The organism is Maricaulis virginensis (genome assembly GCF_027922185.1).
GTDB lineage: Bacteria > Pseudomonadota > Alphaproteobacteria > Caulobacterales > Maricaulaceae > Maricaulis > Maricaulis virginensis.
In genome coordinates this window covers 56,533-168,925 of sequence record NZ_BSFE01000001.1, presented here as the reverse complement: position 1 = coordinate 168,925, position 112,393 = coordinate 56,533, and the positions used below count along the sequence as shown (strand labels likewise).

Here is a 112,393-nt window from a genome sequence, read left to right as displayed (position 1 = left end):
GGCACATCGATCACGATACGGCCGTTCTCGTCGACATCGCCCAGCAGGGTCGCGGTCTCACGCAGATCCTCGACCGCAAAGCGGCATTCGTCGAGGCGGACCCGCTCGCGGATCCGGACACGGTCAGCCGCAGCGGCCCGCTGGTTGGTGATGAAGGTGATCCAGCCATTCGCCGTCGTACGCGAATAGGGGTAGCGCGCGCCTTCGCGGAAAGCGGCAAGCGCCGCATCCGTCCGGCCCAGCTCCTGACGCACATTGCCCAGAAGCGTCCACGCCGTACCCGGACGATCGAGACCGCCGCGGTTGAGCGCTTCCTGGAAGGCATCCTCGGCTTCAGCCATCTCGCGCTGCTGGTACAGCGCTTCGGCCAGCTTCAGATAATCGTCCCCATCGCCGGTCATCTGGGCCAGCTGGCGCAGGACCGGGATGGCGCGTTCCCATTCCCGCGCCTGACGCCACATGTTTGACAGCAGCTGCAGGTTTTCGCGGGTGCGCTCGACAGCACCGGCATTGAGCTCGCGCTCCAGGATCACCGCACCACGATAGGGATATTCGTAATAGCTGTAATACTGCGCCACCGCCACGATCTCGCGGCTCTCGGTGAGCATGCCGTTGATATACATGATCTTGTTGGCTTCGAACGCGTCCTCCTCGCGACCCGTCTGGGCCAGGAGGGAGGCGTAGGAGCGCCAGTTGTTCTTCTCGGTGGGCCAGCGCGCGACCATGCCCTCGATGATGCGGAACTGGTTCGGCACATCGTCAAGCTGCTGGTAGTAGAACAGCATCAGCGAATAATCGCCGCGGGTCCGCTCGGCGGCCGGACGCAATTCCCAGAAGCGTTCCGCCCAGCGCAGACCTTCGCGGTAGCGCTCGGCCTGGCCGTAAGCCTGGGCCAGCATGCGGGCCACACCGACATTGACGGCCTCTTCACCGCCCATCTCGACAGCCTGCTCGAGCGAGCGGATGCCCTCGTTATACTGTTCGTTGGCAATCAGCAGCTGACCGATATTGATGCGCATATTGACGATTTCCTCGGGCAACATCGCGCCCGTGGCAATCGCGGCCTGCCAGTCCTGAACGGCCTGGGTGCTGCGTTCGGTCTCGTAATAGGCCCGGCCACGCAGCTGCAGGCAGATCGACCGCTCGTAGGGATTGATGTCGCTGATCGCGAGCGCACGGTTCAGGGTCTCGATCGAGGCCGTGAACTGATCATTACCCTGCTGTTCCTGGGCTTCCAGCACGATCTCGCCGACCCGGGCGGTGAATGTCCGGTCTGCACCGTCATTCTCCTCTTCCTGATCGCGATTGCGGCGCTGGGCATCGGCGTCGGCGAGCACGACCGTGGTCATGGCCGCAGCCAGGGCAAGCGTCGCGACGGAGCGCAACAGGCCCGATGTATCGAAACCGTTAAAACGGATCATCGATGGCTCCTTCATACCGGCCCAACTCCCCGAACCGGCTTTGACAATTCCTCCGGAACCACTCCGGCCCGCAAGGGCCTTCAGGTTCCGTCCCGCGGGATGGCCGGGCGGATGTCGGCGACATCCGCCCGCCTTCCCATTATTCGGACAGCTGGAAGTCGAAGCGTGTTTCCACGCCGCGACGTGCCACCGGCACCCCGTCCTCGACCTTCGGATTGTAGCGCCAACGCTCCACCGCCCGGATCGACGCACGCTCGAAAAGCGAGCTGTCGCACTGGTAGATGTCGATATTGGTCGGCGTACCGTCCGGGGTCACGTCGAAGCGGACCCAGCAGCTGCCTTCGACGCCGCGCTCCGCAGCCCGCATCGGGTATTGCGGCTCGATCCGGACCAGCGGCTGCGCATCGCGGTCGGAGACCGAGAAGTTCACGCTGTCGCTGTTCAGCTGCGGCGCTTCGAAGTCCGGAATGGCACCCATGACGGTGGCCAGACCTTCGGCCGGCTGTTCTGCGCGCTGCCGCTCGATCTGCGGCGGCGGGGGTGGCGGATCCACCTGTTGCACGTCCTCGATCGTGGTGTCGCGGCGGCGGGCTTCGATCTCCGCAACCTCGTCATTGATCGAGAACTGGCGGTCCTCGACGTCTTCCGCAGGCGGCGCCCCTTCCACGAGGATGAGGCGGGTCATGACGAAGAACAGCACGATCGTGACGAAGGCGGCGATCGGAACGCCGACGATGAGACGGACAAGATTACCCATGTTGTCTCCTCCCTACGTCTGGAGTGTCGAAATATGCACTTCGACATCCATCTCGATGAGCAGTTCCTGGACGTCGAGGATGAGACCGATATTGGCCCCCTCATCGCCCTGGATCATAGCCCGGCCCTTGGGGTTCTCTTGCAGCAGCTGCTCGATAACCCCGCGAAGTTCGTTCATCTCGTAGACCCGGCGGTTGACCCAGACCTCGTTCTCCGATGTCACCGCGATCAGCATCGACGGATTTCGGTCTTCCTCGGTCATGGCATCCGGGCGGGTTGTGTCCACGCCGGGTTCCTTGATGAAGACCGAGGTGACGATGAAGAAGATCAGGAGAATGAAGACGACGTCCAGCATGGGCGTCATGTTCAGTTCGATCTCTTCCTCACCGGTATTCACTCGACTGACGCGTCGCGCCATGGCTACCTCCCGGTCTAGCTGTCTTCATTCGTGCGCTGGATCGAAACCGGCACGCCATTGGCGCCCATCTCGTCCCAGATCTGCACGATGATACCATGATCGGCCTCGTCCTGGACTTCCAGGAGCACGGCGCTGTTCGGCTCTTCCGCCCGGAAGCGGTTGACGGCCGAGAGCACACGATCGACATCGGTCCGCGTCCGGTTGACGAAGATATTATTATCGTCGTCAACCTGAACCACGATCGGGGGCGGCGCCGTGTCATCCGGCGGCGTGTCCGAGTCGGGCGGCGGGCGCATGTCGAGGCCTTCTTCCGAGAGGAAGGTGGCGGTGACGATGAAGAAGATCAGCAGGATGAACACGATGTCGAGCATCGGCGTCATGTTCACTTCGGCCTGATCGTCGTGGTGCTTGCTTCTACGTCTCATGACTCGACACTCCCCTCACCGATCTCGAGCGAGTCGGCCAGTTTCGCAGTGCGCGACTGGGCGAGCCGTTCGATCTGGTTGGCGAAGATGAGTCCCGAAAGGGACGCCACCATGCCGGCCATGGTCGGGATCGTGGCGCGCGAGACGCCGGCCGACATGGCCTGGGCATCCGAAGAGCCCGAAATTGCCATGACGTCGAACACCGAGACCATGCCCGTCACTGTGCCGAGCAGTCCGAAGAGCGGGGCGACAGCGACGAGGGTTTTCACCAGCTCGACATTCTGATCGCAACGCTGTTTGACCTCCGAGATGAGTTGGTCGCGGATGGCATGGGCATACCAGGACTTCCGGTCTGCCCGTGCATTCCACTCCCGCTGCGCCTGCTTCGCTAGCCCGTCCTGGGCGAAATAGAAGAAGACGAAGCGCTCGAGGATGAAGGCCCACATCACAAATGTTGTTGCCATGATGACAACGAGGACGGGGCCTCCCCGCTCGAGGAACTCCTGAAGGCCGGTTGATACGGCCTGGAAATCCATAGCGGTTCCTCCGATTAGCCGTGACGCTCTTCAGCGTGACGGGCGACCATGCCTGCGGCCTGTTCTTCGAGCACTTGCTGGACGCCGCGCGCGAAGGACTGGGCGAAGGAGTGAATGAACAGCAGCGGGATGGCGGCAATAAGGCCAAGCACCGTGGTCATCAGGGCCTCGGAGATACCGCCGGCCATGATGCGCGGGTCACCGGTACCGAACAGGGTGATCTGGGTGAAGGTCTTGATCATACCCGTAACCGTACCCAGCAGACCCAGCAGCGGAGCAATACCGGCAGCCAGCTTCAGGAAGTTCAGACCGAATTCCAGCTTCGGCGATTCCTGCAGGATGGCTTCATCCAGCTTCAGTTCCATCGTCTCGACGTCTTTGTCCTTGGCGCCTTCATAAGCCAGCATCACGCGGCCCAGCGGGTTGGACTTGGAACCGGACGACTTGCGCTTCTGACCGGCCACGGCGGCTTGCGTCAGCAGCAGCGAGACCAGGCGGAACAGACCGAAGACAGCGGAGATGACCAGCAGGCCGATGATGACCTTACCGACATTGCCCGACTGCTCGATACGCTCTTCCAGGCCCGGAACGTCCTTGTAGATGTCGAGGAGCGGACCGCGGGACGGGTCAACCACGCCCATCACGATTTCGCCCGGATCGGCATTGTACAGGTTCGAGGCACCGCCCACGAAATTGGCCGGCGGCTGGGCCGGCAGGTCGCGGAGCGCCCAGTTGCCGGTCGTGTCGTTTTCCTGCCACAGGGCGAAGCGCTGATTGTTGTTGTGGTTGGTGAACACAACGAACGGACCGACGCGGGTGGTCGGCACGGCTTCGCCGTCGCCCAGGCCGGTGACGCGGGCGTTGAAGGTGACGACCTGCTGTTGCTGGATCATCTCCTCGATCACGCGGCGCCAGATGTAATCCAGCTCCGCACGGGTCGGCAGGGTACGCGAATTGGACAGTTCTTCCAGCGCATCGGCGCGGCCCGGGAACTGGGCCGAGATGATGGAGCTGTCGATGATGGCGGCAAACTCGCCGGCGGCCTGACGGGCAGCACCGAACAGTTCACCGAAGGCACCCTGGCGCTGACGCAGCTCGGCATCGAGTTCGTCGATGCGGGTCTGGTTGGCTTCGAACTGGGCCGACAGCTGGTCGGCCTGGTTGCGCAGGGCGCTCAGTTCAGCCCGCGCCTGGCTCAGCAGCGCCTGCTGCTGGTTGGTGCTGGACTGGAACTCGCGAAGGCGTTCCTGGTTTTCAGCGCTGGCTTCACGGGCGTCGGAACGCACGCGCTGCAGCAGCTCGTTGAGGGATCCGGCCGGCTGGGTCTGTGCCACGGCACCGGCGGTGAGAGCCACGCCCATGGAAACGGCGGCGGCGAGCATCTTCATCGTGGTTTTCATAACTTTCACTCTCCGTTCCAAGCCGTTACTGGGCAACTGCCGGGCCAGGCAGCGGCGCCAGGAAGACGGACGGTGTCGTCACTTCCTGGGCGATGCGGATGGCGCGGGTCACATTGGCTTCATAGCTGCCGGGAAGCGCTTCCCAGTCGCTGGAACCGTTATGACGGATCGTCATGGAACCATCGTCGTACTGGCGAATCATGGCGACACGGCCGATCTGCAGCACGGTGACGTTCACCGGAACGCCGTCTTCAAGGACCGTATCCTCATAGGCGTTCAGCGAACGGCCATAGGAGGCTTCGATCTCGTAGGCGTTGAGAATGACGCGATAGCGCTCGGCCGGCGAGACGTTCGGGTCGTCAACCAGCTCGTAGAGGTTCTCGATGCGCGCCAGACGGCCATTCTCGCCTTCGAGGCGGAAGGGCAGGTCGAGGTTCACGAACTCTTCGAGGTTCTGAACCATCTCGCGCATCATCGGCGCCAGGTCGGTCTCGATGCTGTCGACGCGGTTGATCTGCGCCTGCAGCGATTCGACTTCATTTTCCTGCGAGCGGATGAAGACTTGCTGCTGCTCGACGAACAGACGCTGCGATTCGATCTGCTCGAGCAGAGCGCGATACTCCAGCTCGATATCGGTCCGCTGGTCGTCCAGCTGGTCGATACGGCGCTGCGTCTGCGCGCCTTCCTGCGTGTTGTTGCGCGCAACACTGAGCGTTTGGTCCAGCTGCGCAACGGCGGCACCGCCGAAGGCGCCCGCCGCAACTGTCGCCATAAGCGACGCGCGAACCAAATTCTTCAAGTTCACCATTTCTCGCCTCACAATGGTCAATGCGGGTTCCCACGCCGGTCCCCCGCCCCAAAAAAACTTCGATGCTGACCGGCAAATACCTGCCGGTTAGGCCCCCTACCCTCGTTCTCAAGCGGCCCGGTCCGAGCGCCTGCAGACAGCGACCGCACAGGGCGGTATGCGTTTCAGTCCACGAAGGCATCGCTCCAGCAACCCTTCGAAACCCCGTGATGGTTGGCCCATCAACTTATAGGCGCATGCGCGCCGCTTGCGAATTGGCATGAACGCTAACACCAGCGTTACACCACGATCAATACATCTTTGTGGCTGGAATGCGGCCTCAACTGCGCTCAAATCGCCAAGATTCGCGTATTGCGACCACCCCCGGCCTGCCTTTCGCGCACAGATGGTATTCCGTTTCCGGTACGGTTGCACAGCGAAACGGGACGAAACGCGGCATTTCGGGGACAAGCGAAAAATCGGGCGGTCTGACCGCAAGCGAGCCGCGAACGGGTGCGGCGTGCCGTTATCACAATCTCGCGATGCCGGTCTCACGATGCGGGCGCGGCCGAACCGGTCATCCGGTACGGTCTTTTCCGGTATGATCTGGAAAGGAATGGCTGGGGCGCCAGGATTCGAACCTGGGAATGTCGGTACCAAAAACCGATGCCTTACCACTTGGCGACGCCCCAACCGGGCCCGTCAGCGAGGACGGAGCGCGGTAAATACATAACCCCCGGGGGGGATGCAACGGGGCAATGCGGTTTGCTGCAGCGCAAACTGCACATGGCGCGTGTTCACAGGTGAATCCGCACGGCTCCCGCCCCGCGCCGGAGCAGACTGCAGCTTGCCTGTCATTGGCGCGTTGCGCCGTACAAAAGAGTTGGCTATAAGCCGCGCCTCGGTTCGGAGTATAGCTCAGCCTGGTAGAGCACCGTCTTCGGGAGGCGGGGGTCGCAAGTTCGAATCTTGCTACTCCGACCATTCACTTTCCCGCCCCTGATCTCACTGCACAGCATCCGCTTCCGGCCGCCGGACTGCGCCGTATTGCCGCCTGCGGGACTTAGACGGACACGATCCCTCGACCCAAATCCCCGCGGGCCCTACATTATGGCGCAAAAGGGGACCGCATCTTGCACTGCGGCGTCTCCGTGTGTCTGCGTGGGTCGAAAGGGCTTCCATGAAACAGTTCTGGGTAACGTTCTTCGGATCGATTGTCGGCGTCGTCGTCGGCTCGGTCCTCACTGTCATCGTCGTCTTCCTCATGATCGGCGCCATGATCAATTCCGCCATGGAAGGCGCCCAGCGCGAAACCGCCCTGCCCCATGACGGCATTGTCCTGGAACTGGATCTGCGCACGCCACGGCTCGACAGCCCGTCGCGCTCGCCCTTCGCCTTTGCCGAACCGCTCTCGGTCGTCGACATCGTCCGCACGCTGGAGCGCGCGGAAGACGATGCCCGCGTCCAGGGCGTTTTCATCCGCGCCAATGAGTTCGGCCTGTCACCGGGCATGGCCGAGGAAATGCGCAATGCGATCGCCGACTTCCGCGAGGCCGGCAAGTTCGTGATCACCCACGCCCAGGGCTTTGAAGGCACCAGCGTGACCGGCTATTTCGCGGTTTCCGGGTCTGACGAGATCTGGCTGCAGGACACGGCATCCTTCACGCCGGCCGGCCTGGCCTCCGAGGTGATGTTCCTCGGCGGGCTGTTCGAACACTTCAATGCGGAACCGCAATTCGAGCAGTTCCACGAATACAAGAACGCCGCCAACACCTACACCCAGACCGGTTTCACCGACGCACACCGCGAAGCGGCCGAATCCTATCTGGGCTCGATCTATGACACCGCCGTTGCCGCAATCGCCGGCGACCGGGGCTTCTCGACCAGCGAGATCCGGAGCGTCTTCGAAACCGCGCCGCATACCGCGGAAGCGGCGCTCGATGCCGGCCTTGTCGACCGTCTCGGTCATGTCGTCGAGGCCCGCGAGGCCGCCCTGGACCGCGCCGGCGCCGGCAGCGAGGTGGTGGAACTCGCCGTCTATCACGAACAGGCCTCGCCGGCCTGGAGCAATGCGCCCGTCATCGCCCTGATCGAAGGCCAGGGCGCCATCGTGACCGGTGACGCCGACGCCAATCCGCTTGGCGGCGACGAGATGATCGGCGGCGACTTCACGTCCGAAGCCATCCTGGCCGCCGCGGACGATCCGAATGTCCGTGCCATCATCATCCGGGTCGATTCGCCCGGCGGATCGGCCATTGCGTCCGACCAGATCTGGCACGCGATCAACCGGGCCCGCGAAGCCGGCAAGCCGGTCGTGGTCTCCATGGCCTCGCTCGCCGCGTCCGGCGGGTATTACATGGCCGCGCCGGCCGACTATGTGCTGGCCCACGCCACCACGCTCACCGGTTCGATCGGCGTTCTGGGCGGCAAGATCGTGCTGGACGAGACGTTCGGCATGGTCGGGCTGAATGTCGAGACGCTGTCGGTGGGCGGCGAATACGCCACGGCCATGTCCAGCCAGGAAGCCTGGACGGACAGCCAGCGCGCCGCCTTCCGCGCCCAGATGGCAGACGTCTATGACGACTTCACCCGGCGCGTGGCCGACGGCCGCGACCTGCCGCTGGAGCGGGTGCTGGAGATTGCGCGCGGCCGCGTGTGGACGGGTGCCCAGGCGCTCGATCTGGGCCTGGTCGACGAGATCGGCGGCTTCCGCGACGCCGTCGACGCCGCTCGCGAGCTCGCCGGTCTGGCACCGGAGGACGAGGTGCGTCTGCGCCGCTTCCCGCGCCAGCGCACGCCGCTGGAAGCCTTCCAGGAGTTGTTCGGCGTCTCGGCAGAGTCCGCCGAGACCGCGGCTCGCCTGAATGCGCTGATGGAGATGCCGGAAGTGCGTGCCGCCATCCAGGCCCGCCAGGAAGCGGGCCAGCCCGGCGTTCAGATGCGCAGCCGGGTGGCCGTGCCGCAATAGCGCGACGGCCATTGCCCAAAACAGGAAAGGGCCCGCTCCGGCGGGCCCTTTTTTGTGCCGGCTTTGCAGGCGAAGCGCGTCAGGACGCCGTGAACAGCCCCACGAATACGAGCACCATCAGTCCGAAGGACAGGATGATCAGATAGACCATGTCGAGGAAAATGACGCGCAGGAAGGACGAGAACCGGCCGTGTGAATAGACCGTACGGTGCAGCCGGTAGAGGTAGTAGTTCGACCACAGGAAGAACACCAGGACGGCCCAGCCCGGCCCCAGAACGAGGCTGATCACGCCGACCAGCAGGAACATGAAGAAGAGGAAGGCGTGGAAGTGCAGCGTCACGACGAGGTGGTCGTAGAAATAGAGGCCGCGCTTGTAGAAATGGGTCACGGCCAGCAACAGGGCATAGATCGGCAACAGGCCGAACATCAGCCGCGGCGCCCAGGTTTTCATGGCGGCCCACAGGGCCTGCCCCTGTGAATCGATCACCGCATCGATTCCATCCGCCAGACGCAGCCGGAAGCTGAGCGGCAATTCCTCGATCCCGTCGAAATTCATCACCATGCCCTCGGAGATCTCCACGGTCTCGTCGGGGTCCAGCGCGGCTGCCTCGCGCGGGTAGTATTCCGGCAGCAGGCCATAGCGGATGCGCTGCTTCAGCTCGTTGCGCTCGGCCTGCTGACGCAGTTCGCGCGCCTCGGGCGTTTCTGCGCTTTCGGCGTTCTCGGCCTCGTCCAGCCCGCGCTCGACCTGGCGGATCACCTCGTTCCGCGCCTCCTCCGGCATCATGGCGAGCCCGGCCTCAAGATCGCCGGTCTCCAGCGCTTCACGCGCTTCGGCGATGTCGGAACCGGCAACCGGTTCCGGCCCGGTATTCAGACCCTCGTTCACCGCGAAGAAGGCGAGAAAGAACAGCACGCTGGCTGTCAGATAGAGCCGGAAAGGCATGACATAGCGTGCCCGCACGCCCGTCAGATAATTCGTCGTCAGCTTTCCCGGCTGGAACATGAGCGGCGGCAAGGTCCGCCAAAGGCGTCCCTCCAGACCCAGCAATCCGTCCAGCACGTCGAGCAGAAGGTCCCAGACCGGGCGGTGGAAGGTATCCGAGGCCTGTCCGCAACTGTGGCAGACCGGACCGGAAAGTTCTGTAGCACAGTTGGAGCAGGTGCCTGCAGGCGTGGGGGAGGCAAAGACCGAGTACCGGTCCGACTTCCGGCGGCGCGATGACTGTATCGCATCGCCCAGTTCGCCGGCGGCCGAACCGCCGACGACTGCATCCGTTACAACATCGCTTCCTGACATGACATATCCCCCGGCCCAGGCCCCGATGCTTCAGGCTAGGTCGGGGGTATATCGTCTGGCAAGCCGGCCTAGCCGTCCTCGCCTTCGCTGCCAGCTTCGCTTGCGCTGGCCAGGCAGAGATAACGCGTGCGGTGCAGGTCGACGATATTGTCTTCCCACCCGGTCACGTCCGGGTTCACCAGATTCTTCGAGACATAGTAGACGATCGGGATGATCGGCATGTCATCGACATACATCTGTTCCGCCCGCGCCAGCATTTCACCCCGGCGTTCCAGATCGAGCTCGCGGTTCGCCTCGGTGACCAGCGCGTCATACTCCGGATTATTGTAGCGGGAGTAGTTCATCGGCACCGAGCTGTATTCGCCCAGGAAGAGGAAGTTGTACGGGTCGTTATAGTCCGCGATCCAGCCGCCATCGGCGATCTGGAAGTCCTGGGCGCGCAGATTGTCGTAGTGGATCTGGGTGTCGTTGACGATCAGCTCGGGCTCGACCCATTCGGCAATCGCCGACCAGTCATTCTGCACCACCGGCGCGACGCGCGGATTATCGCGCGTGGCGCGATAGGTGTATTCGAAACGCAGCGGATTGTCCGGACCGTAGCCGGCGGCCTCGAGCAGTTCGCGGGCCCGCTCGCGGCGCGCCTCGATCGGCATGTCGGCCCACTGGGCGCGCACGCCGCCCGGATAGTTGGCAACACCGGGCGGAACCAGCGAATAGGCCGGCTCGTACCCGGCGCGCAGGATCTCGTCGGCAATGAAGTGCCGGTCGATCGCCATGCCAAGCGCATTGCGGACATCGGGATTGGAGAAGCCTTCCAGATCCGTGTTGATGGAGAAATAGATCGTGCCCATGTAGGGCGCGATGCGCACATAGTCCGGGATTTCACGGCGCAGGAAGTCCAGCTGCTGGCCCGGAAAATCATTGTTGATGTGCAGCTCGCCATTGCGCACCCGGCGGCCGGCCGCCGAGTTGTCGACGGTCGGGTAATAGTACACGTCGTCGATGCAGACATTCTCGTTGTCGAAGAACATCTCGTTGCGCTGCAGGTGCACGAAGTTGTTGGTGCGCCAGTCCTCGAGACGGTAGGCGCCATTGACCTGGATGTTCGCCGGGCGGACCCATTCGTCGCCATACTGCTCGACCACGTGCTGCGGCAGCGGGAAGGTCGTGTAATGGGTCAGAAGACCGGGAAGATAGGGCGCCGGATTGACCAGATTGATCTCCAGCGTGCGGTCGTCGATCGCGCGCACGCCGATATCCTGCGGATCGAGCTCGCCCCGGGTCGCCTCTTCCATGCCGGCAATCGGATACAGCAGGGACACGTATTGCGCGCCTGTCGCCGGCGACGCGATGCGGCGCCAGGCATAGACGAAGTCACCGGCCGTCACCGGTTCGCCATCGGACCAGACAGCTTCACGCAGGGTAAAGGTCCAGGTCAGACCGTCTTCGGAGACATCCCAGCTTTCGGCCATGCCCGGAACCGGCGTGCCGGACACGTCCTCGGTGAACAGACCGATGAACATGTCACCGATAATGTTGTTTTCCCACGTACCCGAGGCCTTGTGCGGGTCCAGTGACAGCGGCTCGGAGGAATTGCCGCGGTGCAGGACGACCGCATCGCTGTCGGTCGGTGTGCCACCGCCGCAGCTCGCCAGCACAAGGGCGGATGCGGACAGGAAAAGGGTGCTGATAATGGCTTTGCGGATCACGGTTCGGTCTCCCCTCCGACGCGTCACTGGAAGATGTGACTCTCGTTCTAGCCGAACATGACGGGCCGGTCGACAGCCGCCTGCCGGTCGCGCATAGTTCGAAGCGTGCGCAACTTGACGGAAAGAAGATGAACGCCCGATTACTCCTTGTGATATCGCCACTTGTCCTGACACCCGTCGCTTATGCGCAATCCGGTGACTCGCCCCTGCAACCGCTGTTCGAGTGCCGGAGTATTGGCGACGATGCCGCGCGCCTGGCCTGTCTCGATGCGGCGGTGGAAACCCTCTACGGGAATGCCGAGTCCGGCGAAGTCGTCGCGGTCGATCGCGGCCAGATCGAAGCAGCGGAAGAATCGGTATTCGGTCTGACCCTGCCCAATTTCTCCATTCCGGGCCTGGGCCGCCGCAATGGCGGGGGCGAGGACGACCTGGTCGAAGCCGATGCAACGGCCCACTCGCCGGACCGGATTGTCCACCGCACCGAAGACGGCGATATCGAGCGGATCGAGAACCTGTCGGTTACCGATATCGAGATCAATCGCGCCGGCGATGTCGTGGTCACCCTTGCCAATGGCCAGGTGTGGCGCCAGACGGACAGCACGCGCATCCAGGGTATTCGCAGCGGTGTCCGCCCCGGTCTGACGGCCAATATCCGCAGCGGCGCCCTCGGCTCCTACTTCATGCGCCTGAATAATGGCGGGCGCTGGTTCCGGGCCGAACGTGTCCAGTAGTCACACCAATAGGATTTCAGCCATGTCTGCTCTTTCCCGACTGACCCTGTCCGCCGCCACGATGGCACTTCTCGCCCCGGCCGCTCTCGCGTTCCAGGGCGATCCGGTGGATGATGTGCTCGCCTGCCGCTTGATCGCAGACATTGAAACCCGTCTGGCCTGTTTTGACGAGACCTCGACCCGGCTCGCCAACGCTCGTGATACCGGCGATATTGTGGTTGTCGAGCGCGAGGCGGTCGAAGCGGTCGAGCGTGACAGCTTCGGTTTCAACCTACCCAGCCTGCCGCGTTTCGCTCTTCCCAATCTGTCTTCAGGGCGCGAGCAGCACGAAGCAGTAGCCGGCGCAGAGGGCACCGAGCCAGCGACGCCACGAGCACAGACACCCGGTCGGGAAGCTACCCCGCAATCGGCGACCGAACTGGCAGAGGAAGAGTTCCGCGTCGTTGCCCGGGACGACGAAGGAAATGTCGACACAGTCACGATGCGCCTGGAACGCATCCGCGTCGTTGGCTACGACACGATGCTGTTCGAAATGGAGAATGGGCAGGTGTGGCGGCAGACCGACGATGGTCGACGAATCCGGCTCCGTGGCCAAGGGCCCCATTTCGCGGAAATCCGGCGCGGTGCGATGAGCAGCTACTTGCTCCGCATCGACGGGGAGGGACGCGCCGTCCGCGTCCGCCGCGAAGAGTAGCATTACATACAAACCTGCCCCAGCTCACGGAAGAGCCGCCCCCTTTAGGAGCGGCTCTTCGGCGCGGCAGGCGCAACCGCGCGTCCGGCGGGCTCTCTACCTGTCCTTCGGGTCGATCGCGTCGCGCAGGCCGTCGCCGATGAAGTTCAGGCAGAACAGCGTGACCATCATCGTCACCGCCGGCCCGATCAGCGTCCACGGCGCCGGCTCCATGTCCTGCGCGCCGGCCGAGATCAGGCGGCCCAGCGAGGTCAGCGGCTCCTGCACCCCCAGTCCCAGGAAGGACAGGAAGCTTTCGGCCAGGATCACGACCGGAATCATCAGCGTGACATAGACCACGACCGGTCCGAGCACGTTGGGAATGATGTGGCGCTGGATGATCTTGAAGCGCGACACGCCGGCCGCCTCGGCCGCCTCGACGAATTCCATGTTCTTCAGCGCCAGGGTCTGGCCGCGCACGATACGGGCCATGGTCAGCCACTCCACCGCGCCGATAGCCACGAAGATCAGGACGATATTCCGCCCGAACACCACCATCAGCATGATCACGAAGAAGATGAAAGGCAGCGAGTAGAGGATATCGACGAAGCGCATCATCGCCTGGTCGACCCGGCCGCCGATGAAGCCGGCCGTCGCACCCCAGGTCACACCGATCAGCAGCGAGACGATCGTCGCCACCACACCTACCATGAGCGATACGCCGAGGCCGACCAGGATACGCGCGACCATGTCGCGGCCCTGCGCATCGGTGCCCAGGATGTGCCAGTCTTCCCAGGTCGGTGCGATCCAGACCTTGTCGCGATAGATCGTGTCGTAATCGTGCACCCAAAGCGCCTGCCCGACCGTGGCCAGCAGGATCAGGATGCCCAGGATCACCATGGAGGTGACGGCGGCACGATTGCGCATGAGGCGCGCCAGGGCGTCGTCCCAGAGGGAGCGGCCCTTCACGGAGGCGGCTTCGAGGATTTCCGCCTTTTCCCCGGGCGTCGACAGCAACGTCATTATTCGTACTTCACTTTGGGATTGAGGACGCCGTACAGCAGGTCGGCGAGCAGGTTCAGCACGATGATCAGCGTGGCGTAGATGATCACCACGCCCATCACGACCGTGTAGTCGCGCTGCAGGGCGGCATCGACGAAATGCTTGCCGATACCGGGCAGCTGGAAGACGCGCTCGATAACCAGCGAACCGGAGATCACCGCAGCCGAGGCCGGGCCGAGATAGCTGACCAGCGGCAGCACGGCCGACCGCAGCGCATGCCGGAAAATGACGGCATGGGCCGACAGGCCCTTGGCGCGGGCGGTGCGGATATAATTCGAGCGGATCACCTCGATCATCGACGCACGCATCAGGCGCGCGATGATCGCGATCTGCGGCAGTGCCAGCGTGATGATCGGCAGGATCAGCCGGTCCGGCGTCATGCCATAGCGCGGATCGAGACCGCCGGTCGGCACAAGACCGAGATAGAGGCCGAAGACCAGCGCCAGGATCGGACCCATGACAAAGGGAGGGATACTGATTCCCACCATCGCGAAGGTCATGACCGAGAAGTCGCCCGCCGTGTTCTGCCGCAACGCCGCCACGGAGCCGAGGAAGGAACCGAGCGTGATCGCCAGCAACATCGAGAACAGGCCGATCGTCGCGCTGACCGGAAAGCCTTCGGCAATGATCTCGTTGACCTGCTTGTCGCGCAGCTTGAGCGACGGGCCGAGATCGCCTCGGGCAAGATCGCCCATATAGTCGAGATATTGCCGCCACAGCGGCTGATCCATGCCGTAATTGGCCAGCAGGATCTGACGCGTCTCCTCGGGCATGGGCCGTTCCAGATCGAAGGGCCCGCCGGGAGCGGCACGCATCATGAAAAAGGCGATCGTGATGATCACCAGGATAGTCGGGATGGCGACGCCTACGCGCCGGAGTACAAAACCAAACATGCAGTAATCGGCTCGTTCCGGAGTTCGCCGCAGTTTCAATGGGGCGAAGGCATTGTCAATGAAGCCTCTGCCGTTACTCCTGCATCAGGGCGGTATCGGCCGGGGGCAAGGGTGCCGTCCGGGACAGTGCTGCCTGATCTGTCGCACCACTGACAAAAGAGTCGGCCACGATCAGCACGAGGACGAGCCAGCCCAGGCGCAGGACGCGCTTGCTTATGAATTCCCCGACGTTCACATTCGCCCCGCGTGATTGGCTTCGCGCCACTTCACGCAAGATCCGCGCCGTCCGTGATCCAGCGTGAATTGCATGCGTCCGGCACATGCCTAGGATGCGGCGTGACGACAGGAGAAAGGCCCTTCCATGCACAGTGCGCTGTGGTGGCGAGACTTCGAGTTCCAGGACGGTGTCGTCACCGTCAAGAAGACCGGGGCACGCCTGCGTCTCGAACCGGGACTTATCGGCGAAGTGCTGGCCTGGTTCCCCTTCTATTTCGTGGTCGAATCCTGGCGGCTGAAGTCCGCTTCGCAGTCCGGCCCCCGCATCTGGTTCACCCCGGACCGGCCGCGGCCCTGGTATCTCGTCTGGTCGGTGCTTCACGCGGCAGGCGCCCGCATCGCCGACAGCCCCGAGACGGCCGACGCCGTCTTCGTGTTCGACGATTGCACGGTGTGTCACCCGGTCCAGGCCCAGCCCGGCACACGCCTCATCAATGCCGGCTGCCAGAGCATCGCCAAGAGCCACGTCGCCCGCGTGTTCGAACAGTGTTTCGGCTATCCGCTCTCAGTCGATCCGGAAAGCTGGGCCGGGCCGATGGTCGAGAAATCCGAAATCAATGGCGCCCATGACGGGCGGATCATCCAGGGCCCGGCCCCGGCCCGCCACGGGCATGTCTATCAGCGCGTGATCGACAACCGCAACGGCCGCGGCCTGGTCGAGGATCTGCGCTGCCCGATGATCGGCGGACGCATCCCGCTGGTGCTGCGCAAGCGCCGCCGCGAGGCCGTGCGCTTCTGCAATTCCAATGACGAGGTCGACTTCGCCGAGACCGATACCGTCTTCACCCCGGCCGAGCAGGACAGCCTGGTCCGCTTTGCCCGGGCGATGCGGCTGGACTGGGGCGGGCTGGACGTGCTGCGCGACCGCACCGACGGCCGCCTCTACGTCGTCGATGTGAACAAGACAGATATGGGTCCGCCCATTGCCATGAAGCTGCGCGACAAGATTACCGTGACCCGGCGGCTCGCCACGGCCTTCCGCGACCTGGTCCGCCCCTCATCCTCCCTGCAGCCCGACAGGCGTTCATGACTGCCATCCCCTTTATTCGAGACTTTGAATTCGAGTATGGCCGCTGCGACCGGCTGTCCGACCGGATTCGCCGGGTCATTGCGCCCAATCCCGGCCCGTTCACCTATACCGGGACAGGTGTCTATATCATCGGTCACGGCGAGGTTTCCGTGATCGATCCGGGGCCGGTCCATCCCGACCATATCGAGGCCCTCGACCGCGCGCTGGCCGGCGAGCGTGTGACGCATGTCTTCGTCACCCATCATCACCTCGACCACTCGCCGATGGCCCATCCGCTTGCCGAAAAGCACGGCGCGACCGTCTATGGTTATGGCCCGCAGATCACCCCGCCCGCCGGCGGAGAGGTCCGCCTCGAGGCTGGCGACGACACCGGCTTCAAACCGGATGTCCAGGTGCGCGACGGCGAGGTTTTCCGGGGCAAGGACTGGTCCATCGAGGCGCTTCACACGCCCGGCCATACCTCCAATCACGTCTGCTACGCCCTGCTGGAAGAAAACACGCTGTTTGCCGGCGACCATGTCATGGCCTGGTCGACCAGTGTGATCAGCCCGCCGGACGGTCATATGGGCGATTATCTGCGTGAGCTGGCCCGTATCCGCGACCGCGATTTCGACATTCTCTGGCCGACCCACGGTCCCGCAATCACCGAACCGCGCGCCTTCATCCAGGCCTATATCGACCACCGCATGCAGCGCGAGGCGCAGATACTCGAACAGGTCCGCGCCGGCCGGCACCGCGTGCGTGACATGGTTCAGGCGATGTATGCCGATGTCGACAAGCGGCTCCACCCGGCCGCCGCCCACTCGGTGCTCGCCCACCTCATCCACATGATCGAAACCGGCCGCATTGCCTGCACAGGCGAGCCCGGGCTGGAAGCCGAATACACGCTGGGCGTGGCGGCCTAGCGAGCGTCTTCCGCGATCGCCGTGCTGAAAGCCTGGACGCGCCGGGCGTTGCGGCCGAGATCGTGGATCGGCTGTCGGGCGAGGGAGCGGATGTCGACGAGGCTGCCGCCCTCCCCGTCATCGCGCACGCGGACGACAATGTCGTCACGCAGACCGTACCAGAAGCTCTCCGTGCCAGCTTCGAACATGCCGGCGCTTGCCGAGGCTGTTCCGACACGCCAGCGATGCGTATGCGCATAGCGCAGGGCGTCTGCAAACACCGTCTCCGGTGCCCGGCTGACGTGAACCGTCGCGAGTGCCGGATAGGCTTGCGCCTGCACGGCCGCGAGCGAACGCCCGTCCTCGCCCAGCTTGCCTGCATATTCGAGCGCCTGGTGATGCGCGGAGCGGCGCGCGGCGAAGGATGGCGTGAAGTGCGGCGGGTCCTGAAGGTCGGTCGTCACGTCCAGCAGCAGCGGCTGTGCGCTGCGTTGCCGGTCGATCTGCCAGGTCCACCCGAGCCCTGCGACACCGACGATGACGGCGAGCAGCGGTGACAAGAGCGCACCGGAAAAGCGCCGGCGGGCGACCAGATGTACCAGCGACAGAAACAGGCTCGACCCGCCAGCCGCGAGGCTCGCGAACAGAAGCGGCCGGCCGATCGTGTGTGTCATCCACCCCAGACCCGTCGCCAGGTCGATGAATTCCCACTTCGTCCCGAAGGCCGCCATTGCGAACCAGAGCGGCACACCCAGGGCCAGAAGGGCACACACCCATCCGAGCGGGACGAGGACCGCCCGCAGGAATTTGCCGAAACTGCGCATATCAAGCCCCCGCTTGGCTTCGTATCAAGGATACAGCCGATCGACCTGCCAAGGCGAGTGTGAATCCGGTCGCGAAAACGTCATGCGGTCGTGCAGGCGGAAGGGCCGGTCACGCCAGAACTCGATCGACACCGGCACGATCCGGAAACCGGACCAGTGCGGCGGGCGCGGCACTTCGCCGAGACCGAAGCGCGCCGCCTCGCGGGCAACGGCCTTTTCCAGGGCGAACCGGCTCTCCAGCGGTCGCGACTGTTTCGACGCCCAGGCACCGATCCGGCTGTCCCGGGCGCGGGAGGCAAAATACGCGTCGGCCTCATCGGCTGCGACCGGCTGGACAAGCCCCCTCACCCGCACCTGGCGGCGCAGGGACTTCCAGTGGAAGCACAGCGCCGCCTTGGCATTCACCGCCAGCTGCCGGCCCTTGGCGCTTTCCAGATTGGTGTAGAAGACGAAGCCGTCGGGATCGACATCCTTCAGGAGCACCATGCGCACATCCGGCAGGCCGTCGGCATCCGCCGTCGCCAGCGCCATCGCATTGGCGTCGTTCGGCTCCTTGCGCTTGGCATCCTCCAGCCAGTCGGCGAACAGGGCGAACGGATCCTCGCGGTCGAAAATCTCCGCGGCATTGGCATCGGCGGTCTTTGCATACGCATCCGCGTCCGGCGAGGGCGGAATGAGACCCGGCTTCGACTTCGACATGATTCACCTCCGGCGTGCTTGCCGCCTAGGTACGCTCAAAGTCAGCGGCGTCAACCTTTCGGGAATCTTCTCGTCCTAGATTCACGGTATGAAAGCGCGTGTTACGAGTATCGGACAGGCCTATGCCGCCCTCGGACTCGCGCCCGGTGACGGGCGCGAGGCGGCCAGGTCCGCCTTTCGCGCACTCGTGAAGACCCTGCATCCCGACGTCACTCCCCCGACGCCGCAGACGCTTGCGAGACTGGCGGAAATCGTTGCGGCCATGGACCTGATCAAGGCCAATGCGCCGGTCTGCCTGGATATCGAGATCAGCCGGACCGAGGCGGCCACCGGCGTCACGCGCACCCTGCGCCATGGCGAGCGCCCCGTCCTGGTGCGCATCCCGGCCGGCACACGCGACGGCGAACGCGTGACCGCGGTCGGCGAGCCCGGTACGATCATCACAATCCGCATTGCCGCAGCACAGGAAACCGGTCCGTCCGACACCCCTTCCCTGCTCGACCGGGCGGATCTGGAAGCCTTCATCCACGAATATTCCCGCCCTTCGGCCCATGCCCGCCTGGCCCGCTGGATCCGCAAAGCGCAGTCGGCTGCGTGACGGACGCCTGATCCGCGACTAGTCTGCGCCAAAACGCGGATCGATCATGTCTCACAACTCATTCGGACACCTGTTCAGGATCACCACCTGGGGCGAAAGCCACGGCCCGGCCATCGGTGCCGTCGTCGATGGCTGCCCGGCCGGAATTCCCCTGAGCGAGGAGGATCTCCAGCCCTGGCTGGACATGCGCCGCCCGGGCTCCAGCCGCCATGTCACGCCGCGCCAGGAACCGGATCGCGTGCGTATCCTGTCCGGCACGTTCGAGGACGACCGCACGGGCGGCTCTGTCACCACCGGCACGCCGATCGGGCTGATGATCGAGAATGTCGATGCGCGGTCAAAGGATTATGGCGATATCCGCGACAAGTGGCGTCCCGGCCACGCCGACTACACCTATGACATGAAGTACGGCGTGCGGGACTATCGCGGCGGCGGGCGTTCATCGGCCCGCGAGACGGCCATGCGCGTGGCCGCCGGCGGCATTGCCCGCAAGGTGCTGGGAGACGGGATCGCGATCCGGGCCGCACTGGTCCAGGTGGGTGCCCGTGCCATCGACCGCTCGCGCTGGGACTGGGACCAGGTGAACGAGAACCCCTTCTTCTGCCCGGACGCGGAAACCGCCGCCCTGTGGGAAGCGGACATGGACGCGCTGCGCCGTGACGGTTCCTCAACCGGTGCCATCGTCGAAGTCGTGGTCTCCGGTGTGCCGGCCGGATGGGGCGCACCCGTCTATGGCAAGCTGGACAGCGACCTGGCCATGGCGATGATGACGATCAATGCCGTCAAGGGTGTCGAGATCGGTGCCGGCTTCGGCTCGGCCGCCCTGCGCGGCGAAGAGGCGGCGGACGAGATGCGCATGAGCGAGGACGGTCCGCATTTCCTGTCGAACCATAATGGCGGCGTGCTCGGCGGCATTTCCACCGGCCAGGATCTGGTCGTGCGCTTTGCCGTCAAGCCGACTTCCTCGATCCGCGTTCCCCGGCGCACGCTGGACCGCGACTTCAACGAGACCGAGATCGAAACCCGCGGCCGCCACGATCCCTGCGTCGGCATCCGTGCGGTCCCGGTCGGCGAGGCCATGGCCGCGCTCGTGCTGGCGGATCACAAGCTGCGGCACGCAGGACAGAGCGCGTTCTGAACCATTTTCCGGGTTCGGACGAAAGATGAAGGCCCTGTTCATGCTGGGCTCATCCATACGGGATTAACCTTCGGTCAACCTGGCCGGGTCCGTCCCGGCGTAGACCCGGAGGCGTGTCCCATGACACCACGCAAGCATCATCTGCTTGGCACCGCCCTTGTCGCCCTCGTTCTTTTGCCTGCCACACTGGCGGCGGCCGCGCCTGCGGACGCCCAGCGGCAGGAAAGCGGCAACAGCTATGGCGATCCCGACCGCCGCCAGGCACGCCCCGACCGGGAAAGACGGGAAGCGCGAGACCGGCGCGGCCGCGATCACGGCGAAGCCCGTCGTGAGCGCCGTGACCCGCCGCCCGGAGCCGGACGCGGCGATCGCCGGCGCGACGGTCAGCCGGGCGGACATGACCGCCGGGACCGGGGCGGTGACCGGAACCGCGATGGCCGCAATCCGGGCTGGAATGATGACCACCGCGACCAGCGCAACTGGGACAATCGCCGGGACCGTCGCGATGCCGGCCGTGATCGCGATGGACGTCATCCCGGCTGGGATAATGACCGCCGCGACCGGCGGGGCTGGGACAATAATCGCCGCGACCAGCGCGACTGGGACCGGCGCCGGGATCATCGCGATGCCGGCCGTGACCGGCATGGCCGAAACCCCGCTTGGGATCGCCGCGATCAGCGCCGGGACTATCACGACAATCGCCGGGACCGCCGCTGGGACAATGACCGCGGACGCCGCCCCGGCGCCCATCACGACCGCCGCCGCTGGGAGTATGCCCAGCGCCGCCGCGACTTCTATCGCGACCGGGCCCGCCGCCAGGCGCGCCTGCACTGGGTCCATCACATGAATCGCGGCTGGTCCAACGCCCGCTATTACGGCCATTGGGGACCTTCTGACCGCTGGCGCTATCACCGCCAGTATTACAGCCATGGCTATGAGGGCCGCCGCTTTGCCTATTATGACGGGCTGTGCCGCTATGACCGCAATGGCAGCGATGGCGCCATCGTCGGCGCGCTGCTCGGCGCCCTCGTCGGCGGTGCGGCTGCGGGCGATGACAGTGTCGGCGCCGGCATCCTGCTGGGCGCCGGGTTCGGTGCGGCGCTGGGCAGCAGTCTCGACCGCATGGATAACTGCGACCGGGCGCAATACCACTACGCCATGAACTATGCCTTCGAGTATGGAGAACCCTATTACTGGGCGAACCCGTATTCCGGGGTGCGCGGCACGATTGTCGTTCGCGAGACCTACTACACGGCCGGACGCGAATGCCGGTGGGGCGATGCCGAGATCTACATGCCTGACGGCACCTACAACTACGACCGTGTGCGCATGTGCCGCGACGGCTATGGCGACTGGCAGGTTGCCCACCGCCAGTAGATCTCCCGCTTCGGGCGCATACCGGACGGGGCCGGTTCGCACCGGCCCCGTTTGTGCATGTGACGGGCCTTGTCCGGGGGATTGCGAAACTGTCATCTGCCCGTTCATCCTGGGCTCATCGCCAGCCGCCTAGGATCAGCTGTACATCGGGACAAGGCACTCCCGACGCATGGAGGCACACGATGAAACTGCTGACACCCGCCCTGTTCGCCGCGACGGCCCTTTCGGCAACCCTGCCGGCCGTCGCCGAAGCCCAGTCCTATGGCGCCCGTTCGGGCCAGACCTATCAGGACTGTGAAGCCGGCCGCCAGAACCGGCAGGTTGCCGGTGCGCTGATCGGCGGCATTCTCGGTGCCGTGATCGGCAATGAGCTGGCTGACGACAGCAACAACAACCGCCATGGCCGTCCCGACCGCTGGGACCGCCACGCCCGCTGGGACGATGCCCGCCGCCATGGCCGCGGCTATTACGGCCGGCGCGACCGCCGCTATGAGCACCGCGATCGCGGCAATGCCGAGGAAGTCGGTACGATCGCCGGGGCCGGTGTCGGCGCCCTGATCGGGGCCGGCATCGCCGGCGGCGGGGACTGCGGCAATACCCGTTATCCGGCCAATAATCGCTATCCGGACAACCGCTATCCGGGAAAGCCGGACGGCTATTATGGCGATACCGGCTATTACGGCGACGATCCGTATTATGAGGATGATCGCTACTATGACAGCAATGCCGGCTATGGCGATGACCGCTATTACGACGGCGGCTACGGGTCCTCGGGCGAGCTTCTGGGTGGCCAGCGCAACGAGCCGGCGCGCACCTATTCGGCCTCGTCAACCTACACGACCGTGTCGGCAACCGGCCGGTGCGAGTGGCGCCGGACCCAGAGCGTCGACAGCTATGGCCGGACCGTGAGCGACCAGATCCAGATGTGTCAGGGTGCCGACGGCATCTGGCGTCCGGCCGACACCTATTGAGCCATTAAATCGCGGTCATTTCGAGCTTTCATGCTGGTCTCAGCGGGTGGCGGCCATAAGGTATTCCCTGTTGCCGTCACCCCCTTCGACCGGACTGTCGATGACCGCGCCGACCCTGAAATCCGAACCGGCCTCGAGCCCGGCGCAAACCGTGTCAACGGCGCGCTGGCGATCGGCCTCGTTCTTCACGAGACCGCCCTTGCCGATGGCCGCCCTGCCGACCTCGAACTGGGGTTTGATCAGGGCGATCAGCTCGGCGCTGGGTGCAGCCAGTTCCAACGGCCGCATTATCACCTTGAGCAGCGAGATAAAGCTGGCGTCACAGACCACAAGCGATGGCGGTTCGCTGAACAAATCCGCCTCCAGCGCCCGCGCATCCATGCCTTCCAGGGACGTCACGCGCGGATCGGCCTGAAGCCGTGCGTGCAGCTGATCCCGCCCGACATCGACTGAATAGACATGCCGCGCGCCGCGTGACAGCAGGACTTCGGTGAAACCGCCTGTCGAGGCCCCGACATCGAGGCAGACCCGCCCCGCCGGATCGATATCGAAAGCGTCGAGCGCCGCCACGAGCTTCAGCGCCGCACGCGACACCCAGGGAAACGCCTCCTCCGCCTCGATCCGGGCGCCCGGCGCGATTTTCTGCGACGGCTTGCCGACCGGTTCGCCATCGGCCCGGACCTTGCCCGCCGCAATCGCGGCCTGCGCCCGGGCGCGGGTTTCGAAATAGCCGTGTTCGACGAGGTAGCGGTCAGCGCGCATCGAGGTCCTGCGGATAATAAGTGACTGCGGTCACCAAACTGCGCATCCTGCGCCGATGACCGGCAAGAGAGAAAGCAAAAAGCGGGCGGTTCGCAAAGCCCTCTATGACGCGGCCCTCACGCTGATCGAACGGGATGGCTATGACGCCGTCAGCGTCGACCAGATCGTTGCGGCCGCCGGCGTGGCCAAGGGGACCTTCTTCAACCACTTTCCCGGCAAGGCCGACCTGATCGCCGAATGGTATTCAGATGTCATCGCGCGGACCCGCATCGAACCGCCGGAACTGACCGGCGCGCCCCTGCCCCGGCGCCTGACCGCACTGGCCCTGCGCAGTTCGGATCTTGCAGCAGCATCCCCCCGGATGTGGCAGGCCAAACACATGCATGCGGTTGCCACACCGTCAGTCCAGGCGGCCGAGAGCCTGGCCGATCAACTGGTCGCCGGGGACATTGCGGGGATGATTGCCGCAGCCCGCGATGCCGGCGCGCTTCCCGCATCGACCGACGCCGCCGCCATGGCGGATCTGGTTGTCACGCTGGTGACGGGCTCCATTCGCGAATGGCTGACTTCGGGTCAGAACGGACGGCTGGAAGACCGCGTGGAAAGCCGGCTGTCGCGCCTGTGTGCGCTGGCAGGCTATCAGCCCCTTGCCGGGGAGCCAGAGGATCGCTAAAAGATGACCGCAGTCATTTTTTGAGCTTCCCCATGTCCCGACCTTCTTGCCTTGCTGTCTGTGCAGCGCTGATTCTGACCGCCTGCGGGGAGTCCTCCGCGTTCGCGCAGCCTCGTGAAATTTTCGGCAGCAACGGCACGATCGAGCCGGCGCGCGGCATCTGGCACTCCGCCGAATATGGCTGGATCCTGGAGATCGACGCGGACGGGATCACGCGCTGGCAGGATACGCCCGCCGGGTGCTACGCGACCGCGCAAGACGGTCCGACCCTGATGAGCCAGGTGGAGTATCGCTACATCACGCCGCTGGGCTCAGACCGCGCGAAGTTCGAATACCTGCCCAGCGACGGCAATACGGTTTTCGAACGGCTGGGTGCCCTGCCGGAGACGTGTGGCGCACAGGACCTCTCGGGCCGGCGCGCGACCTTCGATGTCTTCACCTCGATCTTCGAACGCCACTACGCCTTCTTCGAACGCCGCGGGGTCGACTGGCAGGCCCGGGTCGCCGAGGCACGGGCCCGGCTGAGCGACGATATGAGCGATGCGGACGTCTTCGCTCTTCTCGCCAGCCTGATCGAACCGCTGGGCGACAGTCACACCAAGCTGATTGCCGAATTCGACGGCGAGCGTCATCGCGCCCAGTACGGGCTGGGGACCACCCTGCCCATGATCGCCGGCGGTATCGGTGAAACGCCCTGGCTCGTCGGCCTGATCGACCAGACCGTCGGGGAGGTTCTCGATCCGGGCGCACGCCATATCGGCAATGACCGCGTCATAACCGGCATGATCGACGGCCGTGTCGGCTATATCCAGATATTCACCATGGGCGGCTTCACGGACACGCAAACGCCCGGCACGCCGGAATGGGCCGCCGCCGAGCTCGCAGCCCTCGACACAATGCTCGACGAAGCCCTGACCGGCTTTGCCGATGCGGATGCCGTCATACTCGACCTGTCCAACAATCGCGGCGGCTATGATGCCGTCACGCGTGCAATCGCCAGCCGTTTCACCGACACGCCCTTCACCGGCTATACGGTCCGCACCGACTGGAGCGGTGAGCCGGATGCGGTCTACCGCATCGAGCCGCATGACGGGCCGCGCTATACCGGGCCGGTCTATGTGCTGACGAGCGATGTCACGGTGTCCGCCGGCGAGATCACGACGATGATGCTGCGGCAATTGCCGAACGTGACACAGGCCGGCACGGCCACGCGCGGCGCCTTTTCGACCCCGCTGGCCAAACCGCTGCCCAATGGCTGGTATGTCGAGCTGGCGAACGAGATCTTCGCCGACGCCGAAGGCGTGGTGCACGAGGGGCGCGGCCTTGAGCCTGAAGTCGCGCTCGACGTGTTTGCCGGGGACGATCCTGTCGGGTCACACGGCCGGGCTGTCCAGGCGCTCGCCGAGCACGCGCTCACCCACCTCGACTGAGCGGTCAGCTTGCCGCAAGAGCCGCGGCAATGCGTTCAGCGGCGGCTTCATCATGGCCCATCGCCTCGAGCGCACGGGCCGCGATGTGACGGGCGTTGAGGCCGGCCTCTTCATACATGTTGAAGGGCGTGTCCTGGTCCTGGAAGACGTCCGGCAGGGTCATGGTGCGGATCTTGAGCCCGCGGTCCAGCGCGCCCTTCTCGGCCAGCATGTGCAGCACGAACGCCCCGAACCCGCCCCGGGCGCCCTCTTCCACCGTGATCAGCACCTCGTGCTCGCGCGCCAGGCGCAGGATGAGGTCCTCGTCGAGCGGCTTGGCAAAGCGCGCATCGGCAACCGTGGTGGAAAAGCCCTGCGCCGCCAGCGCATCGGCAGCCTTCAGGCTCTCGCCCAGACGCGTTCCCAGCGACAGGATGGCGATCCGTGAGCCCTCGCGCACGATCCGGCCCCTGCCGATCTCGAGCGGCTCGATGACGTCCGGCATCCCGATACCCGTGCCATTGCCGCGCGGATAGCGGAAGGCGGACGGGCGGTCGTCGATCTGCGTCGCCGTTGCCACCATGCGCGACAGCTCCACCTCGTCGGCCGCGGCCATCAGCACCATGCCGGGCAATTGCCCGAGATAGCCGACATCGAACGAGCCGGCATGCGTGCAGCCATCGGCCCCGACGAGGCCCGCACGGTCGATCGCAAAGCGGACCGGAAGGTTCTGGATGGCCACATCGTGGACGACCTGGTCGTAGCCGCGCTGCAGGAAGGTGGAATAGATCGCCGCGAAGGGCTTCATCCCATCGGCCGCAAGACCGGCCGCAAAGGTCACCGCATGCTGCTCGGCGATGCCGACATCGAACATGCGATCGGGGAAGCGTTCGCCGAACAGGTCGAGCCCGGTGCCGCCCGGCATGGCCGCGGTGATCGCCACGACGCTGTCGTCCTTCTCGGCCTCGCGGATGAGCTGCTGCGCGAAGACCTTGGTGTAGGACGGCGGACCGCCCTTCGACTTCTGCTGCTCGCCGGTCACCACATTGAACTTGGCGACACCGTGATACTTGTCGTCGGCCGCTTCGGCGGGCGCATATCCCTTGCCCTTCTGCGTGACGACGTGAACCAGCACGGGGCCATTGTCGCCGTCACGGACATTGCGCAGCACCGGCACCAGCTGGTCGAGATCATGGCCGTCGATCGGGCCAACATAGCGAAAACCCATCTCTTCGAAGAGCGTGCCGCCCATGGCCATGCCGCGCATGTATTCCTCGGCCCGTCGGGCGGCCTCCTCGACATGCAGTGCCTTGGCCACGCCCTTGCCCAGCTTGCGCAGGCTCCGGTAGCTCTTCGAGGAGACCAGCCGCGCAAAATAATGGCTCATCGCACCGACCGGCGGTGCGATCGACATGTCGTTGTCGTTGAGGATGACGATCAGGCGGCCGCCGATATGGCCGGCATTATTCATCGCCTCATAGGCCATGCCGGCCGACATCGACCCGTCGCCGATCACGGCGATGACATTGCGGTCCTCATGCTTGAGGTCGCGGCCCACGGCAAAGCCCAGCGCCGCGGAGATCGAGGTCGAGGCGTGCGCGGCGCCGAACGGATCGTATTCGCTTTCGGCCCGCTTGGTGAAACCGCTCAGCCCGCCGCCCTGGCGCAGGGTGCGGATGCGATCACGCCGGCCGGTGAGGATCTTGTGCGGATAACACTGATGCCCGACATCCCAGATCAGTGTGTCGCGCGGCGTATCGAAGACGTGATGCAATGCCGTGGTCAGCTCGACCACACCCAGACCGGCGCCCAGATGCCCGCCCGTGACCGAGACCGCGTCGATCGTCTCCGCACGCAGCTCGTCGGCCAGCTTGCGCAGCTGGTCGATCGAGAAATTGCGCATGTCGGAGGGCTCTCGGACCTGGTCGAGGGTCGGGGTGGTGAGTGCCATACGGGTCCAGCCTTTCACGAGCGCCGGTCGAGGATGAAGTCGACGGCCTCTCTCAAAACTTCTGCTCGCGCGCCGAAGGGTTCAAGGTGGTCCTTGGCCTGTGCGGCCAAGTGCCGCGAACGGTCTCGCGCGCCTTCCACCCCCAGAATGGTGACGAAGGTGGCTTTTCCTTGACCGGCGTCCTTGCCGGCCGCCTTGCCCATCTCCGCCTGGTCCCCCGTCGCATCCAGAAGGTCGTCCGTGATCTGATAGGCCAGTCCGAGGTCGTGAGCAAATCCTTCCAGCGCCCGGCGGATATGATCTTCCACCTCGCGCAGGATCGTGCCGATCTCGACGGCATAGTTGATCAGCGCGCCGGTTTTCATCCGGTGCATTCGGGTGACGACAGAGATATCGAACTGTTCCGTCTCGGCGCGGATGTCGATCATCTGGCCGCCCACCATGCCATAGGGGCCGGAGGCGCGGGCGAGACGCTCGACCAGGCGCGAGCGCACACTGCCGCGCTGATGGGTGTCCGGGTGTGCGAGGATCTCGAAGGCCGCCGCCTGCAATGCATCGCCCGCCAGGACAGCCGTGGCCTCGTCATAGGCCTTGTGGACCGTCGGCCGCCCCCGGCGCATGTCGTCATCGTCCATGCACGGCAGATCGTCATGGATGAGCGAGTAGGCGTGGATGCATTCCAGCGCGCAGGCTGCGCGCAGGACGCCGCGCTCATCGGCATTCACCAGCCGGCCGGCTTCGACAGCCAGGAAGGGGCGCAACCGCTTGCCCGGCCCCAGCGCAGCATAGCGCATGGCCGAGTTGAGATGCGCTTCGGGACCTTCCGCGCGCGGCAGCAGGGCATCCAGCGCCACGGTCACCCGGTCGGCAGCTTCGTTCAGGCGTTGTTCGAAAGAATCCATTCCGCAGCCCTAATGCATCCGCGCGCCGTTCGGCACGGGCTTGTCCGGCGCCAGAAGGATGATCGCTCCGTCCGGATCGGAGGCCCCGAGAACGAGGATCTCCGACTGGATCGGGCCGATCTGGCGCGGCGGAAAATTGACGACAGCAAGCACCTGACGGCCCACCAGGTCTTCCGGCTTGTAGTGCACGGTGATCTGGGCCGAGCTCTTCTTCTCGCCCAGCTCGGGCCCGAAATCGACCCACAGCTTGATGGCCGGTTTGCGCGCTTCCGGGAACGCCTCCGCGCGCACGACCGTGCCGACGCGGATATCGAGCTTCAGGAAGTCCCCGATCGTGGCGAGCGGTGCCGCCGGCTCCTCCTGCGCCATGTCAGTCGAGCCCGGCCGGTTCGGTGGCCGGCTGGCCGTCCTCGCCCCGCACGATCTTCTCGACCTTCAGTTCGGCGGTCTTCAGCTTGCCCTCGCAATGCGCCCGCAGGGCCGCACCGCGCTCATAGATCTGGATCGATTTCTCAAGCTCGACCTCGCCCGATTCGAGCTGCTGCACGATGCGCTCGAGCTCGGCGAGCGCCTGTTCGAAACTCAGGGTCTCGATGTCGGGTAGCGGCGTATCGGACATGGCTTCCTCTCGTCTCCGGGCAGCATAGAAAGCGGACTCAGGTGCGGCAATGCCGCGATTGCGGGCTCAGCGCGGCCGGTATTCATAACGGCGCCAGGACCAGTAGGTATCACCGCCATCACGGACACACACCCACCCCGCCCCGCGCAATTGCGGACGCAGCATGCGGTTGAACCAGCCATGGGCGCACAAGACAACCGGTCCGGCTGCAGCAGCCTCGATCAGCTGGTCGGCGGCCTGCCGCGCCCGGGCCTCGGCATCGGCACGGCTTTCCCGGCCGCGCGACCAGCCCATCCACCAGGAACAGCGTGCAAACACGCCCCAGGTCTTGGCCATGAAGCGACCCGGCATGGGCGGCGGCGGCAGTTCGGCCTCGATGAAGACCGGATCGATAACGGGCGCCCGGTCAGGTGATACGGCCTGCGCCGTCTCGATGGCCCGGCGCAGGGAACTGGCAAAGACGGTGTGTGATTCTGCAGCAGCCCGGATCAGCGCGTCGGGCGCGGACTGGCCATCGACGAGCCCCGCAGGCTGATACTCATTGTCCCACCAGTCCTCGTATCCGCGCCAGTCGAGCCAGCGCTCGCGATTGGCGTCCGGGCGGCCGTGACGGGCGATGGTGATACTGCCCGGCGACAGGCTCTGGAGGTCATTGGAGGAACGGGTCATCGGGGCCGCACGGGGGAGAGTCAGCCAGCCGGTACGCCCCGTCGTTACCCGCCGGCACTTCAATCCTGTGATGACGGGGAATGCCCGTCCGCTCAGGCGCGGGCAAGCGCGCGGACAAAGGCCGCGGCCGACCGGCCCAGTGCCGGGCAGTCGTATCCGCCCTCCAGCACGGAGACAAGCCGCGAATGCGCAAATTCCGATGCCAGGGCAGCCAGGCGTTCCGCCGCCCAGGCATAGTCCTCGTCGACCAGGCCCAGCCCGCCAAGCGGATCATCCGCATGCGCATCGAAACCGGCAGAGACCAGGATCAGCGCCGGCTGTGTCTTGCGCAGGGCCGGAACCACTTCGGCCTCGAACGCAGCGCGCCAGGCCGCGCCGTCCGTACCGTCCGGCAACGGGACATTCACGACATTGCCGCCAAGACCGGTTTCGCCACGGTGTCCGGTGCCCGGATAGAGCGGCGACTGGTGCAGCGACGCAAACAGGACGCGCTCGTCGCGCTCGGCCAGGCATTGCGAGCCATTGCCGTGGTGCACATCGATATCGACAATGGCGACCGATGGCAGGCCATGGATCTCCAGCGCGTGCATGGCGGCGATGGCGACGGTGTTGAACAGGCAGAACCCCATCGGACGGTCCGGTTCGGCATGGTGTCCCGGCGGCCGCGCCAGCAGAAAGACTGCCCCCTGCCCGTCCCGGATCACCGTATCGACACCGGCGATGGCCCCGCCGGCCGCTGACAGCGCAGCCCGCGCCGACTGGCCGCACACGACGGTGTCCGGGTCGAGCCCGATGAAACCCTCGACACCCGCCTCGGCACAGGCCGTCAGCACGCGATCGACGTGTTCGACGGTGTGAAAGCGCGCCAGCGCCTCGACCGGCGCCTGCCCGGCTTCCGCCCAGACCGTGCCGGCAATCCCGGCCAGGGCCTCACGCACCGCGGTATAGCGGCCGTCATGCTCGGGATGCCCGTCAGGCAGACGATGGGCGAGACTGGCGGGGCTGTCGATGAGGGTCGTCTTCATGGCCATCTGTCCGCTGGCTGCTGCAATCGGCACCCTAGCGGAGACCGGCGTCCTGTGCAGCCGCGGAACGGGACGGCGCTGCAGCCGTTGCGACGCTGAGGGGCGTGATCGCCCCGCACCCAGGCTCAGTCACGACATAATGGAGGCTTCCATGACGTCACGCATTCTCATCCTCACCACATCCCACGGCACGCTCGGCGAGACCGGCAAGCCGACCGGCTTTCACTGGCAGGAGCTGACCGATCCTTACTGGGCTTTCCGCGATGCCGGCGACACGGTCGAGATCGCCAGCGTTCATGGCGGCCAACCGCCGGCCGATCCCGGCTCGGATGACGGCGAAGGCGAGCGCCCCCAGTCCGTGCAGCGCTTCATGGATGACGCAGCCGCCATGCAGGCCCTGAAACAGGCCCGGCCGGCGGCCCATCTGACGCCCGGCGAATACGACGCCATCTACCTGCCCGGCGGCCACGGCACGATGTGGGACCTGCCCGACAGCAAGGCGGTTGCCGAACTGATCGGGAAGGCCTGGGACGCCGGCGCCATCATCGCGGCGGTCTGTCTTGGCCCGGCCGGCCTGGTGGGCGCTACCCTCGCCGACGGCACACCGCTGGTGAAAGGCAGGCGCGTCAACAGCTTCACCGATGCGGAGGAGCGCAAGGCCGGGCTGGACGAGGTCGTGCCCTTCCTGCTGGAAAGCCGCCTGCGCGAGCTGGGCGCCGTGTTCGAAGGCAATGACGAGGCTTTCGGACCTCATGTCGCGCGCGACGGCCGTCTGATCACGGGGCAGAACCCGGCCTCGAGCAAGCCGCTCGCAGACCAGGTGCTGGCCGCACTCAAGAACAGGCAGTCGGAACCGGCCTAGCGCGCCGGAGCCGCGGCAGGTCTAACCGCTGACAGCAGCGATCCGCGGGGCCTGCCGGCGCCGGGCAGGCGTCGGCAGCAGCACGACATTCTCCATGAACTGGCTGTAATCGCACAGAATTTCCTCGCCCTGGGCGATATCCCGTACAGCCACGCCACTTCCGTCAGCCGCCGAAAAGTCGAGGTTCGGCGTGCTGGAATGGTTCAGGAAGCGGGCATGATCGCCATCGAGCAGATAGCCGTTCAGGCCACGGTCGAAATAGGCGTAGCGCTGGATATAGCCGCGATAAACCGGCGGCCGCTCGGCCAGTTGCGCCTCGGTAAGCACGAGATCGGTCGCCGGGTCGAGGGTCCACATCAAGGTGCCCTTGCGGATCCGCCTGGCGGCAAACACGCCCAGCCCTTCCAGCGGGCTGGGTTGAAGATAGGTTTCGACCAGAAGCATGGGTCTGACACTCCGGCCGGTCGCGTCGACGGCCGGCGAGAATGAAGCGGCCGGATCAGCCGACCGCAGAGTGCGACGCTCCAAAATCCATATTGGCGAATTTTCACGCGATGCAAGCGGTATTTTAAACCGGCAGGATCATCGCCCCGGCATCAATGCCCCAGCGTGACGTTCATGATCTTCACGCCCGGCGGTGCCGGCACATCCTCGGGCACGAAGAAGTCGGGCAGGAGCTCGATTTCGGGATCGTAGGAATACTTGTCGAGGTCGCGCTCGCCCTCTGCCCAGAGGAAGGTGTCGTCGATGATGAAATTGCCCGTGAATTCGGCCGCCGGCTTGTTCAGCACGGCATAGGCCGTATCGGCGAGGATCTCCGGCTTGCGGCAATTCTTCATCGCTTCCTCGCCGGCCAGCACGTTGGAGATTGCGGCCGTTGCAACGGCGGTACGGGGCCAGATCGCATTCGCGCCGATCTTGCCCTTGAATTCCTCGCCCCAGCCCAGGATGCACAGGCTCATCTGGTATTTCGCCGAGGTGTAGGCGACATGGGGTCCGAACCACAGACCGCGCATGTCCAGCGGCGGCGCCAGGGCGATGATGTGCGGATTTTCCGCCTTCATCAGATAGGGCAGGCATTTCTGGGTTGTCAGGAAGGTGCCGCGGCCATTGACCTGGTGCATCAGGTCGTAGCGCTTCATCGGCGTATCGGCGGTGCCGCGCGGAAAGATCGCCGAGGCATTGTTGATCACGGCATCGATCCCGCCGAACCGGTCGACGGCAGCTGCAACAGCGGCCTCGACCTCCTCCTCGTGACGGATATCGCATTTGACCGCGAGGGCCTGCCCGCCGGCTTTCTCGATGGTCTCGGCAGCCGTGTGGATCGTCCCTTCAAGGCGCGGATCCGGCGTATCGGACTTCGCAGCGATAACGATATTGGCACCGTCACGCGCACAACGCTCGCCGATCGCCAGGCCGATACCGCGGCTGGCACCCGTGATGAAGATCGTCTTGCCCTTGAGGCTCATGGCCCTGTCTCCCCGGCTGGATGTATCCGGAGAGGTTAGAGCGCGGCTACAATCCGCGCCAGACCCGACCGCGCGGGCAATACAGCCCGTCTTCGTGCCGGCACCGTTCGAACGTGTAGAGCACCGTCTCGGCCCGGCCGACAATATTCTCGAAACGCACGAAGCCCGGCCCTTCCGGCGCACGGCTGTCGGCGGAATTGTCGCGATTGTCGCCCATGACGAAGACGTGGCCCGCCGGCACGACTTCCGGCCCGTACTCGTCCAGCCAGTTATCGTCACCACGCTCGTAGATCGGATGCGTCCGGCCGCCGGGCAGGCGCTCCTCGTACAGGCGCACGCGCACCGCATCGCGCGGATCCGCATTCTCGCGATAGGTCCGGGCCTCGATCAGGGTGCGGTCGACCTGCGCGCCATTGATGAAAAGACGGCCCTCGCGCATCGCCACGATGTCGCCCGGCACACCGATCACCCGCTTGATCAGGGTCAGATCCTGGCGGTCATCCCACAGCACCACGACATCACCACGCCGCGGGCTGCCCCAGCCGATACGGCCGTCCCAGTTCTCCGGCAGGAGGCTGCCCAGTCCCAGCGGCAGGGTGTGGCGCGAATAGCCATAGGCCCATTTCGACACCACGATCCGGTCGCCCACCTCCAGCGAGGGCTGCATGCTTTCGGACGGAATGTAGTAGGTCGCAAAGGCCAGCGAAGTGAAGCCGAACCACACCGCCGCCACGCCGGCGAACATGTTCACCGCCTCGCCGACCTCGGCCCCGACCCGGGCGGCCCGGATACGCAGACGCCGGAGCGAGAATTGTTTCATGACCTAGAGACCGCGCCAGACCCGCCCGCGCGGGCAGTACAGCCCGTCTTCGCGGCGGCAGCGTTCGAAGGTGAACAGCACCGTCTCCGCCCGGCCGACAACATTCTCCAGCGGCACGAGGCCCGGCCCGTTCGAGGCCCGGCTGTCATTGGAGGCATCCCGGTTATCGCCCATCACGAACACCGTACCCGGCAGGATTGTCACCGGCCCGTAGCTGTCGAGCTGGTAGTTGTCGCCGCGCTCGTAGATCGGATGATCCCGGCCGCCCGGCAGGGTTTCCTCGAACAGGGTCGCCGTGACGATATTGTCGCGCGGGTGATCCCGATAGGAGCGCACTTCGACCAGTTCGCGCGGCACCGGCTCGCCATTGAGGTAGAGCTGGCCCTGGCGCATCTCGATCACATCGCCCTCGATGCCGATGACGCGCTTGATCAGATTGCGCGGCGGCGACTGGCGCTCATCGCGGAAGACGACGACATCGCCGCGCTGCGGATTGTGCCAGGCCACACGGCCATTCCAGCTGTCCGGCAGCATGTAGCCGATGCCCAGCGGCAGGGAGTGGACCGAATAGCCATAGGCCCATTTGGACACCAGCACCCGGTCGCCGACTTCCAGCGAGGGCTGCATGCTTTCCGACGGGATGTGGAAGGCAGCAAAGCCGAAAGTCACCAGCCCCAGCCAGACAGCTGCCACGCCGGCGACAAAGCGCACGGTTTCCACAATCTCGCTCGCAGCCCGGCCTGCCAGGCGCTTCATCAAGGCACTCATTTCAGTTTTACCGCCGTTCCGTAGGCCAGAATTTCCGCTGCCCCTTCCATCACCGACGAGGTCGACAGGCGGACCGTGACGATCGCGTCGGCGCCGAGTTCCTCGGCGTGTTTCGCCATCCGGTCGAGCGCGGTCTCGCGCGCTTCGGACAGAAGGTCGGTGTATTCGGGAACTTCACCGCCGACGATATTGCGCAGGCCCGCAATGAAATCGCGGCCGAAAAAGCGGGCCCGCACGACATTGCCGCGCGCGATACCGACCACACGGTCGATCTCGCGGCCCGGCACGGCATCCGCCATGGTGACAATCAGGCTCATTCCTCGTCTCCGTCTTCGAACACGATCCGGTTCTCCCGTGCGCGCAGGAACATGATCGCCACGCCGGCAGCCGGCATGCCTGTGACCAGCAGCCAGAAACCGCTCACCGGGTAGGGCAGATACCAGCGGCCGATCAGTCCGGCTGCCAGCAGAATGCCATACCCCGCGATCCCGCCGAGAAGCAGGACGATACCGGCATGGTCCAGGAAACGCGCCAAGGGCACCCGAACACCTCCCGTGCTCACGCATCAGCATTCCGAATACGTCGAAACGCCGTCACAACCAAGGCTTGGGCGCGGAGATGACAGCATTTTCAGCCTGCCGTGGCATCGCCGCCGCAGCCAGGCGCCGCGAAGACAGGGGACGGCAAGGTGTCGCATCCCCCTCTCCATGCCGCGCTTTGGCCATCTTCATGGAAAAAGATCAGTGCCATGAACCAGACGATCTATGAACCGACCTCGACGCCGGCTGCCGACCGGGATGACCGCCTTCTGGCGGGGCTGAACTATGCCCTGCTGATCGTCGGCAATATTATCGGCGTATCCAGCCTCGTCGCCGTGATCATCGCCTATGCCCGCCGCGACGGCTCCCCGCACTGGCTGCAATCGCACTTCACCTACCAGATCAAGAGCTTCTGGGCGGCCATCGTCGGCATTGTGGCCTGTACCGTGATGGTGCTCACGGTGATCCTGGCGCCGTTCGGCCTGATCGGCTTTGCCCTGATCTGGGTCTGGATGCTGGCGCGGTCGATCGTGGGCCTGGTCCGCCTCGTGGACGGACGCGGCCACCCCGACCCGCACGGCATGTGGATGTAGGGCGGGCCGGCCTCCGTCAGCCGGAACCGGCGTGACGTTCCAGAACCAACGCAAAGGCCGCGACCTTCTCCGCCATGACGGGTTCGTCGAGATCGGCCTTGCGGGCCACAAGTGTTGCCGCTGCAGACTTGCCGATAATGTCCTCCATCTCCGCCAAGGCCCCTTCGGCCGGCGAGCCCTGATGGGTCAGGAAGACCGCCGTACGCGGCAATCGCGAAACGGTCTGACGCAGGAAACGGCGCACGGGCGGCGCAGGGTGCGAGGCCCATATCGGCCCGCCCACAACGACCAGATCGTAAGCAGTCACATTGCGGGCCAATGGCTCGATGGGCGGCAGGTTGTTGCGCAGGCTGTCATACACGGCCCGGATCATGCCCCACGCACTCCGCCCATAACGGGTACAACCAATCTCGGCGAGATCGGCGTTCATCTGGTCGGCTATCATCTCGGCCACGGCCCGCGTGGTTCCGGTCAGGGAATAGTAGACAACAAGGGTTTTCATGGCGGCATCTCCGCAAACCTGCCCGCAAGCATTGCGGGCCGTTGCCGCCGTCGCATTGACTTGGCGCAAGACATCAAAAGGGGACAGATGTCCCCTTTTGATCAGACGCCGAAGCCCACCTCGTCGATCATCTCCGAACCCATGGTGACGTCGTCGACGCGCGACGGCGCCAGCGTCATCACCGCTTCGGCATAGAAGTTCGCCAGCGCGATCCGCTGTGCCGCGAAGGCGGGGTCACCGATATTCTCCTTCTGGCGCCGGCGGGCTGCGACGGCCCCGACGCACAGCAGCCAGCCCCCGATCGTCTCGCCCGCCAGGGTGAGGAAGGGCGTGGCACCGGCCAGCCGGTCCTTCATGTCGACCTCCTTGAGCCAGTCGACCGCTTCACGCATCGCATCCAGACTGTCCTGCAGGCGATCGCCGAGCGGCGGCAGGTCCGGGTGTGACGAGGTCGTGCAGGCCTCGATGGTCTGCCCGATATCCGAGAACAGCTCGTCAAAGGCCGCGCCGCCATCCATGTTCAGCTTGCGGCCGACCAGGTCAATCGCCTGGATGGCATTGGTGCCCTCATAGATCGGCGTGATGCGGGCGTCGCGCAGATGCTGGGCCGCACCGGTTTCCTCGATATAGCCCATACCGCCATGGACCTGGACGCCCAGCGAGGCGACCTCGACACCGATATCGGTCGACCAGGCCTTGGCGACCGGCGTCAGCAATTCCTCGCGGCGCTTGGCCGCGGCGCGCTCGTCGGCGTCCTCTGCGTGCTCGGCCATGTCCGTCGCCACGGCGCAGGACACGCAGATGGCCCGCGAGGCCGCGATCTTGGCTTTCATCAGCGACAGGGTGCGCTTGATATCCGGGTGATGGATGATGGCGTGCGGCGCCGGGCCCTCGGTATCGATGGCACGGCCCTGCTTGCGGTCCTGGGCATAGGCCAGCGCCTGCTGGAAAGCGCGCTCGGCGATGCCCACCCCCTGCACGCCGACATTCAGGCGCGCCGAATTCATCATCGTGAACATGCAGCGCATGCCGGCATTTTCGCCGCCGATCAGCCAGCCGGTCGCGCCGGTATATTCCATGGTGCAGGTCGGCGAGCCGTGAATGCCCAGCTTGTGCTCGACCCCGATGGCACGCAGATCGTTGCGCGACCCGTCCGGCAGGATTTTCGGCACGATGAAGAGCGAGATACCCTTCGTACCCTCGGGCGAGCCCGGCGTCCGCGCGAGCACCAGATGGATGATGTTCTCCGCGCAGTCGTGTTCGCCCCAGGTGATGAAGATCTTCTGGCCGGAGATCGCCCAGCTGCCGTCCGCATTCGGTTCGGCCCTGGTGCGCAGCGCGCCCACATCCGATCCGGCCTGCGGCTCGGTGAGGTTCATCGTGGCCGACCACTCGCCGGTGAGCAGCTTGCCCAGATACAATTCCTTCTGCTCGTCAGTGCCGTGAGCGATCAGCGCCTCGATCCCGCCATAGGTGAGCATCGGGCCGAGACCGAAGGACAGGTTGGCGCCCTGGATCATTTCCAGCACGGCCACGCCCAGCGCGCGCGGCAGACCCATACCACCCAGCTCCGCCGGGAATTGCAGCCCCTGCCAGCCGCCTTCGACGAACTGCGCATAGGCCGCCGGAAAGCCGGTCGGCGTGGTGACGGCACCATTCTCGAGCTTGCAGTGCTCGGCATCGCCCACGCGGTTGAGCGGCGAGAGCACATTTTCCGCCAGCTTGGCGGCCTCTTCCAGAATGGCCGCCGTCAGATCGGAGGTGAAATCCGGGAAGGCCCCCGTCGCCTTCAGCCCCTCAACAGCTGCAACTTCTTCCAGCGTGAAGCGCAATTCATCCAGCGGTGCGCGATATGTCATGGCCGACCTCCGTCATCATTTTTTTGTGGCCGGAACATAACCTGCCTTCCCGCCGATGCGAATCCGGAAACAGTGTTTTGTCCAGCCCGCGACGTTGTGTGGCTTTTCGGACGCGCAGGCAGCGGGCATATACTGTGACAAGTGCCGCCCGGCCGGGCGGAAAGCCCCTGGGGGAGCCCGAACCATGACCGACACGCCACGCTACACCGCCGTCGCCATCACCCTTCACTGGATCCTCGCAGCCCTGCTGCTCGGCATGGTGTTTTTCGGCTGGTACATGGAAGACCTGCGCGAAGGCCTGTTTGCCGGCACAGTGCCGCTGGAAGAGGTGCAGCAGGCCTATAATCTGCACAAGACGACCGGCATGGCGATCCTGGTCCTCTCGCTTGTCCGCCTGGCCTGGCGCCTGACCCACAAGACCCCGGGCATGCCCGAAGGCATGAAGCCCTGGGAGAAACTCGCCGCCCATGCCGTGCACTGGGCCTTCTACGTGCTGATGATCGGCATGCCGATCATGGGCTGGATTTCCGCCTCCGCCTCGGAACTGCCCTCTTTCCTGTTCAACAATCCCGACATGCCGCTGCCGCGCCTGCCGGTTCCCCAAAACGAGAGCCTGCACGAGGTGTCCGGCTCGATCCACGGGGCCGGCGGCTGGCCGATCCTGATCCTGTTCGGCCTGCACGCTGCAGCGGCCCTGAAACACCAGTTTTTCGACCGCGACGGGCTGCTCGCCCGCATGATCCCGGTCCTGAAAGGATAAGCCCCGATGCTGCGTTACGCGTTTCTTCTCCCGCTGGCCCTCGCCGCCGCTCCGGCGAGCGCCCAGTCCTGGCAGGTCGACAGGGCCGACAGTTCCGTCGGCTTCGAGACGACAGTGTCCGGCGGTGCGGTGACAGGAGAGTTTTCGGACTGGACGGCCGAGATCGTGCTCGACCCGGCCGATCTGGAAAACGCCTCGATCTCGGCCCGGGTGCTCACCTCCAGCGGCACGACCGGCAATGGCCAGATGGACAGCTCCATGCTGTCCGATTCCGGCCTGAACCCGTCGGAATACGAGGCCGCCACCTTTGTCTCCGAGGATGTCCGGGCAACGGATGAGGGCTATGAAGCGCACGGCACGCTTGCCATGGCCGGAACCGAGCGCGACATCGTGCTGCCCTTCACCCTGGCCATCGACGGCGGCCGGGCCGTCGCGGACAGCCGCTACACACTCGCCCGCGCCGATTACGGCGTCGGCTCGTCCAGCTGGGGTTCGGCCGCGGCCGAAGTGACCCTCGTGCTGCATATCGAGGCGGATGCGGCCGAGTAGGCTTGCGTCGCGGGGGCGTGAAGCGCTAGCTCACGCCCCATGACTGCTCCGATCAAGCCCGCCGGCTCTGCCGATGCCATTGCCGAAGCCGTTGCCATCCTGAAAGCGGGCGGCCTCGTGGCCATGCCGACGGAAACCGTCTACGGCCTGGCCGCCGACGCCGCCAATCCGGACGCCGTCGCGCGGCTCTACGCCGCCAAGGGCCGGCCGCGCTTCAATCCGCTGATCGCCCACGTCACCGGCCCGAAAATGGCCCAACGCATCGCCGAGTGGCCGGAGCTGGGTGCAAAACTCGCAGCGACCTACTGGCCGGGACCGCTCACCCTCGTCCTGCCGAAAAAGCCGGACGCGGCCATCGCCGACATTGCCAATGCCGGGCTGGACAGCATCGCCCTGCGCGCGCCGGCCCACCCGGCGGCCCGCACCTTGATCAGCGCTTTCGGTGCGCCCCTGGTAGCCCCCAGCGCCAATCCGTCCGGTTCGGTCAGCCCCACCACAGCCCAGCATGTTGCCGAGGGTCTGGGTGACAAGGTCGATCTCATCCTTGATGGCGGCGCCTGCCCGGTCGGCGTTGAGTCGACAGTCGTCGCCATCGACGGCAAACGCGCCATCCTGCTGCGGCCCGGCGGGCTGGCCCGCGTGCAGATCGAGCCGATCACCGGCCCGCTGGAAGCCCCCGAAGCCGATGCGCCCCTGGCCAGCCCCGGCATGCTGAAAAGCCATTACGCACCGGATGCAGCGATGCGGCTCAATGCCACCGAGGCCCGGCCCGGCGAGCTGCTGCTGGGCTTCGGTGCCATTGGCGGCCACATCAACCTGTCGGAAGCCGGCGATCTCGCCGAAGCCGCCACACGCCTGTTTGCCGCCCTGCGTGATCTCGACGCACGCAGGCCGGAACGCATTGCAGTTGCACCCATCCCGGATCAAGGTCTGGGGGAAGCCATCAATGACCGCCTGCAACGCGCTGCTGCGCCCAAGGACGACCCGACGCCATGACTGCTGCTGTAACCCTGCCCGCCGACCTGATCGACAATCTCAAGGCCGCACTCGGCCCGAAAGGCTGGAGCCAGGATCCGCAGGAGATCGCACCGCACGTGCAGGACTGGCGCGGCCGCTACAAGGGCGAAACGCCGATCCTGCTCAAACCGGCTTCCACCGGAGAAGTCTCGGCCGTTGTCAGGCTGTGCGCCGAGGCCGGCGTGGCAATCACGCCGCAAGGCGGCAATACCTCGCTGTGCGGGGCGGCGACGCCCCAGGGCGAAGTGCTGATCTCGCTGAAGCGCATGACGGCCGTGCGCGAAATCGACACCGACAATGATTCCATGACCGTCGAGGCCGGCTGCGTGCTGGAAAGCCTGCAGCAGACGGCCGAAGGCACCAACCGCCTCTTCCCGCTCTCGCTGGGCTCGCAGGGTTCGGCCATGATCGGCGGGCTGATTTCCACCAATGCCGGCGGCGTGCACGTCCTGCGCTACGGCATGACGCGCGAGCTGGTCCTGGGCCTGGAAGCCGTGCTGCCGGACGGCACGATCTGGTCCGGGCTGACAGGCCTGCGCAAGGACAATACCGGCTATGATCTCAAGCAATTGCTGATCGGCGCCGAAGGCACGCTGGGCATCATCACGGCGGCCACGCTGAAGCTCTATCCGCGTCCCGGCCGCATGGAGCTGGCCTTCATCGGCATGAATTCCGTGGACGATGCGGTGAAGTTTCTCGGCATGGCGAAACAGGTCTCCGGCGGGGCCGTGACAGCCTTTGAAGTCATGCCGAACCTGGCGCTGGAATTCGTACTGATGCGGATACCCAACACGCGCGATCCGCTGGAAGCGAAACATCCCTGGTATGTGGTCTGCGAGATGAGTTTCGGCCGCCCGGACGGCGCGCGCGAGACCATGGAGGCCGCGCTGGAGCAGGGCTTCGAGGCCGGACTGGTCCAGGACGCCGTGATCGCGGAAAACGAGGCCCAGATGCAGGATCTCTGGCGCCTGCGCGAAAGCATCGCCGAGGCCGAACGCGGCCAGGGCCTCGCGGTCAAGCACGACGTCTCGATCCCGGTGTCGAAAATGTCCGCCTTCATCGACGTCGCCACGCAGCGCGTGAACCGGGACTTTCCGGACGGCATCGTGGTCGCCTTCGGCCATGTCGGCGACGGCAATGTTCACTACAACATCGCCTGTATCGACCCGGACGCCCATGCCGGCTTCATGGCCCGGGCGGGCGAAATGTCGAAGATTGTCTACGACACGGTGGACGAGTTCGGCGGATCGATCTCGGCCGAGCACGGGATCGGCATTCTCAAGCGCGAGGAACTGGCCAATCGCAAGCCGGTGGACGTGAAGGTGATGCGGGCGATCAAGCAGGCGCTGGACCCGAAGGGCATCATGAATCCGCGCGTGCTGTTCTAGACCGTTCTGGACGCCAGGTATTCGCGCCCGAAGTCGACCTTGATCGCCGCCCATAGCGGCAGATGGTCGGACATCTGGTGCGTGCGCCAATAGGTCCGGTAATAGAGCGACTTGTTGCCCCGCGGCTCGCCCCGCGACGTGGTGTGATAGGCCTCGCCCATATCGGGCACGTACAGCGCCTCGTCGTCCTCGCAATAGACGCATTCGTAGAAATTGAAGGCACCGGCGGCGATGATCTGGTCGCGCGTCAGGTTCGGCGTCATGAAGGCCATCTGGTCGAAAAAGCGTTCTTCCCGTCCGACATTGGTGACCTGCTGCAAGCCTTCGGGAATGACGAAGCCGGCATCGGTCAGCGCCGAGAAGGTGACGTCGTCAGGCGCGAAAATATTGAAGTCGCCCAGAAGGATGAGATTGCGCGCCCAGGCGTGATCCTCCTTTGCCCGCGCAGCCATGAAGCGGGCCAGTTCGCGGATTTCACGCTCGCGATCAGGATCGTCGGCCCGGCTTTCGCCATAGAGGATATGCACGGTCGACAGCATGAACTTGAACCAGCCGGCCTCGAAGCCCACGACATAGGGTGTGCGGGCAAGCTGGCTGGCGGGCGAGTAGACCAGCCGGCCGGCCTCGTCGCGGGTCTCGACCGGCGGAATGACGATTTCCCCCGCCAGGCCGCCAAAACGCACCTTGCGGCTGTCATAGAGGAAAGCCATCCGCTCCTTGTTGCCCCGGGTGCCGTCGGTGACATCGGTCACCAGGTATTTCCACCAGGGACCGAGAAGCGAGCGGAGTGTCTCCAGCGGTGCCGTATCGAGCCGCACTTCCTGCAGCGCGACCAGATCGAAGCGCGAGATGATCTCGGCGATGTAGTGATACGGCTCCATCCCGCGCAGACCGTAGGCCGGGCTGTCGAACTCGCGGATATTCCATGTCGCCAGCAGGAGGGTGGAATCCAGGGTCTTGGCGGGGATCTCAGCATCCAGCCGGCCTCCCAGAGCCAGGAGGCGCTGTGCGATGCGCCGCTGTACCGGATCGGTCTTGTCCAGGCTGTAGAAGAACGACATCGCCAGTCTCCGCAAGTTTGCGCCAGCATACAACCAAAACGGGAGGTGCGCCACGTCTTGCACCTGGCCGGCATCGGAAAATCCGTGAGCGGACATTGAGAAAACTCATGGCAAGAGCGGCGCCCGGTGCCTTTTCCTGCCCGACAGCCTCCCCTACCTTTGGCGATGAAGGAGGCCTGCCATGCTGATTCTGCTGTCGCCCGCCAAGAACATGAATTTCGATCCGGTCGAACGCGATCTGCCCGCGACCCGGCCGCCGCTGATCGACGAGACCCGTATCCTGTCGAAGACAACGCGCCAGCTGACGGCGCCGAAGATCAAGGCGATGATGAAGATCTCCGACGATCTGGCGCGCCTCAACCGCGAACGTTTCCAGGCTTTCGACGCCGAAGCGCCGGGCGAGAAACAGGCGGCTTTCGCGTTCAATGGCGAGGTCTATCGCGGGCTAGAGGCCGACAGCCTGTCGGACGCCGATCTCGACTATGCCCAGGATCACCTGCGCATTCTGTCGGGCATGTATGGCGCGCTGCGTCCGCTCGATGCCATCCACCCCTACCGGCTGGAAATGGGCCGCAAGTTGCATACGCGGCGCGGCGAGAATCTCTATGATTTCTGGGGCGACCGGATCGCGAAAGAGCTCAACAGCCTGCAGGAAGGCAAGGACGATCCCGTCGTTCTGAACCTGGCCTCAAACGAGTATTTCAAGTCGGTCGACCGGAAAAAGCTCAAGGCCCGCGTCATCACCGCGAACTTCAAGGAAGAGAAGGACGGGCAGTTGCGCGCCCTGATGGTCTTCGCGAAGAAGGCGCGCGGAATGATGGCCCGCTGGGTTATCCAGAACCGCGTCGAGGATCCGGCCGAACTGCGCAAGTTCGATCTGGGCGGCTATCGGTTCGAGGCCGACGGCTCCAGCGAGGACGAGCTGCTGTTCACGCGTCCCCAGCCTGTGGCGGCGAAGGCGGCGTAGAACTTCGTATTCCCCACATCCGGACGGTGTGTTAACCTCCAAGGGCCGCAGGAGATGGCTGCCACCATCTCCCTTGGCCGCCCTTCAAGCGATGGAGAGCCGGATCAACAGGGTCCACCCGCCGATCCGTCTTCTCCTCACCAAAAGGACGAGGCAGCATTTCGGAAACCGAAACATTGCTGCCTCCTTGGATTGCGCCGGCCTCCTGGGCCGGCGTTTTCATTCTTGCACAAAAAGCCCGCAATGGTTGTATTTTTAAACTCGCACACCATATGCGTTTCTTGACCCGGCCTGCGGCCTGCCGTTTCTTGCGCGGAGCACAAACTTGAAAGGTGGTTCATGTCTTCCATCCGCACCGATCTGACCGGCCAGGTGGCCATTGTCACCGGCTCCACGAGCGGCATCGGCGCCGCCATGGCCGACGCCCTGGCATCCAACGGCGCGAACGTGATCATCAACGGGCTGGGCGATGCGGATGCGATCGAGAAAGAGCGCGCCGGGATCGCCGAACGGCATGGCGTCGAGGTGCGCTATCACCCGGCCAACATGCTGAAATCCGCCGAAATTGCAGACATGGTGGCCTTTGCCGAACGGGAGTTCGGGCGCCTGGACATTCTCATGAATAATGCCGGCATCCAGCATGTCGCACCGGTCGATGAATTCCCGGAAGACAAGTGGGATGCCATCATCGCCATCAACCTCACCTCGGTCTTCCATGCCGCCAAGGCGGCCCTGCCGATCATGAAGCGCCAGGGCAGGGGGCGGATCGTCAACCTCGCCTCGGCCCACGGCCTCGTTGCCTCGCCGTTCAAGTCGGCCTATGTGGCCGCCAAGCACGGGGTGATGGGCTTCACCAAGACGCTGGCGCTGGAAGTCGCCGAACAGGGTATCACCTGCAATGCGATCTGCCCGGGCTATGTGAAGACGCCGCTGGTGGAGAACCAGATCGGCGACACCGCAAAGGCGCGCGGGATTACCGAGGAAGAGGTCGTGCGCGACGTCCTGCTCGCTGCCCAGCCGACCAAACAGTTTGTCACCTATGACCAGCTCGCCGGTGCGCTGCTCTATCTTGTCTCCGACGCGGGAGCCAATATGAATGGGTCCTGGATCAGCGTTGACGGTGGATGGACCGCGAAGTGACATTGAGTGCACACAAGGGTGACATAAGGGCGACATACGGGTGATGTCCGGGCCCCATCCGGATACATATGCGCCCCGTCCCGTCGCCGGCGCCGGCATCGTCGTTTTCCGCGGCGAGGAGGTGCTGCTGATCCGGCGCGGCAAACCGCCCTATGAAGGCGAGTGGTCGCTGCCCGGCGGCAAGATCGAATATGGCGAGACCGCCGCGGAAGCCGCCCTGCGCGAACTGGCCGAGGAAACCGGCACCACCGCCCGGATCGCCGGCCTGATCGATGTCATCGACTCCATCGGCGCGCGCGAACCCGGCCGTCCGGGCGACTGGCATTATGTGCTGGTCGATTTCGCCGGCGTGTGGACCGGCGGTGAGCCGGTTGCTGCAGACGATGTCAGCGAGGCCGGCTTTTTTGCCTATGACGAGGCCGTGGCGATGACCCGCTGGGACAGGACGCGCGATGTGATCGGACGGGCCCGCGCGATCGTCGAGGCGCAGGCAGATCCAGCCTTGAGCGCGCCACAATCGGCGTCATGATGCCGGCCATGACCCCGACGCGTCTCCTGCTTGCGGCCGCCCTGGCCACGGCTTTGCCGGTCCTCGCCGAGGCGCAGAAGCCGTCGCGCGAGCCGGCGCAGGGCGAGGCCCGCTACGAGCAGGATCTCGACCTCGACCGCACCCTGCCCTTCCTCGCCTATACGCTCGGCGAGCTGCACTATCTGGCCTATGCCTGCGAGGGCGACAATGCCCAGCAATGGCGCGACCGCATGGTGGAACTCCTCGCCATGGAAGCCTCGGACAATGGCCGCCGCCGTGACCGGTTGATCGAGAGTTTCAACGAGGGCTATCGTTCGCAGCAGCGCTACCGGGCGCGGTGCGGCGCCGAGGCCGATGCGGAACGCCGCGCCCTCGCCCATCGCGGCCGCGACCTCTCCGACATGATGCGCTCGGCCTATTTCGACTGACCGGACCTGGCCCCTCAAGGCGTTGCGGTGTTGAAATTTCTCAGGACACGATAGGTGATCGAGGTGTTCGTGGCCTCGACGATTTCCAGCTGCGCGCCCTGATAGCCGATCAGCGTCGAGGCCGAGAGATCGTATTCCACGGCATTCGAGAAGGCGGGCCGGGCCATGTTCCCAGAGAATTCGCGATAGCCGATATTGATGCGATCCCCGACACGCCCGTTATAGATCAGGGTCTGCTGGAAGGAGTTGTCGCGTTCGAGCACGCGCTCGGTGCGCTCGAAGGCGCGCTCCCGGCAGGCGCGGATATTGAACGCCGTGACAATGCACAGCTGGCCCGCCTCGCTGCCGGCCTGGATCGAGACCGGCGGATCCATGAAGGCACCGGCGATCAGCCCGCCGGGCGCTGACGATCCGAAGGCGAAACCGTGATAGGTATGGGTCTCGTCCTGCCCGGTCTGCGGATAGAAACCGCCCTGCAGCGTATAGCCGCCGATCTGTGTTCCCGCGGGGACGTCGATCCCCTGCGTCCGCGTTACCTCGCCCTGTGCCAGCAATACATCGCCGACGCGCGCCGTGACCGTCTCACCGATCGGCGGGCGGCTGAAGGCGCTGCGCTCCGGCACGTAATTGTGCTGCGGTGTCGCGCAGGCGGCCAGCGCGATCGCGATTATTCCCAGACCCGCCAAGCTTGCAGCACGCATCCTGCCCTCCCCGACAGACCGCCCCAGACAAGCACAGCAACACACGAAAGACAACCTTCAATTGCTCTATACAAAAGAACACTTTTGCGGCAAGCGGGACGCAGGCCCGGAATGTCCCGTTTCAAATCCCGCCATGACCGGCTATTCATGCCCGGACGGGGAATGAGGGGACAGGATGTCGGATCGCCGTTCACAGCTGGAATCCTTGAGTATCGACCGCGATGAGCCGGAGGGGCGCAGCGGCGTTCCTGTCGGCGTAACGGCGGTTATCGCTCTGGTGGTCGCCGGGCTTTCCGCCGGCGGGACCTGGTATTTCACCCGCAGCGAGGCGCCGGATCCGGCGCCCGCAGCACAACAACCCGCCACGCCCCCGCCGGCCAGCGAGCCGGCCACTCCGGCTGCCACGAGCACCGAACGCACGCCGCGCTCGTCCGGACTGGTCGCCACCGGCTATGTCGTGGCGCGGCGCCAGGCGACGGTATCCGCCGAGATCACCGGCCGGATCAGCGAGGTGCTGGTCGAGGAAGGCACGGTGGTCGAGGCCGGCGAAGTGATCGCCCGGCTCGACGATGACCGTGCCCGCATCCAGCTGCAATTGCTCGAGGCCCAGCGCGATGCTGCCCAGGCACGCGCCCGCTCCCTCATGGCCCAGCTGGCCGAGGCCGAGCGCGTGTTCGAACGCGCCCGCAGCCTGGCCGACCGGGATATCGGGTCGCAGGCCGCCGTCACCGCAGCCCGCGCCCAGGCCGACAGCCTGACCGCCCAGATCAATGCCGCCCGCGCCGACTACCAGGCCGCTTCAGCCCAGGTCGCCAGCCAGGAAGACCTGATCGACCGGCATATCGTTCGCGCCCCCTTCGCCGGCGTCGTTGTCGCCAAGAATGCCCAGGTCGGCGAGATCCTGTCCCCGGCTTCGGCCGGCGGCGGTTTCACCCGGACCGGTGTCGCCACCCTGGTCGACATGGCCTCGCTGGAGATCGAGGTCGATGTGAATGAAGGCCAGATCGGACGCGTCTCGCCGGGCCAGCGCGTGGAAGCGCGGCTGGATGCCTATCCGGACTGGCGGATCGCGGCCCATGTCGAGGCGATCATCCCGACCGCCGACCGCGCCCGCGCCACCATCCAGGTGCGCGTCGCCTTCGACGAGCGCGACGACCGGATCCTGCCGGAAATGGCCGCCCGCGTAATCTTTGTTGAGTAAAAGAACTTTATTTTGTAAAGTTCAATCCGAACACCATGACGGCACCCGCTCCGGGGAGGAGACGGGCGGACCGGGAGGACTGACAGAATGACATCGCTCTACGAACTCAAGGACCTGTCCAAGCGCTATACGCGCGGCAAGGAGACCATCACTATCTTCGAAGAGCTCACCATGTCGATCCCGCAGGGCGATTTCATCGCCATCATGGGACCGTCAGGCTCCGGCAAGACGACGCTGCTCAACCTGCTGGGCGGCATCGACCGCCCCTCCTCCGGCTCGGTGGAGTGCGAGGGCGTGCGGGTGGACAAGCTGTCGGAAGGCAAGCTGGCCAAGTGGCGCTCACAGCATGTCGGCTTCATCTTCCAGTTCTACAACCTCATGCCCACGCTCACCGCGGCCCAGAATGTCGAGCTCCCCCTGCTCCTGACCAAGCTGTCGGGCAAGCAGCGCAAGGAACGCGTCGCCACGGCGCTGGACATTGTCGGCCTGGCGGATCGCAAGGGGCACCGGCCGCGCCAGCTCTCCGGCGGTCAGCAACAGCGCGTCGCGATTGCCCGCGCCATCGTCGCCGACCCGAAAGTCCTGCTGTGCGACGAGCCGACCGGTGATCTCGACCGCGCCTCCGCCGACGAGATCCTGGAGACGCTGCAATTGCTGAACCGGGAACTGGGCAAGACCATCGTCATGGTCACCCACGACCCCTCGGCCGCCAAATACGCCGCGCGCGAACTGCATCTGGACAAGGGCCGCTTCATCGAGGCCAAGGCGGAGCCGGCGCAATGAACGATCTCACGCTGATCCGGAAGAATCTCTTCCGCAAGAAGCTGAGGGCGATCCTGCTGACCCTGTCGATCCTGATCGCCTTCCTGATTTTCGGCGTGCTGGGCGCCTTCTACAAGGTGTGGAATTCCGGCGCCGAGCTGGCGGCCGACAACCGGCTGGTCACGGTCAACCGGATCAATTTCACCGTCACCATGCCCTATGCCTACTGGGGCCGTATCCAGGCCGTCGAGGGCGTCGAGGCCGCCAGTTTTGCCAACTGGTTCGGCGGCTATTACCAGGAGCCGACCCGGCAGGTTCAGACCTTCGCCGTCGACCCTGAAAGCTATCTGAACGTCTATCCCGAGCTCGTCTTCGAGCCGGAACAGCGCGCGGCCTTCATCGCCAACCGCACCTGCCTGGCCGTCGGACGCGACATCGCCGACTTCTATGGCTGGTCGCTGGGCGACCGCATCCCGCTGCTCTCGAATATCTGGCAGAAGTCGGATGGCAGCGCGTCCTGGGAGTTCGACATCTGCGCCGTGTTCGACGGGCGGGAGGACTACCCGGCCAATTACGCGATGTTCCACTACGAGTATTACAACGAGGACCTGGCCTTCAATCAGGACCAGATCGGCTGGATCGTGATCCAGACGCAGAGCGCCGACCTGAACGCAAGCGTGGCGGATACGATCGACACCATGTTCGCCAACTCGCCGGCGGAAACGGAAACCTCCACCGAGGCGGCCTTCTCCGAAGGCTTTGCCAACCAGTTCGGCAATATCGCCCTGATCCTGCTCTTCGTGGTCGGGTCGGCCTTCTCGACCATCCTGATCATTGTCGGTTTCACCATGGTGACCGCCATCAATGAACGCACCGGCGAGATCGCGGTGATGAAGACACTCGGCTTTCCGGCACCGCGCATCTTCCGCATGGTCCTGTCGGAATCGGTGATGCTGTCGCTGGTCGGCGGCCTGCTCGGCCTCGGCCTGGCCTGGGGCATGGTGACCCTCATCGCAGCGGCACCGGGCGTATCGGCCTTCCTGCCCGGCCTCTCCATGCCGCAGAACGTGTTCATTGGCGGCATCGGGCTGGCGATCCTGCTCGGCCTGCTGACCGGCATCATTCCCGCCATCAATGCCCAGCGCGTGAAAATCGTCACCGCGCTCGGCAAGCAATAGGAGACGCGCCATGTTCAAACAGATCGGCGCCGTCACGATGATCAATCTGCGCTCCATTCCGCAGCGCGCCGGCCTGTCGCTGGCCACGATCATCTCCATTGCCCTGGTCACCGGCGTTCTGCTCGGCTTCCTGGCCATGTCCAACGGTTTCCGGGCGACCCTGCAGGGCACCGGGTCCGAGAATGTCGCCGTCGCCCTGCGCGCGGGCTCCCAGGCCGAACTCAATTCCGGCCTGTCCAGCGAGGATGTCCGCCTGATCGAGGAAGCGCCCGGTGTTGCGCGGGACGCCGAAGGCCGCCCCCTCGTTTCCGGCGAGCTCTATGTCATCGTCGACGGAACCAAGCGCGCTTCGGGCACGGATGCCAACCTGCCGCTTCGCGGCGTGGGACCGCAGGCCCTGTCGCTGCGTGAAGGCTTCGAAATGGTCGAGGGCCGCATGTTCGAGCCGGGCACCAACGAGCTGGTCGTCGGCGCCTCGGTGCTGCGCGAGTTTTCCGGCTTCGACCTGGGCGAGACGATCCGGCTGGGCTCCAATGAGTGGGTTGTCGTCGGCATTTTCTCCACCGGCGGGTCCGTGTTCGAAAGCGAGATCTGGGCGGATATCGCCGTCATCCAGAACCTCTATAACCGCGGTACCGCGGTGCAGTCTGTCCGCGCGCGCCTGACCTCCGTCGAGGCCATCGAGGACCTGCGCGCCTGGGACGAGGACGAGCCCCGGGTCAATCTCGACATCGAGAGCGAGACCGACTTCTTCGCCAGCCAGGCCGGCGGAACCGCCGTGCTGATCGAGTTCGTCGGCTGGCCGCTGGCCATCATCATGGCGATCGGTGCGCTCGCCGGGGCCTGGAACACGATGTATTCCTCGGTCGATACCCGCATGCGCGAGATCGCAACCCTGCGGGCGATCGGCTTTTCCGGCTTCGCCGCCGCCGTCGGCACCATGGTGGAATCGCTGGTGCTGGCCGCCCTTGGCGGCCTTGCCGGCGCACTCGCCATCTATCTCCTGTTCAATGGCGTCTCGGCCTCCACACTCGGCTCGGGCTTCACCCAGGTGGTGTTCTCCTTCGCCGTGACCGGCGGATCGGTGATTGCCGGCATGGTGATGGCCGTGGTGATCGGCTTCTTCGGCGGCCTCGTCCCCGCCATCCGCTCGGCCTATGTGCCGCTGCTGACCGTGCACCGGAGCGAGTAGGTTTGCTGGGCGCTACGCGCCGCCCCTCATCCGGGCTTCGCCCACCTTCTCCCCGGTCGGGGAGAAGGGGGCCCGGAGGGCCGGATGAGGGGCGGCCGCGACCGCGGCCACGCAAGGCCTACCCGTAATACGCATCCTCGGCGGCGCGGAGTTTTTCCTCGTCCTTGTGCGGGGGGAGGATTTCCATTTTTACGTGGCGGCGGCGATTGGTGGAGATGACGAAGAAGCGCTTGTCGGGATGATCCAGCTTGCTTTCGAGCATGGCCGAGGTGATCAGGTCGACATTCTTCAGATCGTCGTCCGACATGCCGAAACTATGCGGCAGCTGGCGACCATACTGTTCCAGCCCCATCTCGACGCATTGCCGGATGGCGCGGCGCTTCAGGCCGGCCGTGGTGAGGTGCGGACCCAGCTCGTCGCGGATTTCCGGATTCGAGCAGGGATAGATCGCCAGATAGTTCGGCTCTTCGGGCAGGTGGCCGTGTTCGACCAGCAGTTTCAGCCCCTCGCGGATGATCTCGCGGGAGTGCTGGCGCGCCGTGATGATCGCCACCGGACGGCGCTTGAGCACGGCGTATTTGAAGATCTCCCAGGACGGGCCCTTCCAGCTGGCGGTGTCGAGCGCCCGGCGCACATCGCGCAGCAGGTATTCCTCGCCATTGCGATCCTTGCCGTCGGCAAACTCGCGATAGGCGCGCGCCGGCGGATCGGCCCAGTCCTCCCACAGGCCCGGCACGCCGAGATAGGCCTTGATGTCCTCATACTCGTGCTGGCGCATCGCCTGCTCTTCGCCGGTCATCGTGTTGAGCAGATGGATCCGGGTCGGCAGGTGGAGAATGTTCTCGTCGATATCGAAGAAGTAGAAGCTCTGGCGATCCACGCGGACTGTCCTTGCTCGGTAGCGCTTTCGGTTTCAGCGCCGCATACCGGCGCACAGCGCCCGGTTCAATACTCGGCGTAGGATTTTTCTTCCACGATGGTCGAGCCTAAAAGGAGGTTGATCTCCTTCTTCAGCGCCGCGCGCTTGTCATTGGTGACATAGACCGCGCGGGCCAGACGGATGAATTCCTCGCCGAAATCGCCCTTGCGCTCGCAGTCGCGGATATCGTCCTCGATCTCCCACAGCGCCTCGTTGACGGTCTTCAGCGCCTCTTCCAGCCGCACCATCTCGTCGCTCTGCGGCACTTCTTCTGCCTGGGTCTTCTGCAGGATGTCCAGCTCGGTGCGGACATTCTTCAGCTTCGCCTCGTCGCCGATGCGCTCGGACTTGATGCGCAGAATGGTGATCTTGTCGATCAGCTCGCCCGGCGCAATGGCCGTCATGATGGTCGTGGTCACGGGGGTTGTCTCTCGTTCTTGCAGGCGATCAGGCCGCTATATCCCATCCTTCCCCTTGATGGGGAAGGGGGACCGCGCCGAAGGCGGGGTGGATGGGGTGGGAGCGAGATGGGTGCGGCTTCGCACCTGGAAGGCCAACACCGGGATTCACCCCTTCCGACCCGAAGCTTCGCTTCGGCCCACCTTCCCCATCAAGGGGAAGGATGACGGCATGAGGATTGGCAAAAAGCACGGTCGGCTCCCTACCCCCGTTTCGGCAGCGCTTCCTGGAAGATGACGGGTTCGCCGGCGCCTTCGGTCACCAGGGCGCCGTCGCGCATGACGCTCTTGCCGCGCACGATGGTGCCGACGGGCCAGCCGGTGACGGTCATGCCGGCGAAGGGCGTCCAGCCGGACTTGGAGGCCGACCATTCATCGGTGATCTCCACCGAGCGCTTCATGTCGATCAGGGTGAAGTCGGCATCCCAGCCGGCGGCCATGCGGCCCTTGCCGGCGATGCCGAAAATGCGCTGGGCGCCGTGCGAGGTGAGGTCGACGAAACGCTCGATGGTCAGCCGGCCTGCATTGACGTGGTCCAGCATGATCGGGACCAGGGTCTGCACGCCGGGCATGCCGGACGGGCTGGCCGGATAGGGCCGCGCCTTTTCCTCCAGCGTGTGCGGGGCGTGGTCGGAGCCGATCACATCGACAATGCCGCGCTGCAGGCCGCGCCACAGGCCGGCGCGATGATAGGCGTCGCGCACGGGCGGGTTCATCTGGGCGCGCGCCTTGATGCGCTCGTAGATTTCCGGGCCTTCCAGGGTGAGATGCTGGGGCGTGGCCTCTACCGAGGCGACATCGCGGTGGGCGGCGAGGAAGTCCATCTCCTCGGCCGTCGAGACATGCAGCACATGGATACGCTTGCCGGTCTTGCGGGCCAGGCGCACCAGGCGCTTGGTCGACAGGATGGCGGCCTCGGCATCGCGCACCACCGGGTGGCTGGTCCAGTCGCCCTCGACCGCCAGGCTGCGGCGTTCTTCCAGCCGGTATTCGTCCTCGGAGTGGAAGGCGGCGCGGCGCGAGATCGCGTTCAGCACGCGCTCGACGCCTTCATCATCCTTCACCAGCAGCGAACCGGTGGAGGCGCCCATGAAGACCTTCACACCGCAACAGCCGACCATGCGTTCCATCTCCGGCAGGAGACCGGAATTCTCCGACGTCGCCCCGGCATAGAAGGCGTGATCGCAATGCATGCGGTTTTTCGCACGGGCCAGCTTGTCCAGATGCATGTCCGGCGAAGTGGTGGTCGGCTCGGTATTGGGCATTTCGAACACCGCCGTCACACCGCCCATCACGGCCGCGAGCGAGCCCGATTGCAGGTCTTCCTTCCACTCCATGCCCGGTTCGCGGAAATGCACCTGGGTGTCGATCACGCCGGGCACGACGAGAAGGCCCGTGCAGTCGATCGTCTCGGCCGCCGAGGCTTGCGAGAGATCGCCGATCTCCACGGTCTTTCCGCCGGTCACGCCGATATCGGCGACGCCGCGTCCATCGTGATTGACGACTTCGCCGCCCTTCAGGATCAGGTCGAATGTCCGGCTCATGGCTTGGTCCTTTCGAACAGGCTTCGGGCGGCATCATATACCGTATCGACGGCGAGGTCCGCGAGCAGGCTTTCCGGGTGCTTGCGCCGGTCGCCATGGGCGCGGTCGATCTCGTCGAATGTGGCCGGGCCGCGCACCGCCTCGCAATGATCGCCCCAGGGCGCATAGCAGCGGTCGTCGGACGGGCCGAACAGGCCCAGCGTCGGCGTGCCCATCGCGGCCGACATGTGCATCAGCCCGCTGTCATTGCCGACATAGAGGCGCGCCCGTGCCAGGCAGGCGGCGGTTTCCGGCAGGCCCAGGCCCAGAAGGTCGATGAAGTCGAATTCCGGCAGGGCGTCATAGATCGGCCGGGCATAGGCGGCATCGTGCGGCCCGCCCAGCATCACCACCCGCGCGCCGGGCATGACCCCGTCCGGCCCGGTGAAGCGCAGGATGAACTCCGCGAACTTCTCCGGCGGCCAGACCTTGAAGATCCACGAGGCCGACGGGCAGATCGCCAGATAGTCGGGTCCCTCGGGCATGTGTTCCAGTGCCGCGGCGCGGTCGGTCTCCGGCAGCCACAGGCCAGGATCGGGCGGCGTGTCCTGAAGCCCCAGAACGCTGGCCGCCTCGATCACCTTGTGCACCGGTTCGCCGGCCTGGCGCAGGATGCGGCGTTCGCGCGCGCGCAGCAGCCAGGCCGTCGCCGAACAGCGCAGGTCCACGACCAGATCCCACTCAGTCCCCACCGTCTCGCGCCACAGGTCGAACCAGTGGCCGCCGGCCGGCTTCTTGGCCATGACGATGACGCGCTCCAGCCGCGGCACGGCGGCAAAGAGCGAGGCCGCCAGGGGGCCGCAGGCAATGGTGAAACGGGCATCCGGACGCGTTTCGACGAGATGGTTCAGCACCCCGGAATTGATGATGGCGTCACCGATCCGGGTCGAGGTGATGAAAAGGACGCGTTCCATGCTCGCCGCAATAGCGCGCATGGCGGGTCTTGGCCAGACGCGAACACAATGCCATATGCCATTGCATGACCCTGCCCGATACACCGCCCCGCCGCCTGCCCGGCCGCACCGTGATCTCCGTCGCCGGAGACGAGGCCCGCAGCTTCCTGCAGCGCGTGATCACCGCCGATATCACCGGCCTCGAGCCCGGCGAATGCCGGCCCGGAGCGCTCTTGACGCCGCAGGGCAAGATCCTCGCCGATTTCATGATTTTCGCCGAGGACAACACAGTCTGGCTGGACGTGCCGGAAGCCTCGGCCGAAGGGCTGGTGAAACGCCTCACCCTGTTCAAGCTGCGGGCCAAGGCCGAGATCGTCATGAATACCGACCTCGCCGCCGTCTGGGCGACCGCGCCCTTCCCCGGCTCGGCCCCCGATCCGCGCCTGGGCGGCCGCATCCATCGCGGTATCGCCCGCGCCCTGGAAGCCGGCGAGGACAAGCCTCTGGACACGTATGAGTTCGAGGCCGGCGTGCCCGCCTTCGGCCGCGACTATGGCGAGGCGGAAGTCTTCCCCACCGACGTCAATCTGGACGTCTATGGCGGGGTGGGCTGGAAGAAGGGCTGTTTCATCGGCCAGGAAGTCGTCTCGCGCATGAAACGCCGCGGCACGATCCGCAAGCGCTCCATCCCGGCGGTCTTTGCCGGCGAGGCGCCGCCGCGCGGCACCGCCGTGATGGCGGGTACGGCCAAGATCGGCGCGATCAGCTCGTCGGCCGGACACACGGCGATCGTGCTGGCGCGGATCGACAAGCTGGCCGAGGTCGACCGCCATGCCGAGGCCGACGGCCAGCAGGTCCACCTGACCATCGACGAGGCGCTGCTGCCGCCGCCACCGGCACAACAACCGGCCGGCCGCGCTTGATTTTGCACCCCTGAGCGTCCATCACCCGCGCCAGTTTCAGGAGATGCCCCATGTCCACGCTCTGGCGCCTTGTAGCGCATGCCGATTTCGCGATCCTCGCCGACGCCGTCGAGCGCCTCGACGCCGCATCGTCGGCGCCCGCCCTCTCCTGGTCGCTGTTCGACGAGGGGAATGCCGCGCGGCTGGACGTGCTGTTCGAGGCGATGCCCGACATCGACGCCTTCCGCGAAACCTGCGGCATCAGCGAGGCCATCCCGGTGGAATTCGGCCCGATGCCGGAGGAAGACTGGGTGCGCCTGTCGCTGGAAGGACTGAAACCGGTCGAGGCCGGCCGTTTCACCCTGTTCGGCGCCCATGACCGCGATGCGGTCGCGGCGGGCCAGACCGGTATCGAGATCGAGGCCGGCCCCGCTTTCGGCACCGGCCATCACGGCACGACGCGCGGCTGCCTGATGGCCTTCTCGGACATGCTGGAGGCGGGCGAGCGTCCGGCGACCGTGTTCGATCTGGGCTGCGGCACGGCCGTGCTGGCCATCGCGGCGGCGAAAGTGCTGCCGGACGCCGAGGTGCTGGCTTCGGACATCGATCCGGAAGCGGTCGAGGAAAGCGCGGAAAACTGCCGCAAGAATGCAACGCCAAGGATCGACTGCTTTGTCGCCGAAGGCCTGGACCACGAGAAGATCGCCGGCCGCCAGTTCGAGCTGATCTTCGCCAATATCCTCGCCGGCCCGCTGGTCGATCTGGCACCGGGTATCGCTAAGGCCCTGGCGCCGGGCGGCAAGGTGATCCTGTCCGGCCTCCTGACCGAACAGGAAGCCCGCGTGCGCGAGGCCTACACGGATGCCGGCCTCACGGTGACGCGGCGCGAGCCGATCGAGGGCTGGGAAACCCTGATCGCGGTCAAATAAATAGAAACAGGGCTCGCCCCGCCTGCGGGGGAGCTGTCCGCGACAGCGGACTGAAGGGGCGGCGCGAAGCGGCGCAGAGCGTGCCAGCGCGCACCTGTGACTCACCCCCTTCGACCTCCCCGCTCGCGCAGGGGAAGCCTCTTACTTCCGCTTCGCGTTGAGGCCGGCACCGGCCAGGAAGGCGTCGATGTCCGTGGTGCGCGGCTGGGTGCGCACGCCGGCCCGCTCGCGCGACCGGTCGAGGGCGCGGTTGATCATGGCGTTGGCATTCATGTGACGCCAGTCGTCGATCCCGTAGAACATGGAGAACTCCCTTGGTTTACGGGGGCTTTCCCATGAGTTTGTGCAATGCACAATCAGCGTCGCGGCAATTCGCCCCTGCACAATCGCATGGCTGCGCTGAAAGCCTGCTGCGACAAGGCCTGCTGCGACAAGGATTGAACCCGTTCGCGCGCAGGCATACCTTCCGCGCCATGACCCAGATGATTTCCCAGACTTTCGACGTCAAAGGCGGCCCGCACTATGGTCGCGAGAACGTCCCGAAGATCCGCGCCGCCCTCGACGAGCTCGGCCTGGACGGTTTCCTGATCCCGCACGAGGACGAGTACGACAATGAGTACCTGCCCGACTGCAATGAGCGCCTGTTGTGGGCGACCGGGTTTTCCGGCTCCGCCGGCGCCGCCCTGGTGATGAAGGACCGCGCCGCGGTCTTCGTCGACGGGCGCTATACCCTGCAGGTGAAGAACCAGGTCGATGGCGGGATTTTCGAGTATGCCGACCTCGTGGAACAGGGCATGGCCGGCTGGATCGAGGAAAACGGCAAGGCGGGCGAGAAGATCGGCTATGATGCCCGCCTGCACTCGCCGGCCGCGCTGCACCAGCTGCAGGTCGCTGCGGGCCGGGCCGGAGTGACGCTGGTTCCGGTCAGCGAGAACCCGGTCGACAGGGCCTGGACCGACCGTCCGGAACCGCCGATGACGCCGGTCATCCCGCACCCGATCGAATATGCCGGCGAGGATCACGGCTCCAAGCGCGCCCGGATCGGCAAGATTGTCGGCAAGGAAGGCGCCGATGCGGCGGTGATCACCGCTCCGCCCTCGATCGCCTGGCTGTTCAATGTGCGCGGCAGCGACGTGTCGCGCTCGCCCCTGCCCCTGTCGGCTGCGATCATCGACAAGGACGGCACGGCCACCTTCTTCGTCGCGCCGGAGAAGATCACCGACGAGACCCGCGCGCATCTGGGCAATGAGATCGCCCTGCGCCCGGAGAGCGAGTTCGGGGCTGGCCTGGCCGAATACAACGGCAAGACCGTGCGCGTCGATCCGACCACGGCCTCGGCCTGGGTGCTGGAAAGCCTGCGCGGCGGCGGTGCCGAGGTGCAGCAGGCCGAAGATCCGGTGATGCGTCCCAAGGCGCGCAAGAATGCCGCCGAGATCGAGGGCGCCCGCCAGGCGCATATCCGCGATGGCGGCGCCATCGTGCAATTCCTGCACTGGCTGGACACCTTCGCCCAGTCCGGTGAGGTCGACGAGATCGAGGCCGCGCAGAAGCTGGAAAGCTTCCGCAAGCAATTGCCTGAACTGCGCGATCTCTCCTTCGACACGATCTCGGGCGCCCAGGGTAATGGCGCCTTTGCGCACTATCGCGTCTCCGAAGCGACCAATCTGAAACTGGCGCAAGGCACGCTCTACCTGGTCGACAGTGGCGGCCAGTATCCCGACGGCACGACGGACATCACCCGCACCGTGCCGATCGGCGCGCCGACGGCGGAGATGCGCACCCAGTTCACGCGCGTGCTGAAGGGCCATATCGCCCTGTCCATGGTGCGCTTCCCCAAGGGCACGACCGGCACCCAGCTGGACGTGCTGGCGCGCCTGCCGCTGTGGCAGGCCGGGTTCGACTATGACCACGGCACCGGCCATGGCGTGGGCAGCTTCCTGGGCGTTCACGAGGGTCCGCAACGGATATCCAAGGCCGCCAATACCGTGCCGCTGGAGCCGGGCATGATCGTCTCGAACGAGCCGGGCTATTACAAGGCGGACGGCTATGGCATCCGCATCGAGAACCTGCAATTCGTCACCGAGGCGGCCGATATCCCCGGCGGCGAACGGCCGATGCTGGGATTCGAGACGCTGACCGTCGCACCGATCCACAAGGGTCTGATCGACACGCATCTGCTGACCGCCGACGAGCTGGCCTGGCTGGACAGCTATCACGCCATGGTGCGCCAGCGCGTGCTGCCGCTGGTCTCCGGCGATGTGGCCGACTGGCTGCTCAAGGCGACCGAACCGCTGGCCGGCGCCACCCCGTGATCCGCACCGGCCTTGTCATCATCACGGCAGCCGCCCTTCTGGGCGGCTGCTTTTATTCCGACCGGGCCCTGATCGGACGGTTCTCGGCCGACTTCCCGCTGGAAGAAGGCCTTTATGCCCACACGCCCAACCATCCCGACGGCCGCCCCTTCGACCGGCCGATGTGGACGGGCTATGTCGAGCACCGCGGCGGGCGCTATCATTCCGGCGTCGCCAACTTCCCCCATGAAGGCGTGCGCCTGCGCGAGATCGCACCGGGCCTCTATGCCGGGATGAGACAGAATGACGATGTGTGGCTGTACGGGCTGGTCTATGTCTATGAGGGCGGTGTCGCCGCCTATCACCAGCCGCAATGCGACGACCTCGCCGAGGCCGACCGCAATCGCTACGAGATCTTCGAGAACGAGGTCGAACCCGGCACCTGCCGCCTGGAAGACTGGGACGTGCTGGAAGCCGTACTGCTGAGCTATGTCGCCGGGTTTGACGGTGAGCTGCCAGTGGACGGGGTGTACCGGCGGGTGGAGGAATAGGGGAAAAGGGCTCGCCCCGCTTGCGGGGGAGCTGTCCGCGTCAGCGGACTGAGGGGGCGGCGCGCACTTACCCCCTTCGACCTCACCCGGCCCCGGGGGCCGGGCTCGGCCACTTCCCCCGCTGACGCAGGGGAAGCCTTTTCACCCTTCCCCGATCAGCACGAACCACTCGTCCTCGGTGAGCGTTTCCACGCCCAGCTCGGCGGCTTTCTTCGCCTTTGAGCCGGCGCCAGGACCGGCGACCAGATAGTCGGTCTTGCCCGAGACCGAACCGGAGACCTTGGCGCCCAGCGATTGCGCCTTCGCCTTCGCCTCGTCGCGCGTCATGCGTTCCAGCGTACCGGTGAAGACAACCGTCTTGCCGGCGACCGGACTGTCATTGGCGACGGCTTCGGCGTCCTCGATGACGAGTTCGGCCACCAGCCGGTCCAGCAGGTCGCGATTGTGCTGTTCGGTGAAATACTGGTCCAGCGCCTCGACGGCAGCATTACCGATCCCGTCAATGCCCAGCATCTCGGCCCGCACGGTCTCGTCGGCGAGGTTTTCCGCCGCCTGCCGGAAGGCCGTCCAGCTTCCATAGGTGCGCGCGAAGAGCTGAGCGGTGTTCTCGCCGACGTGGCGGATGCCCAGCGCATTGATGAAACGGCCCAGCGCGATGGTGCGGCGGCTGTCGATGGCGGCGAAGAGATTGCCGATACTCGTCTCGCCGAAGCCTTCGCGCTCCTGCAGGGGCGGCGTGATTTCGCCGGCCTCATTGCGCCGTTTCAGGGTGAAGATATCGGCCGGTTCGCGAACCAGGCCTTCCTCGTGGAACAGGTCGATCTGCCGCGTGCCCAGCCCCTCGATATCGAAGGCCTTGCGCGAGACGAAATGCTTCAGCCGCTCCTTCAGCTGGGCGGCGCAGATCAGCCCGCCGGTACAGCGGCGCACCGCGTCCAGCTTGCCGGTTTTCGGATCGTGCTCGCGCAGCGCCTGGCTGCCGCAGACCGGGCATTCGGTGGGGAATTCGAAGGGCTCTGCCCGGCCCGCCCGGTCCGGATCGACCACCCGCACGACCTGCGGGATGACATCGCCGGCCCGCTGGATCACCACCGTGTCGCCGATGCGGATATCCTTGCGCTCCAGCTCGTCCTGATTGTGCAGGGTGGCATTGGTGACCACGACGCCGCCGACCGTGACCGGCGTCAGCCGCGCCACGGGCGTCAGCGCGCCGGTGCGGCCGACCTGGATATCGATGGCTTCCAGCACGGTGGTGGCCTGTTCGGCGGGGAATTTGTGGGCGATGGCCCAGCGCGGCGCGCGGGCGACAAAGCCCAGTCTTTCCTGCCAGTCCAGCCGGTCGGTCTTGTAGACCACGCCGTCGATGTCATAGCCCAGCGTGGCGCGTTTCGCCTCGATATCGCGATAGACGGCGATGAGGTCGTCCACGCTCTCGCAGCGCGTCATCAGCGGGTTTGTCGGGAAACCCCAGTCGCCCAGGCGCCTGACTGCCTCGAGCTGGGTTTCGGCCAGCGGCGCACTCACCTCGCCCCAGGCATAGGCGAAGAAGCGCAGCGGGCGCTGGGCGGTCATGGCCGGATCGATCTGCCGCAGCGAGCCGGCGGCGGCGTTGCGGGGATTCTTGTAGGCGGGCTTGCCGGCCTCTTCCTGCCGCCTGTTGAGCGCGGCGAAATCCTCATGCGACATATAGACTTCGCCGCGCACTTCCAGCACGTCCGGCCAGCCGGAACCCGGCAGGGTTTCCGGGATATCGTCCAGCGTCAGCAGGTTGGCCGTCACATCCTCGCCGGTCTGGCCGTCGCCGCGGGTGGCACCGTGGACGATGCGGCCCTTCTCGTAGCGGATGGAGGCAGACAGGCCGTCGATCTTCGGCTCGGCCGTGATCGCCACGGGCGCGTCCTCTGCCAGTCCCAGGAAGCGCCGGATACGGCCCACGAAATCCGCCACGTCCTCATCGTTGAAGGCATTGCCCAGCGACAGCATCGGCACGGCATGGACGATCTCGCCGAACTTGCCCGAGGGCGCCGCACCGACCCGCCGGGTCGGGCTGTCGGCATCGGCCAGTTCGGGAAAACGCGCCTCGACCGCTTCCAGCCGCTGGCGCAGCGTATCGTAGGCGGCGTCGGAAATCTTCGGCGCGTCGTGCTGGTAATAGGCCTTGTCGTGAGCGGCGATTTCCTTCGCCAGCCGCTTGTGCTCGGCCCGCGCCTCGTCGGCGGTCAGATTTTCAACATCCTTGAGTGCGCTTGCGCTCATCGCCGGCTCCGTTGCGATTCGAAGTGCGAGATTAGGGCTGTACGGCATATTCGCCACATACACACGCATCGTCATCCCCCGGTTCCTGCGCAGCAGGAATCCGGGGGACCTCAGCTAACCGGTCAACAGATTGGGCACGGTGGTCGATACAGCACACTCGGGCAGCGGGTAGCCGAGGTTCCCCGGACCACCCGCCAGCGCTGCGCGCAGGCTGGCCGGGGGATGACGGAGTTTTGGACGTACTCACTCCCAGCGAACCGCTAGGCCTTCACCGCCATCAGCGCATCCGCCTGGGCGCGCGCTGCATCGGTCACCTCTGCGCCGGAGAGCATGCGGGCGATTTCCTCGCGGCGTTCGTCGCCCTCAAGACGGACGAGCGTGGTGCGCACCCCGCCCTTGCCGTCATCATCCTTGACGATCTTCCAGTGATGATCGGCCACGGCGGCGACCTGCGGCGAGTGGGTGACGACGAGTGTCTGGCCTTTCTCGGCCAGGCGTTTCAGCCGGCGGCCGACAGCGTCGGCGACAGCCCCGCCCACACCCTGGTCGACCTCGTCGAACACCAGGACCAGGCCTTCGTCCTCGCCCGCGAGCGAGACTTTCAGCGCCAGGCCGAAGCGCGAGAGCTCACCGCCCGATGCGATCTTGTCCAGCGCACCGAAGGGGGCGCCGGGATTGGTGGCGACCTCGAAGACCACGCTGTCGCGGCCGTCCGGGCCGGCGCGCTCGTCGTCAGAGGTGACGGAGACGCGGAAGCGCGCCTTGTCCATCTTCAGCGGCGGCAGTTCGGCGGCCACGGCCTTCGCCAGCGCCTCGCCCGCCTTCTCGCGGCTGCGTGACAGGGCGTGGGCGGCATCGTCATAGCGGGCGCGGGCCGCGGTCACGGCCTTCTCGGCCTCGGCAATCCGGTCGGCGGCATTCTCGATCGCGTCGAGCTGTTCGGCGAGCCGGCCATGCAGGGCCGGCAGTTCGTCGGCATCGACATTGTGCTTGCGCGACAGGCCGCGCAGGGCAAACAGCCTTTCCTCCACCGCATCCAGCCGGCCGGGCTCGACATCGAAAGCCTGGGCGGCATCGCCCAACGCATCTTCCGCCTCGGTGAACTCGATCAATGCGCGGTCGATGGCAGAGGCAGCCCGGTCCAGCGCCTCGCCGGCGGCGGCGCCGCCCTCGCCGATATGACCGCGCACACGCTCCAGCCCGCGCAGGGCTGCATTCAGCCGGCCTTCCAGACCGCCGCCATCGCCGGCCAGGGCTTCCTGGGCTTCCTGCAGATCGCCCAGCGCCCGTTCGGCGCCCTGCAGGAACTGACGTTCCTCGGCCAGCTCGGCCTCTTCGCCGGTCTTCGGCGACAGGGCTTCGAGCTCTTCCAGGGCGTGGGTGAGAAAGGCCTTTTCCTCGTCCGAGGCGCGATTGGCGCTGACCAGCTCGTCCAGCCGGCGCCGGGCCCCGGAATACTCCTTCCACGCCGCGCGGCAGGCGGCGCGCAGATCGTCGTGGCCGGCATAGGTGTCCAGATAGCCGCGATGGGTCTTCGGATCCATCAGGCCGCGGCCGTCGTGCTGGCCGTGGACTTCCACCAGCACATCGCCCAGCGAGCGCAGGAGGCCGATACTGGCCGCCTGGTCGTTGACATGGGCGCGCGAGCGGCCGTCCTCGCCGAGACGGCGGCGCAGGATCAGGGGCTCGCCGGGCTCGACCTTGATCCCCGCCTCGTCCAGCAGGGCGCGGGCAGGATGGCTGTCGGGCAGGTCGAATTCGGCGACGGCCTGGGCCTCGTCGGCACCGGCGCGCACCTGGGCGCGATCGGCCCGTTCACCGGCCGCCAGGCCCAGAGCCCCGAGAAGAATGGATTTACCCGCGCCGGTTTCGCCGGTCAGGGCACAGAGCCCGCTCTCGAAGACCGCATCCAGCGTATCGATCAGGACGACATTGCGAATGGAGAGGGAGAGCAGCATTCAGGGCGTTCGCACCCCCGACCCGTCAGCCGAACAGACGACGCCAGGCCCGTTCGAAATAGGACGGGTCCTCGCGCTCGGGATCGACCTCGAGCGTAATACCCTCACGCGTCAGGAGGTCGTAGCTGTTCTGGTACCACTCGCTGCCCGGGAAGTTGTAGCCCAGCACGGACGCGACCTGGCGGGCTTCCTCGTCGACGCCGAGTGCCACATAGGATTCCACCAGGCGGTGCAGCGCCTCGGGCACGTGCGAGGTGGTGCCGTAATCGCGCAGCACATTGCGGAAGCGGTTGATGGCGGCCAGGTGATAATTGCGGCGCAGATACCAGCGGCCGACGCTCATTTCCTTGCCGGCCAGGTGGTCGCGCGTCATGTCGATCTTCAGACGCGCATCCGTGGCGTAGCGGCTTTCCGGATAGCGGCGCACCACCTGCTCCAGCGCATCCAGCGCCTGACGGGTGGCAGCCTGGTCGCGGCCGACATCCATGATCTGCTCGAAATAGCAGATCGCGATCAGATAGTAGGCATAGGCCGCGCTGCGATTGCCCGGGTGCAGCGAGATGAAGCGTTCGGAGTCCGAAATCGCTTCCTCGTAATTGTTCGACTGGTAGTTGGCGAAGGCTGCCATCAGCATCGAGCGGCGCGCCCATTCCGAATAGGGATGCTGGCGCTCGACCTCGTCGAACATCGCCGCGGCGATGTCGTACTGGTTCCGGTCCATCCGTTCGATGGCTTCCGCATAGATGGTTTCCGCCGGACGCTCGACATAGGCGACGGCCGTATCCGGACGGTTGGAAGAACAACCCGCAAGGACAACAGCAATGGCAAGCGGAAACAGAGTACGCGGCGAAAGGGTCATGGGGACACGGGGCTCGACAATTTTGGCGGCCGGACGACCACCCGTTCAATCAGCGTTGTAGCGGATGATTGGCCGGGGCAAAAGTACCCCTTCAGTAACCTTGACGGTCAACCGCGTGTCAGGAGTGCGCCAGCGCCATGTCGCGGGTGACGCCATCGCGCATGTTCACCCACTTCCAGGCGCTTGTATCCTCAAGCAGGGCACGCACGGCCATGTTGTTGATGGCATGGCCCGGACGCTCGGCGGAATAGCAGCCGATGATCGGCGCGCCGGCGAGATAAAGATCACCGAGGGCGTCGAGCGCCTTGTGACGCACGAACTCGTCCTTGAAGCGCAGGCCTTCCGGATTGGCGATTCCCGTATCGTCGAGCACGACGGCATTGTCCATCGAACCGCCGCGGGCGAGGCCGGCAGCCAGCAACGCGTCATAATCCTTGCGGAAACCGAAGGTGCGCGCACGGGCGATGTCGGTGGAGAAGATTTCCGGCGTGATGTCGAACACACAAGCCTGGCGGCCCACCGCCTGGTGCTCGAAGGCGATCTCGATCTCGATCATCGGCTTGAGCGCAGGCATGAAGCAGGCGCGGCGATCGTCCAGATCCAGCGAGACCGGCTTGAGCACCTGGATGGCGCGGCGCGGTACCGACTGGGATTTCAGGCCGACCTGGCGGATCAGTTTGACGAAAGGCTCGGACGAACCGTCCATCACCGGGATTTCCGGACCGTCGACCTCGATCACGGCATCGTCGACACCCAGGCCGGCCAGCGCCGCCATCAGGTGTTCGACCGTGGCGATCGTCACACCGGCATCATTCTGCAGGGTCGTACCGAGGCGGACTTCGCTGACGGCATCGGCGCGCGCGGCGATACGATTGTCGCGATCGCCGATGTCGGAGCGGACGAAGCGGATGCCGGAGCCGGCGGAGGCCGGTTGCAGGACCATGCGGACCCGTTCGCCGGAGTGGAGACCGATACCCGCACAGACTGCGGGGGCTGCCAATGTCTGCCGGTAAGTCACTGTCTGACGCCGCCTGCTACTATCTTACTCAACGGTCTGGTCCATCCGGCGGTCTGGCCAACCCGGCCAGGCCCCGACGGAAGCCGTCGTCCCTGGCTGGCACACAACACCACGGGGCTCCAGCAGGCAATTAAAGCATTGTTGCGTTTTGTTACGCATTCGCAGCAAGACGCCTCAAACGAAACGGCCCGCCGGCGACTGCCAGCGGGCCGTCCTGAAATTCAATAGGTTAGCCTAGTTCGCCTGGCGACGCAGGAAGGCGGGAATTTCCAGATCGCCCTCTTCCAGGCTGTCACCGAACAGATCGCCCGATGCGCGCGGCTGGGAGGTCTGGACCGGTGCGGTCTTGGTCACGGGCGCGGCCTTGGTCGGCGCCGGTTCGGCCGGCTTGCGACGGCGGCCGAAGAGCGAGAAACCGCGCCTGGGTTCGTCGTCATCCGCGGCGATATCCGGCTGGCTCACCGTCGTGGCGCGGCGCTGCTCGTAACGGGCGTTGAGGCTGGCAGCCTCCTCGGCCAGACGGGCCTGGTCGCGCAGCACCTGCGGCTGCTGCACCTCGACCCGCGTCTCGGAGATCGCTGCGGGACGGGTCTCCATCACATAGGGATCGCTGTCGCGCGTGATCTCGGCATCGGCGATCGCATCGGACAGATCTTCCGCGCCGACCGCCCGCTTGAGCGGTTCGGCCTGCGGCTCGATTTCGGTTTCCGGCGTTTTCCGCGGTTCGGGACGGCCGGCGGCCGGCTCCGGATGCGCGGCGACACTGCGCTCGGTCGTGGCCGGCGGATTGATGCGGCCCGGACGGTCGGACCCGGTGCGTTTCCACGGCAGGATCGCATCGTTCGGGTTGGAGCGTTCGGCGGTCTGCGGAGCGGTGCGCTGACGGCTGCGCGTATCGGTCACGACAGCGGCCTCGGCATCGATACCCGTCGCGACGACAGAGACACGCATGGAGCCTTCCATGGTCTCGTCGAAAGTGGAACCGACGATGATATTGGCTTCCGGATCGACTTCCGAACGGATCTCGTTGGCGGCTTCGTCGACCTCGTAGAGGGTCATGTCATAGCCACCGGTGATGTTGATGAGCACGCCCGTGGCGCCCTTCATCGAGACATCGTCCAGCAGCGGGTTGGAAATGGCGGCCTGGGCAGCGTCGACGGCGCGTTTCTCGCCGGACGCCTCGCCCGTACCCATCATCGCCTTGCCCATCTCGTTCATCACCGCGCGGACGTCGGCGAAGTCGAGATTGATCAGGCCCGGCATGACCATCAGGTCGGTGATACCGCGAACACCGGAATGCAGCACCTGGTCGGCCATGGAGAAGGCCTCGGCAAAGGTCGTCTTCTCGGTGGCGATGCGGAACAGGTTCTGGTTCGGAATGACGATCAGCGTATCGACATGCTGCTGCAGCTGTTCGATCCCGGACTCGGCCAGCTTCATGCGGCGAGAGCCTTCGAAATGGAACGGCTTGGTCACCACGCCGACGGTCAGGATGCCCATTTCGCGTGCAGCCCGGGCAACGACCGGTCCCGCGCCCGTGCCCGTGCCACCGCCCATGCCGGCGGTGATGAAAACCATGTGGGCACCGGCCAGGTGCTCACGAATGTCATCGATGGAGTCCTCGGCCGACTGTTCGCCAACTTCCGGCCGGGCGCCCGCACCCAGACCTTCCGTGATCGCCGCGCCCATCTGGATGCGCTTCTCCGACTTCGAGCGCATCAGCGCCTGAGCATCGGTGTTTGCGACCACGAAATCGACGCCCTCGAGATTGGCCTCGATCATGTTGTTGACAGCGTTCCCCCCGGCGCCACCGACACCGAACACGACAATCCGCGGCCGCAATTCGGTTGTTTCAGGAATGGAGAGGTTCAGCGTCATGTGGGACCCCATGCACGAAGCGGTAAGGTTAACGGGCTCTTGAGTCGGCAGTGTCTAACAAAGACGCTTAATCAGGCGTTAAGTTCCTGCTGTGCGCCGCAAAATCGCAGGAGCGACGCAGATCATATTTCAGTACAGCGCCATCGTGCCTGCAGGTGCCCCTGCGTTCCGGTCACGAACCATCAGAAGCTCTCGGCAAACCAGCGCCACATGGAGCCGGCCGAACCGGCTTCGGCCCGGCTGCGGCGGGCCGCCACGGTGAAGCCGCCCATGCGCGGCGGACCGGAAATCGCTTCGGCTGCACCGCGCGTCTCCCGGCGCACAATGCCGGCGACGGCGGAGAAGGCCGGTCCCGAGACGGCATCGCCAAGGCCCGTCACACCGGTCGGACCGGCAATGCGCACCTGTTTGCCGAACACCCGGGCAGCGAGCTCGCCGGCGCCGGGCATCTGGGCCCCGCCCCCGGTCAGCACCAGGCGGCGGCCGGAGGATTTGCCCACACCCGCCGCATCCAGGCGGTCGCGGATCAGTTCGAACGTCTCTTCCAGGCGCGGCCGGATGATGGAGTTGAGCAGGGAGCGCGGCGCGCTGTCATACATCGCCCCGTTCTCGCCGGAGACCGAGGGCACCTCGATCATCTGCTGGTCGTCTTCCGGACTGTCGAGCGCCGAGCCGTAGAGCGTCTTGAGACGCTCGGCCGCGGCCAGCGGCGTCGACAGGCCGCGCGCCACGTCGGAGGTGACGTGGGAACCGCCCACCGGAACCGCGTCGATATGCAGGAGTGCGCCTTCGGCAAACACGGCCGCCGTCGTTGCACCGGCGCCCATGTCTATCAGGGTCGCACCCAGCTGGACTTCATCGTCGGCCAGGGCAGAAAGGCCGGAGGCATAGGGCGTGGCCACGACGCCGCGCAGATCGAAATGGCAGCGCTCGACACAGGTCAGAAGATTGCGCAGCGGGCCGATGGCCGCCGTGATCACATGCACTTCCACACCCAGCGTACGGCCGAACATGCCGCGCGGATCGCGGATGCCGCGATGATCGTCGACCGACCAGGACAGCGGGATGGCGTGCAGCACGACCCGGTCCTCGGCATCGAACTCGCTCAGCGCACCGTCGAGCAGGCGGCGCAGTTCGCGCTCGGTGACCTCGCGCTGCGGCAGGTCGATTTCCGCGGCGATACGTGTCGAGCTGGGCTGTCCGGACGACAGCGTGACGGTGACGGAGCTGACGGCCTGGGAGGCCATGCGTTCGGCCTGCTCGACGGCTGCGCGAATGGCTTCGGCGGCGGCGTCCATGTCGACAACCGCGCCGGCGCGCACACCGCGCGAGGACTGATGGCCGACGCCGACCACGCGCGGGCGGGGGCCGGAGACGGTCTGATCGGTCCGGGCGATAAAGCAGGCAATCTTGGACGAACCGACATCCAGCGCGGCGCAGACACCGCCTGCGGCCTTGCCGCCGGTTACCGAGTCCGCCTGCCGCGACCGAAAGAAATCCAGCACACTCACGCTTCACGCTCCCGCAATCCCGCCGCCTGTGCGCGGTCCGGCCGGGCCCGGACGATCAGATCGCCCTCACCCCGCAGATCGAAACTCTCGGCCGCCAGGCGCAAAACGCCCCGCTCGGCCTGCAGCCGCGCCAGGATGGCGATCGAGGCCGTAACATCGCCTTCGGGCAGTTTCACGTCGGCCCCGCTGTCCAGGCGCAGATTCCAGCGGCGCTCGCCCACCCGCACCGCACCGACGACGCGGTCGCGGACGATGGGATAATTGTCGAGCGCCTCGACGATCTCGACGACCGCTTCATTGGCACCCTCTGCGACAACGAGCGGCAGCGGCAAAGGGTTCATCGGGTCGGCATGCGCCAGCACGACACCGTGGCGGTCAATCACGCGCAGGTCGCCGTCGACCTGCCAGAGCGCATAGGGCTCACGGGTCTCGACCACGATCGCGATCCGGTCCGGCAGCAGGCGTGCGACGGTGGCGCGGCGAACGGCCGGCAGGGCTTCAACGCGGCGGCGGATAATGTCGGGATTGACGGCGAAGATCGGCTGGCCGTCATAGACTTCACTGGCGACGACGATGGCGTGGGCATCGGCTCCGCTGGCGCCGGTCACGTCGACCGCCCGCACGGCAAAACCGACACCGGACAGGCGATAGCCGGCAAAGTCGCGGATTTCCATGGCGGCGTCGTCAAGCTGACCGAAGAGCGCAAGTCCGCCCACGGCGACCGCCACCAGGCCTGTCACCGCCAGCCCGCCGAGACGGGCCGTCTTCGCCATACGGTATTTCGCACCCCGGATCCGGGCCTCGGCCCAGTTACGCAAACGCCGCGGTGCGGACACCGCGGCGGATCGGGGTTGGGACGTGCGCCGGGTCGTCTTACGCGACCCGCCGCGCCTCACCTTCGACACGACGCATTCTCCGCCATCCATTGCACGAGATCGCTGAAGGCGATCCCGCAATACTGCGCCTGTTCGGGCGCAAGTGATGTCGGAGTCATGCCCGGCTGGGTGTTAATTTCGAGTAACCATAGCGGTTCTTCGGAAGTGGAATCGTAACGGAAATCCGACCGTGTCAGACCGCGGCACCCCAAGGCCTTGTGGGCTTTCAGGGCCAGATCGCACGCCCGTTCGGCAATCGCCTCGGGCACATCCGCGGGTAAAATATGATCGGATCCGCCTGCCGCATACTTGGCGTCGTAGTCATAGAAAGTCGTCTTCGGCACGATTTCGGTGACGCACAGCGCCCGGTCTTCCATCACGGCGACGGTCAGCTCGCGGCCGGGGATATAGCGCTCGATCAGCACTTCTTCGCCCAGAGCCCAGGCGGTCGAGCCCAGCTCGGCCGGCGGCCGGTTGGCGCCCTCCAGCACGATATGCACCCCCACCGACGAGCCCTGCGCATTCGGCTTGGCGACATAGGGCGGCTTCATGGCGTGCGACTTGGCCGCCTCGAAGCGGTTGGCGATGAAGCCTTCCGGACAGGGAATGCCGGCCGCGCGCAGCACGTCCTTGGCTTTCTGCTTGTCCATGGCCAGCGCCGAGGCCAGCACACCGGAATGCGTGTAGGGCTTGCCGAAATGCTCCAGCACGCCCTGCACCAGCCCGTCCTCGCCCCACTCGCCGTGCAGCGCGTTGAAGACGATGTCCGGCGCCGCCTCTTCCAGCTGACGGTACAGGTCGCGGCCCGCATCGATCTCGACGACGTCATAGCCCTTCTCGCGCAGCCCCTTCGCACAGGCCGCGCCGGAGACCAGGGACACATCGCGTTCCGGAGACAGGCCGCCCAGCAGGACGGCGATACGTTTCGTCATGGTCTAGCCTATCACATGGCCGGCATCGGGCCGGGCTGCCATCTGGCTGGCATCGCGGATGGACATCACCTGCGCGCCACTGTCACGGGCGATCGGGATCAGTTCGACCAGGGCTTCGGCCGGCGCAGAACCGAAATCGATCCGCAACATGCCCGGCTCGACCCAGGCGCAGATGTGCAGCACGCCGCTCGGCTTGTCGCGCACGGTGACCCAGGGCGTCTTGCCGTTGAAGCCGAACCAGCGATTGAACCACTCGATCACCTTGTCGCGATCCCAGATCGCGCCGGGAATTTCGACCACGGCGCTGTCCCAGCGGAAGGGATTGAGCTGGACCTCGACCCCGTCGATCCGGTCGGACATCGGCGTGAAGCCGAGCATGGATTTGAGGCTGTATTCATGCGGCGGCGCGTTGTCCCCCGGGGCCGAGACAAAATCGACGCGGCAGAGCTTGCGCGCGAAATTGGTCTGCGCCTGGATCTCGAACAGGTATTCGCCGGCACCCTGGGGATAGGCCCTGGCCTTGTCGGCCAGCCAGGTGGCGTAACCGTTCACATACTGGTTGCGGATCGGCTCGATGGCCGTGATGAAATCCTGGGTCATTCGGATTGATCCTCCTGGCTCTTGCCGACGCGCCGCACTTCCCAGCGCAGGTCGATACCGTGGGTCTCGCGGATGCGGGCACGGATCGTCTCGCCTACCTCTTCCAGATCGGCCGCCGTGGCGGAACCGTCATTGATCAGGAAATTGCAGTGCTGTTCGGAAAACCTTGCGCCCCCGACCGAGAAGCCGCGGCCGCCGACACTGTCGATCAGCTGCCAGGACTTGCGCTGGTCCGGCGTGCCGGGCGGGTCGGGATTGGCGAAGGTCGAGCCCGATGTCTTTTCCCGGATCGGCTGGGTCTGTTCGCGGCGGGCGGTGATCTCGCCCATGCGCGCCTCGATCGCGGCGGGCTCGTCCGGCGTGCCCTGGAAGACGGCCTCGGTGAAGATCCAGTCCTCCGGCGCCTCGCAATGACGATAGCTGTAAGCCAGCTCGTCCGGTGAGGCGACGATGCGCCGCCCGGACCGGTCCAGCGCCACGGCCTCGACGATCACATCGGCGGTTTCCTGGTCATAGCAGCCGGCATTCATGCGCAGCGCGCCGCCGATCGTGCCGGGCACACCGATCAGGTATTCCATGCCCGCCAGGCCTGCCTTGGCCGCGGCCTTCGCGACCATCCGGTCCAGCGCGCCGGCGCCGGCGCGCAGACGATTGCCGTCCAGCGCCTCCGTCTTCGCGAAGGGCGGACCGAGCCGGATCACCACGCCCGGCACACCGCCATCGCGCACCAGCGTGTTCGATCCGGCGCCCAGGACATGAACCGGGATCCCGTCCGGCGTCTCGGCCAGGAAGCGCGCCAGATCGGCCTCGTCGGCCGGCAGGTAGAGCACATCCGCCGGACCGCCAACGCGCAGCCAGGTGATATCCTTGAGCGGCGCCTGCCCGATATATTTGCCGCGAACGGGCGGGAGCTGGGCGAGAAGGCTCACCCCAACGCCTCCAGCTCACCCGGAAGCGCGTAGGCCCATTGCGTGATGTCGCCGGCGCCGAGACAGACGACGACGTCGCCCTCGCCGGCCCGTTTTGCGACTTCGGCAGCAACGCTGTCGCGGGTGATGGCCAGGGCGTCGCGATGGCCGTGTGCCGTCAGACTGGCGACGAGATGGTCGCGGTCGGCGCCCTCGATCGGATCCTCGCCGGCGGTATAGACCGGGGCGACCAGCACGCTGTCGGCATCGTTGAAGCAGGTCGAGAAATCCTCGAACAGGTCGTGCAGGCGGGAATAGCGGTGCGGCTGCATCACGGCGATCACCTTGCCGGTCGCGGCCTGGCGCGCTGCGCGCAGCACAGCGGCGATCTCGACCGGGTGGTGGCCGTAATCGTCGATAATGGTTGCACCCTTCCAGCTGCCGGTCTGCGTGAAGCGCCGCTTCACCCCGCCAAAGCCCTTCAGCGCGCCCTTGGCGGCCTCTTCGGTAAGACCGAGCTCGCGGGCCGTTGCCAGGGCCGCGACGGCATTGAGCACATTGTGCTCGCCCATCATCGGCAGAACGATATCGCGCCAGGTCTCCGGCGCCTGGCCGCGCAGGCGGAAGGTAACGTCGAAGGTCGAACCGGACGGCTCCATGCGCAGGTTTTCCAGACGCGCATCGGCCTGCGGGTTCTTGCCATAGGTGATGACGCGGCGGTCCTCGATGCGGCTGGCCAGCGACTGCACTTCCGGATGGTCGGTGCACAGCACGGCAAAGCCGTAGAAGGGCAGGTTCTCGACGAACTGGAAGAAGGCCTGCCGCAGCACATCGAAGCTGCCGTAATGCTCCATGTGCTCCGGGTCGATATTGGTGACGATGGCCACGGTCGAGCGCAGCTTCAGGAAGGAGCCGTCGCTCTCGTCGGCCTCGACCGCCATCCAGTCGCCCAGCCCCATCTTGGCGTTCGAGCCATAGGCGGAAATGATGCCGCCATTGATCACGGTCGGATCGACGCCCGCCGCATCCATCAGCACCGAAACCAGCGAGGTCGTGGTCGTCTTGCCGTGCGTGCCGCCGACGGCGACGGCGAATTTCAGCCGCATCAGCTCGGCCAGCATTTCCGCGCGGCGCACGACGGGGATTTTCTTCGCCCGCGCCGCGACGAGTTCGGGATTGTCCGGCTTGATCGCGGAGGAGACGACGATGGCGCCTGCCCCTTCGACATTCTCGCCCGCATGACCGATCGCGACCCGGGCGCCCAGACCTTCCAGACGCTCGACATTCGGATTGGCGCGGATGTCCGATCCCTGCACCTGGTAGCCGAGATTCAGCATGACCTCGGCAATGCCGCTCATGCCGATGCCGCCGATACCGACGAAATGGACAGGGCCGACAGGGAAAGGCAGGGCGGCAAATTTCATACGAGCGCTCCTCGCACCAGGCCGTCGATCGATTTCGCCAGCGTTTCCGCAGCGTCGGGCCGGCCCAGCGTGCGGGCTGCGGCGGCCCGTTCGGCCAGGTCTTCGGGGTTGGTAAGGCGGGTTTCAAGCAGTCTGGCGACGCGATCGGCCGTGAAGTCGGCTTCGCGCAGCATGTCGGCGGCGACGGCCTGGACCAGCCCGTCCGCATTGGCGGCCTGGTGGTCGTCGGTTGCGATGGCCAGCGGGCAGAAGATCGCGGGGCGTCCCACACCGGCCACTTCGGACACGGTGGACGCGCCGGAGCGGCCGATCACGAGATGGCTGGCGGCATAAAGCGCACCGACATCCTCGAAGAAGGGTTCGCAAATGGCGTTGACGCCGGCTTGGGCATAGGTCTCGCGGGCCATGGGGAGGGATTCCTCACGGGTCTGTTGGACGACATCAAGGCGAGATCGCAGCTTTTCCGGGAGTTTTGCCACCGCCGCCGGCACGGTTTCCGACAGGATGCGCGCGCCCAGCGATCCGCCGAGGACGAGCAGATTGATCCGCCCCTCCTCCGTCAGCGCCGGATAGCCGGCCGCCCGCGCCTCGACGATGGGTGTGCGCAGCGGGTTGCCGGTGAGGATGTGACGCTTGCGCGCCTTCTCCGGCAGCCGGTCCAGACGCTCGAAGCCGGAGGCGACAAAGCCCGCGCGGGCCGCAAACATGCGATTGACCCGGCCCAGCACCGCATTCTGCTCATGAATGGCAAAGGGGATGCGCATCGACTGCGCCACGCCAAGCGCGGGAAAGGCGGGATAGCCGCCAAAGCCGGCGACCACGTCCGGTTTCCAGCGCTGCACGATGCCGCGCGTCTGGGCCAGGCCCTGGGTCAGCTCCAGCGCCGCCCTGGCCAGTTTGACCGGGTTTTTCGTCGACGGGCTGGCGGCATGGATCTCGTCGATCGCAACGGCCGGAAAATCCGCCGCATGGCGCAGGCCGCGCGTATCCGTGACCAGGCGCACCTGCCAGCCGCGCGCGATCAGCGCATCGGCCGCGGCGCGTGCCGGAAAGATGTGACCGCCGGTCCCGCCGGCGGCAATCAGGCAACGGCGCGGCGTCATGACGAATGCCGCAGCGAATAGGCACCGGGACGGCGGCGGGTGAAAGCCAGAAGGAGGCCGGCCCCGAAGGCGAGCGCAAGCATGGAGGACCCTCCGTAGGATACGAAGGGCAAAGTCATGCCCTTGGGCGGGATGAGGTTCAAGTTCACGCCGATGTTGACGAGCGCCTGCAGCGCAAATTGCAGCGCCAGTCCGGCGACCGCCAGCTGGGCGAAATTGTCCTGCAGCCGCATCGCCTGGGTCCAGGCGCGCGCCACCAGGATCGCGAACAGGCCGATAATGGCAAGCGAGGCCATCAGGCCGAATTCCTCGGCAGCGACGGCGAAGATGAAGTCGGCATGGGCGTCGGGCAGGAAGTTCTTCACCTCCCCCTCGCCCGGCCCCGCACCGGCGATCCCGCCGCGCGAGATCGCCTCGATGGCTTGGTCGATCTGGTAGGTGTCGCCGCTCTCCGGATTGATGAAGCGGTCGACCCGGCTGGCGACGTGCGGGAAGGTGAAATAGGCCAGCGTCGAGCCGGTCGCCGCCAGCCCTCCCAGCACCGACACCCACAGCCAGGACAGGCCGGAGGCAAAGAAGACGCCGCCGAAACACAGGGTCAAAAGCACGGTCTGACCGAAATCCGGCTGCGCCATCAAAAGGCCGATGGACACGATATAGATGCCGAAGGCGATCGCCCGGCCCGGGATCGGCGCACCGCGTTTTTCTTCGGCAAACAGCCAGGCGGCCGTGACGATCAGCGCCGGCTTGAGGAATTCGGAGGCCTGCAGGGAAAGCGGGCCGACGCGTATCCAGCGGGTCGCGCCCTTCACCTCATTGCCGATGAAGAGTGTCGCCACCATCAACAGAAGCGAGCAGCCCAGCGCAATCACGGCCAGCCGCCGCGCGCCCTTGGGATTGAGCGCCGACACGCCCAGCATCCCGACAAGGCCGATCACCGCGAACACGCTCTGGCGATAGAAGAAGTGGAAGGGATCGTCGATGCCGATCCGCCCGGCGATGGCAGGGCTGGCAGCCATGGACAGGATCAGGCCGATCACGATGAGCGCGATGACCACCACCAGCAGTGTCCGGTCGACCCCGCGCCACCAGGTCCCCAATCCCCGGGAAACGTTCTGGATCACGAGACATGCTCCGCAGCGTCGTCCGGAACGGTGAGGCCGGAGACGATTGTGCGGAAAGCGTCGCCGCGCGCCTCGTAGGAGGTGAACTGGTCGAAGGAGGCCGCGGCCGGAGACAGTAGCACCACCTCGCCGGGACGTCCGTCCGCCCAGGCATCGCGGGCCGCAGCCGTCACCGCTGCTTCCAGCGTGCCGCAACGCGTGAACGGGATCTGGCCGTCCAGCTCGCCGGCGAAGCGCTCCTCGGCCTCGCCGATCAGATAGGCGCGCGCGATCCGGCCGGCGGCGCCCATGGCCGCTTTCAGCCCGCCTTCCTTGGCCCGCCCGCCGACGATCCAGCGGATGCTGTCATAGCAGGTGAGCGCCTGGATGGCGGCCTCGGCATTGGTGGCCTTGCTGTCATTGACGAAACGGATGCCACCAAGGGTCGCGACGCTTTCCTGGCGGTGCGGCAGTCCGGGAAAGGTGTAGATCGCCTCGGCCGCGGCACGAGCCGATACGCCCAGAAGCCGGACGGCGGCGAGCGCGGCCGCGACGTTCTGGGCATTATGGCGCCCCGGCAGGGCCGGTGCCCGTTTCAGATCGACCGCCGGATGCGAGGCCGTATCCAGTGCGTCATAGACCCGGTCGCCCAGCGCATAGACGCCGCGCGCGAAGACACGGCCGGACGAGATCGGCACAACCTGTTCCTCGCGCCGGGTCTGGCGCAGGCGGGAGAAGAAGGCCGCCGTCTCGTTGTCGTCGATGCCGATCACCGCCTGGCCCGACGGCGCCTGCATCTCGAAAAGGCGCTGCTTGGCGCGGAAATAGCCGTCGAAATCGCCATGCCGGTCGATGTGATCCGGCGTGATGTTGAGCAGCACCGCCACGTCGCAGGCGAGCGAATGCGTCAGATCGATCTGGTAGGAGGACAGTTCCAGCACATAGTGCAGGCCCGGGCTGGGCGGATCCTGCGCCAGGATGGCGTCACCGATATTGCCGCCGACAACCGTCTTGCGGCCGGTCTCGCGCAGGATATGGCCGATCAGTGCGGTCGTGGTCGACTTGCCGTTGGTGCCGGTAATACCGATCACTTTCGGCCGGCGCTTTTCCGGCACATCGCGAAGCGCCAGGGCGAACAGCTCGATATCGCCGATCACCGGCGCGCCGACACTGTTGGCCAGCTCGACCATGCGGTGCGGTTTGGGGTGGGTCAGCGGAATGCCCGGCGACAGGACCAGCGCGGCAATATCGCCCCAGTCGCGCCGGTTGAGATCGTCCGGCTGCAGACCGGCGGCCACGGCGCGATCGCGCGCAGCCTCGCTGTCATCCCAGCAGGATACGTCTGCGCCGCCTGCGGCGAGGGCCTTGGCCGTGGCTATGCCTGTGCGCCCCAATCCGAACACAGCGACACGGCGGCCTTCATATGCATGGATCGGGATCATGAAGGGCTGTTATCTCAGCTTCAGGGTTGCAAGTCCAATCAATGCGAGCACGACGGCAATGATCCAGAAGCGGATGACGATGGTGGGCTCGGCCCAGCCATGCCGCTCGAAATGATGGTGGATCGGCGCCATCTTGAAGACGCGCTTGCCGGTCAGCTTGAAGCTGGCGACCTGCACCATCACCGAGACGATCTCGAGCACGAACAGCCCGCCGACAATCGCCAGCACGATCTCGTGCTTCACGGCAACGGCGATGGCGCCCAGCGCGCCGCCCAGCGACAGCGAGCCGGTATCGCCCATGAAGACCATGGCCGGCGGCGCATTCCACCACAAGAAACCCAGCCCGGCGCCGATCAGCGCGCCGCAGAAGACCAGCAGCTCGCCCGTGCCGGCGGTGTAGTGGACCTGCAGGTATTCGGCGAAGTCGACCCGGCCGACGACATAGGCAATGGCGCCGAAAGTTGCCGCCGCAATCATCACCGGCACGATGGCCAGCCCGTCGAGGCCGTCGGTCATGTTCACCGCATTGCCGGCGCCGACGATGACGATACAGCCGAAGGCGTAGAAGAGCGGACCGATATTGATCACCAGGTCCTTGAAGAAGGGAAAGGCGATCGAGGTCGACATCCCGGTATCCATGCCCAGGCCCCGCGCCGTGACCGTCGCCCAGACCACGGCGACCAGGGCGATGATGAATTCCGTCGCCAGTTTCAGCCGTCCGGAAAAGCCCGCCGTCGATTGCTTGGTGACCTTGAGATAGTCGTCGATGAAACCGATCACACCGAAACCGGCGGTCACGAAAACGACAATCCAGACATAGGCGTTCGACAGGTCCGCCCACAGGAGCGTGCCGACCATGACGCCAAGCAGGATCAGGAAACCGCCCATGGTCGGCGTCCCCGTCTTCTCGACGACGTGGCGTTCAATACCCTCGGCGCGGATCGGCTGGCCCTTACCCTGCTTCCTGCGCAGCCAGGCGATCATCGGCTTGCCGAGCAGGAAGGCGATCAGCATCGCTGTCATCAGCGCGCCGCCGGTGCGGAAGGTGATGTAGCGGAACAGGTTGGCCAGCTGGAGGTCTTCAGCCAGCGGCGACAGCAACAAATACAGCATGGGCGGATCAGGCCTCCGTCAATCCGAGCGCGGAACCGTCGGCCAGATATGCGGCAATCCTGTGGAGACCGGAGGCATTCGACCCTTTGACGAGCACAACATCCCCCGGCCGGATTGCTGCCCTGATCAGGTCGAGCCCCTCGTCCGCATTTGCCGCATAGCCTGCGCGGCGGGTCGCGGGCAAGGCGTCATGGAGGCTGCGCATCCGGCTGCCACACGTATAGACCTCGTCGACACCGGCCGCCTCGAGCGGTTCGGCGAGCGCGGCGTGCATGGCACCCTCGTCCGGTCCCAGCTCCAGCATGTCGCCCAGGACGGCGATGCGGCGCCCGCCCTCACCGGGACGCGCGGCACCGAGCGCCGAGATCGCGGCAGCCATGGAGACCGGATTGGCGTTATAGGCATCGTCGAGCAGGGTGAAGCTGCCGCCGGCGGGGTGCGCCAGGGTCAGCACGCGGCCACGGCCGGCACCGGCTTCCAGCCCCGCCAGCGCTTCGGCGACATCGCCGGCATCCAGGCCGGCGCCAGCCGAGGCGGCAAAGATGGCGGCGATATTCCAGGCCCAGTGCACGCCCGATGCCTTGACCGAGAAGGGCACGCGCATGCCCAGCACATTGGCGATGCCGCGCGATCCGTCGAGCCCCGTTTCGAACGACTCGATACGGATGGCTGCGTCCTTTGCGGTGCCGAAGTCCAGCATGAAGGCGGCACCGGAATGGCGGGCATGACGTGCCAGACGCCCGGCCTGGGCATCGTCGGCGGGATAGATCGCGACACCGTCCGTTTCCAGCCCCTCATAGATCTCCGCCTTGGCATCGGCGATGGCCTCGATCGAGCCAAGATGTTCCAGGTGCGCCGGTGCAATGCGGGTGATCATCGCAACATGCGGCCGCACCATCGACGACAGGTCGCGGATCTCGCCGGCATGGTTCATGCCCATCTCGAAGACAGCGCGCTGCGTGTCGCGCGGCATGCGCGCCAGCGTCAGCGGGACGCCCCAGTGATTATTGTAGGACTTCACGCTCCAGTGCGCCGGGCCTGCAGCGCGGAATACGGCAGCCAGCGCGTCCTTGACGGTGGTCTTGCCGACACTGCCCGTCACCGCGACGCGGATCGCGTCACAGCGCTCGCGGGCGGCCTCGCCGAGACTGCGCAGCGCGGCCAGCGTGTCCTTCACCTGGAGCGCCGGCTCGAGGGCCAGATCGCCGCGCGAGATCAGGCAGGCCGCAGCGCCGGCTTTCAGGGCCGCGGCGGCATAGTCGTGCCCGTCGCGCTCGTCCTTCAGGGCGACAAAGAGATCGCCGGGCCGGATCGTGCGGCTGTCGATCGAGACGCCGGAACAGGTCCAGCCGGTATCGCCGACCAGCATGCCGCCGGTCGCGGCCATGGCCTGTCGGGCTGTCCAGAGCGGTTCAGACATGCGCGGCCTCCCTTTCCCCCAGAGCTTTGCGGGCCTCCTCGCGGTCGTCGAAAGGCAGCGTGGTCCCATTCACGATCTGCCCCGTCTCATGTCCCTTGCCGGCGATCAGCAGGCAGTCGCCCTCGCCCAGCATGGAAACGCCGCGGCGGATCGCGGCGCTGCGGTCGGCGATCTCCTCGGCCTCCGGGCAGCCCTTGAGGACTGCCGCACGGATCGCCGCGGGATCTTCCGACCGCGGATTGTCGTCGGTGACGATGATGTGATCGGCCTGGCTGGCCGCGATCGCCCCCATTTTCTGGCGCTTGGACGGATCGCGGTCGCCGCCGCATCCGAAGACGACGATGACACGCCCCTGTGTGTGCGGCCGAGCCGCACGCAGGAGCTTGTCCAGACCGTCCGGCGTGTGGGCATAGTCCACCAGGACCGGCGCGGCCTCCCGCGTCTCGCCAACCTTCTCCAGCCGGCCGGGCACGCCTTCCAGCTGTCGCAGTGTGGCCAGGACGGTTTCGGTCTCGACCCCGTCACCCAGGGCAATCGCCGCGGCGCACAGGGCATTGAGGATCTGGAACTCGCCGACCAGCGGGATTTCCAGGCTGTGCTCGGCACCCTTCCAGGCAAAGCTGACATCCTGGCTCGCCGGGCGCGGCGTGATCTCGCGGATCGACAGATCCTCGCCGCGCCAGCCGATCGTGACCGTGTCCAGACCGCGCTGCCGCGCCGTCTCGGCCATGCGGCGGCCCCACTCGCTGTCGACATTGACAACAGCCCGGCCACCTTCGGCGACGCGTTCGGAAAAGAGCAATTCTTTGGATACGAAATAATCGGCGAAATCGGGATGATAATCCAGGTGATCCTGGGTCAGATTGGTGAAGGCGCCGACGCTCACCGCGACCCCGTCCATGCGGTGCTGCTTCAGCCCGTGGCTGGAGGCCTCCATCGCCAGATGCGTGACCCCGTCGCTTGCGAGCGCATCGAGGGCACGATGCAGGGCCACTGCATCCGGCGTGGTATAGCCGGTCACTTCACGCGCTGTGCCCCGGGTCACGCCCAGCGTGCCCAGACAGGCGGCATCGCGTCCAGCGGCCGACCAGACCTGGCGAAGGAATTCCACGGTCGAGCTCTTGCCGTTTGTCCCGGTCACGGCCACCACATGCTCCGGCTGGCGCGGATAGAAGCGCGCCGCCAGCTCGGCCAGGACGGCGGCCGGCTCGTCGGTGACAAGGACCGGAATGTCCAGCCCCTCCACCGCGATATCGGTCAGGATCACCGCCGCGCCCTGAGCGACGGCCTGGGGGATGAAATCCCGCCCATGCGTCTTCACCCCCGGCAGGGCGGCAAACAGGAAACCCGGCTCCACCCTCCGGCTGTCCAGGGTCAGGCCACGCACCTCGACGGCGCCGTCTTCCGGCGCAAACGCGTCTTCGGGCATCAGCTCTGACAGTTTCACGGGATGATCTCCGGCATGAGGGCGGCGCGGATCAGGGCCGCGCGTTCACCGTGATCGGTATCCGCGCGCTCCACACCGAGAATGGGGGCAATCCGGGAGACGATGTCGCCGACCGCGGGTGCGGCCGTCCATCCACCCGTGGCATAGCCATAGGTCGATTCATTGCCGTGCGGTTCGTCCAGCAGCACCAGAACTGCATATTGCGGATCGTCCGACGGGAAGACCGCCGAGAAGGAGGAGATCAGCCGGTTGCGATCATAGCCGCCGCGCGAGGGCTTTTCCGCCGTGCCGGTCTTGCCGGCCACGCGATAGCCGATCGCCTCGGCATAGCCGCCGGTACCCTCCGTCACATTCTCGCGCATCAGCTCGATCACTGCGCGCGCAGCCTCGGACGACATCACCCGCTCGCCGACAATGGTCTCGTCGGCCGCGACCGGCAGAAGCGTCGGCGGCACATAGACACCGTCATTGGCGATGGCGGCAAAGGCGGCAATCGTCGCGATCGGGCTGACGGCCAGGCCGTGCCCGTAGGAGATGGTCGCCGTCTCGGTCGGCCCCCACTGGCGCGGCAGCAGCGGATCGGCGCTTTCGGCCAGCTCGATCGGCGCACGCTCCAGAAGGCGCAAATCGCCCAGGAAGCCGCGCTGGGCTTCGGCGCCCGCTTCCAGTGCAATCAGGCTGGACCCGATATTGGAGGAGTGGGTGAAGATCTCGGCCAGGGTCAGCTGGCGGTTCTCGGCGTGATAATCGTGGATGGTGTGGCCGCCGATGCGCAGCGGATTGGACGCGTCATAGCCGCTTTCCAGCGTCGCCGTTCCGTTTTCCAGCGCCATCGCCACCGTGAATGCCTTGAAGGTCGAGCCCATCTCGTAGACCGACTGTGCGGCGCGATTGAGGCGGCCGCTCGCATCCGCATCGGTCGGACGGTTGGGGTCGTAGTCCGGCAGCGAGACCATGGAGAGGATCTCGCCGGTGCGCACATTCATCACCACGCCGACGGCGGCATCTGCCTCGAAATCGGCCATGGTCGAGCGCAGGACTTCATCGACATGGAATTGCACGGACATGTCGATCGACAGCGCCACCGGACGCCCGTCGCCCGACAGGAGCGCGCTGTCGAAAGCGCGCTCGGCGCCGGCAAGACCGGCCATGTCGCGGTCGGTATAGCCCACAATGTGCGAAGCGAGGCGGCCGCGCGGATAGACCCGGCGCGGCTCCATGCGGAAGCCCAGGCCGGGCAGTCCCAGCGAGAACACGGCCTGGCGCTGGCGCGGGGTGAGGTTGCGCTGCACCCAGACAAAACGGCCGCGGCCGCCGAGCTCCTCGGTCAGCGCGTCGACATCGATATCGGGCAGAACCGTCGCCAGCGCCTCGGCAGTCTCGCGCGCATCCCAGACCAGGCTGGGGTCGGCGTAGAGGGAGTGGGTCTGCAGCGTGGTCGCCAGCACCTGACCGGTCCGGTCGAACAGATCGCCACGTGTCTCCGCATGTACGGCCTGACGGGCAATCGGCGCTGCGTCGGCCGGCCCCATGACGGCGATGTCCACCGCGCGGCCGGCGAGCAGAAGAAAGCCGACACCCAGACTCATCCCCATGATGCGCAGGCGTGAACGGGCGGCCTCCAGCGCTTTTGTCTCGTCGCTCTCGATGCGCAGCAGCCGCGACATGTCCGCCGGCGCAGCTTCGGCCAGCGGCGGCAGTGCAACACTGCGCGACCTGGCGGAAACCTGCCTGCGGAACGGCCAGAGGCGCATCAGTCGGGGCCTCCCACTTCACGCGGCTCGGCCATGGCCAGCCCCTCGATGCGCTCCTCGCGCACGACATGACTGTCGGAGCGCAGCGTGTCGCGGCGCCCGTCGGCACCCGCCAGCAGCGGCAGATCGCTCAGATTGACCTCACGCGAGGGATCCAGCGGCTCGAAGCCGAGATAGCGGCGCGCCAGCGCGCGCAGGCGCTCGGGATCTTCCAGGTGGGCGATCTCGACATTGAGCACATTGATCTGCCGGCGCTCCTCGGCCAGTTGCGCCTGGATGCCCTCCAGCCGCTCCTGCGAGCTCTTCGCCTCGGCTTTCGCGATATAGAGTGCCACTGCCAGCGCCGCGGCGACGACGAACGCGATCGCATTGAACGTGCGGATCATAGCGCGGCCTCCAGACGGGCAAGCGGAACGACACTCCGATACAGTTCCGGACCGTCAGTGACGGCCGGTGCATCGGTACGAATGGCGGCGCGAAGCTTGGCCGAACGGGCCCGCGGATTGGCATCAGCCTCCGCCGCGCCGGCCTCGACAGCCTTGCGATACAGGAGACGGAAACTCGGCTCGGGGCCTGCTTCGGCGACTGGCGCATGACGCGAACCGCCCCCTCCCGCCAGCCCGGCACGGGCCCGCAGGAAGGACTTAACCATGCGGTCCTCCAGTGAATGGAAGGTAACCACGACAAGCCGCCCGAGCGGCGCCAGCAGACGCTCCGACGCCTCCAGCGCGCGGGCCAGCTCACCCAGCTCGTCATTGACGAAAATGCGCAACGCCTGGAAGACGCGCGTCGCGGGATGGATTTTTGAATGTTTTCCGCCGGTTGCGCGCGAGACGATTTCGGCCAGCCGGTCCGTCGTCTCGATCGGCGCCTCTTCGCGGGCGGTCAGAATGAACTTGGCGACGCGGCGCGAGCGGCGTTCTTCGCCGTATACATAAAATATGTCCGCCAGCTCCTGCTCGCTCAGCAGGTTCACCGCGTCGGCCGCCGTGGGGCCGGAACCGGCCATGCGCATGTCCAGCGGACCGGCCTTCTGGAAGGAGAAGCCGCGCTCGGCCTGGTCGATCTGCATCGACGACACGCCGATATCCAGCACGATGCCGTCGACATGCGAGCCGCCGCTGGTGCGCACCACCTCTTCCATCGCCGAGAACGGCGCCTCGACAAAGGCAAAACGGCCACCGGCCGCCTGCTTGAGATGCTCGGCGGCGGGGCGGACGGACGGGTCACGGTCGATGCCGATCAGGCGGCAATCGGCCGCAGACAGGATTGCGCGGGAGTAACCGCCGGCGCCGAATGTGCCGTCGATATAGAGCGCGCCGTCACGCGGCTCGAGCGCGTGAAGGACTTCGTCCAGCATGACGGGGATGTGCGGCGAGCCGGTCATGCCCCCCCTCCCGTACGGGGCGGCAGGCGCAGCGACTTCTTGTTCTCGCGCGCGAAGTCGCGGGCATTCGCCTTGCGCTCGGCCAGACGGTCCGGGTTCCAGATCTCGAAGCGCGAGCCGAGACCGACGAAGGCCGCCTTGCTGTCCAGGCCGGCATGCTCGATCAGATCCTTCGGCAGGGTGACGCGGCCGGTACCGTCGAAAGCCAGCCCGCGCGTATCGCCGAAGATCGTCTGCTCGAAGGCGGCCCGGGCGTCGTCATACGGGTCCATTTCCTCGAGCAGGTTCAGATAGCGGTCGAGCAGGGCCTGCCCGCCGCCTTCCAGATACCCGCCTTCGAACGAGGGCCACACGTAGATCTTCTCCTCGGGGTCGTTCTTGACGACGGCACGGAAACCCGCCGGCACGGAAACCCGTCCCTTTGCGTCCACACCATTGATCGTCGTCGACAGAAACACGCGCCTTGACCCCCTGCGCCCATGCAGACGAACCCTGCATGGTTAATGATGGGATAACATGGGACAGCATGGGAAACAATGACGAAAGGTTCGCTTTTCATGGATTAACGCGCCATCTGAAGTATTCAGATCACAGGAAAACAAGAACAGACATGGAACATTAAGTTAATATCCACAGCCCCCGGGCGAGTGCGACATGGGATTGCCACCCACAGGGGCCATTTCGGAGATTGTTTCCGATCCGGAACAGATGGTTCCGTGAAGCCACTTTCCTCCACCGCCCCAGGCGGGGGAGGTGCCCCGAAGGGGCGGAGGGGGCCGCCGCGCCAAGCACGGCGGAATGGTGGAACCTGGCGCGGACACCCCTCCTCCGCCTTCGGCCGCAGAAGAGCGCCCTTCGGCCCGCAGCTTTGCTACAGCCCGCTTCCCCGCTCACGCGGGGGCAGAAAATCCGGAAAATACGATCAGGCGGCCTGTAAGCCGGGTTCTGTCCCCCGGACCGGAGTCCGGGGTGGCGACCATTCATCTGCGGACGGCCTTGCGGCCGGCCTGGTGCGACCTACCCGGATGACATGCGGAGACACATGTGCGGCAAGCCGCGCTCATCCCTATTCGGTCTTGCTCCAGGTGGGGCTTGCCTAGCCCCCTTCCTTGCGGTCGGGGCGGTGCGCTCTTACCGCACCGTTTCACCCTTGCCGGGCCCGAGGGCCTGGCGGTCTGTTCTCTGCTGCGCTTTCCCTGGGGTCACCCCCGCCGGACGTTATCCGGCACCTTGTCTCCATGGAGCCCGGACTTTCCTCGACGGCACCGTTTCCAGCATAGCCGCCGCGGCCGCCCGGCCACCTGATCGTCGCCTAGATCGGTCAAACGCGAGAGCCCGTCAAGCGGCCGACGCCACACGGCCAATGAGGTCTCGTGTCTCGTCATCCAGCTGCCCGTCGACCCGGCCCGGGCGCCAGCGTCGCTGGAAAGCCTCGATCACCGCCGGCAGGCCCGGCTCCAGCCCGTAGCCGATCCGCTCGAGCAGCGCTTCCGGTTCGCCCGCCACGCGCGTCTGCGGCAACGCCAGTGCGCAACCCGCCTCCGCCAGCTGTGTCCAGGGAAATTTCTCGCCCGGATCGATCTTGCGCCCGGGCGCGATATCGGAATGGCCGATCACCTCGCGCGGCGCGATCCCGTGCCGTCCCATGATGTCCCGCACCAGCGCGGTCACCGCATCGATCTGGACAGCCGGAAATCCGGGCAGACCGAAATCATGCCCGCCATTGACGATCTCGATACCGATCGAGGCCGAGTTCAGGTCGCGCTCACCGCGCCAATAGCTCACCCCGGCATGCCAGGCGCGGCGGCTCTCATCCACAAGACGGCACACCGCGCCATCTTCCTCGACCATGTAGTGGGCGGACACCTGGGCCTGCGGATCGCACATCCGCTCCAGCGCCGCAGCCCCCGTCTCCATGCCGGTATAGTGCAGCACGATACAGGCGAGCGGACACGTGCGGTCGTTGAAGTTGGGCGACGGCGTGTCCCGGAAGACCAGGCTCACAGTGTCTTCTCCCGCGCCAGCGCGGCGGTCGGCAGTTTGCGGTTCCGGCGCAGGGCGATGATGCCGACCCCCAGCAGGGTCAGCGCTCCGCCGGCGATCAGGCGCCAGCCCAGCGGGTCGCCCGTTACGGTAAGGCCGGCGATCACACCGATCAGCGGCGCCATCAGGGTCAGCGGCGCGATCAGGGTCGCATCATAGCGCTGCAGCAGATTGTAGAAGACGCCATGCCCGAACACATTCACCAGCAGGACGGTGAAGGCGACGGCCGCGCCGATCGCCCAGCCGCCGCTGACGACCGACTGCATCTGCCCCGTCTCGAAGGTCAGCGACAGCGCCAGCAGCGGCGGCGCCGAGATCAGCCCGATCCAGGCCTGCATCCGGATTGAATCCAGCGGCATCTGCTTGACCAGGATCATGCCGACCGCCGAGGCGAAGGCCGCGCCGATACCGATCATCAGGCCCAGCGACAGGTCGAGCTCGGCAGGATTGGCAATCACCAGCGCCACACCGGCGAAGGACAGGAGGATGCCGGCGATCCGCGGCAGGCCGACCTTTTCCTTCAGGAAGAGCACCGAGAGAATGGTGGCAAAGGGCACGCCGGTCTGAACGGCGATCGCCATCGACGAGGGCGTGGCCCATTTCAGCCCCAGGAACATCAGCGCGTACTGGCCCGCCCCCATGGTCAGGCCAATGGCGATCATCGTGCCCAGCCTGGCCGGGATCGGCCGCAGCCACGGCGCCAGCACCGCATAGAGAAGAACAAAGCGCAGGAAGGCGAAAAAGAAGGGCGGCACGCCCTCGAACCCGTCGACCCAGCCCGGCGCACCGGTCACCGAGAACTTGGCCACCACGAAATTGATGCCCCAGACGACACAAACGGCAAACAGGGCCAGAAAATCGCGCAACCGCATGGCGATTGTCTTGGACTGCGCCGCCCGGCCGGGCAAGCCCAAATCCCCGGCTCCCCCGAACGGGGGATGGCTGACCGCCTGCGTCATCGGCACCCTCCCCGCGCGTCAACTTGCCCAGGGGAGAGGACTATGACGAAGACCCGTATTACCGCATTCGGCCTAACGGCCGCGATGGCGCTCATGGCGGCCGGCTGCGCCACCACAAGCTCCGAACCGGCCACGGCCCTGCTGCAGGTCAACAGCCCCGGCGATGCCGACATGAGCTGCGAACAGCTCAGCGCCGAGATCGGCCGCATGGACCAGATGATGGGGGCCGACATGCAGGCAGCCGCGAACGCGGAAGCCCGCGGCAGCGCCGCGGCCGCCGGCACCAGCGCCGCGATCAACGCCGCCGCCTATTCCGGCGCTCTGGGCCGTGTTCCGGGCCTCGGTTTCGCCGCGAATGCCGCCGGCGGCCACGCCCAGGCTCAGGCCCAGGCGGAAGCGGAACGCCGTGAAGAGAATGTGCGCCGCGCCGAACTGCGCCGCACCAGCCTGATGGGCATCTATCAGGGCCGCGACTGTTAAGACCGTCGTTTTGATGAACCGGGCGCGTGGCCGGTCCGCGCGCCCTCTTCGCCTACTCGCCAGCGCCGAAATGCGCGTCGAGAAAGGCCAGAAAATGCCGCCAGTCGACCGCGTTCACACCATGCAGGCCACGCCGCATGAAGACAGCGATATCGGCCTCGGGATCGAACGCGCCCAGCCCGTCCTGCTCCAGCCCGTCCGAACCATAGAGCGCATAGACCGGATTGGCGCCGCGTGCCGCGCGCCAGCTGCCGTTCGGATCCGACCATTGATCCCGCCAGGCCCCGCCGATCAGGAGCGGCCGCGGGGCCATGAGGCTGATGAGCTGATGCTGGTCAACCGGAATTTCCTCCTCGCGGCCGGCATAAGTCTCGAAGCGGTCATTGAACCAGTAGGGATAGGCCTGGGTGATCTGGGCGACACTTTCGCCGGCATCCGAGCGGGTCAGCGTCGTACCGCCGGTGCCTGCCTGGTGCGCGATCACCAGGTCGATGCGCGGGTCGAAGGCGGCCGCCAGCAGAGCTGATTTGCCGTTGCGCGAATGCCCCCACACCGCCATGCGCTGCGGGTCGTAGCGCTCGTCCGCCTCCAGCACGTCGATGACACGGGAATAGGCCCAGGCCCAGGCCGCGATGGCGCCGGTCTGAACATCCGCCGACAGTTCGTCCAGGGCTTCGTCGGCCGCTGCAGCGCTGTCCGGCACGATATCGCCGGCATAGATGAAGGCCAGTGCATAGCCGTGCGCAAGGATCTCGGCGACCGGCGGCTCCATGATATGGCGGCCGAAAATCTGCCGTGTCGACCAGCTGGCAAAGCCGGACGGCGCACAATCGGGCGCGCGCTCGGTCACCGGGCCGCTGACCCCGTCATGCCAGCCCAGCGCCGCGTGATTGCCGCAGAACATCTGCATCACCACCACCGGCACCGGCCCGTCGGCCGCCACCGGGAGCACGGTGGCCAGATGGGTCTGCGCGCCGGCCAGGTCGAGCGTGTATTCCTCGATGCGGCCGGCACCGTCATAGGCGGCGGCATCGACAACCGTATGATCGAGAACCCGCGCCGGCCCGGCCTCCGGCCAGGCGCCATAGACCTCGGCCTCGAAGGCCGCGCGCAATTCCGCCTGTCCCGCCTCCCAGCGCTCGCGGTTGAGCCCCGCGGTCTCCAGCGGCGGGCGTGCAGCCTCGCCACCATGGCGTGCGGACACTTTGGGCAGGGCCATGGACACACAGCCGACCAGCATCAGCGGCAGGGCAACAATCAGGAAAAGCGGAATGAAACGACGCACGGCGGTACGACCTCACGAGACGGGCGATAACGTCCAGACTAGCAAGGGCCCGGGCGGCGGACAGTCACGATTGCGGGAGCGGCCCGTCCTCAGCGGCCCAGATCGACGGTCCAGCCATCGGGACCGCGTGTCGCGACGAGCACATCGTCTTCCGACCCGCGCGGCGATCCACGCAGTTTGCGCCACAGCCAGTAGGCGCCGCCTGCAAGCAGGGCAATGCCGGCCAGAACCAGGAAGGCGGCCGTCAGCATGGCGGCCAGGAAGATCACCAGGCCCAGGAAGGCGAGCGCGATCAGGGCAGCCAGCACATCGCGCACGATGCGCCCCGCCCTGGAGGCGAAGAAGTCGGTATTGGCTTGACGGGCGTCAGTCATGTCGTCCTATCCAGTCCAGTTCGCCCCCTACGGTAAGCACCATGTTGGCATTCTTGGGGCAACAGTCAATTGGCGGCGGATGCGACGAGACCGCGCTCCTGTAGAATCTGCCCGTAAGCGCTGTTGATTGCGGCCATTTTCTCGTCGGCCATGCGCTGGATCTCCGGCGGCGCACCGCGGGCGATCAGGCGATCGGGGTGATTCTGCGAGGCGATCCGGCGATAGGCGCGGCGCAGGTCGAGATCGGAAATATCCGCCTCGATTCCCAGGATCACATACGGGTCATGATCCCCGGCATCGATATGGGCGGAGCGGATGCGGCGGAATTCGGTCTCGGAAAAGCCGAAAATATCGGCCACGCGTTCCAGATAATGCATCTCGTCCGGCGTCACGGCGCCATCGGCCTTGGCGATGTGGAACAGGCCGTCGAGCACATCTTCCAGAAGCGCCGGGTAACAGTTGAAGCGCTTGGCCAGCCGGCGGGCATAGCCGTCGAAGCCCAGCGTCGTCTGGGTCGCCAGCTGGAAGGCCCGGTCCAGCGCCGCGCGGCCCTCCGGCGGCGGCCGGAAGACCTCGTAGAAGGCCCGGACCTCGCTGCGCGTCACCGCCCCGTCGGCCTTGGCCATCTTGGCGCCGAGCCCGATCAGGGCCATGGCAAAATCGGCATCCTCGACCTGGTGCAGCCGCGCACGCTCGTCGCAGCCATCGCACTCGAGGAAGCATTCCCGGCCCCTCAGCCGGTCGGCCAGCCTGCTCCAGAAACTCATGCGCGCGCCCTCCGGTGTGCCCATGTAGGCACTGCCCGCGCGCAGCGCGAGCCCCTGGGGTTGAAGAATGACAGTTCCGCCCCAGCTTAATCCGGTTGCGTGGCTGCGCGCCATGCTTAACCTCCCCCGCCCAGCAGGAACGGATGAAAATCGATGACCGGCAGCGCGCGCAGCGAATGGGAATTCTGGATCGACCGGGGCGGCACTTTCACCGACGTGATCGGCCGCGCACCGGACGGCCGGCTGCAAGCGCTCAAACTCCTGTCGGAAAGCCCGGACTATCCCGATGCCGCCACCGAGGGCGTGCGGCGCCTGTCGGGCGGCGAGCCGGTCGCAGCGGTGAAGATGGGCACGACCGTCGCCACGAATGCCCTGCTGGAACGCAAGGGTGCACGCACGCTTTTCCTGGTGACGCAGGGTTTTGCCGATCTTCTGGTGATCGGCGACCAGACGCGTCCCGATATCTTCGCCCTCGACCTGACCCGTCCCGACCCGCTCTATGACCGGGTGGTGGAGATCGCGGAACGCCTCGATGCCGAAGGTGAAATCGTGCAGCCTCTGGACGAGGACGCCGCCCGCCGCGCGCTCGACGCCGCCCGCGCTGACGGTATCGAGACCGTCGCCATCGCGCTCATGCACGCCTATGCCAACGACACGCACGAAGCGCGCCTGGAAGCCCTGGCCCGCGAGGCCGGCTTCGAGACGATCGTGCGCTCCTCGGTCGCCTCGCCGCTGGTCAAGATCGTGCCGCGCGCCTCGACTACCGTGCTGGACGCCTATCTCACCCCGGTGCTGCGCAATTATGTCAACCGGGTCGACAAAGGGCTGGAGGGCACGCCGCTCTTCTTCATGCAGTCTTCCGGCGGGCTCGCCCCGGCCGGGGCCTTCCATGCCCGCGATGCCGTGCTGTCCGGCCCCGCCGGCGGCGTGGTCGGCATGGCCAAGACCGCCAAGCGCGCCGGTCAGCCCAGGGTGATCGGGTTCGACATGGGCGGCACCTCCACCGATGTGTCGCGCTATGATGGCGACCAGTATGACCGGGTGCAGGAAACCCTGGTGGCCGGCCAGCGCCTGCGCGCGCCGATGATGGCGGTGCACACGGTCGCTGCCGGCGGCGGCTCCATCCTCACTTTCGACGGCGAACGCGCCCGCGTCGGACCGGACAGCGCCGGTGCCATGCCCGGCCCGGCCGGCTATGGCCGGGGCGGACCGGCGGCGGTGACCGACGCCAACATCGTGCTCGGCCGTATCCAGCCGGACTGGTTCCCCAGGGTGTTCGGCGAAACCTCCGACGCCCCGCTCGATGTCGAGGCCAGCCGCACCGCCCTCGCCGCACTGGCCGGCGAGATGGGTCTGGCCAGCGCCGAGGAAGCCGCCGAGGGCTTTCTCGCTGTGGCCGTGGAAAGCATGGCACAGGCGATCAAGCAGATCTCCATCGGCCAGGGCGTGAACCCGTCCGGCTATGCGCTGGCGGCCTTCGGCGGGGCCGGCGCCCAGCATGCCTGCCGCGTCGCCGACGCGCTGGGCATGACGACGGTGCTGATCCACCCCTATGGCGGCCTGCTGTCCGCCCTGGGTATCGGCCTGGCCGATATTCGCGAAACCCGCATGGCGGCGGTCGAGGCGCCGCTGGAGAGCGCGTTCGACGAGGCCGGCCGTATCGCGCAGCGCCTGGACGAGGAGGCCCGCAACGCCCTCGCCACCCAGGGCCTGCCGGCAGGGGCCATCCGCTCACACGGCGAATGGCGGCTCAAGGTGTCCGGTTCGGACACCTCCATTCCTGTGCCCGACGGATCGCGCGACGCGATGGAAGCGGCCTTCCGCGAGGCCCATAAACGCCTGTTCGGCTTTATCCCGGAAGGGGAGCTGATCGTTGAATCGGTCACCCGTGAAGCCGAATGCTCACCGCCAGGCTCCTCCGACTGGTCGATCGACATGCCTACGCCGGAAGCAGGCACCCCGCGCCCGAAGGCGCAGGCCCGCATGTTCGATGCCGGCGGCTGGAATGACGTCCCCGTCTACGCCATCGACCAGTTCGCACCGGGCATGAGCGAGACCGGTCCTGCGCTGATCATGGACCCCAACTCCACCATTGTGGTCGATCGCGGCTGGACCGCCACGCGCCTTGAGGACGGCACGCTGTCGCTGTCCCGCGCCGAAGCCGCAGGCGATCATCGCGGCGGCACCGGGCTCGACCCGATCCGGCTGGAGCTGTTCAACAAGCGCTTCATGTCGGTCGCAGAACAGATGGGCGTCGCCCTCGAGCGCACGGCGCATTCGGTGAACATCAAGGAACGTCTCGATTTCTCCTGTGCCGTCTTCGACGCCGAGGGCGGACTGGTCGCCAACGCGCCGCACATGCCGGTGCATCTGGGGTCCATGTCGGCCTCGGTCCGGGCCGCGGCCGAAGCGCATCCCGATCTCGGGCCCGGCGATGCGGTCGCCGTAAATGCGCCCTATGATGGCGGAACGCATCTTCCGGACATCACACTTGTCACACCTGTGCATGACCCTGTGTCACAGGAACGTCTCTTCTATGTCGCATCGAGAGGGCACCACGCCGATGTCGGCGGCATCGCCCCGGGCTCCATGCCGCCCTTCTCGCGCACCATCGACGAGGAAGGCGTGCAGTTCCGAAATGTGAAGGTGATGGAGAAGGGCCGCTTCCTGGAAGCCGCCGTGCGCGAGGTGCTCGCCTCGGGTCTGCACCCGGCCCGCCGGCCCGACCAGAATATCGCCGACATGAAGGCCCAGCTGGCCGCCTGCGCCAAGGGGGCCGACGAACTTCACCGTCTTGTTGCCGATAACGGGCTGGACGTGGTGAAGGCCTATATGGGCCATGTCCAGGACAATGCCGAACGCGCCGTGCGCCGGGTGATCGATGCGCTGGAGGACGGCGTGCATACGGTGCGTCTGGACGATGGCGCGCAGATCCGCGTCGCCATCTCCGTCGATCGCGAGAACCGTTCGGCGACCGTGGATTTCACCGGCACCTCGCCCCAGCGCGACAACAATTTCAACGCGCCCGCCTCGGTCGCCCGCGCAGCCGTGCTTTATGTCTTCCGTTGCCTTGTCGGCGATGCCATCCCGCTGAACGAAGGCTGTCTGAAGCCGATCGAGCTGATCATTCCGGATGGCTGCCTGCTCAATCCGCGACCGCCGGCGGCTGTGGTGGCGGGCAATGTGGAGACCAGCCAGCTGGTCGTCGATGCCCTGTTCGGCGCGACAGGCCGCATGGCTGCCGCCCAGGGCACGATGAACAATCTCACCTTCGGCAATGACCGCCACCAGTATTACGAGACGATCTGCGGCGGTGCCGGCGCGGGCGTGGATGCCGAGGGCAACGGCTTTGCAGGCGAGAGCGCGATCCACACCCACATGACCAATTCGCGCATGACCGACCCGGAAGTGCTGGAACGGCGCTACCCGGTGCACGTCGATCATCACCGCATCCGCCACGGCTCCGGCGGCACGGGCCGCTGGCGCGGCGGCGATGGCAGCCAGCGCCGGCTCACCTTCCTGGAGCCGATGGAGGTTGCCCTCCTGTCCTCGCGGCGCAAGGAGAATCCGTTCGGCCTGGCGGGCGGCGGCGATGCGTATCCGGGACACCAAAGGGTGATCCGCGCGAGCGGGGCGGTGGAAGATCTGCCCGGCCTGTTCCGGATCGATGTCGAGGCGGGTGACGCCGTCGAGATCGAGACCCCGGGCGGCGGCGGGTACGCAGCGGGTTGACGCCTTCCCGCCGGCATCGCCGTACAGCAGGTGCAGCGGCAGCTATTCCGCCACTTCCTCGGCCGTGCGGGACCGGCGCTTGCCGGCCCGGCGCGGGGGCACCTGGCGGACATGGCCCTCGATATATTCGACGATCATGCCGGCGACATCCTTGCCCGAGGTGCGTTCCACACCTTCCAGACCCGGCGAGGAATTCACCTCGAGAATTTTCGGCCCTGTCGACGAGCGCAGCATGTCGACCCCGGCGACCGACAGGCCCAGCGCCTTGGCGGCCTGGACCGCCGACGCGCGCTCTTCCTTGGTGATGCGGACCCGTTTGGCCGAGCCGCCGCGATGCAGATTGGAGCGGAACTCGCCGCTCTCGGCCTGGCGCATCATCGAGGCCACCACCTTGCCGCCCACAACAAAACAGCGGATGTCGGCACCATCGGCTTCCTTGACGAATTCCTGGACGATGAAGTTGGCATCGAGGCCCCGGAAGGCGTCGATCACCGACTCGGCCGCCTTGCGCGTTTCCGCCAGCACGACACCGCGCCCCTGTGTCGACTGCAGCAGTTTCACGACCAGCGGCGCACCGCGCACGTGGGAGATGAGATTGGCGGTATCCTTCGGCGAGTGGGCGAAGGCCGTCACCGGCATCTGGATCCCGGCCCGCGCCAGCACCTGGTGGGCGTAGAGCTTGTCGCGCGAGGCGCCGATCGCCTCGGGTATATTCAGGCAGTAGGCGCCCATCATCGAGAACTGGCGCAGCACCGCCATGCCGTAGGAGGTCATCGACGCGCCGATGCGCGGGATCACGGCATCATAATGCGGCAGCGGCTTGCCGTCGTAATAGACGTCCGGATCGGACGCATCGATGGCGAGCGTGCAGCGCGCCGTATTGATCATCTCGACGACATGGCCGCGCGTCTCCGCGGAGTCCTTCAGGCGCTGCGAGGAATAATTATTGGGCTCGCGCGTCAGGATGGCGATGCGCAGCGGACGCTTTACCGGCCGGCGCTTGGGGAAATCCTTATAGAGATCATAGCTCAGCTCGCCCTGGCAATAAGACAGGGTGGGATTGACCATCATGTCCTCGCGGATCGCCTGACGGCCCAGCAGCATGCGGTACATCATCGTTTCGCGATTGGTCAGCGTCAGCTCGACCGGCCATTCCCGGTCGCCCATGCGTACCGGCGTCTCGATCACCCAGCGCAGCTCGCGCTCGCCATTCGAGGAAATCACCTCGCGGCGGTCGACGGCCGGCGCCGAACATACCACCTCGATCTCCGGCTTGTCGGGGATGGGGTGCAGCACGAAACGGACCTGCGGACTTTCCAGCGGACCGAAGGGCTCTACCGACACCGCGTGCAGCGCAGACGTGCGCGCGCCCGTGTCCACCTTTGCCTTGACGGCCGGAATGTTGAGCTTGGGGAAGGCTGCCCACTCTTCCCATCCCAGCATGAATGCACCCGCCATTCGGAGGTCTCCCGTTTCGTTTGGTGAACCCGTTATAGCACAACGGGATATCTGCACAGGGGGCAGGCGCTATACGCGCATCCGGCGTCAGCTCTGACGGGCGACCCAGATCTTCATGGTCAGCTGTCCGGAGGGTTCTTCCGGATGCAGCGCCGCCTTCTCGACCAGTTCCAGACCGGCCTGGCCGATCCAGCCCGCCATCTCCTCGTCGGAGAAACCCAGCCGGCGGTGATAGTGGTCCTCGCGCAGCGTTTCCAGCTGGTGCGGTGCAAAGTCGACGATCAGCAGATTGCCGCCCGGCTTGAGCACGCGGGCGCATTCATCGACCGCCAGCGCCGGGTCTTCCAGATAGTGAAGCACCTGGTGGACGGTCACGAGATCGGCCACGCCGTTCTCGAAGGGCAGCGCCCCGACATCGGCATGGCGCACGGAGCAGTGCCGCAGGCCGGCCTTTTCCAGATTGAGCCGCGCGACATTCAGCATGGAATGGTTGATGTCCACGCCGATACCGCGATCGACCCGGTCGGAGAAGAGCTCAAGGATGCGGCCTGTACCGACGCCGACATCGATCATCAAACCGAACGGCCCCTCGCCCGCCAGACGGCGCATCGCCGCCTCGACCTCGTGATCGGCCAGGTGGAAGGAGCGGATGCGATCCCAGTCTTCGGCGACACTCTCGAAATAGGCCTGGGCCGCCTGGGCACGCGCCTGCTTGATTGATTCGAGGCGCGAGAAATCCCGCGTCATCACCGGATCCTCCTCGGGCAGGAGGTCATGGGCAATCTGGGCGAAGCGCCGGCCGCCGCCGGCATCGGTCAGGCGGTAGAAGACATAGGCGCCCTCGGGCAGACGTTCGGCAAGCCCGGCATCGGTCAGCAGTTTGAGGTGGCGCGAGACGCGCGGCTGGCTCTGGCCCAGGATCTGGACCAGTTCGGACACGGTCAGTTCCCCCCGCGACAACAGCGCGACGATGCGCAAGCGCGTGGGTTCCGCCAGGGCCTTGAGCTGTGCAACCAGTGCGTCCATGAATTCCGAGTCGATAAGTGCGAATGCCCCCTTGCTTTTATCTGCATCCCCACGAAGTTCAAATGGCCGCATGTAGGCGGACCCGCCGGAGAGCGCTTTGACTACAAAGGAAATCCTCATCGTCGGCGCCGGGCTCGCCGGGATTGCCGCCGCCTGGGCCCTGCGCCAGCGCGGTCACTCGGTCACCGTCATGGACGCCCATGACCAGGCCGCCTGCGAAACCTCGTTCGCCAATGCCGGCGCGCTGACCCCGTCCGAGCCGGAACCGTGGAATGCGCCGGGCGTGCACTGGCAATTGCTGCGCTCGCTGCCGGACCCGCATTCCGCGATGAAACTGCGCCTGAAACCCTTGCCCGGCCTTGTGCCCTGGGGGCTGCGCTTTCTCGCGAACTCCACGCGCAAACGCTATGAAGCGTCCTGCCGCGCCAATTTCGCCCTGTCGCGCCACTCGCTCGCTCTTACCCAGGCCGTCCGGGACAGCGAAGCGCTGGAGTTCGACAATCTCACCCGCGGCACGCTGAAAGTCTGCGGCACGACGGCGCCGATGGAAGAACGGCGGCGCATGGGCGAAATGCTGCGCGATGCCGGCCTGCGGCTGGAAATTCTCGACCGCGACGCGACGATCGAGAAAGAACCCCTGCTGGCCACCGTCGCCGACCGCATCGCCGGATCGATCTTCTATCCGGATGATGAGTCGGGCGATGCGCGCGCCTTCACGCGCGGTCTCGCCGCAGCGGCCGAACGGGCCGGTGTGCGCTTTGAATGGAATACCCGGATTGTCGATCTCGTCGACCGCGGCGGCCGCATTGTCGGCGTGCGCACCCTCGAGGAAGAGATCGAGGTCGACGATATCGTGCTCGCCACCGGCCACACAAGCTGGCGCCTGTTGCAGCCGCTCGGCCTGCACCTGCCGGTGCGGCCGGTGAAGGGCTATTCCCTCACCCTGGACATGTCCGGCCTCAACCAGCGCCCCGGCCTGCCGGTGGTCGACGAAGCCCGTCACGCCATCGCCACCCCCATGGGGGACCGCTTGCGCATCGCCGGCACGGCCGAGTTCGCCGGGCTCGATCCGGTGCTGCGCGAGGAGCGGATCGAGAATCTGCGCCGCATGCTTCGCGATCTCTATCCCGATCTCGCCCCGCAACTCCTCGCCGGCGACCAGCAGGCCTGGACAGGCTTCCGGCCCATGTCGGCCGATGGCCGCCCCTTCATCGGCGAGACCCGCGCAAAAGGGCTCTGGCTGATCACCGGGCACGGCCATCTCGGCTGGACCCAGGCCATGGGCTCCGGCGACCTTCTCGCCGCCCTGATGAGCGAAGAGACGCCGCCGGTCACTGCAGCCCCCTTCTCGGCGGCACGTTTCTAGGCGCCGCCGAGAAGAGCCGGGCCCTGAAGCCCGTGCGAGCCTAGAAGGTCATGCGGGCAAAGATGCGCGCACTGTCGCCATCGCCGATATCGTCGGACCAGTCGTAGGTATAGCGCACACCCGCCATCCAGCGGCCGCCCAACTCGACATCGAAACCGGTCGTGCCGTCGAACCGGTTCTCCGCTGCACCCGCCGCACGGATCGTCGAGGGCAGCGCCGTATTGTCGATCAGGCGGGAAGTCAGCGCATGGCTGTCCGGTCCGAACTCGTGCCGCCAGGACAGGCCGGCGACAGGACGCACCGAAATACCCGGCGACACGGCCCACACCTCACCGCGATACTCGGCTTCCAGCGTGTAGCGCTCGCTTCGCAGGGTCTGGTCCTCATAGGCCAGTGCCAGGCCGTCAGCGCCGCTCTCGGCATAACCGTCGATGGCGGTTTCCGAGATGCTGAGCGCATTGCGCAGATCGACATGCCCCATCTCGCCCAGGTCGAACCGAACCGACGCCGCCAGGCTGAGATCCCAGTACCGGCCTTGCGTCGATGCTCGGGCCGTCAGGAGGTCGACGCCGGTCTGCCGCTGGATGTCGTCGATGTCGAAGACGCCGTAGACGGCATTGGCCGAGACATCGAAAGCGCCGGTGCGATAGCCGGCCCAGCCATGGGCCGACCGGCCGCGGGAGGAGAAGGCACCGCCCGTCGACAGGTCCGTATCGGTATCGGCGATACTGGCAGCCGCACCGGCATAGGTATGCTCGCCGATACGGGTTTCACCGCCCAGCACGAAGCCGCGCAGCTCGAACCGGGCCTCCGGTTCGCCGGCAGCGCCGTCCAGGCGCGGCCGGGCGTGGATATAGTCGGCAAAGAGCACCCGGTTCTCCGCCTCTGTGCGGAACCGGCTGCCACCGGCGCTGCGGCCCACCATGTCCTGGCCCAGCGCGATCACCGACGGCATCCGTCCGGTCTCGCGGGCGGCTTCGCCATTCGCGCCTTCCAGGGTCGCCATCCACCATTGCGCCGCCAGGCGATGACCGGCTTCGGTCATGTGCAGATCGTCCAGGAAGAGATAGCGGTTCTGGTCCTCGAAAGCCGTCGCGCAGAGCGTACCGGCTGCTTCATCGAAACAGGCCGTCGCGATACTGTCGAAGCCGAGCGCCGCCGCGTTCCGGTCGATATGCGCCATGAAGTCGGAATACTTCATCGTCACGACATTCATGCCCTCCGGCAGGTCGGCCGCTGCAATCGCGTCGAACAGGGCCGTATTGGCCGCATCGACCAGCGCGGCCAGCTCCGCCTGCGTCTCGGCATCGCCGGCGACCAGCGGGGCGTATTGCAGCGGCTGGATCTCAGAGATAACCACCGTGCGGATGCCATGGGCGGCGAGGCGCTCGATATTTCCGGCCGCGGCTTCGGCGACATCGGCGATGATCGCATCGGCCGCCTCATCGGCGTCCAGCCGGTCCAGGAAGTCATTGGCACCGGCGATCATGAAGGCGACGTCGTTCTGGCCGACCTCCAGCTCGCCCGCCTCGACCAGGGCGCCAAAGCCCTCGGTCTGGACCGTCACGCCGGTCTCGACACCGAAGGGCACCAGATCGCCGCCGCGGGTCATGTGTGCACCGGAAATGGCGAAATTGAGGTTCGAGGAGTTCGCGTCCGGATCGAGCACGATGTCGACATCGCGGCCCATCATCTCCGCCCACACAAGTCCGTTGGAGTCCCGCTCGAAGCCATTGTTCGAGGAATTCGGGAAGAAATCATCGCCACGCGATCCGACAATCGCCGAGAAATTGCCCTGGCCGATATTGCTGTCACCGAAGAAATACCAGTTGCCGCTACCGGCCTGGGCCTGGGCGACAGGCGCCAGCAGGGCTGCCGCAGCGGCTCCGGCGAGCAGGATGGAGGCGGAAAAAGGCGCGCACGTCTTCGGGCACGCAGTCGGTCTGCGAGTCATTCTTGTCTCCTGGGACCGTTGCGGTCCGTTGTGGTTTTGGGGGAGGTCTGTTCAGTTAGCGGCCCGGCCGGTCTGCTGGCGGTCCGGATGCGATTTTCAAGGCGCGGTCATGTCGTGTCATTCCATTTGCAGCGCGCAAGACCATTTGCTACGCTTTATGTAGCACTCATACTGCTACACATTCTGTAGCGCAAGGGCGGGAATTGGCCGATATCAAGGCAAATTCGAGGCAGCCGGTCATGGCCGTGCTGGAGCTGGTCGGGCAGAAATGGATGCTGCGCATCCTCTGGGAGCTGCGCGATGCGCCCCTGACTTTCCGCGCCTTGCGCGCACGGTGCGACAATGTCTCCCCGACCGTACTCAATCAGCGCCTGGCGGCACTGCGAGAAGCGGGCCTGGTCGAGCTGGGCGATGACGGCTACGAACCGACGGAATTGTGCCGCGGTCTCGGCGATATCCTGCTGCAGCTGACCGACTGGTCCCGCCGCTGGGATGCAGAACGCCCGGCGCCTGGGGACATAGACTAGAAACGGCGATACCGCTCGGCGAATCCCTCCCGGTCCAGTGCCGCATCGAAGGCCCGGGCGGCGGCGAAGAGGTCGACGCCGATTTCCTCGAACAGTCCGGCATAGACCCGGTTTACCCGGGCCATGAAATCAGCGATGCGCGCCGCCTCCGCCCGGCCCTGCGCCGTCAGGCAGAGGGGTTTTCGCCGGGCATCGCCGTGATCCTGTCCGCGCTCCACCAGACCGAGTTTCTCCAGCGTGCGTTCCGTCTTGATGATGGCGGCGTGCGTAACACCGAGGCGTTGCGCCAGCTCGGTCACGGTCTGGCTGGCCCGGGCGAGCAGCATGATCATCGAGAAGGTGCGAGGCGGTGCGGTGATGCCCGCCTCGCGCGCCGGCGGCACGCCTTCCTCGACCAGACGGTCAACGATCCGCCCGAGCAGAAGGCCGATAAAGCCCGGCGCCATCTCGCCGTGAATCAGCCCGTTCAGCCCGCTTTCCTCCACGTCCGTCATGTCCCGATTGCCTCGCTTCGAAATTTACGTTACCGGTTACGTTACTGGTTACGTTTATTGGAACACGGTTCGTCCCATGATGAAAGAACTCTGGCTGCTGGCGGGTCTGGCCGGCCTCGCCCTCTCCGCCCCGGCGCATGCCGGCGGCAACGATACCGTCCCCGCCGACGCTGTCGCCGCGGATGTCGCCGAATGGCGCGACTGGTTGTTCGCCACCCATCCGCAGCCCGGTTTCAGCATGGATGTCGACACCGTGAATGCCGGCTTCGACGCCGTCATTGACGGGCTCGAGGGCGACTATACCCGGCGCGAGGCCTGGCTCGCCCTGTCGCCGCTCAATCCGCTGTTCAATGACGGGCATGTCGCAATCCGCCTGCCGCAGGAGGCCTATGAGGCCGATCTCGCCCATGGCAGCAGCGCCTTCACCCTGCCCGTGCGCCTGGCGGACGGCCGTCTCACCGTCGCCGGCACGATCGCGGCCGACAGCGCGATTGCGCCGGGGGAGACCATTCTTGCGATCAACGGTAGCGATACCCGCACACTGGTCGCGCAGGCGCTGCGCCGCACGCATGGCGATACGCCCGGCCTGCGCGCCCATCTCGTCGAGACCCGCTTCCCGCAATATCTCTGGGCGCTGACCGGCAGCGCACCAAGCTGGACGGTCACCCTGGAAGCGCCCGGCGGCCAGCGCCGCGAGGTGACGCTCGACCCCGCCGTCGACCGCGCAACGACCGCATCCAGCAACTGGAATCTCGCCTTCCGCGACGCTGCCGCCATTCTCACCCTCAACACGTTCGCGCCGACCGTTGAGACCGAGTTCAAGGCCTTCATCGACCAGGCCTTTGCCGAGATTGCCGCGCGCGGCAGCGAGATCCTGATCGTCGACATCAGCGCCAATGGCGGCGGCGCCCACATGCTGTCCGACCATCTGCTGGCCTATCTGACGACGCAGCGTCACACGCCCCTGTCCGCCGTCACCGCCCGCATCACCGAACAGAACCAGGCCCTGATCCCGGGCTCGCAGATCGGCGACGTGATGTCGATGCCGTTTGCCCGATGGGTCGAACCGCCGGCGGAACTCGCCAACCGTTTCACCGGCCGGACGGCTTTTCTCGTCGGTGCCGGCACCTATTCCCAGGCCATCGTTCTGGCCGCCACGGTGCAGGATTTCGGCATCGCGCCGGTGGCCGGTCCGGGCACGCAAGGCCGGGCCAATTCCACCGGCCAGGTTCAGCTGCACCGGCTCACCCATACCGGGCTGGAAGTGGCCGCGCCGATCTATGTCTTCATCCGCCCCTCCGGCGACACATCCAGCGCCCCGGTCATCCCGGACATTCCGCTGGAGGGGCCGCGCGAGACGCAGATCGACGCGCTGATTGCGCATCTGCGCGAGGCCGCGACCGAGGCCGACTGACGGGGGCCGACGTCAGGGCGTCAGCCAGGCGGGCAGATGCCCGCCGGCGGCCGCCGCGCCCAGGCCGATGCCGATGGCGTTATTGGTCACATGCGCCGCGACCGACGGCCAGATCGAACCGGTGCGCCAGTAGAGCCAGCACAGCACCAGCCCCATCAGTGTCGCCGCAATCGCCTGGGGCGGCAGGATATGGGCGACACCGAACATCACCGAGCTGACGCCCGCGGCCAGCCAGACGCGGTGATGCCCGCTCATCCAGCGAAACAGGAAACCCCGGAAGAAAATCTCCTCGGCCACAGGCGTGATGGCGAGTGTCATGGCCAGGAAGGCGATACTGCCCGCCAGCGAATTGCCGGCATCGAGCGCAAAGGGCGCCTGCGCGAAAGCCAGCCAGTCCGGCACGATGACGACGATCAGTTTTGCCAGCGCCAGCAGGAGGCAGAACCCGCCCAGCCCCGTCAGCACGCCCAGCCCGATCCAGACCGGCTTGACCGGCACCAATCCGATCCAGCGCGCAGACAGGCCCTTCAACCGCAGACCGACCAGCCAGAGCATGGTCAGCAGCGCGCCGGCCTTGATCGCCTGCCCGGCGACAAGCACATGCGGCGGCAGGCGCGGCCCCTCGCCCAGATAGGCCTGCATGCCGACGGTCTGGCGGACGATCTCCATATGCGCCCAGCTGAGCAGGATGTAGAGCGTCATCGCCGAGGCCAGAACGGCCGCCCCGTGCCAGAAACGCCAGGGGCTTTGGAACGTGGATGTCGTGGACTGCATGTACCGCCTCCGTCTTGATGCGGAGGCGAGCCTTGCCCGGCCCGCCCGGCCGGACCATCGACAGATGTCGGCAATCTGTCAGTCGGCAGATGTCAGGCCGAGCCGGTCGGCAACCGGTACCGCCTGGGTGCGGCGCGAAATGCCCAGCTTGGCATAGAGGTCGGAGTTGTAGGTCCTCACCGTCGCCGGGGAGAGATTGAGCTCGCGGGCGATCTCCTTGTCGGTCAGCCCCTCGGCGATCAGGCGCAGCAGGTCGCGTTCGCGGCGCGTCAGATCGATATCCGCACCGGCCTCGACGGGGTCGGCCGCAGCGCCCTGACGGGCAATCGACACGACGGCGCGGCTGTGCGGCGCATAGCGCACGGTATAGGTCTTGCCGGGAATGAGTTGCTCCGCCCAGAACGCGCCGATCTCGAATATCTCGTTCCGGATCCGCAACGCATAGCGTGACGGCGCGATCAGGCCGGCACCGCGGCGGGCATCGACCGCCACCTCGCCGCGGACGCTGCGGATATCCGCGGCGCGTTCATCCTCTCCGGCCTTGAGCCAGCGCCGGGGTGACCGGCCCAGCAGCCAGAGCCAGACCAGGATGACCGGCAGCAGCAGGAAGAGCGGCGACCGGAACAGGTTCGGCAGATCCCGGGCAATCGCAATGACGACCAGCGCCAGCAGCGGGACAAGCACAAGGACGAGTACACATACGGCAAGGGCCTGGCGTGACCGCCAGGCCCTCAATTCGCGACGCTCGTCGTCTGCCAGCATGCCTACCGGCCGAACTTCTGGAACTTGATGCGCCGGGGCATTTCGGCGTCGGGACCGAGGCGGCGCTTCTTGTCTTCCATATAGTCCGCGAAGTTTCCTTCGAACCATTCCACATGGCTGTCGCCCTCGAAGGCGAGGATGTGGGTGGCCAGACGGTCAAGGAAGAAACGGTCGTGCGAGATCACCACAGCGCAGCCCGGATAGACTTCCAGCGCCTGTTCCAGCGCCGCGAGGGTTTCCACGTCCAGATCGTTTGTCGGTTCGTCGAGCAGCAGGAGATTGCCGCCGGTCTGCAGCGTCTTGGCGAGGTGGACGCGATTGCGCTCACCGCCCGACAAGAGGCCGACCTTTTTCTGCTGATTGCCGCCCTTGAAGTTGAACGCGCCGACATAGGCGCGGCTCGGCACTTCCTTGCCGCCCAGATCGATCATGTCATTGCCGCCGGAGATTTCCTCCCAGACGGTCTTGTTCGGATCGAGCGCATCGCGCGACTGGTCGACATAGGACAGCTTCACCGTCTCGCCGAGACGGATCGAACCCTCGTCCGGCTTGTCCTGGCCGGTGATCATCTTGAACAGGGTGGACTTGCCGGCGCCGTTCGGACCGATCACGCCGACCACGCCGCCCGGCGGCAGTTTGAACGACAGGCCGTCGATCAGCAGCTTGTCCTCGAAACCCTTCTTCAGGTTCTCGACTTCCACCACGACACCGCCCAGGCGCGGCCCCGGCGGGATGTTGATCTGGGCGTGGTTGATCTCGCGTTTCTCGGCGCTCTCGCGCAGTTCCTCATAGGACTTGATACGCGCCTTGGACTTGGCCTGGCGGGCCTTGGGCGAGGAGCGGATCCATTCCAGTTCGCGGGCCAGCGCCTTGTCCTTGGACGAGGCTTCGCGCTCTTCCTGGGCCATGCGCTTGGCCTTCTGCTCCAGCCAGGCCGAATAACCGCCCTCGTAGGGCACGCCGCGGCCGCGATCGAGCTCCAGCGTCCAGGTGGTGATACTGTCGAGGAAGTAGCGGTCGTGGGTGACGATCAGGACGGCGCCCTCGAACTTCTCCAGATAGGTCTGCAGCCAGTGCACGCTTTCCGCGTCCAGGTGGTTGGTCGGTTCGTCGAGCAGCAGCATGTGCGGTTCGGACAGGAGGAGGCGGCACAGCGCCACGCGGCGGCGCTCGCCGCCGGAGAGTTCGGCCACACCCCAGTCGGACGGCGGGCAGCGCAGCGCCGTCATCGCCATCTCGATCTTCGAGTCGATATCCCAGGCGTTCTCGGCGTCGATCTTCTCCTGGAGCGCCGTCATCTTCTCCATCAGCTCGTCGGAATAATCCTCGGCGAGCTGCATGGAGATGGCGTTGAACTCTTCCAGAAGCTGCTTCTGCTCGGAACCCTCGATGACGTTTTCCCAGACCGTCTTGCTCTCGTCGAGCTGCGGTTCCTGGGGCAGATAGCCGACTTTCACACCCTTCTCGGCCCAGGCCTCGCCGGTGAAGTCCTTGTCCATCCCCGCCATGATCTTCAACAGGGTGGACTTGCCCGCACCGTTGACGCCGACAACACCGATCTTGGCGTCGGGCAGGAAGTGAAGGGAAATGTCCTGGAAGACCGGCTTGGAAGCACCCGGATAGGTCTTCGACAGCTTGTCCATATGGTAGACGTATTTATAGGCGGCCATTGCGGTTCGGTTCTCTTGGTCTTGGGGGAAGCCTGAACCGCACCGTCTAACCGAGAGCGGCCGTTTGGGCAATCGGGATGGCATGCCGGGCGCGCGGCGGCGTTCCGTTTTCACGAATGAAAGCTCTCGTCAATGCCGATGGAGACGCGTCTCGACCTTGGGAGTGGAGGTGTGAAGTGGCGCCCTTCACCCTAAACACCCCGCCGCTTTTCCCGGCTGAAAGCCCGGCCAAGGCCGGGCGAAGCGCCGGGATCTACGGGAAGCTCATCGCTTGAAATGGCCCTCGGTCGATCCCGGACCTGCAGCCCGCTTCCGCGGGCCTTCGTCCGGGAAAAATTTGGAGGGTGGAAGACAGAGTGAGAGCGCCGCACCAAACACCGTCACCCTGACGAAAGTCAGGGCCCAGTTCATAGAGCGCGGTGGCCGCGATCTCGCACTTATCCCTCACATCGCCGACATTCGATCTAAGCCCGCCTGGCGAAAATTTCCCTTTACGATCTGGGTCCTGACCTTCGTCAGGATGACGGTTTGTGGGGGCAACAAGGGAGATTTATCCCCGCCCCCTCATTTGCCCTTAACATCGTCATCGGTTTCCGGGATGGGAGGCATGAGCTCAGTCCCTTGTGCCCGGGAGCGTGCGGAGCTCGTCCGCGCCTGGTGGGTGACAGCATCAGGCTCCGGCGTGGCCATCTGCGGGGACACCGGCACAAAGCTCGACCGGCCCGTGCCTGCAGGTTTCGAGACGGGGCCCGCAAGGGACCCGGGTAAATCTCCGCGTGCGGGATGCCTCGGGCATCACCACCAAACCTTCAAATCCGGACACGATGTCCGCCGTGCATCCCGCACCCCTCTCATCGCTCCAGGGCGCAAGCTCGTGGAGGGTTTGGTGCTGACACGCCTTTCCTCCCCATTCCATGGGGAGGTGGATCGCCGCAAGGCGGCGAGACGGAGGGGCGCCGCGCCAGCGGCGTCGTGCTTGAGACAAGCTCCACCGCCTCCCGGCGCTCCGCGCCGGCCCCTTCGACCCGCGGCTAACGCCGCGGCCCACTTCCCCACGAGGTGGGGAAGAAGAGCACCGAGCCGCTTTCCCCGGATTTATTCCGGGGTCTGGTGGGGCTTCAGGAGGAGGCTCAGCCGGACCCCGGCACAAGGCCGGGGGCAATGGAGGGAGAGTGAGGAGAGAAAGGGCGGCTCAATCGCGCAGGCCCTTGCCGGCCAGGATGCGGGGGCGGTGTTTGGCGACGCGGTTACGCCGGGTTTCGGCCTGTTTCGCACCGGCGATATGCAGGGCATAGCCGCGCTGGCGGCCGGGAGTGAGGGCGTCGAAAGCGGCGCTGAGTTCAGCATCGTCGGCGAGCGCCTCGGTCAGCTCTTCCGGCAATTCCAGCTCGCCCCGGGGCGGCAGTTTCGCGCCGGATGCCTCGACAGCGATCGCGGATGCGACAAGCGCCCGCAATTGCGGTTCTGCCGCCCGGATCGCCTCGACACCGGTGAATTCCAGGCGCTTTGCCGCGCGCGAATTGGGGCCCTGTTCGCGCAGGATGCCGTCCGGATCGTCAACCAGCGCGCCCTTGAAGAACATCAGCGCCAGGAAGTCCTTCATCGGCTGCATGATGGCGATGTTCTCGCCGGCATGAGCATAGCAGGGCTTGGCCCATTTCAGCGCCTCGTCGAGGCCGCTATCGAGCAGGACGGGCCGCAGGGCCTGCATTTCGTCGCGCCAGGGTCCGGGCGTTTGCAGATAGTCGTCGACGGGGCTGGCCATGACAAATCACACCGCTTGTGTCTGTTCGCCCCAGAGAAACACGGCCGTCCATGAGGTCAACGGTATTCCCCCACTCCCCAACCCGGCGGAGCACGGCTAGTGTGCCCTCGGACCAATGGGGAGAGCGTTCATGAAATACCGGTTGATTGCCGCCACATCCGTCCTGCTGGCCGCGTGCCAGCCGGCACAGGACGACACGGCTGCGACGCAAGACGCTGCGCCCGCGGCCGAACCCGCTCTCTCCATCGAACGCGCCTTTGCCAGTCCGGACCTGGCCGGCGCCCGGCCGCGTTCACTGACCTTCTCGCCGGATGGCAGCCGCGTGACCTTCCTGCGGGCCAAGGAAGAGGACGCCTCCGTGCTCGACCTCTGGGCGATGGATATCGATGGCGGCGAACCCTATCGTCTGGTCGATGCCCGCGTGCTGGCACCGGAAGAGCAGGAGCTGTCCGAAGCCGCACGGCAATTGCGCGAGCGCGCCCGCATCTCCGAAAGCGGCATCGTCTCCTATGACTGGGACAGCCAGGGCGAGGCCATCCTCGTGCCGCTCGATGGCGACGTGTTCCGGGTCGATGTCGAGAGCGGCGAGGCCCGGCGCCTGATGGAAACGCCGCAATACGAGACCGATGCCCGCATCTCCCCGCAGGGCAATTTCGTCTCCTTCGTGCGCGACCAGAATCTCTATCTCATCGATCTGGAAACCGGCGAGGAAACCGCGCTGACCACGCAAGGCGGCGGGCTGGTGTCCTGGGGCATGGCGGAATTTGTCGCCCAGGAGGAACTGGACCGGCGCACCGGCTACTGGTGGTCGCCGGACGAGCGCTATCTCGCCATCGCGCGCGTCGATGAAAGCCCGGTCGACAATATCGAACGCATGGAGATCGCCACCGACGGTTCGGCGGCGGTGGTCGACCAGCGCTATCCGCGCGCCGGCACCGATAATGCGATCGTCGAGCTGTTCATCCTGGACCGCGAGACCGGCGAACGCCGCCAGGTCGAGCTGGCCGGGACCGACGATATCTATCTGGCCCGTGTGAACTGGGCCTCCGACAGCGGCACGGCCTACATCCAGGTGCTCAGCCGGATGCAGAACGAACTCACCATTCTGGCCGCCGATCCGGCGACCGGCGAGGCGCGCGACTGGCTGGTCGAGACGACCGATGTGTGGATCAATCTGACGAACGATTTCCGCGCCCTCGCCGATGGCACAGTCATCTGGACGAGCGAGGACACGCCGGGCGGCTATCGCCATATCCAGCACCGCGCCGCCGACGGCTCGCTGATCGCCCAGGTCACGGCCGGCGACTGGCTGGTCAACGAGGTCGATGCCGTCGATACCGAAAACGGCGTCGTCTATTTCACCGGCTGGACCGAGACGCCGCTCGAACGCCATGTCTATTCGGTCCCGCTGGACGGCTCGGCCGATCCGGTACAGATCACGCAGGGTGAAGGCCGCTGGTCGGCCACTTTCGCCAGCGATGCGGCGACCTTCATCGGCACTTATGACGACAGCGACACACCGGCCCAGACCGCGCTCTATTCCGTGGATGGCGAACGGATCCGCTGGATCGAGGAAAACGCCGTTGTCGAAGGCCATCCCTATTTCGACTATGCGGCCGATCACATCGTACCGCAGTTCGGCACGCTGACCGCGGCCGACGGCACCACGCTTTACTATCAGCTCTACCTGCCGGCCGATTTCGATCCGGACCGGCAATATCCCGCCGTGCAGTATCTTTATGGCGGCCCGCATTCCCAGCAGGTGCATCGCGGCTGGCAGGGCGTGCGTCCGCAGCTCTTTGCCCAGCGCGGCTATGTCTATTTCACCATCGACAATCGCGGTGCCTGGAATCGTGGCCGGGAGTTCGAAAGCCATATCCAGCGCCGCATGGGGTCGGTCGAAGTGGAAGACCAGCTCGTCGGCCTGGACTATCTGAAAAGCCTGGATTTCGTGGACGCCGACCGGGTCGGTATCTGGGGCTGGTCCTATGGCGGCTACATGACGCTGATGACCACGCTGCAGGCGCCCGGCGCCTTCGCGGCCGGTGTTTCGGGTGCGCCGGTCACCGACTGGACGCTCTACGACACCGCCTATACCGAGCGCTACATGGATCACCCGGACGCAAACTTCGAGGGCTACCAGTCTTCCTCGGTCTTTGCACACCTGGACAATTACGAAACGCCCCTGCTGCTGATCCACGGCATGGCGGACGACAATGTCATCTTCGCCAATTCCGTGCGGCTCTATTCGGAAATGCAGGAACGGCGCTACCCGTTCGAGATGATGACCTATCCCGGCCAGCGCCACGGCGTGCGCGGCGAAGCGCGGCAGGTCCATCTCTGGCACACAATCTTCGACTATTTCGACCGCAAGCTGAAAGACGGGGAGTAGGCATTGCGTCAAGGGGACAGACGGCAATGATCCGGGCCAATGTGATCGAGAGGGCGGACGAGATCCGGAGCGCGTTCCAGAACGCGTCTCCCTTCCGCCACGCCTGCATTGAAAACTTCCTCGACGAGGACATCGCAAAGCAGGCGCTGGCCGACTTTCCCGACTTTGACGAGGACGCCGCGCGCAACGAGTTCGGGGATGTCGGCCGCAAGGCGGTGAATACCGATCTGCCCCGGATCAGCCCCTTCTATGCGCGGCTGAGCGACTATCTGGTCTCCGACGATTTCGTGAACGCGATGAGCGCGCTCACGGGCATTGCCGGGCTGAAGCCCGACGTGAACCAGTTCGGCGGCGGCACGCACGAAAACCTCGACGGCCAGTCGCTCGATCCGCATGTCGATTTCAATTACGACATGGCCACGGGCCGGCATCGCCGGATCAACCTGCTGATCTATCTCAACCCGGTCTGGGACGAGGCCTGGGGCGGGTGTATCGAACTGCACAGGAATCCACGCGATCCAGAGCACGACGAGACGGCGGCTTTTGCGCCGTTGTTCAACCGGGCGGTGATGTTCGAGACCAATGAGCATTCCTGGCACGGCTTCCGCCGCATCGCGATCCCGCCGGGCTCACCCGTACAGTCGCGAAAATGCCTGTCGATCTACCTCTATACGGATGACCGGCCGGAGGACGAGATCGCGCCGCCGCACGGCACATTCTACGTCCCGCCGCCGCTGCCCGACACGCTGGTCGAGGGCCACACACTGACCGGCGAGGACATCGCGGAGATACGCGACCGGATCCAGCGCTGGTCGCACTGGCTGGAATTCCACCAGAAGCGGGAATTGCGCATGTCCCGGGAGATTGAGGACCTGCGTGTCATGGTGGCGCCGGAGGCGCACTACATCAACCGGGGAGTCCGGCATCATGTCGCAGCCATGCTGCGGGAGGCCGGTGAAGTGGTGATCGCGCTGGGAAACGCCGTGGGGCGGCTGTTCGGCCGCAACCGTTAGAACGCCACCCAGCGGTCCGCATCGGCGCGCATGCGGTCGCGGCGCGCCTTCCAGTCCGGCATCAGACCCGCCACCACCCGCCAGTAGGCGGGCGAGTGATTGTGCTCGACCAGGTGCGCGGCCTCATGGGCGCAGACATAGTCGATCAGCGTTTCGGGGAAGCCCATCAGCCGCCAGTTGAGCCGGATCGTGCCATCGGCCGCGCAGGAACCCCAGCGCCGCTTCTGGTCCCGCACGATAACCTTGCGGACGGGCCGCCCAAGCTGCGCGGCATAGGCCTCGACACGCGGTGCCATCAGGGCCTGGCCCTGCCGGGTATAGAAACGCTGCAGGGCCGCCGTGAGGGTGCGGACACGCAGCTCGCCGGACAGGTCCGGATCATGACGCAGTATGAGGCCGTCCTCGGTCTGGCGAATACTTGTGCGCACGCCCGTCGGATCCAGCCGCAGGCCGATCTCGCCGCCCAGCCAGGGCAGGACCGCACCGTCCACGAGGTCCAGCGTGCGCGGAGCCGGCCGCGCCGACCAGGCATCGAGCTTGGCCAGGATCCAGCCGGACTTCGACGCCAGCGCGCGTTCGATATCCCGTTCGCTCACCCGGCGCGGCGCCGTGACTTTCAGACCATCATGGCCGATGGAAAACCCGATCGTGCGCCGGTCCGACCGGCGCAGAAGATAGGCGATGACCCGCCCGTCCAGCCGGATGGAGCGCGCCGCCGGCGTCATGCCACCGTCAGGAGGTCGCCGCAAATGGCTTCGAGCCCGGCCTGGTCCTCGGCATCGAAAGCACCGAATTCGGTGGAGTCGACATCAAGCACCGCGACGAGCGCGCCTCGGGCATCACGCACGGGCACCACGATCTCGGAATTCGAGCGGCTGTCGCAGGCGATGTGCCCCGGGAAGGCATGGACGTCCTCGACCAGCTGGGTTTCCCCCGACGCTGCAGCCGCTCCGCACACCCCCTTGCCGAAGGGAATGCGCAGGCAGCCCAGCGTGCCCTGATAGGGTCCGACGACGAGTTCGGCCGGCTTGTCCGGATCGACAAGGTAGAAGCCTGTCCAGAAGAACCGTTCGCCGAAAGCCTCGCGCAACAGGCAGGCCGCCGTCGCATAGCGGGCGGTCAGGCTGGTCTCGCCGGCGATCACCGAGGCGATCTGCTTGCGGACATCGGCATAGGTTTCGGACTTGGCGGACATGGTCGGTATTCCTTCTGGCAGGCCGGGCACAGATTGGGCGTGCGCCCTCCGGGTTCAAGCCCGCGCTGCAGCCCGCAGCCGCTAGAGCCGCACAAGCCCGCGCAGGGAGTGCCGGATTGCGCGCTCGATCACCTGCTCGGCAATGTCGCCGCCCTCGCCTCCGCCGGCACTGCCCTGGCCGCCACCATCCCGGCGATCGCTGCGGGGATCGTCGTGCCGGCCGGTCTCGTATTCCAGCCGCGTATTGATCATGCGGAT

At 65.9% G+C, this 112,393-nt stretch carries 108 protein-coding genes, 2 tRNA genes and 1 other RNA gene (2 of these 111 running past the window's edge); 37 read left to right on the top strand and 74 right to left on the bottom strand.

Features of this window, described 5'->3' with window-relative positions:
• The 8 genes from PKE71_RS00810 to PKE71_RS00775 all read right to left on the bottom strand — a co-directional run.
• Positions 1-1,421, bottom strand: the 5' portion of a protein-coding gene (locus tag PKE71_RS00810; RefSeq protein WP_271185051.1) for a tetratricopeptide repeat protein. It extends 118 nt beyond the left edge of the window; the window shows 1,421 of its 1,539 coding nt (coding positions 1-1,421); it begins with the start codon at positions 1,419-1,421; its stop codon lies off the left edge, out of view.
• 139 nt (positions 1,422-1,560) lie between these two features.
• Entirely contained in the window at positions 1,561-2,178 is a 618-nt protein-coding gene (locus PKE71_RS00805) for an energy transducer TonB (protein ID WP_271185050.1), read from the bottom strand.
• A gap of 12 nt (positions 2,179-2,190) precedes the next feature.
• Positions 2,191-2,595 carry an ExbD/TolR family protein gene (locus PKE71_RS00800; RefSeq protein WP_271185049.1) on the bottom strand — a complete coding sequence of 135 codons (405 nt, stop codon included), beginning with the start codon at positions 2,593-2,595 and terminating at the stop codon, positions 2,191-2,193.
• Positions 2,596-2,609: 14 nt separating this feature from the next.
• Complete coding sequence (locus tag PKE71_RS00795; protein WP_271185048.1) at positions 2,610-3,020, bottom strand: ExbD/TolR family protein; 411 nt, start codon at positions 3,018-3,020, stop codon at positions 2,610-2,612.
• Positions 3,017-3,556 (bottom strand): MotA/TolQ/ExbB proton channel family protein, encoded by a 540-nt coding sequence (locus tag PKE71_RS00790; RefSeq protein ID WP_367277685.1) that lies wholly within the window; start codon positions 3,554-3,556, stop codon positions 3,017-3,019. The genes PKE71_RS00795 and PKE71_RS00790 overlap by 4 nt, the downstream gene beginning before the upstream one ends.
• Before the next feature lie 14 nt (positions 3,557-3,570).
• Complete coding sequence (locus PKE71_RS00785) at positions 3,571-4,956, bottom strand: MotA/TolQ/ExbB proton channel family protein (protein WP_271185046.1); 1,386 nt, start codon at positions 4,954-4,956, stop codon at positions 3,571-3,573.
• A gap of 25 nt (positions 4,957-4,981) precedes the next feature.
• On the bottom strand, positions 4,982-5,728 hold the full coding sequence (locus PKE71_RS00780) for a DUF3450 domain-containing protein (protein ID WP_271185045.1): 747 nt from the start codon (positions 5,726-5,728) through the stop codon (positions 4,982-4,984).
• A gap of 632 nt (positions 5,729-6,360) precedes the next feature.
• A tRNA-Gln gene (locus PKE71_RS00775) sits at positions 6,361-6,435 on the bottom strand.
• 215 nt (positions 6,436-6,650) lie between these two features.
• Between PKE71_RS00775 and PKE71_RS00770 the strand changes: the two genes are divergently transcribed.
• Both PKE71_RS00770 and sppA read left to right on the top strand, forming a co-directional pair.
• Positions 6,651-6,727 (top strand) — tRNA-Pro (locus PKE71_RS00770).
• A gap of 196 nt (positions 6,728-6,923) precedes the next feature.
• Complete coding sequence (gene sppA, locus PKE71_RS00765; protein ID WP_271185044.1) at positions 6,924-8,711, top strand: signal peptide peptidase SppA; 1,788 nt, start codon at positions 6,924-6,926, stop codon at positions 8,709-8,711.
• Positions 8,712-8,790: 79 nt separating this feature from the next.
• Here sppA and PKE71_RS00760 read toward each other — a convergent pair whose 3' ends face one another.
• Both PKE71_RS00760 and PKE71_RS00755 read right to left on the bottom strand, forming a co-directional pair.
• Positions 8,791-10,011, bottom strand: coding sequence for a DUF3667 domain-containing protein (locus tag PKE71_RS00760; protein WP_271185043.1), 1,221 nt, complete (start codon positions 10,009-10,011; stop codon positions 8,791-8,793).
• Positions 10,012-10,079: 68 nt separating this feature from the next.
• Positions 10,080-11,720, bottom strand: coding sequence for a peptide ABC transporter substrate-binding protein (locus tag PKE71_RS00755; protein ID WP_271185042.1), 1,641 nt, complete (start codon positions 11,718-11,720; stop codon positions 10,080-10,082).
• A gap of 128 nt (positions 11,721-11,848) precedes the next feature.
• Here PKE71_RS00755 and PKE71_RS00750 point away from each other — a divergent pair, with 128 nt between their 5' ends.
• Positions 11,849-12,451 carry a hypothetical protein gene (locus tag PKE71_RS00750; protein ID WP_271185041.1) on the top strand — a complete coding sequence of 201 codons (603 nt, stop codon included), beginning with the start codon at positions 11,849-11,851 and terminating at the stop codon, positions 12,449-12,451.
• Positions 12,452-12,473: 22 nt separating this feature from the next.
• Entirely contained in the window at positions 12,474-13,145 is a 672-nt protein-coding gene (locus PKE71_RS00745; protein ID WP_271185040.1) for a hypothetical protein, read from the top strand.
• Between the two features lie 96 nt (positions 13,146-13,241).
• Here the strand turns inward: PKE71_RS00745 and PKE71_RS00740 are convergent, their stop codons facing one another.
• Complete coding sequence (locus PKE71_RS00740; RefSeq protein ID WP_271185039.1) at positions 13,242-14,147, bottom strand: ABC transporter permease; 906 nt, start codon at positions 14,145-14,147, stop codon at positions 13,242-13,244.
• Complete coding sequence (locus tag PKE71_RS00735) at positions 14,147-15,079, bottom strand: ABC transporter permease (RefSeq protein ID WP_271185038.1); 933 nt, start codon at positions 15,077-15,079, stop codon at positions 14,147-14,149. Before PKE71_RS00735 ends, PKE71_RS00740 begins: the two co-directional genes overlap by 1 nt.
• Positions 15,080-15,440: 361 nt before the next feature.
• Here PKE71_RS00735 and PKE71_RS00730 point away from each other — a divergent pair, with 361 nt between their 5' ends.
• On the top strand, positions 15,441-16,385 hold the full coding sequence (locus PKE71_RS00730) for an ATP-grasp domain-containing protein (RefSeq protein ID WP_271185037.1): 945 nt from the start codon (positions 15,441-15,443) through the stop codon (positions 16,383-16,385).
• Positions 16,382-17,290, top strand: a complete 909-nt coding sequence (locus tag PKE71_RS00725) for an MBL fold metallo-hydrolase (protein ID WP_271185036.1) — start codon at positions 16,382-16,384, stop codon at positions 17,288-17,290. Before PKE71_RS00730 ends, PKE71_RS00725 begins: the two co-directional genes overlap by 4 nt.
• On the opposite strand, the gene PKE71_RS00720 is transcribed toward PKE71_RS00725, so the two are convergent.
• A complete protein-coding gene (locus PKE71_RS00720) occupies positions 17,287-18,093 on the bottom strand; it encodes a DUF1499 domain-containing protein (protein WP_271185035.1) in 807 nt (268 codons plus the stop codon). The two genes, PKE71_RS00725 and PKE71_RS00720, sit on opposite strands and share 4 nt — an antisense overlap.
• Before the next feature lie 24 nt (positions 18,094-18,117).
• Positions 18,118-18,792, bottom strand: a complete 675-nt coding sequence (gene pdxH, locus PKE71_RS00715; RefSeq protein ID WP_271185034.1) for a pyridoxamine 5'-phosphate oxidase — start codon at positions 18,790-18,792, stop codon at positions 18,118-18,120.
• Positions 18,793-18,880: 88 nt separating this feature from the next.
• Between pdxH and PKE71_RS00710 the strand changes: the two genes are divergently transcribed.
• The 4 genes from PKE71_RS00710 to PKE71_RS00695 all read left to right on the top strand — a co-directional run bounded on the left by PKE71_RS00710 (position 18,881) and on the right by PKE71_RS00695 (position 22,876).
• A complete protein-coding gene (locus tag PKE71_RS00710; RefSeq protein ID WP_271185033.1) occupies positions 18,881-19,390 on the top strand; it encodes a hypothetical protein in 510 nt (169 codons plus the stop codon).
• A 46-nt stretch (positions 19,391-19,436) separates the two neighbouring features.
• Complete coding sequence (aroC, locus tag PKE71_RS00705; protein WP_271185032.1) at positions 19,437-20,528, top strand: chorismate synthase; 1,092 nt, start codon at positions 19,437-19,439, stop codon at positions 20,526-20,528.
• Positions 20,529-20,648: 120 nt separating this feature from the next.
• Positions 20,649-21,905, top strand: a complete 1,257-nt coding sequence (locus PKE71_RS00700; RefSeq protein ID WP_271185031.1) for a hypothetical protein — start codon at positions 20,649-20,651, stop codon at positions 21,903-21,905.
• Positions 21,906-22,087: 182 nt separating this feature from the next.
• Entirely contained in the window at positions 22,088-22,876 is a 789-nt protein-coding gene (locus PKE71_RS00695) for a hypothetical protein (RefSeq protein WP_271185030.1), read from the top strand.
• Positions 22,877-22,915: 39 nt separating this feature from the next.
• Here the strand turns inward: PKE71_RS00695 and PKE71_RS00690 are convergent, their stop codons facing one another.
• Positions 22,916-23,638, bottom strand: a complete 723-nt coding sequence (locus tag PKE71_RS00690; RefSeq protein ID WP_271185029.1) for a TlyA family RNA methyltransferase — start codon at positions 23,636-23,638, stop codon at positions 22,916-22,918.
• Between the two features lie 55 nt (positions 23,639-23,693).
• On the opposite strand from PKE71_RS00690, the gene PKE71_RS00685 reads away from it, so the two are divergent.
• Together PKE71_RS00685 and PKE71_RS00680 are read left to right on the top strand one after the other, a co-directional pair.
• A complete protein-coding gene (locus tag PKE71_RS00685) occupies positions 23,694-24,311 on the top strand; it encodes a TetR/AcrR family transcriptional regulator (RefSeq protein WP_271185028.1) in 618 nt (205 codons plus the stop codon).
• A gap of 32 nt (positions 24,312-24,343) precedes the next feature.
• Complete coding sequence (locus PKE71_RS00680) at positions 24,344-25,741, top strand: S41 family peptidase (RefSeq protein WP_271185027.1); 1,398 nt, start codon at positions 24,344-24,346, stop codon at positions 25,739-25,741.
• 4 nt (positions 25,742-25,745) lie between these two features.
• On the opposite strand, the gene dxs is transcribed toward PKE71_RS00680, so the two are convergent.
• The 6 genes from dxs to PKE71_RS00650 form a co-directional block, all read right to left on the bottom strand.
• Positions 25,746-27,671: a 1-deoxy-D-xylulose-5-phosphate synthase gene (gene dxs / locus PKE71_RS00675; RefSeq protein WP_271185026.1), complete on the bottom strand. Its 1,926-nt coding sequence runs from the start codon at positions 27,669-27,671 to the stop codon at positions 25,746-25,748.
• A gap of 14 nt (positions 27,672-27,685) precedes the next feature.
• Positions 27,686-28,573, bottom strand: a complete 888-nt coding sequence (locus tag PKE71_RS00670; protein WP_271185025.1) for a polyprenyl synthetase family protein — start codon at positions 28,571-28,573, stop codon at positions 27,686-27,688.
• A 9-nt stretch (positions 28,574-28,582) separates the two neighbouring features.
• A complete protein-coding gene (locus PKE71_RS00665) occupies positions 28,583-28,942 on the bottom strand; it encodes a tRNA-binding protein (protein WP_271185024.1) in 360 nt (119 codons plus the stop codon).
• A 1-nt stretch (position 28,943) separates the two neighbouring features.
• Complete coding sequence (locus tag PKE71_RS00660; RefSeq protein WP_271185023.1) at positions 28,944-29,192, bottom strand: exodeoxyribonuclease VII small subunit; 249 nt, start codon at positions 29,190-29,192, stop codon at positions 28,944-28,946.
• 66 nt (positions 29,193-29,258) lie between these two features.
• Positions 29,259-29,861 (bottom strand): histidine phosphatase family protein, encoded by a 603-nt coding sequence (locus PKE71_RS00655; RefSeq protein ID WP_271185022.1) that lies wholly within the window; start codon positions 29,859-29,861, stop codon positions 29,259-29,261.
• A 92-nt stretch (positions 29,862-29,953) separates the two neighbouring features.
• Positions 29,954-30,886 carry a histone deacetylase family protein gene (locus PKE71_RS00650; RefSeq protein WP_271185021.1) on the bottom strand — a complete coding sequence of 311 codons (933 nt, stop codon included), beginning with the start codon at positions 30,884-30,886 and terminating at the stop codon, positions 29,954-29,956.
• Between the two features lie 151 nt (positions 30,887-31,037).
• On the opposite strand from PKE71_RS00650, the gene PKE71_RS00645 reads away from it, so the two are divergent.
• Entirely contained in the window at positions 31,038-31,748 is a 711-nt protein-coding gene (locus tag PKE71_RS00645) for a type 1 glutamine amidotransferase domain-containing protein (protein WP_271185020.1), read from the top strand.
• Positions 31,749-31,769: 21 nt separating this feature from the next.
• On the opposite strand, the gene PKE71_RS00640 is transcribed toward PKE71_RS00645, so the two are convergent.
• The 6 genes from PKE71_RS00640 to PKE71_RS00615 form a co-directional block, all read right to left on the bottom strand.
• Positions 31,770-32,192 carry an SET domain-containing protein gene (locus PKE71_RS00640; RefSeq protein ID WP_271185019.1) on the bottom strand — a complete coding sequence of 141 codons (423 nt, stop codon included), beginning with the start codon at positions 32,190-32,192 and terminating at the stop codon, positions 31,770-31,772.
• 152 nt (positions 32,193-32,344) lie between these two features.
• On the bottom strand, positions 32,345-33,217 hold the full coding sequence (locus PKE71_RS00635) for an SDR family oxidoreductase (RefSeq protein ID WP_271185018.1): 873 nt from the start codon (positions 33,215-33,217) through the stop codon (positions 32,345-32,347).
• Positions 33,218-33,263: 46 nt separating this feature from the next.
• Positions 33,264-34,037, bottom strand: coding sequence for a signal peptidase I (lepB, locus tag PKE71_RS00630; RefSeq protein ID WP_271185017.1), 774 nt, complete (start codon positions 34,035-34,037; stop codon positions 33,264-33,266).
• A 3-nt stretch (positions 34,038-34,040) separates the two neighbouring features.
• Positions 34,041-34,793 carry a signal peptidase I gene (gene lepB, locus PKE71_RS00625; RefSeq protein WP_271185016.1) on the bottom strand — a complete coding sequence of 251 codons (753 nt, stop codon included), beginning with the start codon at positions 34,791-34,793 and terminating at the stop codon, positions 34,041-34,043.
• 8 nt (positions 34,794-34,801) lie between these two features.
• Positions 34,802-35,122, bottom strand: a complete 321-nt coding sequence (locus PKE71_RS00620) for a YbjQ family protein (protein WP_271185015.1) — start codon at positions 35,120-35,122, stop codon at positions 34,802-34,804.
• Positions 35,119-35,340, bottom strand: a complete 222-nt coding sequence (locus tag PKE71_RS00615) for a hypothetical protein (protein ID WP_271185014.1) — start codon at positions 35,338-35,340, stop codon at positions 35,119-35,121. Before PKE71_RS00615 ends, PKE71_RS00620 begins: the two co-directional genes overlap by 4 nt.
• A 213-nt stretch (positions 35,341-35,553) precedes the next feature.
• On the opposite strand from PKE71_RS00615, the gene PKE71_RS00610 reads away from it, so the two are divergent.
• Positions 35,554-35,937 (top strand): DUF4870 family protein, encoded by a 384-nt coding sequence (locus tag PKE71_RS00610; RefSeq protein WP_271185013.1) that lies wholly within the window; start codon positions 35,554-35,556, stop codon positions 35,935-35,937.
• A gap of 16 nt (positions 35,938-35,953) precedes the next feature.
• Here PKE71_RS00610 and PKE71_RS00605 read toward each other — a convergent pair whose 3' ends face one another.
• Together PKE71_RS00605 and PKE71_RS00600 are read right to left on the bottom strand one after the other, a co-directional pair.
• Positions 35,954-36,439, bottom strand: a complete 486-nt coding sequence (locus PKE71_RS00605; protein WP_271185012.1) for a flavodoxin family protein — start codon at positions 36,437-36,439, stop codon at positions 35,954-35,956.
• Between the two features lie 101 nt (positions 36,440-36,540).
• Positions 36,541-38,298: an acyl-CoA dehydrogenase gene (locus tag PKE71_RS00600; RefSeq protein WP_271185011.1), complete on the bottom strand. Its 1,758-nt coding sequence runs from the start codon at positions 38,296-38,298 to the stop codon at positions 36,541-36,543.
• A 184-nt stretch (positions 38,299-38,482) separates the two neighbouring features.
• Between PKE71_RS00600 and PKE71_RS00595 the strand changes: the two genes are divergently transcribed.
• From PKE71_RS00595 to PKE71_RS00580, 4 genes are read left to right on the top strand one after another with little or no spacing between them, the layout of a single operon-like run.
• A complete protein-coding gene (locus tag PKE71_RS00595; RefSeq protein ID WP_271185010.1) occupies positions 38,483-39,058 on the top strand; it encodes a cytochrome b in 576 nt (191 codons plus the stop codon).
• A 6-nt stretch (positions 39,059-39,064) separates the two neighbouring features.
• Positions 39,065-39,607, top strand: coding sequence for a YceI family protein (locus PKE71_RS00590; RefSeq protein ID WP_271185009.1), 543 nt, complete (start codon positions 39,065-39,067; stop codon positions 39,605-39,607).
• A 39-nt stretch (positions 39,608-39,646) separates the two neighbouring features.
• Positions 39,647-40,603 (top strand): L-threonylcarbamoyladenylate synthase, encoded by a 957-nt coding sequence (locus tag PKE71_RS00585; RefSeq protein ID WP_271185008.1) that lies wholly within the window; start codon positions 39,647-39,649, stop codon positions 40,601-40,603.
• Positions 40,600-42,012 (top strand): FAD-binding oxidoreductase, encoded by a 1,413-nt coding sequence (locus tag PKE71_RS00580; protein WP_271185007.1) that lies wholly within the window; start codon positions 40,600-40,602, stop codon positions 42,010-42,012. The genes PKE71_RS00585 and PKE71_RS00580 overlap by 4 nt, the downstream gene beginning before the upstream one ends.
• On the opposite strand, the gene PKE71_RS00575 is transcribed toward PKE71_RS00580, so the two are convergent.
• Complete coding sequence (locus PKE71_RS00575) at positions 42,009-43,073, bottom strand: endonuclease/exonuclease/phosphatase family protein (RefSeq protein WP_271185006.1); 1,065 nt, start codon at positions 43,071-43,073, stop codon at positions 42,009-42,011. The two genes, PKE71_RS00580 and PKE71_RS00575, sit on opposite strands and share 4 nt — an antisense overlap.
• Positions 43,074-43,254: 181 nt before the next feature.
• Here PKE71_RS00575 and yaaA point away from each other — a divergent pair, with 181 nt between their 5' ends.
• The 4 genes from yaaA to PKE71_RS00555 all read left to right on the top strand — a co-directional run bounded on the left by yaaA (position 43,255) and on the right by PKE71_RS00555 (position 46,137).
• Positions 43,255-44,040 carry a peroxide stress protein YaaA gene (gene yaaA / locus PKE71_RS00570; protein ID WP_271185005.1) on the top strand — a complete coding sequence of 262 codons (786 nt, stop codon included), beginning with the start codon at positions 43,255-43,257 and terminating at the stop codon, positions 44,038-44,040.
• 339 nt (positions 44,041-44,379) lie between these two features.
• Positions 44,380-45,180 carry a 3-hydroxybutyrate dehydrogenase gene (locus PKE71_RS00565; protein ID WP_271185004.1) on the top strand — a complete coding sequence of 267 codons (801 nt, stop codon included), beginning with the start codon at positions 44,380-44,382 and terminating at the stop codon, positions 45,178-45,180.
• Between the two features lie 43 nt (positions 45,181-45,223).
• Positions 45,224-45,709 carry an NUDIX hydrolase gene (locus tag PKE71_RS00560; RefSeq protein ID WP_271185003.1) on the top strand — a complete coding sequence of 162 codons (486 nt, stop codon included), beginning with the start codon at positions 45,224-45,226 and terminating at the stop codon, positions 45,707-45,709.
• Between the two features lie 8 nt (positions 45,710-45,717).
• The gene (locus PKE71_RS00555; protein ID WP_271185002.1) at positions 45,718-46,137 is read left to right on the top strand and encodes a TIGR02301 family protein; all 420 of its coding nucleotides are present in this window, start codon (positions 45,718-45,720) and stop codon (positions 46,135-46,137) included.
• A gap of 14 nt (positions 46,138-46,151) precedes the next feature.
• Here the strand turns inward: PKE71_RS00555 and PKE71_RS00550 are convergent, their stop codons facing one another.
• Positions 46,152-46,838 (bottom strand): hypothetical protein, encoded by a 687-nt coding sequence (locus PKE71_RS00550; protein ID WP_271185001.1) that lies wholly within the window; start codon positions 46,836-46,838, stop codon positions 46,152-46,154.
• 175 nt (positions 46,839-47,013) lie between these two features.
• On the opposite strand from PKE71_RS00550, the gene PKE71_RS00545 reads away from it, so the two are divergent.
• The 4 genes from PKE71_RS00545 (at position 47,014) to PKE71_RS00530 (ending at position 51,171) form a co-directional block, all read left to right on the top strand.
• The gene (locus tag PKE71_RS00545) at positions 47,014-48,039 is read left to right on the top strand and encodes an efflux RND transporter periplasmic adaptor subunit (RefSeq protein WP_271185000.1); all 1,026 of its coding nucleotides are present in this window, start codon (positions 47,014-47,016) and stop codon (positions 48,037-48,039) included.
• A gap of 87 nt (positions 48,040-48,126) precedes the next feature.
• On the top strand, positions 48,127-48,822 hold the full coding sequence (locus PKE71_RS00540) for an ABC transporter ATP-binding protein (protein ID WP_271184999.1): 696 nt from the start codon (positions 48,127-48,129) through the stop codon (positions 48,820-48,822).
• A complete protein-coding gene (locus tag PKE71_RS00535) occupies positions 48,819-49,979 on the top strand; it encodes an ABC transporter permease (RefSeq protein WP_271184998.1) in 1,161 nt (386 codons plus the stop codon). The genes PKE71_RS00540 and PKE71_RS00535 overlap by 4 nt, the downstream gene beginning before the upstream one ends.
• Before the next feature lie 10 nt (positions 49,980-49,989).
• On the top strand, positions 49,990-51,171 hold the full coding sequence (locus tag PKE71_RS00530) for an ABC transporter permease (RefSeq protein ID WP_271184997.1): 1,182 nt from the start codon (positions 49,990-49,992) through the stop codon (positions 51,169-51,171).
• Between the two features lie 118 nt (positions 51,172-51,289).
• On the opposite strand, the gene PKE71_RS00525 is transcribed toward PKE71_RS00530, so the two are convergent.
• The 4 genes from PKE71_RS00525 to PKE71_RS00510 form a co-directional block, all read right to left on the bottom strand.
• Positions 51,290-52,051 (bottom strand): hypothetical protein, encoded by a 762-nt coding sequence (locus PKE71_RS00525; protein ID WP_271184996.1) that lies wholly within the window; start codon positions 52,049-52,051, stop codon positions 51,290-51,292.
• Between the two features lie 65 nt (positions 52,052-52,116).
• Complete coding sequence (locus PKE71_RS00520; protein ID WP_271184995.1) at positions 52,117-52,509, bottom strand: DUF6165 family protein; 393 nt, start codon at positions 52,507-52,509, stop codon at positions 52,117-52,119.
• Between the two features lie 242 nt (positions 52,510-52,751).
• Positions 52,752-54,092: a dihydroorotase gene (locus tag PKE71_RS00515; protein WP_271184994.1), complete on the bottom strand. Its 1,341-nt coding sequence runs from the start codon at positions 54,090-54,092 to the stop codon at positions 52,752-52,754.
• Positions 54,089-55,045: a glycosyltransferase family 9 protein gene (locus PKE71_RS00510; protein WP_271184993.1), complete on the bottom strand. Its 957-nt coding sequence runs from the start codon at positions 55,043-55,045 to the stop codon at positions 54,089-54,091. The genes PKE71_RS00515 and PKE71_RS00510 overlap by 4 nt, the downstream gene beginning before the upstream one ends.
• A gap of 65 nt (positions 55,046-55,110) precedes the next feature.
• Here PKE71_RS00510 and ygfZ point away from each other — a divergent pair, with 65 nt between their 5' ends.
• Together ygfZ and PKE71_RS00500 are read left to right on the top strand one after the other, a co-directional pair.
• The gene (ygfZ, locus tag PKE71_RS00505) at positions 55,111-55,947 is read left to right on the top strand and encodes a CAF17-like 4Fe-4S cluster assembly/insertion protein YgfZ (RefSeq protein WP_271184992.1); all 837 of its coding nucleotides are present in this window, start codon (positions 55,111-55,113) and stop codon (positions 55,945-55,947) included.
• Between the two features lie 50 nt (positions 55,948-55,997).
• On the top strand, positions 55,998-56,855 hold the full coding sequence (locus PKE71_RS00500; RefSeq protein ID WP_271184991.1) for a 50S ribosomal protein L11 methyltransferase: 858 nt from the start codon (positions 55,998-56,000) through the stop codon (positions 56,853-56,855).
• Between the two features lie 141 nt (positions 56,856-56,996).
• On the opposite strand, the gene PKE71_RS00495 is transcribed toward PKE71_RS00500, so the two are convergent.
• Positions 56,997-57,158: a hypothetical protein gene (locus PKE71_RS00495; RefSeq protein WP_271184990.1), complete on the bottom strand. Its 162-nt coding sequence runs from the start codon at positions 57,156-57,158 to the stop codon at positions 56,997-56,999.
• Positions 57,159-57,328: 170 nt separating this feature from the next.
• Here PKE71_RS00495 and PKE71_RS00490 point away from each other — a divergent pair, with 170 nt between their 5' ends.
• Together PKE71_RS00490 and PKE71_RS00485 are read left to right on the top strand one after the other, a co-directional pair.
• Positions 57,329-59,167, top strand: coding sequence for an aminopeptidase P family protein (locus PKE71_RS00490; protein ID WP_271184989.1), 1,839 nt, complete (start codon positions 57,329-57,331; stop codon positions 59,165-59,167).
• The gene (locus tag PKE71_RS00485; protein WP_271184988.1) at positions 59,164-59,697 is read left to right on the top strand and encodes a hypothetical protein; all 534 of its coding nucleotides are present in this window, start codon (positions 59,164-59,166) and stop codon (positions 59,695-59,697) included. Before PKE71_RS00490 ends, PKE71_RS00485 begins: the two co-directional genes overlap by 4 nt.
• A 141-nt stretch (positions 59,698-59,838) precedes the next feature.
• Here PKE71_RS00485 and ligA read toward each other — a convergent pair whose 3' ends face one another.
• From ligA to PKE71_RS00365, 24 genes are all read right to left on the bottom strand, one after another.
• On the bottom strand, positions 59,839-61,953 hold the full coding sequence (gene ligA, locus PKE71_RS00480; protein WP_271184987.1) for an NAD-dependent DNA ligase LigA: 2,115 nt from the start codon (positions 61,951-61,953) through the stop codon (positions 59,839-59,841).
• 260 nt (positions 61,954-62,213) lie between these two features.
• Entirely contained in the window at positions 62,214-63,911 is a 1,698-nt protein-coding gene (recN, locus tag PKE71_RS00475; protein WP_271184986.1) for a DNA repair protein RecN, read from the bottom strand.
• A gap of 25 nt (positions 63,912-63,936) precedes the next feature.
• A complete protein-coding gene (locus PKE71_RS00470; RefSeq protein ID WP_271184985.1) occupies positions 63,937-64,770 on the bottom strand; it encodes an outer membrane protein assembly factor BamD in 834 nt (277 codons plus the stop codon).
• 118 nt (positions 64,771-64,888) lie between these two features.
• Positions 64,889-65,788: a UDP-3-O-acyl-N-acetylglucosamine deacetylase gene (gene lpxC / locus PKE71_RS00465; protein ID WP_271184984.1), complete on the bottom strand. Its 900-nt coding sequence runs from the start codon at positions 65,786-65,788 to the stop codon at positions 64,889-64,891.
• 234 nt (positions 65,789-66,022) lie between these two features.
• Entirely contained in the window at positions 66,023-67,666 is a 1,644-nt protein-coding gene (gene ftsZ / locus PKE71_RS00460; protein ID WP_271184983.1) for a cell division protein FtsZ, read from the bottom strand.
• Between the two features lie 182 nt (positions 67,667-67,848).
• Positions 67,849-69,177 (bottom strand): cell division protein FtsA, encoded by a 1,329-nt coding sequence (ftsA, locus tag PKE71_RS00455; RefSeq protein ID WP_271184982.1) that lies wholly within the window; start codon positions 69,175-69,177, stop codon positions 67,849-67,851.
• The gene (locus PKE71_RS00450; protein ID WP_271184981.1) at positions 69,174-69,950 is read right to left on the bottom strand and encodes a cell division protein FtsQ/DivIB; all 777 of its coding nucleotides are present in this window, start codon (positions 69,948-69,950) and stop codon (positions 69,174-69,176) included. Before PKE71_RS00450 ends, ftsA begins: the two co-directional genes overlap by 4 nt.
• Before the next feature lie 119 nt (positions 69,951-70,069).
• Entirely contained in the window at positions 70,070-70,984 is a 915-nt protein-coding gene (locus PKE71_RS00445) for a D-alanine--D-alanine ligase (protein WP_271184980.1), read from the bottom strand.
• Between the two features lie 3 nt (positions 70,985-70,987).
• Positions 70,988-71,584, bottom strand: a complete 597-nt coding sequence (locus tag PKE71_RS00440) for a hypothetical protein (RefSeq protein WP_271184979.1) — start codon at positions 71,582-71,584, stop codon at positions 70,988-70,990.
• Positions 71,581-72,513, bottom strand: a complete 933-nt coding sequence (gene murB, locus PKE71_RS00435) for a UDP-N-acetylmuramate dehydrogenase (protein ID WP_271184978.1) — start codon at positions 72,511-72,513, stop codon at positions 71,581-71,583. The genes PKE71_RS00440 and murB overlap by 4 nt, the downstream gene beginning before the upstream one ends.
• Positions 72,510-73,916 (bottom strand): UDP-N-acetylmuramate--L-alanine ligase, encoded by a 1,407-nt coding sequence (gene murC, locus PKE71_RS00430; protein WP_271184977.1) that lies wholly within the window; start codon positions 73,914-73,916, stop codon positions 72,510-72,512. Before murC ends, murB begins: the two co-directional genes overlap by 4 nt.
• Positions 73,913-75,019, bottom strand: coding sequence for an undecaprenyldiphospho-muramoylpentapeptide beta-N-acetylglucosaminyltransferase (murG, locus tag PKE71_RS00425; RefSeq protein WP_271184976.1), 1,107 nt, complete (start codon positions 75,017-75,019; stop codon positions 73,913-73,915). The genes murC and murG overlap by 4 nt, the downstream gene beginning before the upstream one ends.
• Positions 75,016-76,143, bottom strand: coding sequence for a putative lipid II flippase FtsW (gene ftsW, locus PKE71_RS00420; protein ID WP_271184975.1), 1,128 nt, complete (start codon positions 76,141-76,143; stop codon positions 75,016-75,018). Before ftsW ends, murG begins: the two co-directional genes overlap by 4 nt.
• Complete coding sequence (gene murD / locus PKE71_RS00415; protein ID WP_271184974.1) at positions 76,140-77,564, bottom strand: UDP-N-acetylmuramoyl-L-alanine--D-glutamate ligase; 1,425 nt, start codon at positions 77,562-77,564, stop codon at positions 76,140-76,142. The genes ftsW and murD overlap by 4 nt, the downstream gene beginning before the upstream one ends.
• A 9-nt stretch (positions 77,565-77,573) precedes the next feature.
• A complete protein-coding gene (gene mraY, locus PKE71_RS00410; protein WP_271184973.1) occupies positions 77,574-78,677 on the bottom strand; it encodes a phospho-N-acetylmuramoyl-pentapeptide-transferase in 1,104 nt (367 codons plus the stop codon).
• Positions 78,678-78,684: 7 nt separating this feature from the next.
• Entirely contained in the window at positions 78,685-80,097 is a 1,413-nt protein-coding gene (locus PKE71_RS00405; protein WP_271184972.1) for a UDP-N-acetylmuramoyl-tripeptide--D-alanyl-D-alanine ligase, read from the bottom strand.
• A complete protein-coding gene (locus tag PKE71_RS00400; protein WP_271184971.1) occupies positions 80,090-81,544 on the bottom strand; it encodes a UDP-N-acetylmuramoyl-L-alanyl-D-glutamate--2,6-diaminopimelate ligase in 1,455 nt (484 codons plus the stop codon). The genes PKE71_RS00405 and PKE71_RS00400 overlap by 8 nt, the downstream gene beginning before the upstream one ends.
• A complete protein-coding gene (locus PKE71_RS00395) occupies positions 81,541-83,298 on the bottom strand; it encodes a peptidoglycan D,D-transpeptidase FtsI family protein (RefSeq protein WP_271184970.1) in 1,758 nt (585 codons plus the stop codon). Before PKE71_RS00395 ends, PKE71_RS00400 begins: the two co-directional genes overlap by 4 nt.
• Entirely contained in the window at positions 83,298-83,684 is a 387-nt protein-coding gene (gene ftsL, locus PKE71_RS00390) for a cell division protein FtsL (RefSeq protein ID WP_271184969.1), read from the bottom strand. The genes PKE71_RS00395 and ftsL overlap by 1 nt, the downstream gene beginning before the upstream one ends.
• Complete coding sequence (rsmH, locus tag PKE71_RS00385; RefSeq protein ID WP_271184968.1) at positions 83,681-84,685, bottom strand: 16S rRNA (cytosine(1402)-N(4))-methyltransferase RsmH; 1,005 nt, start codon at positions 84,683-84,685, stop codon at positions 83,681-83,683. Before rsmH ends, ftsL begins: the two co-directional genes overlap by 4 nt.
• Positions 84,682-85,143, bottom strand: coding sequence for a division/cell wall cluster transcriptional repressor MraZ (locus PKE71_RS00380; protein WP_271184967.1), 462 nt, complete (start codon positions 85,141-85,143; stop codon positions 84,682-84,684). Before PKE71_RS00380 ends, rsmH begins: the two co-directional genes overlap by 4 nt.
• 460 nt (positions 85,144-85,603) lie before the next feature.
• An RNA gene (gene rnpB / locus PKE71_RS00375) (RNase P RNA component class A) lies at positions 85,604-85,990 on the bottom strand.
• A gap of 33 nt (positions 85,991-86,023) precedes the next feature.
• Entirely contained in the window at positions 86,024-86,689 is a 666-nt protein-coding gene (locus PKE71_RS00370; RefSeq protein WP_271184966.1) for an N-acetylmuramoyl-L-alanine amidase, read from the bottom strand.
• Positions 86,686-87,600, bottom strand: coding sequence for a DMT family transporter (locus PKE71_RS00365; protein ID WP_271184965.1), 915 nt, complete (start codon positions 87,598-87,600; stop codon positions 86,686-86,688). The genes PKE71_RS00370 and PKE71_RS00365 overlap by 4 nt, the downstream gene beginning before the upstream one ends.
• 129 nt (positions 87,601-87,729) lie before the next feature.
• Here PKE71_RS00365 and PKE71_RS00360 point away from each other — a divergent pair, with 129 nt between their 5' ends.
• Positions 87,730-88,167, top strand: coding sequence for a hypothetical protein (locus PKE71_RS00360; RefSeq protein ID WP_271184964.1), 438 nt, complete (start codon positions 87,730-87,732; stop codon positions 88,165-88,167).
• Positions 88,168-88,219: 52 nt separating this feature from the next.
• On the opposite strand, the gene PKE71_RS00355 is transcribed toward PKE71_RS00360, so the two are convergent.
• The 3 genes from PKE71_RS00355 to PKE71_RS00345 all read right to left on the bottom strand — a co-directional run bounded on the left by PKE71_RS00355 (position 88,220) and on the right by PKE71_RS00345 (position 90,707).
• Positions 88,220-89,452, bottom strand: coding sequence for a glucuronyl esterase domain-containing protein (locus tag PKE71_RS00355; RefSeq protein ID WP_271184963.1), 1,233 nt, complete (start codon positions 89,450-89,452; stop codon positions 88,220-88,222).
• 89 nt (positions 89,453-89,541) lie between these two features.
• Positions 89,542-89,826, bottom strand: coding sequence for a hypothetical protein (locus PKE71_RS00350; protein ID WP_271184962.1), 285 nt, complete (start codon positions 89,824-89,826; stop codon positions 89,542-89,544).
• A 65-nt stretch (positions 89,827-89,891) separates the two neighbouring features.
• Complete coding sequence (locus tag PKE71_RS00345; RefSeq protein WP_271184961.1) at positions 89,892-90,707, bottom strand: molecular chaperone DjiA; 816 nt, start codon at positions 90,705-90,707, stop codon at positions 89,892-89,894.
• Between the two features lie 39 nt (positions 90,708-90,746).
• Here PKE71_RS00345 and PKE71_RS00340 point away from each other — a divergent pair, with 39 nt between their 5' ends.
• Positions 90,747-94,325: a hydantoinase B/oxoprolinase family protein gene (locus PKE71_RS00340; protein WP_271184960.1), complete on the top strand. Its 3,579-nt coding sequence runs from the start codon at positions 90,747-90,749 to the stop codon at positions 94,323-94,325.
• A gap of 42 nt (positions 94,326-94,367) precedes the next feature.
• Here PKE71_RS00340 and rimK read toward each other — a convergent pair whose 3' ends face one another.
• Complete coding sequence (gene rimK / locus PKE71_RS00335; RefSeq protein ID WP_271184959.1) at positions 94,368-95,783, bottom strand: 30S ribosomal protein S6--L-glutamate ligase; 1,416 nt, start codon at positions 95,781-95,783, stop codon at positions 94,368-94,370.
• Positions 95,784-95,870: 87 nt separating this feature from the next.
• Complete coding sequence (locus PKE71_RS00330; protein WP_271184958.1) at positions 95,871-96,809, bottom strand: ArsR/SmtB family transcription factor; 939 nt, start codon at positions 96,807-96,809, stop codon at positions 95,871-95,873.
• Between the two features lie 97 nt (positions 96,810-96,906).
• On the opposite strand from PKE71_RS00330, the gene PKE71_RS00325 reads away from it, so the two are divergent.
• Entirely contained in the window at positions 96,907-98,175 is a 1,269-nt protein-coding gene (locus PKE71_RS00325; RefSeq protein ID WP_271184957.1) for a D-amino acid dehydrogenase, read from the top strand.
• Positions 98,176-98,215: 40 nt separating this feature from the next.
• Here PKE71_RS00325 and PKE71_RS00320 read toward each other — a convergent pair whose 3' ends face one another.
• The gene (locus PKE71_RS00320; protein WP_271184956.1) at positions 98,216-100,129 is read right to left on the bottom strand and encodes an autotransporter domain-containing protein; all 1,914 of its coding nucleotides are present in this window, start codon (positions 100,127-100,129) and stop codon (positions 98,216-98,218) included.
• A gap of 239 nt (positions 100,130-100,368) precedes the next feature.
• Between PKE71_RS00320 and PKE71_RS00315 the strand changes: the two genes are divergently transcribed.
• A complete protein-coding gene (locus PKE71_RS00315; protein ID WP_271184955.1) occupies positions 100,369-100,656 on the top strand; it encodes a winged helix-turn-helix transcriptional regulator in 288 nt (95 codons plus the stop codon).
• On the opposite strand, the gene PKE71_RS00310 is transcribed toward PKE71_RS00315, so the two are convergent.
• Entirely contained in the window at positions 100,653-101,150 is a 498-nt protein-coding gene (locus PKE71_RS00310; RefSeq protein WP_271184954.1) for a MarR family winged helix-turn-helix transcriptional regulator, read from the bottom strand. The two genes, PKE71_RS00315 and PKE71_RS00310, sit on opposite strands and share 4 nt — an antisense overlap.
• A 76-nt stretch (positions 101,151-101,226) precedes the next feature.
• Here PKE71_RS00310 and PKE71_RS00305 point away from each other — a divergent pair, with 76 nt between their 5' ends.
• On the top strand, positions 101,227-102,564 hold the full coding sequence (locus PKE71_RS00305) for a S41 family peptidase (RefSeq protein ID WP_271184953.1): 1,338 nt from the start codon (positions 101,227-101,229) through the stop codon (positions 102,562-102,564).
• Between the two features lie 12 nt (positions 102,565-102,576).
• On the opposite strand, the gene PKE71_RS00300 is transcribed toward PKE71_RS00305, so the two are convergent.
• The 4 genes from PKE71_RS00300 to PKE71_RS00285 form a co-directional block, all read right to left on the bottom strand.
• Positions 102,577-103,338 (bottom strand): CPBP family intramembrane glutamic endopeptidase, encoded by a 762-nt coding sequence (locus tag PKE71_RS00300; RefSeq protein WP_271184952.1) that lies wholly within the window; start codon positions 103,336-103,338, stop codon positions 102,577-102,579.
• A gap of 78 nt (positions 103,339-103,416) precedes the next feature.
• Positions 103,417-104,100 (bottom strand): helix-turn-helix transcriptional regulator, encoded by a 684-nt coding sequence (locus PKE71_RS00295; RefSeq protein WP_271184951.1) that lies wholly within the window; start codon positions 104,098-104,100, stop codon positions 103,417-103,419.
• Between the two features lie 2 nt (positions 104,101-104,102).
• Entirely contained in the window at positions 104,103-105,770 is a 1,668-nt protein-coding gene (gene ettA / locus PKE71_RS00290; protein ID WP_271184950.1) for an energy-dependent translational throttle protein EttA, read from the bottom strand.
• Positions 105,771-106,962: 1,192 nt separating this feature from the next.
• On the bottom strand, positions 106,963-107,535 hold the full coding sequence (locus PKE71_RS00285) for a YdeI/OmpD-associated family protein (protein ID WP_271184949.1): 573 nt from the start codon (positions 107,533-107,535) through the stop codon (positions 106,963-106,965).
• Positions 107,536-107,665: 130 nt separating this feature from the next.
• Between PKE71_RS00285 and PKE71_RS00280 the strand changes: the two genes are divergently transcribed.
• Positions 107,666-109,927, top strand: a complete 2,262-nt coding sequence (locus tag PKE71_RS00280) for a S9 family peptidase (RefSeq protein WP_271184948.1) — start codon at positions 107,666-107,668, stop codon at positions 109,925-109,927.
• 26 nt (positions 109,928-109,953) lie between these two features.
• Complete coding sequence (locus tag PKE71_RS00275) at positions 109,954-110,940, top strand: 2OG-Fe(II) oxygenase (RefSeq protein WP_271184947.1); 987 nt, start codon at positions 109,954-109,956, stop codon at positions 110,938-110,940.
• On the opposite strand, the gene PKE71_RS00270 is transcribed toward PKE71_RS00275, so the two are convergent.
• The 3 genes from PKE71_RS00270 to PKE71_RS00260 all read right to left on the bottom strand — a co-directional run.
• A complete protein-coding gene (locus PKE71_RS00270; RefSeq protein WP_271184946.1) occupies positions 110,937-111,665 on the bottom strand; it encodes a M48 family metallopeptidase in 729 nt (242 codons plus the stop codon). The two genes, PKE71_RS00275 and PKE71_RS00270, sit on opposite strands and share 4 nt — an antisense overlap.
• Positions 111,662-112,135, bottom strand: coding sequence for a GAF domain-containing protein (locus tag PKE71_RS00265; protein ID WP_271184945.1), 474 nt, complete (start codon positions 112,133-112,135; stop codon positions 111,662-111,664). Before PKE71_RS00265 ends, PKE71_RS00270 begins: the two co-directional genes overlap by 4 nt.
• 81 nt (positions 112,136-112,216) lie before the next feature.
• Positions 112,217-112,393: the 3' portion of an SDH family Clp fold serine proteinase gene (locus PKE71_RS00260; protein ID WP_271184944.1), read on the bottom strand. 888 nt of this gene lie beyond the right edge of the window; the window shows 177 of its 1,065 coding nt (coding positions 889-1,065); its start codon lies off the right edge, out of view; its stop codon occupies positions 112,217-112,219.

Excerpts from the sequence above, each read along its gene's own strand:
- PKE71_RS00805 (WP_271185050.1), bottom strand. The coding sequence starts at position 2,178 with ATGGGTAATCTTGTCCGTCTCATCGTCGGCGTTCCGATCGCCGCCTTC.
- PKE71_RS00800 (WP_271185049.1), bottom strand. The coding sequence starts at position 2,595 with ATGGCGCGACGCGTCAGTCGAGTGAATACCGGTGAGGAAGAGATCGAA.
- PKE71_RS00795 (WP_271185048.1), bottom strand. The coding sequence starts at position 3,020 with ATGAGACGTAGAAGCAAGCACCACGACGATCAGGCCGAAGTGAACATG.
- PKE71_RS00790 (WP_367277685.1), bottom strand. The coding sequence starts at position 3,556 with ATGGATTTCCAGGCCGTATCAACCGGCCTTCAGGAGTTCCTCGAGCGG.
- PKE71_RS00785 (WP_271185046.1), bottom strand. The coding sequence starts at position 4,956 with ATGAAAACCACGATGAAGATGCTCGCCGCCGCCGTTTCCATGGGCGTG.
- PKE71_RS00780 (WP_271185045.1), bottom strand. The coding sequence starts at position 5,728 with ATGGCGACAGTTGCGGCGGGCGCCTTCGGCGGTGCCGCCGTTGCGCAG.
- sppA (WP_271185044.1), top strand. The coding sequence starts at position 6,924 with ATGAAACAGTTCTGGGTAACGTTCTTCGGATCGATTGTCGGCGTCGTC.
- PKE71_RS00760 (WP_271185043.1), bottom strand. The coding sequence starts at position 10,011 with ATGTCAGGAAGCGATGTTGTAACGGATGCAGTCGTCGGCGGTTCGGCC.
- PKE71_RS00750 (WP_271185041.1), top strand. The coding sequence starts at position 11,849 with ATGAACGCCCGATTACTCCTTGTGATATCGCCACTTGTCCTGACACCC.
- PKE71_RS00745 (WP_271185040.1), top strand. The coding sequence starts at position 12,474 with ATGTCTGCTCTTTCCCGACTGACCCTGTCCGCCGCCACGATGGCACTT.
- PKE71_RS00740 (WP_271185039.1), bottom strand. The coding sequence starts at position 14,147 with ATGACGTTGCTGTCGACGCCCGGGGAAAAGGCGGAAATCCTCGAAGCC.
- PKE71_RS00735 (WP_271185038.1), bottom strand. The coding sequence starts at position 15,079 with ATGTTTGGTTTTGTACTCCGGCGCGTAGGCGTCGCCATCCCGACTATC.
- PKE71_RS00730 (WP_271185037.1), top strand. The coding sequence starts at position 15,441 with ATGCACAGTGCGCTGTGGTGGCGAGACTTCGAGTTCCAGGACGGTGTC.
- PKE71_RS00725 (WP_271185036.1), top strand. The coding sequence starts at position 16,382 with ATGACTGCCATCCCCTTTATTCGAGACTTTGAATTCGAGTATGGCCGC.
- PKE71_RS00720 (WP_271185035.1), bottom strand. The coding sequence starts at position 18,093 with ATGCGCAGTTTCGGCAAATTCCTGCGGGCGGTCCTCGTCCCGCTCGGA.
- pdxH (WP_271185034.1), bottom strand. The coding sequence starts at position 18,792 with ATGTCGAAGTCGAAGCCGGGTCTCATTCCGCCCTCGCCGGACGCGGAT.
- PKE71_RS00710 (WP_271185033.1), top strand. The coding sequence starts at position 18,881 with ATGAAAGCGCGTGTTACGAGTATCGGACAGGCCTATGCCGCCCTCGGA.
- aroC (WP_271185032.1), top strand. The coding sequence starts at position 19,437 with ATGTCTCACAACTCATTCGGACACCTGTTCAGGATCACCACCTGGGGC.
- PKE71_RS00700 (WP_271185031.1), top strand. The coding sequence starts at position 20,649 with ATGACACCACGCAAGCATCATCTGCTTGGCACCGCCCTTGTCGCCCTC.
- PKE71_RS00695 (WP_271185030.1), top strand. The coding sequence starts at position 22,088 with ATGAAACTGCTGACACCCGCCCTGTTCGCCGCGACGGCCCTTTCGGCA.
- PKE71_RS00690 (WP_271185029.1), bottom strand. The coding sequence starts at position 23,638 with ATGCGCGCTGACCGCTACCTCGTCGAACACGGCTATTTCGAAACCCGC.
- PKE71_RS00685 (WP_271185028.1), top strand. The coding sequence starts at position 23,694 with ATGACCGGCAAGAGAGAAAGCAAAAAGCGGGCGGTTCGCAAAGCCCTC.
- PKE71_RS00680 (WP_271185027.1), top strand. The coding sequence starts at position 24,344 with ATGTCCCGACCTTCTTGCCTTGCTGTCTGTGCAGCGCTGATTCTGACC.
- dxs (WP_271185026.1), bottom strand. The coding sequence starts at position 27,671 with ATGGCACTCACCACCCCGACCCTCGACCAGGTCCGAGAGCCCTCCGAC.
- PKE71_RS00670 (WP_271185025.1), bottom strand. The coding sequence starts at position 28,573 with ATGGATTCTTTCGAACAACGCCTGAACGAAGCTGCCGACCGGGTGACC.
- PKE71_RS00665 (WP_271185024.1), bottom strand. The coding sequence starts at position 28,942 with ATGGCGCAGGAGGAGCCGGCGGCACCGCTCGCCACGATCGGGGACTTC.
- PKE71_RS00660 (WP_271185023.1), bottom strand. The coding sequence starts at position 29,192 with ATGTCCGATACGCCGCTACCCGACATCGAGACCCTGAGTTTCGAACAG.
- PKE71_RS00655 (WP_271185022.1), bottom strand. The coding sequence starts at position 29,861 with ATGACCCGTTCCTCCAATGACCTCCAGAGCCTGTCGCCGGGCAGTATC.
- PKE71_RS00650 (WP_271185021.1), bottom strand. The coding sequence starts at position 30,886 with ATGAAGACGACCCTCATCGACAGCCCCGCCAGTCTCGCCCATCGTCTG.
- PKE71_RS00645 (WP_271185020.1), top strand. The coding sequence starts at position 31,038 with ATGACGTCACGCATTCTCATCCTCACCACATCCCACGGCACGCTCGGC.
- PKE71_RS00640 (WP_271185019.1), bottom strand. The coding sequence starts at position 32,192 with ATGCTTCTGGTCGAAACCTATCTTCAACCCAGCCCGCTGGAAGGGCTG.
- PKE71_RS00635 (WP_271185018.1), bottom strand. The coding sequence starts at position 33,217 with ATGAGCCTCAAGGGCAAGACGATCTTCATCACGGGTGCCAGCCGCGGT.
- lepB (WP_271185017.1), bottom strand. The coding sequence starts at position 34,037 with ATGAAACAATTCTCGCTCCGGCGTCTGCGTATCCGGGCCGCCCGGGTC.
- lepB (WP_271185016.1), bottom strand. The coding sequence starts at position 34,793 with ATGAAGCGCCTGGCAGGCCGGGCTGCGAGCGAGATTGTGGAAACCGTG.
- PKE71_RS00620 (WP_271185015.1), bottom strand. The coding sequence starts at position 35,122 with ATGAGCCTGATTGTCACCATGGCGGATGCCGTGCCGGGCCGCGAGATC.
- PKE71_RS00610 (WP_271185013.1), top strand. The coding sequence starts at position 35,554 with ATGAACCAGACGATCTATGAACCGACCTCGACGCCGGCTGCCGACCGG.
- PKE71_RS00605 (WP_271185012.1), bottom strand. The coding sequence starts at position 36,439 with ATGAAAACCCTTGTTGTCTACTATTCCCTGACCGGAACCACGCGGGCC.
- PKE71_RS00600 (WP_271185011.1), bottom strand. The coding sequence starts at position 38,298 with ATGACATATCGCGCACCGCTGGATGAATTGCGCTTCACGCTGGAAGAA.
- PKE71_RS00595 (WP_271185010.1), top strand. The coding sequence starts at position 38,483 with ATGACCGACACGCCACGCTACACCGCCGTCGCCATCACCCTTCACTGG.
- PKE71_RS00590 (WP_271185009.1), top strand. The coding sequence starts at position 39,065 with ATGCTGCGTTACGCGTTTCTTCTCCCGCTGGCCCTCGCCGCCGCTCCG.
- PKE71_RS00585 (WP_271185008.1), top strand. The coding sequence starts at position 39,647 with ATGACTGCTCCGATCAAGCCCGCCGGCTCTGCCGATGCCATTGCCGAA.
- PKE71_RS00580 (WP_271185007.1), top strand. The coding sequence starts at position 40,600 with ATGACTGCTGCTGTAACCCTGCCCGCCGACCTGATCGACAATCTCAAG.
- PKE71_RS00575 (WP_271185006.1), bottom strand. The coding sequence starts at position 43,073 with ATGTCGTTCTTCTACAGCCTGGACAAGACCGATCCGGTACAGCGGCGC.
- yaaA (WP_271185005.1), top strand. The coding sequence starts at position 43,255 with ATGCTGATTCTGCTGTCGCCCGCCAAGAACATGAATTTCGATCCGGTC.
- PKE71_RS00565 (WP_271185004.1), top strand. The coding sequence starts at position 44,380 with ATGTCTTCCATCCGCACCGATCTGACCGGCCAGGTGGCCATTGTCACC.
- PKE71_RS00560 (WP_271185003.1), top strand. The coding sequence starts at position 45,224 with ATGTCCGGGCCCCATCCGGATACATATGCGCCCCGTCCCGTCGCCGGC.
- PKE71_RS00555 (WP_271185002.1), top strand. The coding sequence starts at position 45,718 with ATGACCCCGACGCGTCTCCTGCTTGCGGCCGCCCTGGCCACGGCTTTG.
- PKE71_RS00550 (WP_271185001.1), bottom strand. The coding sequence starts at position 46,838 with ATGCGTGCTGCAAGCTTGGCGGGTCTGGGAATAATCGCGATCGCGCTG.
- PKE71_RS00545 (WP_271185000.1), top strand. The coding sequence starts at position 47,014 with ATGTCGGATCGCCGTTCACAGCTGGAATCCTTGAGTATCGACCGCGAT.
- PKE71_RS00540 (WP_271184999.1), top strand. The coding sequence starts at position 48,127 with ATGACATCGCTCTACGAACTCAAGGACCTGTCCAAGCGCTATACGCGC.
- PKE71_RS00535 (WP_271184998.1), top strand. The coding sequence starts at position 48,819 with ATGAACGATCTCACGCTGATCCGGAAGAATCTCTTCCGCAAGAAGCTG.
- PKE71_RS00530 (WP_271184997.1), top strand. The coding sequence starts at position 49,990 with ATGTTCAAACAGATCGGCGCCGTCACGATGATCAATCTGCGCTCCATT.
- PKE71_RS00515 (WP_271184994.1), bottom strand. The coding sequence starts at position 54,092 with ATGAGCCGGACATTCGACCTGATCCTGAAGGGCGGCGAAGTCGTCAAT.
- PKE71_RS00510 (WP_271184993.1), bottom strand. The coding sequence starts at position 55,045 with ATGGAACGCGTCCTTTTCATCACCTCGACCCGGATCGGTGACGCCATC.
- ygfZ (WP_271184992.1), top strand. The coding sequence starts at position 55,111 with ATGACCCTGCCCGATACACCGCCCCGCCGCCTGCCCGGCCGCACCGTG.
- PKE71_RS00500 (WP_271184991.1), top strand. The coding sequence starts at position 55,998 with ATGTCCACGCTCTGGCGCCTTGTAGCGCATGCCGATTTCGCGATCCTC.
- PKE71_RS00495 (WP_271184990.1), bottom strand. The coding sequence starts at position 57,158 with ATGTTCTACGGGATCGACGACTGGCGTCACATGAATGCCAACGCCATG.
- PKE71_RS00490 (WP_271184989.1), top strand. The coding sequence starts at position 57,329 with ATGACCCAGATGATTTCCCAGACTTTCGACGTCAAAGGCGGCCCGCAC.
- ligA (WP_271184987.1), bottom strand. The coding sequence starts at position 61,953 with ATGAGCGCAAGCGCACTCAAGGATGTTGAAAATCTGACCGCCGACGAG.
- recN (WP_271184986.1), bottom strand. The coding sequence starts at position 63,911 with ATGCTGCTCTCCCTCTCCATTCGCAATGTCGTCCTGATCGATACGCTG.
- PKE71_RS00470 (WP_271184985.1), bottom strand. The coding sequence starts at position 64,770 with ATGACCCTTTCGCCGCGTACTCTGTTTCCGCTTGCCATTGCTGTTGTC.
- ftsZ (WP_271184983.1), bottom strand. The coding sequence starts at position 67,666 with ATGACGCTGAACCTCTCCATTCCTGAAACAACCGAATTGCGGCCGCGG.
- PKE71_RS00450 (WP_271184981.1), bottom strand. The coding sequence starts at position 69,950 with ATGGCGAAGACGGCCCGTCTCGGCGGGCTGGCGGTGACAGGCCTGGTG.
- PKE71_RS00445 (WP_271184980.1), bottom strand. The coding sequence starts at position 70,984 with ATGACGAAACGTATCGCCGTCCTGCTGGGCGGCCTGTCTCCGGAACGC.
- PKE71_RS00440 (WP_271184979.1), bottom strand. The coding sequence starts at position 71,584 with ATGACCCAGGATTTCATCACGGCCATCGAGCCGATCCGCAACCAGTAT.
- murC (WP_271184977.1), bottom strand. The coding sequence starts at position 73,916 with ATGAAATTTGCCGCCCTGCCTTTCCCTGTCGGCCCTGTCCATTTCGTC.
- murG (WP_271184976.1), bottom strand. The coding sequence starts at position 75,019 with ATGACGCCGCGCCGTTGCCTGATTGCCGCCGGCGGGACCGGCGGTCAC.
- murD (WP_271184974.1), bottom strand. The coding sequence starts at position 77,564 with ATGATCCCGATCCATGCATATGAAGGCCGCCGTGTCGCTGTGTTCGGA.
- mraY (WP_271184973.1), bottom strand. The coding sequence starts at position 78,677 with ATGCTGTATTTGTTGCTGTCGCCGCTGGCTGAAGACCTCCAGCTGGCC.
- PKE71_RS00405 (WP_271184972.1), bottom strand. The coding sequence starts at position 80,097 with ATGTCTGAACCGCTCTGGACAGCCCGACAGGCCATGGCCGCGACCGGC.
- PKE71_RS00395 (WP_271184970.1), bottom strand. The coding sequence starts at position 83,298 with ATGCGCCTCTGGCCGTTCCGCAGGCAGGTTTCCGCCAGGTCGCGCAGT.
- ftsL (WP_271184969.1), bottom strand. The coding sequence starts at position 83,684 with ATGATCCGCACGTTCAATGCGATCGCGTTCGTCGTCGCCGCGGCGCTG.
- rsmH (WP_271184968.1), bottom strand. The coding sequence starts at position 84,685 with ATGACCGGCTCGCCGCACATCCCCGTCATGCTGGACGAAGTCCTTCAC.
- PKE71_RS00365 (WP_271184965.1), bottom strand. The coding sequence starts at position 87,600 with ATGCGGTTGCGCGATTTTCTGGCCCTGTTTGCCGTTTGTGTCGTCTGG.
- PKE71_RS00360 (WP_271184964.1), top strand. The coding sequence starts at position 87,730 with ATGACGAAGACCCGTATTACCGCATTCGGCCTAACGGCCGCGATGGCG.
- PKE71_RS00350 (WP_271184962.1), bottom strand. The coding sequence starts at position 89,826 with ATGACTGACGCCCGTCAAGCCAATACCGACTTCTTCGCCTCCAGGGCG.
- PKE71_RS00345 (WP_271184961.1), bottom strand. The coding sequence starts at position 90,707 with ATGGCGCGCAGCCACGCAACCGGATTAAGCTGGGGCGGAACTGTCATT.
- PKE71_RS00340 (WP_271184960.1), top strand. The coding sequence starts at position 90,747 with ATGACCGGCAGCGCGCGCAGCGAATGGGAATTCTGGATCGACCGGGGC.
- rimK (WP_271184959.1), bottom strand. The coding sequence starts at position 95,783 with ATGGCGGGTGCATTCATGCTGGGATGGGAAGAGTGGGCAGCCTTCCCC.
- PKE71_RS00330 (WP_271184958.1), bottom strand. The coding sequence starts at position 96,809 with ATGGACGCACTGGTTGCACAGCTCAAGGCCCTGGCGGAACCCACGCGC.
- PKE71_RS00320 (WP_271184956.1), bottom strand. The coding sequence starts at position 100,129 with ATGACTCGCAGACCGACTGCGTGCCCGAAGACGTGCGCGCCTTTTTCC.
- PKE71_RS00315 (WP_271184955.1), top strand. The coding sequence starts at position 100,369 with ATGGCCGTGCTGGAGCTGGTCGGGCAGAAATGGATGCTGCGCATCCTC.
- PKE71_RS00310 (WP_271184954.1), bottom strand. The coding sequence starts at position 101,150 with ATGACGGACGTGGAGGAAAGCGGGCTGAACGGGCTGATTCACGGCGAG.
- PKE71_RS00305 (WP_271184953.1), top strand. The coding sequence starts at position 101,227 with ATGATGAAAGAACTCTGGCTGCTGGCGGGTCTGGCCGGCCTCGCCCTC.
- PKE71_RS00300 (WP_271184952.1), bottom strand. The coding sequence starts at position 103,338 with ATGCAGTCCACGACATCCACGTTCCAAAGCCCCTGGCGTTTCTGGCAC.
- PKE71_RS00295 (WP_271184951.1), bottom strand. The coding sequence starts at position 104,100 with ATGCTGGCAGACGACGAGCGTCGCGAATTGAGGGCCTGGCGGTCACGC.
- ettA (WP_271184950.1), bottom strand. The coding sequence starts at position 105,770 with ATGGCCGCCTATAAATACGTCTACCATATGGACAAGCTGTCGAAGACC.
- PKE71_RS00285 (WP_271184949.1), bottom strand. The coding sequence starts at position 107,535 with ATGGCCAGCCCCGTCGACGACTATCTGCAAACGCCCGGACCCTGGCGC.
- PKE71_RS00280 (WP_271184948.1), top strand. The coding sequence starts at position 107,666 with ATGAAATACCGGTTGATTGCCGCCACATCCGTCCTGCTGGCCGCGTGC.
- PKE71_RS00275 (WP_271184947.1), top strand. The coding sequence starts at position 109,954 with ATGATCCGGGCCAATGTGATCGAGAGGGCGGACGAGATCCGGAGCGCG.
- PKE71_RS00270 (WP_271184946.1), bottom strand. The coding sequence starts at position 111,665 with ATGACGCCGGCGGCGCGCTCCATCCGGCTGGACGGGCGGGTCATCGCC.
- PKE71_RS00265 (WP_271184945.1), bottom strand. The coding sequence starts at position 112,135 with ATGTCCGCCAAGTCCGAAACCTATGCCGATGTCCGCAAGCAGATCGCC.